The organism is Lactobacillus xylocopicola, from assembly GCF_033096005.1.
Classification (GTDB): domain Bacteria; phylum Bacillota; class Bacilli; order Lactobacillales; family Lactobacillaceae; genus Lactobacillus; species Lactobacillus xylocopicola.
Window position 1 is genome coordinate 1,282,075 of sequence record NZ_AP026803.1, and the last position, 115,343, is coordinate 1,397,417.

Below are 115,343 nucleotides of genomic sequence, written 5' to 3' on the forward strand. Positions count from 1 at the left end.
ACCGCGTAGCTGATGTTCAGCAGTTGCAACCCGCTCACGCACGCTCTGCGGTGGTAACTTTTCACCACTTTCCAGGTAGTGCACCATATCTTTTAAAATCCACGGGTTACCTAAAGCGGCGCGTCCGACCATAACAGCAGTGCAGCCGATTTCCTTCAGGGCTTTTTCAGCCAGTTCAGGCGTAGCCACATCACCATTAGCCACAAACGGCACGTCAAGCACCTGAGCAACATCATGCAGTGTTTCCCAATCTGCTACTCCCTGATACATCTGCTTGCGCGTTCTGCCATGCATTGCAATCATCGCTGCTCCCGCCTCTTGCGCAGCTAGGGCATTTTCGACGGCAAAGATATGTTTACGATCCCAACCTATCCGCATTTTTACGGAAACCGGCTTAGACACATTTTGTACAACCTTGTGCACCATCTGGTAGATCTTATTGGCATCAAGCAACCACTTAGAGCCAGCATCCGTCTTAGTGATTTTCGGAACTGGACAGCCCAGATTGATATCAATAATATCAGCTGCCGTGTGCTGGTCGATGTACTGCGCTGCTTCTAGCAGCGTTTCTTCTGATCCGCCAAAAATCTGAATACTCATTGGGTGCTCACGCGGATCAACTTTCATCATTGACATTGTCTTCTTATTGCGATAAATAATTCCATGATCGGAAATCATTTCGCACACTACCAACCCAGCACCAAATTCTTTGCAAATTAACCGAAAAGCCGAGTTTGACACCCCAGCCATCGGGGCCACAACAACTCGGTTGGGTATGGTTATATCGCGAATCTTCCAGCTATTATCCACCAAATCATCCTCTCATTCCTTTAATATCATAACAAAAGGGCCCAGATAAGCAAAATATCAAGCTACCAAGTAGATCGAATTACTTTTCAAGCAAAAATTTGCCAGGAGCGATCCGATTATAGTAGCGCAAAAAGGCCTTCTTGCTAGAATCATCAACTGCCAGATGGATTACGCCAGCATTTTGCACTTCACCAATGGCCGCAATGCTTGGTACCTGCAGAATTTTTTGAACCAATGCCCGTGAAGCTGTCCCATGAAAAACAACCATCACAGACTCATCCACATGCTTCTGCACAAGGTCTTGCCAGAAGTCTTGCAAGCGTGCACCTAGGTGTTCATAGCTTTCGCCAGTGGAATATTCACTATAATTTTCAGTAAAATAGCCCAGTTCATCAAAAACCTGAGGATAATTGGCGTGAATTTCGGCAATCGATTTACCGTCCCAGTTACCATAATCCATTTCTTTCAAACGATCATCAAAGATAATCTGGTGCCTGCCTTGGTCAACTATTTCCGCGGTCTCCTGGGCGCGCGCCAGCGGACTTGCATATACATGGTCAATCTTACTAGTATCAAAACTGTCACGTAAAGTCTCAGCCTGCTTAATTCCGGTTTGATTTAAGGGCAAGTTGGTTCCTGAACCATTAATCGCATCGGTCTTATTGGTATCAGTCTGACCATGACGCACAATATACACATTTAGCATTAATTACACTCCTTATTTACTAATTCAACTTCTCTATTATAGCAAAGTTGGTTGTTGCCGCCCACCTGACCTTGGGGCTAAAAAGCTCTGCTACATGTTTTCTGGCAGGCGAACGACCTCATCGTAATACTGGAGTTCAGCTGTTCGGTGCACAATGCTGATAACAGTTGTTTGTGGCAAATACTTGACAATCATCTTGTAAAGCCGGTCAATTGATTTTTCATCCAAGTTACTCGTGATTTCGTCTAGCAGTAAGATCTCTGGTTGCATCACAATTGCCCGTAAAAAAAGAATCTTTTGTTCCTCACCGCCTGAAATTTTGGTTTTGAAATCACCTGGGGTTTTACTGGTCAGCTCATTAACCGAGCTAATTAAGGTATCTAACCCAAGTTCATTATCCTTCCTTATTGATATCAGCCACTTAGCCTAGTTGCTAGACCGGTTAGTCAAGATAGTTGCGAGCTCTTGTTCAGAAAAGTTGTACTTCTTTCCACAAAAGTTGCAGGTTAGTTCAGCACCATGATCTTCTTTGATCATCTCTTCCAGTTGCTGTGTTTTGATTGTTGCTAAGATTTTACCATACTTTTCTTTGGAACAATCACACTGATAAGCAACCGATTCCTTAGCTAAAATCTTGCAATCTGTCCCCAAGATTTTGACTGCTAGCTGTTCGGGGGTCATTCCATCCAAAAAAGAAGTCGAAAGAATCGGCAACTCGTTAATCCGTTCAATTGTCTTAGTAATCAAACTGTCGCTAGCTCCCGGCAGAGCCTGTAACATAAAGCCACCGGCTGCACCAATCGTATTATTAGGCTTAACAAAGACTGACAATCCCACCGCTGATGGAATCTGTTCAGACTTAGTCAAGTAGTAAGCCACATCTTCTGCAATTTCGCCTGAAATAATCGGGACTTGCCCCGTATACGGCTCTTTCAGGCCAAGATCTTTAGTCACCTCGAGCCACCCCTTACCGACTGCCGTTTTTACATCAATATGGCCGTTTGCTTTTGCTGGTAAGGCAATATGAGGATTTTTTACGTAGCCCTTGACTGCTAAATCAGACTGCGCCGTTACCACAGTCGGCCCCACCGGACCGTCACCAAGCAGACGTACAGTTAACTCCTCTTGGTCAGTTAATTCAGCACCCGCCAGTAGCACACCTGCCAGCAGCGTCCGGCCAAGCACGGCCGAGGAAGCGGACCAAGTATCATGTCTAGTCTGTGCTTCTTGGACAAGCTCTGGGGCTACAATTGTTAATAGCCGCAAATTTTTACTTTGATCAATGGCCTTAATTAAATAATCACTCATCTTATTCTCCTAAAAAAATAGAGCCCGGTTAGGCCCTATTCATTATTAAATTTACTGATCGTCATCTTGGTTAGAATCAGATTCTGTTTCACTGTGCTTAGCATCAGACTGAGCAGAAGTGGTTTTGCCGGAAGAGCTATTTGCAGATCTGTGAGGACGTGCAGGTTTTTCTGGATTTTCCGGATTATTTTCTTCGGTCTTTAGATTCTTCTCTAAAGGTGTTTCAGCCTTTTCAGCAGTAGCCGCATCCTGATCTCTAAGTTCTTGTGCTTCTACAGAATTTGCTGTAGTAGCTTTCTTCTCAGCAGCTGCCTTAGCCTCTTCATAAGTTGAAGCTTTAGACTCACTTGGATATTCTTGCTCTGCTTTTTCTGGCATCTTACCAGTTTGGTAAAGCGACATAATCTGCTTTTCATCTAGAGTTTCATACTTCAGCAAGGCTTCTGCGATAATCTGATGTTTTTCACGATTATTTTCAACAATTTCAACGGCCTTGGTGTGGGCCTCGTCAAGCAATTTTTTAACGGCTTCGTCAATCTTCGCGGCAGTTGCCTCACTGTATGGCTTAAAACCATAAGGATTGGACTCACCCTCTTTTTCAAGTTCAACCATGCCCAAGGAATCAGTCATACCATAATTTACTACCATGCTATGAGCAATCTGCGTTGCCTGCTCAAAGTCGTTAGAAGCACCAGTTGACTGGTCGCCAACCACTACTTCTTCACCGGCGCGGCCACCCATCAGACCGACAATTTGTTCCATTAACTGCTTTTTAGTTAACAAAAATTCGTCATCTTTAGGCAACATTAAGTTGTAGCCACCAGTACGCCCGTGAGGCACAATTGTCACCTTGCGAACCGTCCGTGAATCGCTTAGTACCAACCCACAGATCGAGTGACCTGCTTCGTGGAAGGCGACCCGGCGCCTTTCCTTCTTTGAAATCAAGCTGTTCTTCTTGGCTGGACCAGCGATTACCCGATCTTCAGCCTCGTCTAGGTCAGCAGCTGCAATCTTCGATCCATCACGCCGGGCTGCTAGCAAAGCCGCCTCGTTCAACAAGTTAGCTAGGTCAGCTCCAACAAATCCTGGAGTCTGACGGGCAATTTCTTTTAGATCAACGTCAGCCGCCAACGGCATATTTTTGGCATGGACCCGTAAAATCGCTTCCCGTCCCCGAACATCTGGACTACCAACTAAGACCTTTCGATCAAAGCGACCTGGACGCAGTAAAGCTGGATCTAGAACATCAGAACGGTTGGTAGCTGCAATGACGATTACACCTTCGTTACCTTGGAAACCATCCATTTCAACCAGTAATTGGTTCAGAGTTTGCTCACGTTCATCATTACCACCACCAGCGGCATTACCACCCCGACGCCGACCAATTGCATCGATTTCATCAATAAAGATAATACTTGGTGCACTCTTTTTGGCATTAGTAAACAGGTCACGCACACGGCTGGCACCAACACCGACGAACATTTCAACGAAATCGGAACCTGAAATTGAGAAGAACGGTACATTAGCTTCACCTGCAACAGCACGCGCAAGCAATGTCTTACCAGTTCCTGGAGGGCCTTCAAGTAGAACCCCGGATGGAATCTTAGCCCCGAGCTTAGTAAACTTGGCCGGATTCTTTAAAAACTCGACAACTTCGACTAACTCCTGCTTTTCTTCCTCTTCACCAGCAACATCCGAGAAACGAACCTTGTTCTTCTTAGGATCTTCTGGCTTCACATGCGAACGGCCAAAATTCATAATGCCGCCGCCATTACCACCACGACCACCGCCACTGCTCTGGCTAATCATCATCCAGAGCATGACGATAAAGAGCACGGTCGGAATAAGCAGTACCACAGTTGAAATCCAGTTGCCCGACTGCGACTCTCCTTGAGTGGTCATCTTAGTATTGCTTTTTTCAGCTAAACCCTGTACATCAGACACACTCGCATCATTTTGCAGCATTGTAGTTGAAAAACGTTCTACCTTAGATTGTGTCTTACCACCAAAGAAGTCAAAACTATTCTTTGACTTACTTTGGCTTTCTTGTGCCTGGCGATAGCTACCTGACACAGTATAGATGCCATTGGCAGGCTGAACATTGAAATTCTTAACTTTGCCTTGGCGCAAATCTTTCACAAATTCTGAGTAGCTAATATTCTCGCTGCGGCCAGAATTATCATTTCCGCCGAGTGCCCAGTTGATTCCGCCAATTAAGACAAGGAAAACAACTATATAGAATAAGCCATTTGAAAACAGCCGATTCCGGTTATTCTTCATAAAAAACCTCCGCAAAGTCTCTAAAGGATATACGATAAAAGTTTATCACAAATTCTACCTTTGCTCTAACATTTTAGATTTTCTTATTAATTCTCAACATATAGGTAATATTCTGCTAAACCGGCAGCGGCCTGCTGATTACGATATGTCTCTTCCACAAAGACCACTTGCTGGTCGGCATAAATCGCCAAACAGTATGGTCGCAAAGCGTTGGGTATCCCAGCTTGAGCGAACTTCTTTTTGCTTTTGACATGGTGGCCATTCTTTAACAGTAGTCTTTGTCCCTGTTTTAGCGGACCAACCTTGAAAGCCGCCGCACGCGGGGCAACAAACTGGCCCAGCAAGTGGCCGCCTGTGCGGGCCTGCTTTACAAGGATGAAACGGCGCTGGCCATAGGAGAATTCGTGCCCTAATTCAATTGCAGCCGGCGCAATCGTGAAGGTTGGTCGCTGTTTAAGCAGGTAAAAGTATCCCTGATAAGTTAACAGCTCAAAGCCAGTTAAATGGTCATTGACTCGGCGGTGCCAGTTCTGCCAAATAAAGTACTGCCAGTATCCGGTTTGCTGGTCAGCTGATAAATGCGCTAACGCGCTTTGAGGCAACCGCAACGCCACCGCCAGAAAACTTGTAGGCTGAGGCAAAGAGGCATAAGACTGTGCAACTTGGCTGGTCATTAAATCAACCTGCTTGCTGAAGCGCAAGGCACTCTGCGTGAGCTGAGGATTTTCCTGCTTTAGTAATGGAATAATATGATGGCGCAGTCGATTGCGCTGCGTGTCATCTTCTTGATTAGACTCATCTTCAACAAAGGGAATCTTATTCTCCCGGTCGTAATTCAGCAGATCAGTTTTAGTAACCGTCAAAAGCGGCCGCAACAATAACTTGCCATGCATTCTGCCAATGGCTTTAAGACTGTTCATTTCACTAGGATTACCTGAGCGAATGAACTTCAGCAAAATATTCTCAACCAGGTCGTCGAGATGGTGTGCAGTCAACAAATAATCGCCACCATTTTGCTCCATTACCTGGTCTAAAAACTGATAGCGGGCCAGCCGAGCCGCTGCTTCAAGTCCAGAATCTGGGTGCAAGCGCTGGGGCCAGATGCCATCTACAACCTTGATTCCTTTATCCTGGCTATACTTAGCCAGCGTCGCGCTTTCGCAGTGCGAAGTGGGTCTCAATTGATGGTCGAAATGGGCGGCCAGCAGCTGAAAATGATACTTTTGCTTTAGCTGATTGAGCAGGTCAAGTAAGGCCATTGAATCGGGACCACCACTGGTCGCAACTACCAGCGTTTTATCTGATAGGGGGATTGCACTGCCTTTAAAAAAACCTTCAATTTGCATATTTAGTCAGTTCTTGTTCTAGTTTTTTAATTTCAACTTGAGCGCTCTCTACCGTATGAGATAACGTCGGCAAAAAGTTCACCGCAGTTATCTGCGTAAACTGGTTAGTAGGATCGATTAGGGCCGGATCATTGACCCGCATTCGCGACAAGCCTATTTTGCCGCGATTAATCTGGCTTACCACCACGCGCAAAGTCTGCCCAACTTGATATCGACGGCGCTCACGGGGCCAATTATCACCAAAGTCACTATAGTGAATCAAGCCAGATTTATTATGGGCTAACGTTAAAAAAACACCCAAATCACTAACATTGTTCACGACGCCAGTAAGACGTTGTCCAACTTGATATCTCATTAATTGTTATTTTTTCCCTCGGGTAGATTATAGACCACCTCGTTAGGCTTGGAATATAAGAACTTAGAGCGCACTAACTTAGCAACATAATCTGGATCTTTAAGGTCATCACGCTTAGCGGACAAAGTGCGTTTTTGGTCGTTAATCTGCTTGAGTGACTGTTTAGAAGCCTGTACTTGCTCATTAATCTGGTTGGTCTGCCGTTGTGCATAGACAATTTGGCAACCTAAAAAAATAAACAAAAGCGCAAAACCCGCGATAATACGATTACGCCGAACCCGGTGTACTTCTTTGGCTCTTTTTTCTTTTTTATTTCTTAAACGCGTCATCCGTTCTTCCGGGCTAAGCGAGTTATAGATACGTGGTCCTTTCATGATTTTTACCCTCTATTTACTAAAACAATACTGGGTTTATTATAACAATGGCCTTTCTAAAAGTCATTACCTATCCCGAAATTAGTCAATTAATTCATATAATTCACTGGCCTCGGCCTTTTTGGTGGTTTCACGCACTTCACAAACTCTGGCCTTAACTTGCCGAGAGCCATAGCCAACCTCAATCACATCGCCCACCTTGATTTCATAGCTGGACTTAACTACCCGGTCGTTCACCTTAATGCGGCCCTGATCAGCCATTTCTTTAGCGATTGGCCGGCGTTTAACTAAACGGGATACTTTTAAAAATTTATCGATTCTCATTTTTTACCTCTTTAATTATCTTTGAATAATGGCCGTCACTGCAGTCATGAAGGTCATCAATTCATTGAATAAGCTACGTGTCTGCAGTCCGGCTGGTAATTCTAACAATACCACTAACCGCTTTTGCGGCGTTAAATTGATTTTAGTTTTGAACGAGACATGTTCCAATGCCTTAAAAATATTTGGTCCGGTCAATTCCGTGGATGCCTGTACTTGAAACTCCACTTTGACTTGCTGCTTTGCCCTCACCATGGTCAGAACCTGAGCTAAATCCGCAGCGGCTTTGACCTGAGAAATAGCTAGTAAGTTTTCCACGGGCTTAGGATAATCACCAAAGCGGTCAATCAATTCATCCTGAATTTGGGCAATTTCATCTACCCCTGCTGCCTTAATTTTCTTGTAAAATTCAATCTTTTCTTCTTGGTCAGCAATGTAGCTGTTGGGAATATAGGCTTCAAGGCCCAAGTCAATTTCAGCATTACTCTTTGCCCGTCTGGGCTTACCCTGACGGTCTTTAATGGCATCAGCGAGCATTTGAGAGTAGAGGTCATAGCCAACACTATCGATGAAGCCGTGTTGTTGAGCGCCAAGCATGTTACCAGCACCGCGAATTGATAAATCGCGCATGGCAATCTTGAAGCCTGAACCCAGTTCGGTAAAGTCCCGGATTGCTTCCAGGCGCTTTTCGCCTACTTCAGTCAAAACTTTATTAGGTTGATAGAGGAAGTATGCATAAGCCAAACGCGCACTTCGGCCAATCCGGCCGCGTAGCTGATATAACTGACTTAGGCCGTAGTGGTCAGCATTTTCAACAATCATCGTATTAACGTTCGGCATGTCAATGCCCGTTTCAATGATGGTTGTTGTTACTAAGACGTCAAATTCTCGGTTTAAAAACCGGTAAAGAATGTCTTCCATCTGATTCTTACTCATCCGGCCATGGACGCTGGCAATGCGGGCAGTAGGCAGCAGCTTTTGCAATTCAGTAACTACATCTTCAATATCACCAATCCGGTTGTGCAAGTAAAAGACCTGGCCAGCGCGTTGCATCTCCCGCAGGCAGGCATCCTTGATGACGCTGGGAAGCTGTTCCATTACATAAGTCTGGATGGGATAGCGATTCGCTGGCGGCGTCTCCATTACCGATAAGTCGCGCACGCCGACCATTGACATGTGTAACGTCCGCGGAATTGGCGTTGCCGTTAGAGTTAAGACGTCGATATTAGCCTTGAGCTCTTTTAGTCGCTCTTTATGTTTAACGCCAAAGCGCTGCTCTTCATCAACAATTAACAGTCCCAAGTCCTTGAACTGAACATCCTTAGACAAGAGGCGGTGAGTTCCAACCACCAGATCAAGCTCACCAAGCTCCAGCCTATGAACAATTTCTTTAGCTTCGGCGATCGTTTGAAAGCGTGACAAAACTGCATAGTTAACCGGGAAATTTTTGAACCTGTCCACAATTGTTTCATAATGCTGCTGGGCTAAAATGGTCGTTGGCACCAAAAAAGCAACTTGCTTGCCAGCCTCGATTGCCTTGAAGGCAGCGCGCAAAGCTACCTCAGTTTTACCAAAGCCAACATCCCCAACCAGTAAGCGATCCATCGGCCGCGCTTGTTCCATATCGTGCTTAACTTCAGCGATTGACCGCAACTGGTCAGGAGTTTCTACATAAGGGAAGGCGTCTTCAAACTGGTGCTGCAATTCATCATCTGCAGCATAGGCGTAACCCTTTTCTGCTTCACGCTTGGCATACAAATCAATCAGGTCATCAGCAATATCTTCGACCTTGGATTGTACCTTATGTTTGGTTTTGGCCCACTCGCTGCCACCCAACTTGTTAACGTGTGGTCGCTTCCCCTCTGAGGCCACATACTTTTGCACCAACTTCAACTGGTCAGCTGGTACAAACAGCTGGTCACCATGCTGGTAAGTGATGGTAATATAATCGCGCTTAAGGCCGTTATTTTCTAGTGTTTTAATCCCTTCAAAGCGACCAATACCATGATTCACATGGACAACATAGTCGCCAGGCTTGAGTTCCGTGTAACTGCGCAACCGTTGGGCATTTTCCAGCGTTTTAATCCTGCGAGTGTGGTGGGTAGTTTTATTAAATAATTCGTGTTCAGTCAAGTAGACTAAGTTGTTATTAGGTAGGGTAAAGCCGCTGGCAAAAGCACCGACCATAATCTGCGTTTGGCCTTCAGTCAGTTGATCTGGCTCAACTATTGGCACTTCTAACCCAAATTCCGTCAAAGTCTGGTTAATTTGTCTTGCTCTTTTGGCATTATCAGCCTGCAAGATGACAGTCTGCCCCTTCTTTTGGTAAGAAGCCAGTTCTGTCTTCAACAAGGGCAGCTGACTAAAGAATTGTTCGGGCTGCCGCGTCGGCCAGTCAAATAACTGCCCCAACCGAATCCGACCAATACTCCGCTGAAAAAGTGAAAAGTAAATATGATGGTGCTGATCACCAGACCATGTTTGCGAAAAGTTCGTCCGCAGTTCCTGCCCTGGAAGCATTGCGCCCGTTTTGAGTTCATCATCAACAAAGCCAGCATTCTGTTGGTCAACCGTCTGCACCGCTTGATCGATTAGTGGCCAGTCATCAAGCATAACCAAACCATCTTGCCCCAAATAATCGAGTAGAGTACTCGGTTGCGCAATTAGGTAGTCAACTAAAAAAGCATAATTTTGCGGCAGCGTTGCGTTTTGCAAGTCATCAACAACTTGGGCAAAATGCTCTTGGACTGCCTTGGCTGGAGCCGGGGCTGCTGCCATCGCCTGCGTAATTGCCGCCGCCGCGCGCTTGAAGTCGCTCTCCTGAAAAATCCGGTCTTGAGCCGCTGACACCACAACTTGGTCTAGTTCTTTTTGGCTACGCTGACTGGCTAGGTCAAACTCCTTAACCGTATCAACCTCATCGCCAAAAAATTCAATTCTGACCGGATTTTCACGGTCTAATGGGTAAATATCTAAAATATCCCCCCGCAACGCAAATTCGCCCGGTTTGGCCACCAAATTTTCCCGTTGGTAACCCGCACCAACTAGCCAGCTGGCCAGCTCAGCTAAAACATATTCAGCTCCCGGCTTTAACGCACGTTTAGTAGCTGCATAGTCTTCAGGTTGCGATAACTTGTACTGCAAGCCTTGCGGTACCGTCACCACAATCCCCTGCCGCTGACTTAACAAAAAGTTGAGTGCTTGAATGCGGCTGCTTAATTCATCCGGCGAACTGACTGCGGTCTGCGTGGCAATTGTTGTGTCTACCGGAAAGAGCTGTACACTGCCAACTGGCATCACTGCAACTAACTCACTGAAAAGTTTTTGAGCCTTATTTTCATTTTCTTCAATTAAGATCAGTGGACGGTCAAGTGTAGTCACTATTTGTTTTAAGAGCAGACTAAAAGCACCGGCATTGGCGCCCGTGATTAACGAGTTTTCAACTTTGACCGTCTTGGCAATGAAACTGGCCAGGTCACGGTCTTTAGCAATCAGCTTGGTTAAACGCATTTTAATTGTATTGATTCATCAAATCTTGGCTACTTTTTCCGGCAATAAAGTCACCAATTACGTTGCTGGCAGTATCAAAGGCCGCATCCATCAGCTTTTGCTGGTCCTGGTCGAAGCGGGAAAGAACCCAGGAAACAACCGCTGCTGCACTAGCATTATCGGGGTGACGAATACCGATTTTAAGGCGGTTAAAGTCACTTGAGCCTAAGTCACGGATAATACTTTTGATCCCATTATGACCACCGGATTTGCCATTGGCTCGAATGCGAATTTTGCCTAGTGGCATGTCCATATCATCATGGATGATCAGGATATCCTGCGGTGCAACTTTGAAAAAACGCGCAAATTGGGCAACAGCGCGCCCCGATTCATTCATATAAGTTAATGGCTCAAGCAGAATGACGGGGGTGCCGTTAATCACTTGTTTACAATACTTACCTGTGAACTTTTCGCGATCCAGCTGGATGCCATTTTCTGTTAGATACCGATCTAGCGCCATAAAACCAGTATTGTGCTTGGTACCATCGTACTTTTTACCTGGATTGCCCAGGCCTGCTACTATTTTCATCAAATTTCCCCTTATTTTTAGTCGTATTAATGATAGCACACTCAGGCCAGTTCAATTGCAGCAGACTATTACACTTTGATTGCACTACTTAAAAAGACTTTTTAAAATGCCCTACTAGTGCTACACTCTAGTTAATTGACATTTTGACTTTAATTTAACTTTAATCATAATGCACACTATGGTATAATCACTTGAATTATTTTTTGCAATGGAGGCAGTCTCATGCTGATCAAATCTTTAGTTATTAAAAAGGATTACTTAACAACGGTTAACGAACACGCTACGCTTGAGGAAGCATTAGCAATTTTAGAAGATTCGGGCTACCGCTGTGTGCCAATTTTGGACGATACCGGTACCATTTTCCGTGGTAATATCTACAAAATGCACATCTATCGCCATAAGTCCCAAGGTAAGGATATGAGCCTACCGGTCACTTACTTGTTGAAGAATGCTACTAAAACCATCAAGGTTAATTCACCATTTTTTAAAGTTTTCTTCACAATCAAAGACCTACCTTATATTACCGTTCTAGATGAGAGTGGCAAGTTTTATGGGATTCTAACTCACTCACGCCTGCTCGACATGTTATCAGCTGCCTGGAACGTAAAAAGTGGTTCTTATGTGCTGACTGTATTAACTGACAACTCACGCGGAAACTTGGTCAAGATGGCCAAGGTCATTAGTAAGTACACGGCCATTGCAGGGACAATGAGTTTGGATGGATCAAGTTCAGCAGAAAACAGTAACTTTGTGCGGCGCATCCTCTTCACTCTACCGGCGGGCGTATCACTTGAGACCTTGAAAACAATCGTCAGCAAGCTGGAACACAAGGGCTACGTGGTGGCCGAAATTGAGGACCTCCAGGCCGGCATGACCATTATGAGCGACGAAAATCCGGGTATTTATCTCAGTGAACCAGAAGATAATTAATTATCTTCAAGGCACACAACCAAAAAGCACTGCTTATCTATTGAAGCAATGCTTTTTTGTTATCTGCACAAGTAATTGCAGTCAAGTATCTAATGACTTCCCCCGCGCATACCGAGTAAATCTTAGTCATCAGCCAAATATGCTTTGCGTTGCTTTAGCCAGTAGTCTCTATCTGCTGCAGAAAACGTGCGAATTACCCTAGCTGGATTACCAACGGCCAGACTATTTTCAGGTAAGCTCTTAGTAACCACTGCTCCTGCTCCCACTACAGTCTTAGCACCAATCGTTACTCCCGGCAGAATAACTGCACTACCACCTATCCAGACGTCATCCGCCACTGTTATCGGAAGACCATATTCAAGCCCAGCGCTTCTAACTTGAGCATCCAGTGGGTGACCAGCAGTATAAAAACTCACGTTAGGGCCGACCAAGACGTTGTCGCCAAAGGTAATCAAATTTACATCTAAAAAGGTGCAATTTTGATTAGCATAAAAGTTATCCCCTAAGCTTATGTGGCGGCCATAATCTACATACAGTGGTGGATTAATATAAAGATTCTCACCTGCTTTTTTCACCAATTGCCGTTCTAGCTCAATAATTTCAGTTTTATTTTGAATCGGTAATTGATTTATTTTTGAGCTATTATTTTTCCGTGGATCGACCTGTTTTCAGGTTTAATTCTATCTGCCCGATATAATTCTCCGGCCAACATTTTTTTATATTCTTTGTCTGTCGGTTGACTATTTTTCATAACCATTACTCCCAAATTGCTTAATCAATAGTCCTAATGTTGTCCACATCGGCCAACCTTGTGCCACGATTTAATAGCCGTTATAAACCTTCATAATATTCTCGCGGCAGGCGGTCAGAAAGCAGGCAGGCAACTTCATAATGAATAGAATCAACATAGTCAGCCGCTTTTTTTATGCTGTTTGGTGCCGCTGGATCATTAGCAATCAAGACCACTTTCGTACCTACTGGCATTGCATGGGGCAAGCGCACCATCAATTGATCCATACAAATACGACCAACAATCGGACAGTAGCAGTCGCCCACCTTGACGGTAAAACCCTGAAATTTACGGATAAAGCCATCAGCATAGCCCAGCGGAACCGTCCCAATGACTTGGTCACGCTCCGCCAGGTAAGTTGAGCCGTAGCCCACACCTTCTCCTTTGACCACCGTATGAACCTGGACGAGCTCGCTTTCAAGCGATAAGGCCGGTTTTAGCTTAACTTTCATCGGCAGTTCAGGACTGGCCGGATTAGCAGACGGATTAAGGCCATAGATGCCAATCCCGAAACGCACCAAATCGCTCTTTACGCCCTTGTCATACACACTGGCGGCCGTGTTGTCCACATGAATCCACTGCGGCTTTAACTTAAGCAGGTGCTTAAAGTGATCAAAACGGGCTACTTGCTGCTTAAAGTAAGTATCATCACTACTGTCAGCTGAAGCAAAGTGGGTAAACATTCCTTCAACATCAAAGTGCGGATTAGCTTGCAAAAAGTCGTTAGCTGCAAGAAAGTCTGCATCCTCACTAAAACCAATGCGATTCATGCCAGAATCAACTGCTAAGTGAACTTTCAGGCGCAGATTGGCAGCTGTTAATTCTTGGTCGGCCGCCTTGAGCCAAGCTAAAGTTGGTACCGTTAACGAAATATCTGCTGCTGCCGCTAGCCCTGCACAGGCTGGCGGCGTTACCCCCAACACTAAAATGGGCTGCGTAAGGTCTGCTTTACGTAGTTCCAGTGCCTCATCCAAGATTGCCACACAAAAGCCACTAGCACCTGCCTTGACCGCCTCACGAGCAACTCTCACTGCACCGTGGCCATAGGCGTTGGCTTTCACAACTGCAAACAACTTTTGTCCTGGCTCTAAATGGCTTTTTTCTGCTTTAATATTATGTCTTATCGCAGCTAAGTCCACACGTACATGCGCTGGGCGATGTATTCCTGGCACCATTCTTACTTCTCCAAAACAATTAAAGTGACTATTTCATGATTATCATGACTAATACTTGGAAAAATTTTCCCTGCAAACTTACTTGAAGTAGTCACGGGATGACCAAGATCATCCCATAATGTTTCTATATCTTGCAAGCCAATTTCTTTACCCAGGCCGGTTCCCATCGCCTTAGAAAAGGACTCCTTAAGTGAAAAGCGACCGCCTAAATACTCAACTTTGCGCTTGCCTTGCATCTTTTGGTACTGGGCAAATTCATTGGGGGTTAGCACCTTGCGAGCAAAATTATCACCTTTAGCTACTAATTTTGCGACCCGTTCTACTTCAACTGCATCAATTCCTACACCAGCTATCATTTTTTCCACCTCACTGTAAAAATTATAGCCTAAAAAAAGAGTTACATCTTAATGTAGCTCTTTTTTAGTAAAAATATTAATCTTTTTTGTTCTTAATCACAAAGCTGTGACCCCCACCTGACCGGTGTGAGTTATTACCGCGATAACCGCCACCGCTGCGGCCATGGTCACCGCCGCGATAACCACTGTAGCCATGATCATTATGACCGCGCTCACCGCCGCGGTATCCACCGCGCCCGCTGCGGCCCCGGCCGCCGCCATGACCGTAATTGCCCCGGCTTCTACCACCACCGCGGCGGCCGTTGCCGCCACGTGATGGCAATGGTTTTTGTGAACTTATATTAACCTCAACATCAGCTGAATCCTTAGACAAATTCTTCAACAGTGCAGCTGCAAGGTCAACAGCAGAATAGTTTTCCAACAATTCACTGGCATCATCAGTATACTTGGAAAGATCTTCCTTCATCAGGTCTTCAATCTTGGTTTTAGCAATCTTAAGTTGACCGTGCAAAGCCTGGTCATCCGTTGGTGGAGTGAGCGGCATCATCTTTTTCTTAGTCAACCTTTCGATTGTCTTCATATAGCTCATTTCACCAGGCGTAACAAAGGTAATCGAATTACCATTTTGCCCTGCCCGACCAGTACGACCAATACGGTGGACGTAAGAATCTGGGTCTTGCGGAATGTCGTAGTTGTACACGTGGGTTACACCTGAAATGTCAAGACCACGGGCAGCAACGTCAGTTGCTACCAAGATATCTAATTTTCCTGCACGGAACCGCTTCAACACGCTAATCCGGCGCGCTTGCGACAGGTCGCCATGAATACCAGCTGCATTGTAGCCACGTGCCTGCAAGCCGCGCGTGATTTCATCAACTCGCCGTTTAGTCCGGACAAAGATAACGGCTAAGTCAGGATTCTGAACATCGAATAAGCGACACATAATGTCAAACTTTTCGGAATCTTTAGCGCGCACGTAATACTGATCAATCAGGTCGGCGGTCAGCTCTTTGGCCTTAACCTGCACAACCTCAGGATCATGCATGAACTTTTCACTAATATTTAAAATTGGCTTAGGCATTGTCGCACTAAACAGCAATGTCTGCTTCCGGTTCTTCACATAGCTTAAGATGCTTTCGATGTCTTGAATAAAGCCCATGTCAAGCATTTCATCAGCCTCGTCTAAGACGATCGTAGAAACGTCTTCCAGATTGACCGTTTTCCGCTTCAAGTGATCAAGCAAACGGCCTGGGGTCCCAACTAAGATGGCTGGAACATTATTTTTAAGTGACCGAATCTGCCGGCCGATATCAGCTCCACCATAGACAACTTGCACACGAGCATGTTCGTCACGGCCTAAACGGAAGAGTTCTTCCTGGGTTTGGATGGCTAATTCACGCGTAGGTTCAATAATTAACGCTTGAATTACCTTCTTATCCTTATCTAAGTTTTGTAAAATTGGTAGGGCAAAGGCGGCGGTCTTACCGGTACCCGTCTGGGCCTGTCCAATTACATCCTTACCCGCTAAGGCAAGGGGAATTGTTTGTTCCTGGATTGGCGTTGCTTCCTCAAATCCTGAACGTTTAATGGCCTTTAATAGCTCATCATTTAATCCTAATTCCGTAAATTTCACTAAATTCTCCTTATCTAAGCCGCTCTACTACCTTTTCGAGGTGCATGCCATGTGATCCCTTAAGGACAACTATGTCGTGCGGCTTAATATCATTTTTTAGATCAGCAATCATGTGCTGCATCTGGTCTTCTAGGTAGTAATGCATATGTTCTGGCTCATAACGATCCTTTAGTGCAGTGGCTAAATTCTTCATTTCTGAACCAAATAAATATACTTCGTTAATCACTTGAGGATCAAGGCAATCTGCCAGGTTCCAGTGCAATTCTGCTGACTTTTGGCCAAGTTCTAGCATATCACCTAAAACAGCTATCCGGCGGCTACCTGCTGGCACCTGAATTTGTCCAAAACTGGCTAACACCGCACGCACTGCCGTCGGATTAGAGTTATACACATCACTCATGATGTCTTCACCCACATCGCCTTTTTCCCATTCCATCCGATTGGCGGTTGGAGTAAAACCGGCTAAGGCAGCCGCAATTTCTTCATTGCTTTCACCAAAGTGCCGGCCAACGCACAAAGCCGCGAGCGCATTCGCTACGTTGTGCTGGCCAATCATCGGAATGGTGAACTTGCAATCGGAACCATTCACCGTAAATGATGCATGATGCTTATAGCTACTAAAGCCAGTTGCATAAACTGTATCATCTTTGGCAAAACCAAAGGTAACTTTTGCTTGATTGAGCTGCTCTGAACGTTCTCGTAAAAGTGGTTCATCCCCGTTATAGATGAGTTCGCCATCTTCTTGTAAAAAGTCGGTGATCTCCAGCTTGGCATCCGCAATTTTGGCGCGAGAACCAAAAAATTCAATGTGGGCTTCACCAATCATCGTAATCACCGTCACATCAGGATGGGTCAATTCACTTAATTCATGTAGTTGCCCGGCATGGTCCATCCCCATTTCAAGCACCAGGATTTCAGTATTGGGTTTCATGCCCAAGATAGTCATCGGAACGCCAATCTCATTGTTAAAATTAGCATCCGTCTTGTGCACGTTAAAGCGCTTGGCTAAGACAGCCGCGGTCATATCTTTAGTGGTGGTTTTACCATTTGAACCGGTAATTCCAACAACAGTTGGGTTTACCTTGCCCAGGTAATACTGCGCCAGCTTTTGCATACTCTGCAAGGGATCTTCCACCTCAAGTAGCGCAATCCCGTTGGGCTTGTTCGGGTGACCTTGTTGCCACAAACTGGCACTAGCTCCCTGACTGATTGCACTACTTACAAAGTCGTGCCCGTCGCGTTCTCCCTTGAGCGGAACAAATAGACCACCAGCCTCAATCTTGCGTGAGTCAAAGGCAACAGAGGTAATAACAGCCTGATCGTTGCCTGTGCATGTTGCATTAATTGCCTTGGCAATTTCTGCCAGTTGCATTTTCATCTATTTTTCTCCTAGCTAAAAATAAATTTGGTAAAGCAGCTGCTATGCTAGCCTCAGATTTAGTATAACCGTTCAGCTTTACATAAAAAAGCAGCCCCAATGGGACTGCTTCCACCAGATCAAAGATACTACTTCTCGTTCATACCATACTTCTTGTTGAACTTGTCAATTCGACCATCGGCCTGAGCAAACTTCTGCTTGCCAGTGTAGAATGGATGCGAATCTGAAGTGATTTCAACCCGAACTAGGGGATAAGTCTGACCTTCATAATCTACTGTTTCGTCTGACTTAATGGTTGAACCAGCAACAAACTTAGCGCCGGTTGCGGAATCCATAAAGACAACTTCTTGGGTATCTGGGTGAATGCCTTGTTTCATGTATATTACTCCTTTGCCATGACTTTATCGCAAGCCATAGATTAATCGATTAACGTCTAATACTTTACCATTTTTAAAAGTAAATTTCAATACTTTTGCAAGATATCATAATTTAAGGCGTTGGCCACCAATTCTGCCACTGCGACCAAGTTTATTTGACCTGCTCAATTTCCTTTAGGTAAGGAATAGCTGGCTGAGCGCCGTATCGCTGAACCGTCAAAGAAGAGGCCCGATTAGCAAAATTAATTGCTGCCTTAAAATTACTAAAGTCCGGTTTGAGCATACTGGACATTGCTCCAATAAAGGTGTCACCTGCTGCAGTTGTGTCCACCGCCTTAACCTGGTAGGCCGCTACCAAGCCGCTCTGCTCCTGATAGTCATAAAAAGCCCCGTGGGAACCAATCGTAATGATAACTGCTGCCACTCCCAAGTCATGAAGTTTATGTGCTGCCTCACGCGCGCTTGCTTCGTCAACTACTTCAACATTGGTAATCGTTGCCGCCTCAGTTTCATTAGGTACAATCAGGTCCGTCAACTGGAGCAGGTCAGCAGGAATCTGGGACATCGCTGGGGCAGGGTTCAAGATCGTTTTGACTCCGGCCTGGTGCGCTATTTCAAAAGCGGCAAGCGTTGCTTCCACTGGCGTCTCAAATTGTGCAATAACAAAATCACTGCCTGCGATCAACGCCTGCTTTGAAGCAATAGCTTGGCGGCCAAAGGCAAAGTTAGCTCCCGCATAGATGGTAATTGCATTTTGGCCTTCATCATCAACGGTAATGAAGGCTTGACCCGTTGATTCCTGGTCAACCACTGCAATGCCTGCGAGATTGATCTTGTCCTGTTTAAGCAGGGCCAACATTTCCCTTCCCGGTGCATCGTTACCCACCGCACCAATGAAGTTAACGTGGCAGCCTGATCGAGCCGCCGCCACGGCCTGATTAGCCCCCTTGCCGCCAGCTGCAGAATAGTGTTCCTGCGCGTGAATCGTTTCACCTGGTTTAACCATCCGTTTAACACGCAAATTTGTGTCAAGATTAATACTGCCAATAACTGTAACTTTGTTCATTTTTTCTCCTTTTATACCATTATGTAGAAGGAAAGTTTAGCCATTTTGTTTTACCCAAATAATATCACATTTAACTTCAGCTAATCTTTTTATTTTGCCGGTTATCGCCTATAATTATGTTTATCATTCACTATTTAGACAGGAAATAAAACATATGAAAAGACAACTCAACTTTTTTGCGGCACTGGCAACTGTCATGGGCACCATGATTGGTGGCGGTACTTTTTTTAAAATTGCTAATGTTTCTGCTTTAACCCACAACTCTTGGCTCAGTATCCTCGTCTGGCCGCTTGCGGGCTTTGTTACGCTGATGGCTGGGCTTAGTATTGCCGAACTAGCCTCCGTCTTTCCGGAAGATGGTGGTCCCGTCAAGTACCTGGAAGCAATTTATGGCTCTAAAATCGCCTTCCTGTTCGGCTGGTCACTGATTATTATTTATTACCCCGCTAATATTGCGGCTCTTTCGATTGTCTTCGCTACCCAACTTAAGGGTATCTCCGCTTTCAAAAATCTCCCCACAACAGTGGTTGCACTGGCCGTCATGCTGACGATCTTATTCATCAACTGGATGGGATCCAAGTTAAGTTCGCAAGTCCAAAAACTGGCCTTGATCATCAAATTGCTACCAATTGCAGCTATTATTGTGTTTGCCTTCTTCTATAGTGGACCTAACCATTTAGCAGCCGCGCCCGCCCCGCACATCAGCTCAGTATCTGGGGCTGCAGCTTTTGGCCAAGCCTTACTGGCCGTGCTCTTTGCCTATGATGGTTGGCTCAGTATTGGCAATTTGGCAGCTGAAGTCAAAAATCCCGCTAAAACTTTAGCTCAGGCCATTATTTGGGGACTCTTTGGTGTCACTATTTTATATACTTTGGTTAACTTGAGCTACATCAAAATCATTCCTTGGAGTCAAGTAGTGGGCAACCAAACTACTGCTATCTTGACCGCACAAAAACTCTTTGGCGACCTTGGTGGTAGCTTGATTGCCGCCGGTATCCTTGTCTCAGTCTTTGGTGCAATTAACGGTCACCTGCTACTAGGTTCCAGGATGCCCTACATCCTCGGCCGGGAAAAGAAGCTTCCCGCTGCTGCTTTTTTTGGCAAATTAAACTTGAGAACAATCGTCCCTACCAACAGCATGCTCTTTGAGTGCGGAATAGCCACCATCATGATTTTTTCGGGCACTTTTGACTCACTATCTAACATGTTGGTCTACGTTTCCTGGATCTTTTCCATCCTCCTATTTGCCGGGGTTTTCATCTTACGCCGCCGGCAGCCAGAGTTATTGCGGCCCTATAAAATCCCCTGGTATCCACTACCGCCAATTTTGGCAATCTGCGGCGCACTCTTTATCGTTATTAGTACCTCTATTTCACAGCCGCTGCTAGCAATTACCGGCATCTTGTTGACCTTAACCGGCTGGCCAGTATACCTCTATGTTCAGCACCAAAATAACAGCACTTCGGAAGCGTAAGTTATTACCACCGCAGTTATTTTGCGCGTACCACCAGCTAAACCCAAAAAGCGATTTGTTTTCAGGCAAATCGTTTTTTACTAACTTAAATTTTCAGTTTCTTAATTGACCTTACAAAACTCTTCAAAGCTTTAGATTGATTATTTTTTAAATAAATTAGCTGCATTGCATATTGCTGCTTCTGCTGTGAATGAAAGCGTCGATAAACAATCTCAGGATCCCGTCTCATTATCTGATTGATTAATCCCTTGGGAATATAGGCAAGCCCCTGGTTCAAAGCTGTACTGGTCATTAATTGTTCAATGGAAGATACCCGCATAATTTGGTAATTATTCATATTCTTGTGTAAGGTAGCGGTAAACGTTTTACGCATAAAATCAGAGTTTTCATGACTATAATAAAATAAAGTTTGCCCTTCTAGATCCTTTTCAGTCAGGTATTGCTTCTTACTTAGCACATTTTGTTTGCTAATTCCCATTACCATTTCGTTGGCATAAACGGGCACAAAGTCATAGAGCTCTGCTTGGGGAATATCGTAACTACCATATTGGTTAATGTATGCACAATCTAGTTTGTTTAAGGCCAAATCAGCCAGCAGGTGTTCAACGCTTTCTTCCGTAGTAGAAAAGTCGATTTCCGGTTTTAGTTTTTGGGTTTGGTAATTGATAATTTCTTTTTCCATAATGAAGGCATCAAAAATCGAAAAATAGCCGATAGAAAGGGTATTCCCGGTGGCTTTGGCGATTTTTTTCAGTTCTATGACTGTCGCATCAAAGTTATTCAAATAATCCTGCACGCGACCGGCAAAATATTTTCCTGCCTGCGACAAGCTAATCCGGTTATTCGCGCGTTCAAACAACTTAATTCCCAGTTCATTTTCTAGTCGAGCGATTTGCCGTGATACTGCTCTTTGCGTGACGTATCGCTGGTCTGCTACACGTCCAAAACTGCCTTGTTGAGCAACTGCAAGAAAAACCTTTAATTGTTCATTATCCATCTTTTCACCCGTACATCTACGTTCTAGTGGCGACTAAGTTAACTATAGCACATTCTTGATGTAAGCGGTTATACTTTTGGGTATAAAGATTTGTAGGAGGTTTCACATGCAATCTAAAGAAAATTACGATGTAGTAATTGTTGGCGGCGGCGCAGCAGGTTTTGCGGCGGCATATCAGGCGAGCCATCGCGGGCTGAGCGTTTTAGTGGTTGAAAAAGGCCACAATACTGGCGGAAGTGGCGAACATATTGAAGGTGCTTTTGCGGTTGATTCATATTTACAAAAACAGCACAATGTTAAGCTGACTAAAGAAGAGGCTCTGGAAGAAGAACTGAATTATTCACACTACCGGGCCGATACACAAGTTTGGAAGGAATACATTGCTGCTTCAGCCGGCATTATTAAGTGGCTGGCCGATCTTGGAGTTGAATACTTGGATGTTGCCCCTCTTGGTAGCGGCTATCGGACTTGGCACTTATTTAAGGGACTGGGTAAGTCGGTTATTCATGATGTCTTGGAACCTAAGGCTAAGGAGCAAGGCACAGACGTTTTGACCTCAACCACTGTAACTAAAATCAACTTGAGCGATCAAGGCCAGGTTGAAGGGGTTGAACTTGAAGATTTAGGTAATCACGCTACTAAGACAATTGCCACTAAGTCCGTTGTCCTAGCAACCGGTGGATATCTAAATAACAAAGAGATGATCAAAAACGAAACTCACTACGATGAGCACCAACTCATCCCAGTTAACTCGGAAAAGAATACCGGAGACGGTCTTAAACTTGCTTGGGCAGTTGGTGCACAAAAGTACGCAATGGATATGGCAATGCTTTTTGGTGGTTACTTGAAAGACCCCACTAAACCCGGCTACATCTACCGCTATTCCGAATTAAACGGTGCAGCTGACCAACAATCATTACTTTGGGTTAACGAAAATGGTCACCGGTTTGTTAACGAAGAAGTTGTTGATAACTTCTCGCTAGCGGGAAATGCGTTAACTACACAAGGTAAAGTTTTCACAATTATGGATCAAGCTACCATTGACCACCTCGCCGATGAAGGCCTGTACAAGCAAATGGGAACTTGGGATTACCACGATACCAGACTGCCGCACCTGAAAGAAGAAATGCAAAAAGCCTTTGATGAAAATGCACCGTACATTACCAAGGCCGATTCGGTCGCTGAACTAGCTCAAAAAGTTAATTTGCCAGATCTTGAACAGACGATTAATCACTACAACCAAATGGCCCACGATGGTCAAGACATTGACTTTGGCAAGAAAGCTGATTTCATGATTCCAATTGAACAGGGACCATTCTATGCCTTTGATCTTGGCATTGGTGCCTTTTGTACGATGGGTGGCTTGAAGACAGACACGGAACACAAGGTTTTAGACCAAGCTGGTCGTCCAATTAGCGGTTTATATGCCGCTGGCAATGACGCTGCTGGTATGCTGATTGGCGATACCTACGGTCCAAATATGCCAGGAACGGAAGCTGGATTCACATTCTATTCTGGTAAACATGTGGCCAATGTCATTTATGATCAAATTAACCGGTAACTAATATTAAGTTTAAAAGCCTTTGCTTAGAGCAAAGGCTTTTTTGCTGAGCAAATTTTTGCTAAGACTTATTAAGCAAATCCCCAAATCAACTGTATAATTAACTAAATCTAAGGCTTTACTTTCAAACTCATTTTGAACTTTCACTAATTTAAACTAACAATCAACATGCTAAAAAAATTCAAAAGATAATGAAACTAATAAAAGGCTCTTAATAGATAAAACAAAATTAATTGAAAAGTATTGAAACTTTTCGAAAGCAGTGCTATATTAGAAATTGTTCATGAACGAAGGTAAGAAAATGTATAGTGAAGAACGACGCAACTACATCAATCAACTTATTAAGGATCAGAAACAGGTCAAAGTTTTGGATCTGGCAAACAGGTTGAAAGTATCCGAAGTTACGATTCGAAAGGATCTGTCTGAAATGGAAAAAGCCGGGTTACTCAAGCGAACCTTTGGCGGAGCGATTGATCTCTCGCTTTCGGTAACGGATAAACCGTATAAAGTCAAAAAGAGTGAATTTATCGAGCAAAAAGATCAAATTGCTCAATATGCAGCTTCTTTTGTCAAAGCGGATATGACCATTTTTCTTGATGCCGGATCGACCACCCACTGCCTGATTAAATATTTAAAAAATATTGCCGGCTTAAAGTTGGTCACAATCGACTTAAATATCGCATTAAAACTGTTAAGCGACGGCGCAGAAAATGTTTACTTCGTTGGTGGAAAACTGTCCACCAAAACGAATTCATCGGATAGCGTCAACACTGTTACTGAACTAACTAAGTTTAATTTCGATTTGTCCTTTATTGGATGCGATACTTTTTCACTTAAAAATTTTCAAACCGGATCAGAGTCAAAGGCAAAAATAAAAGAAGTCGCTTTTAAGAATGCTTCACTGGGAGTAATCCTGGCAGATAGCTCAAAATACAAAAAATCACGCTTTATTAACTTTTTAGCTGTTGATGAAGTTGATTATGTGGTAACCGACCAGGGCTTTAAAAAATTCCTTGTAGGTCAACCACAAAAGCTAGCAGACAAGTTTTTAATTGCCTGATTAATGGAGGAATTAGTTATGGAAAGAGAATACATCGTTATTACTATGGGTGACCCCGCAGGAATTGGGCCCGAAGAAGTAGTTAAGTCGCTGAGTAAACCAGAAATACACCAAAATGCCAAAGTTTTAGTGGTTGGTGACAAGCGCATCCTGGAAAACATCAGCAAGATTGTTAAATCTGATATTAAGATTAATGTGATTAATGCCCCTGCAGAAGGTGATTACCGCGCAGGCGTACTCAACTTAATTGACCTTGACAATATTGATATGAATACCTTTGAGTATGGCAAAGTCCAGGCCCAATGCGGTCAAGCTGCATATGAATATATTGAAAAAGCCAACGACTTGTGCATGCATGATGGGGTGGCAGCAATGGTGACCACCACTCTAAATAAGGAAGCACTGCAACAGGCTGGCATTACTACCCTTGGTCATACCGATATTCTAGCAAAATTGACAGGCATTACAGATCCGTTGACCATGTTCCAAGTTCAGAATATGCGCGTCTTTTTCTACTCAAAACACCTGGCCTTGCGCAAGGCTTGTGACTTAATTACCAAAGACGGAATTAAGAATTACGTGCACTTGATGATTGATGCCCTTGGGACCATGGGCATTGAAAATCCTCACGTTGCGGTTGCGGGCTTAAATCCCCATGCCGGCGACGGCGGACTGTTTGGTGATGAAGAAATCAAGTACATCACCCCAGCAATCAAAGAATTACAAGCTGCTGGTATTAACGTTTCCGGGCCGATTGCCGCCGATTCCGTCTTTTATCAGGCTAACATGGGCAAGTTCGATGGTGTGCTGTCCTTATACCACGATCAAGGCCACATCGCTACCAAGACAGTCGATCCGGATTTGACGGTTTCCTTTACCCATAACCTGCCCTACTTAAGAACTTCAGTAGACCACGGAACTGCCTTTGACATTGCTGGTCAAGGCATTGCCCGTGAAAAGAGTCTAGATGAGGCCATCAGGTTAGCTGCAGTCTATGCAGGTGACTTTAGAAGAGCTAAAGAAAAGAACAATTAAGCAAAATTATTCCAGTTTAGACAGCACGTATTTATGCTGTCTAAATTTTACCGGATTTTTGTAAGCGCTTTTGTGCTTATTGAACGATAACTAAAATAGAAGGTGATTAGATGAAATTAATAATTGTCGCTGATGATTTAACTGGAGCAAATGTTTCTAATTCATTGTTAGCAAAAAATGGCTTAAAAGTCGGTTCGATTGATACTCTGGACAAAGTCGAGCAATATCGCGATTATGACGCTTTAGGCTTTCACACTGACAGCCGCGGTGACGAACCGCAAGTAGCCTATCAAAAAGTATATGACTATACCGAAAAGCTAAAAAATAAAAATGTGCGCTTCTATAATAAGCGGATTGATTCGACCCTCAGAGGCAACCTGGGCGCTGAAATCGATGGTATGCTGGATGCTCTGGGCGACAACTATACTGCGATGGTCGTTCCGGCTTTTCCGAGTTCAGGCAAAATTGTGGTCGGTAACTTCGAGTTGGTAGATGGCGTAATGCTGGAGCAAACCGATGCCAAGAACGACCCCACCAGTCCCGTAACCAATTCGCGCGTTGCCGAAATTTTGCAAAAACAAAGTTCCAAGAGTATCGGCATTATTTCCATGGAGAGTATCCTTGAGGGCGTCGACTCGGTCAAGAGTACCATTAAGGCGCTGATTACCAACGGTGCCAGAGTCATCATGTTTGACGCATGTACCGAGGCAGATATTGATACCATTGCCGCCGCAGTAATTGGTGCAGAGGTGCCGTTTATTTCGGTTGATCCTGGCCCCTTTACCAACTCTTTGATGAAGGACCTTAATACTCCGCAAAGCTATAAAGAAAAGAAAAAATCCCTTTATGTCATCGGCAGTGTAAGTGGCATTGTCGCAGAGCAGATTGCCCAGTTCAAGGCGGCACTTGACCCCTTCATTTTTCAGCCTAATGCGCGCAAGTTTCTGTATGAAGACCAGCGTAACGATGAAATTGCCCGGGCAGTTGCCAGTGTCGTAGAGAACCTTGAAAGCAATGCCCACTTCTTGATTGCGACCATGATTCAAAAGAAGGATAAGCTAGACTTGAAAAAAGAAGCACGCGCTGCGGGATTATCCGTTGCGGCAGCTTCCAACTTGATCTGCGAGTCAATGGCCGAAATTGGCGCTCAAATTGTTGACCAAAGCCAAAATAAAATTGGCGGCGTTTATACCTCTGGCGGCGACATCACTAAGGCCTTTTTGGAACAGAATAAAGCGCAAGGAATCGAAATCAAAGACGAAATTATTCCGCTAGCAGTGTACGGTAGAGTGATGGGGGGACGCCTTGACAACATGCCGGTAATCACTAAGGGTGGCTTAATTGGTGACAAGACCACCTTGGTCGAGTGTGCCAACTACCTATCGACGAAGATTTCAAATACATTTGTTGAGGAGAAAAAATAATGAGCAGTACAACACAAATGGTTGTGGCCCTGGTAATATCAATTATTGTCCTAGTGCTACTCCTCGTTAAATCTAACCTAAATGCTTTTACTGCATTAATTATCGGCGGCTTACTGACCGGGATTTTGGGCGGCTTAAGCCCCATCAAAACGGTCGATGCCTTAAAAACGGGTTTTGGTAACACAATGGCCAGCCTGGGAATCTTAATTGCCTTCGGAGTAATGATTGGCAAAGTCCTGGAAGTCTCAGGTGCAACAGCTGCTATGGGCAAAAAGTTCGTCGCAGTGCTAGGCAAGGGCCACGAAGTCTTAGCCATGATCTTGACCGGTTTTGTAACCTCACTGGCCATCTTCTGTGTGCCCGCTTTCTTGATGCTCTTCCCCCTGGCTAAAGATATTTCTAAGCGGACTGGAACTAGCATTTCAGCGCTTGGGATTGGTCTTGCTGGCGGCTTACTTTGGAGTCATGAGTTGGTGCCACCAGCATCTGGACCACTTGGTGGTGCGGCCCTATTTAATGCCAACATTTCCGGTAACATGATTTTGGGTTTTCTGGTTGGTATTCCGATGATTATCTTCGTCAACTTCTACGCTAAGTGGATTGGTAAGAAGTACCACCGAGTGGCTGAAGACGCTGATGAAAGTGCACTAGAGAATACAGCTGATGCCAAAGAGCCATCATTTACCTTATCGATTATGCCAATCTTAATTCCCATTGTCTTAATTTTATTGGCTGGTGCCCTGAAAACCACACCTATGAACGGCACCCTCAGCAGTACCATCCAATTCGTTGGTTCGCCTGTTGTTGCCCTAGGTTTAGGACTATTAATTGGTGTCCTTACCCTCCTGCACGGGGTTGATCGCAAAAAGGTTGCTGCAGCACTTGATGATGGAATCGTCAACGGTGGCAAGACCTTGGTCTTGATTGCCGCAGGTGGAGCACTAGGTAATGTCGTTAATGAGAGTGGTGCCGGCAACATTATTGCTAAGGGTATTGCTCACACTGGTCTACCAGCAATCCTAGTACCATTCATTATTGCCAGTCTGCTGCGCATAATCCAAGGATCCGGAACCGTGGCCATTTTTACGACCGCCTCAATCACCGCTCCGATGGTTGCAACGCTGGGCATCAACCCTATCTTAGCCAATATTGCAGCCTGCGTCGGAGCAATGGTCTTCTCCTACTTCAACGACAGCTACTTCTGGGCAATCAATGATTCTATTGGGGCCACATCGACCAAGGAACAAATGATGAATTGGTCGGTGCCAACTACCGTCTGTTGGTTGATCGGTGGAATTGAATTATTAATCTTGAATGTCTTTATTTAAAAGTACCGCGATGTTAAAAAGCACTGATTTTAAAATCAGTGCTTTTTGGTGGAGTTCTTTACTTATTTCTTTTTTTGATACGCGCATTAATTTGCTTAACCGATCTTCTCTGATCCAGGATACAGATCAACCAAATAACTAGGTAAGTTACTAGGAAGATACCTAATGACCACAGATTGATCGGCCAGCTATTAATCATCATCATTACCGCAAAAAGCAGAAAAATCCCGAGCAAATGAATAAGCAGTGCAAGGGTAAACGTGATATCCGAAATAAAAATCATTGATACCAAACCCATCAATCCCGAAAGCGTTAAAACAGAAAGCACGCCTTTAGGGGTGGGCGCAATACCGCCATAAGCGAAGGTTAAGATCAGCAGATAAGCAATTGCGCCAAATGCTACACCGATTAGAAAATAATCTAAACATCTATTGAATAATTTCATTTTAAAGGCCCAGCTTTCTTTCTAACTCTGGCAAATAATGGCGCGATACATCGGCTTTTAGATTATGTTTCAGGCTGGCAACCATGTTACCAGCAAAGCCCACTTCAATTGCTTCAAGATAAGTTAAATTAATAGCAGCATGGCGCGATACTTGAATGAAATTGTCATTTACACTCGCCAAGACTTGATACAGTCGACCTGTACTTTTTAGGACTCCGCTTGTAGTCGAATAAGTTAAACTAGTCGACTGAACTTCAATTTTAACTATATCAGCACATTTTACCGTAACTATTCGATCAGCCGTCTTAATCGGCAAAAGTATGCGTTCACTTTTACCAAAGTCGTTTAAATACTTAAGTAGTCTATCTACTGTTTCAGTATCTTTTACTGCTCTGACGTCGACCTCAACTTCATCTTGCTTTAAAGCTGGATCAACGTGAAAATTGATTTTCATTTTGCTATTGCTCTTTGTTAGTTGTCAGCATGGCGCGCGACATCCTTGTCCAAGAGTCCTCCTTCCTTAGTTCTTTAATAAGAATACAGGAATTACCTCGATTTGTAGCCTGCTTTTCTACAAGTGGTTGAATTTGGCCTATCAAAAGTTTTACTTTTAACTATGAAATATTTTAGCAAAACAAAAAGGCACTCTAAATTCAATCCATCAAAGAGATTGTTATTGAGTCAATTATGGTATTCAATACTTCCCCATGTCTTTATTGCTAGTGAGCATATTAAAATCACTTCCATAATTCAGTAAGCATAGTGTCATCACTAGTAGGATGCAATGTATTTTCCTTATCAATTTTTACAAAGACAGGAACTTGCATCGCATTTCCTGTAACAATTGCTTCACCTTGCCCAAGACTTGAAATCATTTGATATGAATTTCTATCCAACGTGGGCATAGTATTTTCAAGCATTTTTAAATCTTTCTCGTTAACCAAACGATGAATCAAATAATTATGAACTTGTGAAAGAATCGTAGGCGAAATATCTGCTGGTCTTTGACTTGATAAGGTAAGATAAAATCCGAATTTTCTTCCCTCTTTAATAATTTCTTCAAATACAGATAACCGATAATCTTGCCAATCATCACCATTATTTTTATACTCAGAATTTAAAATATTGTGAGCTTCATCAATAATTAGATGTTTAGTTTTATCTACTTTTTCACCAGAAACAGAGTTTTTTTGTTCATCGTAAATCATTTTAGATACCAACATTGGTATTAAGCGGGTGATTTCCTGATTCGAATGAACAAGCGAAATTATATTCATCATTTTATAATCTTCAATGATATCTTTTTTTACCTCTATAACTTTTTCTAAACTTTCAAAAGAAGAGTTAATCCTATTAAATAAAGGGTTTAAATGTTCTCTATTGACTTTTCCCCATGCAGTGCTATGAACTCTTTGAAAATCTAAAAAAACTTTCAATTTTTGGACTGGGGTGATTTTTTTATTATTAAAATAATTAGTAAGCTTTTCAGCAATTTCTGGGATTTTAATAAGCTTGAGCGTTTCTTCTTCCATAGCACCTTGAGACCCGCTATTAATATATATATCTCTACCATTATTTTTTATATAAAAATGTCCATTAGAATGTTGTTGCAATTTATCTAATTTAGAATATAAATCATTGTCAACATAATATTTCTTTGCAGTATCTATCCAATCTTGCAAACTATCCTGATTTCCCGAATTTCCTGAAATCAAAATTTTTTTAAGCGTGCCTGTAACGTAGTTACCAAAATTAAAACTCTTATCATTTGACTTTTTATTAAATGCTCTCATAGAACTTCTTAAAAAGGGGACTTGTGTCGCTGGACGGGCATCGAAAAGTACTGCTAAGATATCTGCATCAAAAAGGTAATCCTTTTTTACAGGTAATTTTTTTTCATTATTTGGATTACGTGTGTTTATCTCAAATATCTTTTTATCATTTTGATTAATTCCGAAAATCCCCTCTTTTTCTTTATCAAATTTGCGCGATGAATACTCTCCATTAAAATCAATTACAAAAAATTGAGATTTCTCTTTTATCTGACTATAAAAATTTGTTCTAAAAAGTTCTAAATATAATTTATGTAATGTATTAGATTTCCCACTTCCAGTATTTCCAAATATACCTATATGAGAAGCAAAAAATTTATTTATTGATAATCGAATAGGTTGTCCTTCCAAGATAGACTTTCCAATTTCAATTGTTGACTCATTATCTTCAACACCATAAATAATCTTTAACTCGTCTTTACTTGTTAATGTCACCTCATTACCAATCATTGGTACATACTGACTAGTTATTTGAAATTCACCATCTTCGATAACGCCCTTAACTTTTAAAGAAACTATTCTGTTTATAGAATTTTTCGTAAATCGGTTATCAAATTCGATGCTTTTAATTGAGTTTTGCTGATCGAGTACTTTTTCATTTGCTACGGTTGTAATGATTTTAACATCATTTTGATTAATAGTAAGGAATGCTCCTATTCTGGGTCCAGTCAGTATCTCCCCGTACCAAATGAACTCTGCATCATTTGACATTCTGTACATTCCAGCTTGTGATATACTACCGTCTACAGACGTAATCACGCCTAATTTTTTCTTGTTATTTCTCATCTTTTAAGTCCTCTAAGCTTGTTTTACCAAGAAGATCTGTTAAATTCGACAAAGTAAAACTACCCATTTTTTTGTTAGTATTTATTTGTTTATATTCTTTATTAAACATACAAGGAGTTAAAATAACAAAATTACTCGGTTCAGTTGAAATACCCAAATTTTTCATATAAGTATCTTTATCACCTTCTTCATGGCCAAACACGTATATAATCAACTCTGGATTTTGCATAGCACGCCTAATCATTTTCTTTATATGCTTATCTTGAAATGAAAAACCAATAACAAATAAAACAGACTGTGGTTTATCTAATTCTAGTTGAAAAACTCTTAACATTTCGTGGAAATGATTATTTTCAAATGTCTCTTCTTCTTCATTTCCTGTAGGCATAACAGTAACTGGTCTTTCGACCACATTATTTCTAATTAGTATACTATCTTCATTGTTGGAATCTTTTTCCCAGTTAACTGATCCATGTGGTTTAATTAAAGTTAACGATGGTATCTCGTTTGTATAATTATCATTCAATCCTCTATACGATACTGTTTTATTATAATTTGAACTATCAAGTTTCCTTTCAAAATAACCGCTAGCACCATCATTAAATACAAATTTGTACTCAAGAAGAGCTTCATCAGCAGCCTTTTCAAAAAACAAATCATAATTGGTGGTAAATAAATTGATTGTCCTAGGACTTTGTCTAGAATTTGACAGATTAAGAATGTCAATTAATGTAATTACAAAGTTCTTATAGTCCTTTAAGACTTTTTCGCTATCAGTGTTTAAATTTTCTTCCAACAATTCTCTGCTTACTTTTTTAACTTTTTCAGTTAACTTTTGATTTCGTTCATCAATGTCTTCTTCCTCTATTTCTTTCATCAAAGGAATTGCGGGGGAAGACACTCCAGAACCAATTAAAAAACTAAGTTGTTTTGTAATTGCCAGTCTTCTAATTTTTTTAAGCAACATATTATTTTTGGGATTTTCTCGTTCATCACTCATATAATTCTCCTAATATAATTATTAAATTCTAGTATAATTATTTTTCAATCTATGTAATTAAGTATACAGCTTAATTACATAAAAATATCCTCTATATAAGCTTATAGAGGATATTTTTTTATACTGTTAATTACAGATTGCACATATGATGCTTTTATTCCCACTCAATCGTTGATGGTGGCTTGCTGGTTATGTCGTAGACGACGCGGTTGACGTGGTCCACCTCGTTATTGATACGAGTTGAGACCTTTTGCAAGACGTCCCAGGGCAGGCGGGCAAAGTCGGCGGTCATGCCATCAACCGAGATCACAGCCCGGATACCAATGGTGTAGTCGTAGGTGCGGCCATCGCCCATCACGCCGACCGACTTAATGCCGGGTAGCACTGTGAAGTACTGCCAGACTTCTTCTTCAAGACCTGCGTTTTTAATTTCGGCGCGCAAAATAGCATCGCTCTTGCGGACTAACTCTAGTTTGTCTTCAGTTACTTCACCAAGGACCCGGATACCGAGTCCCGGACCAGGAAAAGGCTGCCGCCAGACTAGGTCGTGAGGAATGCCGAGCTTTTCGCCTAAGACCCGCACCTCATCCTTAAAGAGCTTGCGCAGCGGCTCGATTAGCTGGAAGTGCATGTCCTTGGGGAGGCCACCAACATTGTGGTGAGACTTAATGGTCTGAGCCGTATTCGTACCGCTCTCAATCACGTCGGTATAGAGTGTGCCCTGGGCCAAGAAGTCCACATTGTGCAGCTTTTGCGCCTCTTCGTTAAAGACCTCAATGAATTCTTTGCCAATAATCTTACGCTTCTGCTCCGGATCAGTAACACCTGCAAGCTTGCCTAAGAAGCGGTCTTGTGCATTCACCCGGATGATGTTCACGCCGAGGTCACGCTTTAGCGCTGCCATCACTTCGTCGCCCTCGTTCTGGCGGAGCATCCCGTGATCAACAAAGATTGCGGTCAGCTGATTGCCAATCGCCTTGTGCAAAAGAGTGGCCGTGACGCTCGAATCGACGCCGCCAGACAGCCCTAAGATGACCTTTTTGTCGCCGAGGGTCTTTTTGATGTCGGCAACCTGCAGGCCAATGAAGTCATCCATCGTCCAGTTAGCGTGCGCACCACAGACCTTGAAAGCAAAGTTACGCAAGATGTCCAAGCCATATTGGGTATTGCGTACTTCGGCGTGGAACTGAATGCCATAGAACTTTTTGCTATCGTTAGCAATGGCAGCAATGGGACAGTTTATGCTGGAAGCAACCGTTGTAAAGCCTTCCGGCGCCTGCTTAACTAAGTCACCATGGCTCATCCAGACATATTCTTTTTGCGGCAGATCACTGAACAGCACGCTGTTTTGGTCCTCAACCTGAATATCGGCGCGACCGTATTCAGAGTTGTCCGCCGGCTCGACCTCGCCATTGAGATAATATGACATCAGCTGCATACCGTAACAAATTCCCAGAATTGGGATTCCCAATTCAAAGATTCCCGGATCAACCTTCAAAGCACCCTCAGCATAGATACTGTTAGGGCCGCCAGAAAAGATGATGCCCTTGGGGCTGATTTCCTTAATCTTTTCAATGCTAATGTCGTGCGGCAATAATTCCGAATAAATACCGAAATCTCGCAAGCGGCGAGTAATCAGTTGGTTATACTGACTCCCAAAATCTAAAACAATAATCTCATCAAAGTCGTGAACATGATTTTTCACTGCCATCCGAGCTCCTTTACTAACAAACACTAAATCATTTAAACTGTAATAAAAATTGTTGTCTTGGTCAACTCTTTTAAGCAAAAATGCAGGTATTTGCGAATTATTTCCTACCGATAAGCTGAATAATTCGCCTTTTTGTTATAATAAATTTAATGTTCAGCAATTGTCACAACCACAACTATTTCACTTAAATACTGAATTGATAAAAATAACATCATTGTGGTAAAATTAATTACGCTTATTTTATTAGTTTTATTTCAACAAAATACAAGGAGTTTTTTAGATGGCCAAAAAATATCTAAGCCAGCATTCTAGAACACGTCATACCTATCAATTTTTCAAAGAACGGCGTAATGACCCTAAATGGCATGATGATTATTTACGTATTCGTTCTTTACGCTTACGCTTATTTTTAATTCAAGGCATGGTAGTAATACTACTCGCAATAATTGGTGGTGCTTTTTTAAAACAGCATACTGCTAATCAGTCTCAGGTTCCAAGCAGCACTACTATCACTTCAACTAAACCCCACAAGACTAAAAAGAGCTCAATTGGTGAAAAAATCAAGAAAAATATGCGAGCCACTCAACATACCATAACCAAATCCATCCCTTCTAATCATCGACAAACTAAAAAGAGTGACAACAAAACAATCGTAAGAAATTTTATTCTTCATCAAGGATATCAAATTGAGCCAAAATTAGTCGATAATGAGCCCATTGATAAAGCAATGGCCGACGGGAAAGCACCGCAAAATGCTGTTCATGACGGAGTCGTGACAGTGTACTTTGCTGATTCTTCAACAGTTATGGAGACCCTCTTAGGTAGCGACAATCCTAAGTTTGAATCACGATACTACATTACAGAAAATAAACTTGTGTTAGGAAAACACCGTATCCCATACAAAATCAATGGGACGCAGGTGCTTTTTAAAAAATGGCTTGAAAATTTTGACGGCCATGAATATACCTATGAATTCAAATCATATCCGGGAGCTAAACAATTAATCGATAGTAAACCCAAGCAATAGCTTTAGAATAAGTTTAAATAACGGATATATCTTAATCTTGCGCAAGCTCTTTTTATTGTGTTAGAATGCATTCATTAAGTAAATACAGATCTATATATTGCCGAGATAGGGTCGGCAGTTTCTACTCAGAACCGTAAATTCTGAACTATGGATAATCCAGCAAATAACAGCCCAGTGGCTGCTAACAGAGGCTTCTTTACCATAGTACGGTAGAGAGGTCTTTTTTTGAGGAGGAAATCGTGAAGTTATTAGAAGATCGCATTCGGCGTGACGGGGACGTTTTACCCGGAAATGTACTGAAAATCAACTCGTTTTTGAACCATCAGGTCGACCCTGAGCTGATGATGGCCGCAGGGCAAGAATTCGCGCGTTTATTTAAGGACAGTGGCGTCACTAAAGTTCTGACTTGTGAAGCCTCGGGGATTGCTCCGGGCGTCATGGCCGCCTATGAACTGCACGTGCCGATGGTCTTTGCCCGCAAGAAAAAACCTGCCACACTCAATGACGCTGTCTACTGGGCTGACGTATATTCCTACACCAAGAAGGTGACCAATCAGATCTGTGTTGAACAGAAATTTTTGCACAATGACGACAAGCTACTCATTATCGATGACTTTCTTGCTAACGGTGAAGCCGTCAAAGGCATGATTAGTGTAGCCCAGCAGGCTAACGCCCAGGTTGTGGGGGTTGGCGTGGTCGTCGCTAAGACTTTCCAGGGCGGCACAGCTTGGCTTAAGGAACACAACGTTCGCCTTGAAGCCTTGGCCAAAATCGCTAGCCTGGCTGATGGTCAAGTTCATTTTGCAGGTGAGCAGTAATGCAGTCAAAGGAAGTTAGCCACCAAAAAGCAGCCGTTCTAGGACTACAACACCTCCTAGCAATGTATTCTGGAGCTGTAGCCGTGCCCCTGTTAATTGGTAGTGCCCTGCACTTTTCCGCCGCACAGCTGACTTACTTAGTCTCAATCGACATTTTCATGTGCGGTCTAGCCACCCTGCTCCAGCTTTTGACCAATAAGTTTTTTGGTATTGGTTTCCCTGTAGTCCTGGGCTGTGCCATTCAGGCAGTGGCACCATTGCAAATGATCGGGCAGAAGTTTTCGATTAATGACATGTATGGCGCAATCATCGCTGCAGGCATTTTTGTTCTGCTGATTGCGGGTATTTTTGCCAAAATCAAGCAATTTTTTCCGCCCGTAGTCACGGGCACCCTAATTACTACCATTGGCCTCACACTTATTCCAGTCGCTGTCCAAAATATGGGCGGGGGCAACGTTGCAGCTAAAAGTTTTGGCAGTGGCCAAAATCTCATCTTGGCCTTCTGCACCATGTTTATTATTCTAGCATTAGAGATTTGGACCAAGGGCTTCTTGAAGTCGATTTCGGTTTTGCTGGGATTGATTGCTGGCACAGTTATTGCCGCTTTGATGGGACTAGTCTCATTTCAACCCGTACTGGCAGCCTCCTGGTTCCACCTACCTCAGCTCTTTTACTTCGGTATGCCCCACTTTGAATGGTCATCGAGCCTGACCATGATCATTATTGCTCTGGTATCAATGATTGAATCGACTGGCGTCTTTTTCGCTACAGGCGACCTACTGCACCACCAAGTCACCGAGGAAGACCTGAAAAAGGGCTATCGCGCAGAAGGACTGGCCCAAATTCTGGGTGGCCTTTTCAATGCTTTTCCCTACACGACTTTTTCCCAAAATGTTGGCTTATTACAATTATCAGGTATTAAAACTAAACGCCCAATCTACTGGGCCGGTGGCCTGCTCATGGTCATGGGGCTCTTACCCAAAATCGGTGCATTGGTAACCATTATTCCAACGCCTGTACTGGGTGGCGCTATGCTTGTTATGTTTACCATGATTGCCGTCCAGGGTATTAAAACCTTGACTCAGGTTGACCTAAGTGTGAACAATAATGTCTTAATCATTGCCATTTCGATTGGTCTGGGGCTCGGTGTCACTATTTACCCCCAATTCTTCCAGAATCTGCCGGCTACCGTGCAATTATTCTTGGGCAATGGCATTGTGATCACCAGCCTGTCGGCTACAACCCTAAACTTGTTGCTTAATGGCATTAACGGCAAGACAGGTTCATCAACTAAAACTTCATAAAATCTGCTAATTACAAAAAGCACTGCTCATTCACTATGAACAGTGCTTTTTTGCTCGCAAGTCGGTCTAGCAAGTTACGGACAGGGTCTGCACCCACTAATCGACTTTAATTATGCTGTTTAAGATGGCAGTATCTACCGCTCGCTTGGACCTCCGCTGCTGGTTTAGCAGACCTTTTTGCGTCAACAAACAAGTCGGCGCGGCAAGCATCCGCAGTCCGACCGCCTTAAATTTAGGATCGTCAATCTGGTCAGTGTACTTCATGATACCGATCGCTGTCATAAAAATTAAAAAGGCCTGCGCTTCTTCATGGACCTCTACCTGCAGTCCACTACTGGAATACCCATCTAAAAAGGCCTCAATCAGTTCCTTATCCAATTCGAAGTCTTGGTAAAAGAGCTTAACAAAATCTAAGTAGTTAACGCCTAGGCGAGCCCGCTCAAAGTCAATCAAAACCAGGCTGCCGGCAACGTACTGGTAATTACGCACACCCACATCGCCATGCAAGACATACCGACTATTGGACTGGATATCAGCCGCAATTGGTGCTTCAAGCTTGCTAAAGGCGTCAAAAAGTTCTTCAAACTTGTCTCTCACATCTTGATCTTTTAAGTTGGCAATATCACCCTGAGCTTTAACAAAAAGAGCAGCAGAAGATACGATGCCCGGAAATGGTTTTACTTGCCGATGAAAGTCGGCCAGTCGCTCACCCATCGTGTGAGCCACCTGCGGTGTAATTTGACCGGTTAGAGCAACTGGTGCCAGGTCAGTCATTACCAGAGCAAATAAGTCTGCGCCCTCAAGCCTGAACCATTCGAGCACCCTTGAGTTAAGTTGTTGGTTGACCGCCTTTTCTGTTTGCAGTTTGCGGAGTTGGGCAAAGACCTTCACGAAGACTTGCCGATTGTACTTTTGGCTATAGCCGACCAAGGTGTGATTAAGTGATTCGTGATCAATCAGGTTTAAATCGGCAATCAGCCGGTCCTCCAGAAGCTGCTTAAGTTTAAGCTTTTTTTCCATAATGTTGTCCTCTGGCTAAAATTACTAAACATAGTCGTTAAAGTCAAGCACCTGGTCATAATGAGTTAATTCTCCTGGCTCGTAGTGGTGGATGACTTCGATAAAGGTGCGGTTGGAATTAAACAAGTAGTCGTGCACCTGCCGAGATGTCGCCTGGTCGAGCGAGGCGTTGACCTCATCGAGCAGGAGAACCGGCCGCTGGGACAGGATTGCCCGGGCGAGTTCAATTCTTGACAGTTGGCCGCCCGATAGTTGGTCAGCGTTATCGCCCAGCTGATAGTTTAGACCCTTGTCTGCCACTAATTCACCTAAGCCCACACCCTCACAGACTGCTAGGACGTCTTCTTGCGGGAGCTTGACGCCCAAGGTAAGATTGAACCACAACGAATCCGCGAAGATCACGGCGCTTTGGCTGGAATAGGCGAAAAGCTCAGTAAATTCACCTGCCCTTACTTGCTGGTAATCAAGCACGATTTGATCGGCCTGACCGTATTCACCATACAATAAAAACTGTAGCAAAGTTGACTTACCTGCACCAGATGGTCCAATCACGGCTACCTTTTGCCCGGCTTTCACATCAAAAGCAATATTGCGGGCCAGCGTCTTCTCCTGCCTAGTCAGGGTTAGACCGTCAACTTCCATTTCGGCAAATTGATCAACTACTGGCATTGAGTTCTCTTGATAGCTTTCAGCCTTTCGGGAAAGTTGATCAATCCGCTCCACAATCCCCTTAGTGGTAGACAGGTTATTGCGTTCATTGAGAATTTGCAGGATAGGATTAACAAAAGAATTCGACAATTGTAGCACGCCAAATAGTGCGCCGAGGGTGGTAAAGCCCTTAATAACCAAAACGATGCCAACAGCAAAGGGAATTAAGAAGGTTCCGCCCATCACGATAATACTAAGATAGGCATTAGTATTGTCTTTCAAGAGGTTCATTTTAGCCAACTTGGCTTCTAGCAGCTTAATAACGGTCTGGTTGCGCGCAACCGCCTGCTCCTGCCGCTGATAAAGATTAAAAGTTTCCGTCCCGGCTAGCGTATTTTTAGTTTGGTTGACGTATTGATCGCTAGCCTTAGTCCATTCAGCAGAAGCATTTTGAATTGGCTTCTGCAAAAAGTTAGAAGCAATCATCGGAAGCAGTGAACCGGCAAAGAACATAATCGTTAAAACTGGATTCAAGTAGAGTGCGTAGCTCAAGGCCAGCACCACGGTATACAATTGAGTCAAAATTGCCAGTTCCGCCCCATAGCGATTGGTCTCCAGCAGCTTAAAGTCGTTGGTCAAAAAGCCTAAATTGTTTGTATCTTCGCTATCGCTTATGAGCATCCCCTTGAGTACCTTGCTCCGCAACTTCATATTGGTCTGTTTAATGGCATCGGCTTTTAGGTAATTAAACAATAAATTAGCCAGTAAGACCAGCACTAGGCCCAGCAAAACTTGCCCAATCAGCTGTGGCATCTTGCTGAACTCATGAGCAGTTGCCATATTAGTCAGCGACCCGACCATGTAGGCAATAATAATGCTTTGAGCACTATAAATAAGCCCAAAAACATTCAGCCAGAAAAATCTAATGTGCGAGTAGTTTTGAAAAATCATCCTTTGCCCTCCAATAAGGTTTGGTATGTCCTACACTTACTAATTATTAAACGTTAAGCTTTTTATAAAAGCTAGCTCATTTTAGTAAGCGGTCGCATTTGCTGAGTAAGTGGTCAAAGTTGAAGCAGTAAACGAGCTCCTTGCCCAAAATCCGAAATTACTTCGTCTTGTTCAACTAACAGAAATATTTTAAGAAAGATTACGCCAGATCTTTGCAAACACCCGCTGTTTTCTAATACAATAGGAAATAAGAAAATTTGAAAGGACCAATTTTTATGAAACAAACAGAATGTACGACAATTCTAGTCGGCAAGGACGCTTCTCTTGACGGCTCAACGATGATAGCCAGAAGTGAGGACGGCGGCCGCGAGATTATTCCCGAGGGCTTTGAACTGGTAACCCCAGACAAACAACCCCAGCACTACGAAAGTGTCATCAGTCACCAGAAGATTGATGATGCCGATTTGCCAGCTAATCCATTGCGCTACACTAGTGCGCCTGACGTGTCCGGTGAAAGTGGCATTTGGGCTGCTGCCGGCATTAATGCTGCTAACGTAGCCATGACCGCAACCGAAACCATTACCACTAATGCCCGTATCCAGGGCATCGACCCCCTGGTTGATCAAGGGGGGCTCGGTGAGGAAGACTTCGTTACCCTGACCCTGCCTTATTTACACAAGGCGGTCGACGGCGTTAAACGCGTGGGCTACCTGCTAGAAAAATACGGTACTTATGAAATGAATGGGATGGCTTTTGCCGACCATGATGAAATCTGGTACCTCGAAACCATCGGTGGCCACCACTGGATTGCCCGCCGCATTCCCGATGATGCCTATGTCGTTGCCCCTAACCGGTTGAACATTGATGAATTTCACTTTGGTCAAGACGGCTTCATGGCCGCTGAAGGCTTAGAAAAGCTGATCAAAGAATATCAGCTGAACCCTGATCGCAAGGGTTACAACATGCGGCACATTTTTGGTAGTTCAACGATTAAGGATGCCCACTACAATAACCCGCGTGCTTGGTTTGTTCACAATTACTTTGACCCAGAATTTGGGGGCCAGCCCAGTGACCAAGACCAGCCATTTATCTGCCATGCCAACCGCAAGATTAGCATTGAAGACATTAAGTGGGTTGAAAGTTCCCACTACCAGGACACGCCATATGATCCATACGGCGACCAGGGTACGCCCGAGCAGAAGAAGACCTTTAGACCCGTCGGTCTTAACCGCAACTTCGAGACCCACATCCTTCAAGTCCGCAACAATGTGCCTGACGAAGTAGCTGGTGTGCAGTGGCTTTGCTTTGGACCGAATACCTTCAACAGTATGGTGCCGTTCTACACCAACATTAAGGATACTCCGGCCTGCTTCCAGACTGGTCCCAAGTTTGACCTCAAGCAGATTTTCTGGCTCAACAAGTTAGCGGCTCAACTCGGCGACACCAACTTCAAGGTCTATGGCGAACTTGAAACCGACTTTGAACAGAAATCGCTAGCCCAATGCCACTTCATTCAGCACGAAACCGATAAAAAGGTGGCCGAACTTTCAAGTAAAGAAGTTGAGGAAGCCTTGACCGCAGCCAACCAGAAAATGGCCGACCAAGTTTACAACAACACCGTAGAACTACTCGGCAACATGGTTAACGAAGGCCACAACCTGATGACCTTGAAATTTGATTTATTAGACTAACTTTTTAAGACCAAAAATAGCGACAAGTGATTAGACTTGTCGCTATTTTTTGAATTTTTACGAATAACACACTTATTTATCAAAGCAGCCGCAATAAATAAGGAACCAGGGATAGCTATCTACTTCTTGATTTTGTATAATTAATTTAGCAGAGAAGTTAAGGTCGGTGGCTATTTCTTAAGCAAAAGGAGGTGGTGCTGATGGTGCATTTGCACTCAAAAGCCCAAAATCCAACTGAAAGGAGTAGCTTGAAGTGTCTGTTAAGGATGCTTTGAAACTAGCAACTAGCAATTGGCGTTGGTGTTTTACTCATCAACGCCAATTGCTCTAGTTGTGAATCTGATTAACACTCAGACGAAAAAATAACCGCCTTAGCTTGGCAGAGCTAGCGGTTATTTAATTAACCTATTAGCAGCCACCGCCTTGAGCGGCTCTGCTGAAGGCAGTTGTACTTAGGAGCAACTGCCTTTTCTATTTCACATTATAGCATGGTTGGCGATACACTGCCAAGTGCTTAGATTCAAGAGCCATACTTGTATTTATCCTGGCAAAATTTACCCAAAGGTTATATTTTTCAAGTACCAAAGTCTGACAGGTCCATCATCACTAAAGTAATGCCCTTATTCTCTGAGCATCCGTTTAGCAAGCGCAAAGTCACCAACGGTTGCAGAGCCGTTATTGCTAATCTCGGGCAAGGTAATATATTGATCAAGTGGGGGAACGTGGACGTAGCCGTTCAACAGCTCAGCAAAATCACGGCGCACCTTTTGCAAGAAGTCCGCGCTCGTAACACCGCCCCCAAAAACAATCTTGTCCGGGCGCAAGATTAGTGTGACCTGAAGAGCGGCTTGAGCCACATAATAGCTCATGATGTCCCAAACGGGATCACTCAGGGGAACTTCCTGGCCCTTCTTATTCATTCTTGCCTCAAAAGTTGGTCCAGACACAAGCCCCTCCAGGCAATCCTGGTGAAAGGGACAAATACCAGCAAAGTCCAAGTCGTCCGGATGACGCTTTACCCTAACATGGCCCATTTCAGGATGGCCAGCAGAACCAACAAGCTTACTGTTATTGATTGCTCCTCCACCAACACCGGTCCCGATTGTATAATAAACCAGCGAATCAACATCTTCGTTTGCTAGTTGTGCCATCACATACTCACCAAAGGCTGAGCCATTCACATCAGTCGTGAAATACATCGGCACATCAACCGTCTTTTTCAAGAAACCTACAAAGTCAGTATTGCTCCAGCCAGCCTTAGGCGTATCCGTAATGTAACCATAATTTGGCGCTGTCTTGCGCACTTCGATTGGGCCAAAAGAAGCGATACCAATCGCTTCCACGCCAGCGTCTTTAAAGTAGTCAGCAACTTTTTGTAGTGTTTCTGCCGGTTTAGTGGTCGGAATCGTCACCTGGTCCTTAACCTGGTAATTTTCATTGCCAATTGCACAAACAAACTTGGTGCCCCCGGCCTCGATTGATCCTAATATCATCTAATGCTCCTTTATTCAAAAATAGACTCTAGTTCATAATTAAATCCTACCATTTTATCGGAAGATATGAAATTCACTTTAATAGTATCAGTAGAAAATTCACACTTATTTGTAAACGTAAATTTCCCATTATTTACAAAAAGTTCAGTTAACCCATTATCTATATATAAATCGATATTGATCACTTCATGTATATCTTCTATTTTTTCAACGTGTTTTCTTAATTTGTCATTAATTGTTACTGTTAAAATTTTATTTTGATATTTTACGATATACTTTGCTTTACTCGTAAAAAGTTTTAGTGAAAAAACATTTGGTAACTTTTCAAAAAAAAATTCTGATGTCGATGAGTATTGACTTAATTTGACTATCTCTATTTTTTTCTTGCGTAACTTTTTATATTCAACAATTGGCTTCGCCAATATATAATCATCCTTAATTTTGATTTCTCGTGGTATTGTCAAGGCACCTATATTTGGGTATCCATATTTTCTTTCCTTTTCTTGTTCTATTGGTAATCCAAGCCAACCAATCAATATTCGTCTATTTTTAAGCGGATCATACATCGTTTGTGGCGCATAAAAATCCCACCCATTATCAATTTTTTTCCCAAATGGCAAATTGTTTCTATTAGCATCTCCCATATAATACAAGGAATCAAAACCTTTTTTTTCGGAAGTGTTAATCCCCTTGGGCGATCCTATTATTATCTTTTCCACCCCACATGAAAAGTAGTCCGGGCATTCTATCATATTACCAAAATCGGCACTTTGATTAATCATTTTAAGAAAATAATGCCAATCTTTATACAGATTATCACTGGAATAAAACAACAGTTGTCCTCGGCCATCCTTACTTTCGCCACCAACCAAAATAAAGTACAAGCCATCCATTTCAAGGATTTTAGGATCTCGGAAACGCTTGGTATTTACGTTGGGATTTCGCAAAATAAGCGGATTTCCCGCAAATTTCTTAAAATTAATTCCATCAACACTTTCTGCTAAACAGATGGTTTCTTGATATGTGCTTTTTTTCTTCTTGTGACCCGCATAAGCCAAAACCAACTTATTTTCTACCACTAATGCACTGCCTGAAAAACAACCATCAGCATCATAAGGTTGGTCTGGAGCCAAAGCAAAGTCGACCTGTTGCCATTTTATCAAGTCACGCGAGATAAAATGTGCCCAAAAAATATGTTTTGCATAAGTTGAAAATGGATCATTTTGCATAAATACATGATAATAGCCCTTAAAAAAGACTAACCCATTAGGATCATTTGACCACCCAGAATTCGGCGCAAGATGGTACTTATAGCGGAAGGGATTTTTCACCTGTAAAGTTTGATTCGCTTGCTCAATTAATTTCATATTAAAACCTCAATATTAATAAAGTAGTAAGAACTTATTCTTACTACTTTATTTTTTATTCATCGTCTTCTGACTTATTTATCGCTTTTAACTTTTCAGAGTAGCTCTGCAATTGACTAACTTCAATAAGTTTAGGAATTGCTTCCATTAAAGAAATATTCTGATTGCGCAGATTAATTGCTTCAATCAATGTCGGCATGTTAACGCCAGCTAGTATATCCGAATCTTTTTTAACCGCTACCATCCTTTTGACAATTTCGTTAAATGGCGTACCATACGGCACATCTACTAAGAAAAGCACGCTTTGGTTCTCAATGATTTGAACAATTTGGTCCAGCTTATTCTGAAACGGAACTAGCCCTTCTTCATCAATTTTTGCTGTAATAATATCTTCCTCATCAGGGAAAAAAAGTTTTACCGACTTTTTCATAGCTTCAGCAACAGATCCATGCGAAGCAATGACAATTTTAAACAATTATAATCTCTCCCTTAATTAAATTATATTTTTCAGATAAACTTTTTTATCTGTTGGAACCATAACAGCTGTGACTTCTACGCCACGATCTAAAAGGGTATGAAAAGCTGCTTCTTCTTCAGGTGTGATACTTACACTTGGTTTAATATGACGCGTGTGTTCCCGGGTAGACATATTACCCACATTTACTTTTCGAATATCAAGTCCTTCATCCATAAGTCTAACGATAGTCTCTGGATCTTTGACAATCATGAGAACTTTTTGGCCACGATACTTTCCATTTTGAATATTGGTAACAGCCTTTTCTTCAGTAATTAACGACGTAGAAACATTAGACGGTGCAGCCATTCTAAGCATAGTTTTTTGCACTTCATTGTTAGCTACTTCGTCATTGATAACCATTATTCGAGATACGCCTAACTCATTAGTCCATAAAGTTGCTACTTGTCCGTGAATCAAACGATCATCAATTCTTACGTGAATTATACCTTCCATAATTATCACTACACTTTCTACAAATTATTTCATAATGCCCAAAACATATAACAAAATTGATAATACAATAATGATTAGAATAATGTATATTGGTTTAACTTTTTTACTTAACAGATAATATACTCCAAACACTAATGCTGCTGGTAATAATCCTGGCATGATTTGATCTAAAATCTGATTACCAGTCATTGTTAATGACCCTTGCTTAAACTTTAGTGCCAGATTAGGTTTTACCACCGTTGGAATCAAACCGCCGACTACCATAAGACCAAGAATTGAAACACTCTCAGTAATTAACTTCATCTTCGTTTCAATTGAAGTTAACAAGCTAGTACCAGACTTCATTCCCGCTTTGAACAAAGGAATGCCTAAAGCACGTAAAACCCAGGTAACTAGGAACCACAAAAATATTCCTACCGCACTACCATTGAGGGCCATGTTAGCTGCAATTGCTCCAAAAATAGTCCAAGGGATAACTACGAAAACACTATCGCCCAACCCAGCTAGAGGCCCCATTAGACCAGTTTTAAGTCCCATGATGGTCTTTAAACTGCTGGCTTTCTCTTTTTCTTCAATTTCAATATTCATCCCAAGAACATAAGGGGCTAAATAGGGATTTGTATTGAAAAATTGCAAATGAGTTTTAACCGATTCTTTTAATCCTTTTGGATCATCTTGATAATTTTCTTTTAAAAACGGGAGCATTGAATAAGTATATGCCAATCCCATCATCTTCTCGTAGTTTAGAGATGCGCCACCATTCAAAATCCATCTAAACAAAACACGATTTTTAGTTTTACTACTTACTTCTTTACTCATCTTCGTTCATATCCCCCACACTTTGGACACTAGCTTGTTCCTCACTATTCTTTTTGTATAAAATAAGCGCAACTGCAGCTCCAGCTAAAGCGATACCTAAAATGGTCATCTTTAGATATACCGCAGCTATAAAACCAATAATTAAGTAACCAAAGTAACTCTTAACTGGCAGGTAGCGCAATAATAACCCAATTCCTAGAGCCGGCAGTAGATTACCAGCAACGGTCAAACCGCCTGTTACCCATTGAGGAATAAAGGCGATAATGGATTTTACCAGCGATGGACCAGCAATAACCGTTAATAAAACTGGCAGTCCAGATACCATCATGGTAGTTATCACTCCGCAAATTTGCATGAGTTCGATTTTTCCGTATTTCTCTTCTTCAGCATATTTTTCAGCCTTATTTTGAAAATAAATATTGACTGTCCATTTTACCACGTCAAGTTCTACCATCAGCATTGCCACTGGAATAGCTAAAGTAATCCCAATAGCTGCCTTTTGGCCTGTAGTAATTGCGATGTATGTTCCAATCAACGCAGCCGTTTGATAATCTGGCACGGAAGCACCGCCGAAGCTTGAAATACCCAAAGTCATCAATTGCAAGGTACCACCGATATATAATCCAGTAGTCACATCTCCCAAAATTGCTCCAACAAGCAGACCAGCAACCACAGGTTGAGATGTCCCTAACATCGTTCCGTTCTTATCATAATTTATAAAAAAGCCATATAACACAATTAGTGCTATTTGCCAAAATTGTACATTCACTGACAAATCCTCCCTATTCTTTCAATCATTCTACCAAATTCTTGAATATATCCTTCATTTGCTAGTTAGCAATTATTGTGCCAAGTTATACTTTTAAAAAGTGCAGACTCTATTTTGCCCACATGGAGAGCGCTCTTACTGCCGTCCAAAAATAATTTGATCTACATAAATTAACTCCGAAGTAGGAATTTTCACACTATAATTGTCACTAATCACAGTGGCGGCCGCCTTAATTACCTCCAGCTCATCGCCGTACTTCTTAGCAAAAGACTTTTCAAAGTCTGGATTGAGATTATTCTCTTCCTTCCGGATCAACCGCTCAATTAGATAACTAATATGAACGTAAAGCGTAAACTTTTTTTGGTTAGATAACGCGTGGGCAAACCGTCGCTCTACTTCCTGGATAAAAATGGTAATATTTTCGATTACTTTGGAAGCATCTAGGATAGTAACCATGTTGACTGTCTGTTCAAGCGAAAAGTTCTTGACTAGGTTATTTGATATGGTAGCAATCTCTTGACTTGAAAAGGCCCCAGCCAGCCACTTCTTGAACTTGGCCGTATCCTTGTCTGAAAGAATCTTTTCCAGATAAATAAAATCTACGTCCTGGAGGTGAGGATCTTCAGTTCCAATAATGCCAATCACGTCATACATTCTGCGGATAACTTCGACCTTGTGAACATCTTGCAAGGCTTGAAAGTCATAGGGAATAATCTTAATTTGCTTGCTAGTGGGTAGGCAGCGTTCGAGTAACCGCGCAACGTGGGTCGCTGTACCGATGCCCGAATAGCACGTCGTCAAAATCGCCTTAGGTTGATTCCTTTGGGGATAAATCAACTTAATATCGAGCTGGTTAGTCTGCTTAGCCAGCTGACTAAGTTCGCGGAAGCTGCGCTTTTTTAACACACTTTCCCCTACCATCAATGCTAAAGGCGTCGAAACATTATTCATTAACAAAATCGGTGCATTTATTTGTCTTGGAAACAGCTTCTCAATTTCCTTTAGAGAACCCATGTCAACCAAAATAATCAGACCATGCGAAATATCATTATTCTCGCTGTAATCAATGATACGGTTAGCAATCTGCTGGGTACTAACATTAATCGGCATATCAAAAGCATCTAACGTGTGGGTCCCCAGCAAGCGATTCACGACATTGGCAATACTTCCGGCAGTAGCATAACCATGGGCCAAGACAATTGCCTTGACCAGACCGGTCTTAGTGATTATCTCTAACTTGTTGAGGTAGTTCGTCAAAAAGATGTAATCGACCTCATTAAGTTCAATATCCAAATTGTCCCTAATCAGGTTGATTAGCTTGGTCACATAGCTATAAACTTCAGCATATTGCTGCTGCACATCACGGTTCAAGGACAGTAGAACGCTCTTGTGGTCTAGCTCATCAATACTCCACTGAATCTTCTCCCGCTCAAACAGATAATAACTGATCGCATAAACCGCATTACCACTAATCTTTAACTGGTAGGCATTCTTCAATTGATCGAACAGGTGCTTAACGCTTTCAATCACATATGACAATAGCGGTAGCTGCTTACCGTTATCTTTTTCAAACAGCAAGGTATCGAACAGTTGATAGACCAGCTGTTTGAGCTTAGATTCGCATTTATGCAGGTCCTGGTCATTTTGTTCGTAAATATCGAGCAGGCGGTGCAAACTATTGAGAAAAATTTTCTTTTCAGGAAAATTGCGCGCAATCAGATCACTTATTTCTGTATCATTGTTGATAACCATGGGCTTGCCTGGCGTATGGTAGAGCTCCGCCTTGCTCTTGGTCAAAACACTGGCCGGCAGGTGGTAAGCTGTAATGGCAATATGCTGCTTTTGCTGGTCCACATTTGCCCGAGCAATCGTTAATTTAATTGCATTCTTCAGATCACCAATGTTACCACTCGGTTGGTAATTGGCCAGCATGTCTAGCACCTGATCACTAATTGCAAGTGGTCGGCCTATCTTCTTCTGCTCGTGGTTAAAGAGCGTGTAAACCAAATTCAGGCGCTCTTCCTTACTTCGTTTGCTTAGCGGCGGCAAGGTGATTTTGACCGGAATTCGCCGCATAAAGGTAGTTAAAAAGTTAGCGTCGAGGTCTTCCGTGGTCGCAAAACAAAGACGCACATCCACCTTTTTGCCAGTTTGGGTTTCGCCAACCGGATAGACAACGCCCTGATCCAGATAGGTGAACAACTTTTCTTGACCCTTGGGGCCGAGCCGGTGAACCTCATCTAAAAACAAAATGCCCCCATCTGCCTGGGTAAAGGCACCCTCACGTTCTTCATCAGCGCCAGTAAAGGCGCCCTTAACATAGCCAAATAAGTTGCTAGTTAACAGCTCCGGATTATCGGCATACTGGGCACAGTTAACCGTAATGAAGGGCGCAGCTGCATCGATTAACTGATGCGTTCGACAAAAACGGTTGATTAATCCCACCAAGTAACTTTTTCCCGTTCCACTTTCACCGGTAATTAGTAGCGGCAGACCGCCGTTAGGATAGAGAATAGCAGCCCGTACGCGTTCAATACTTTCTTTGAGGCTCGGATTAATTTGCGTGAAGCTTTTTAAAATATCTTGTTTGCTACTTTCTTGTTCAAGTTGAGCAACCGAGCGATAAACATTGGACTTCAGCTGAAAATTATTCTGCTCAAAACTGCCTTTGTGCAGAAAATGAACCGGCCGCGTCTGAATTTTTACCAACTTTTGTTCGTTAGTCAGCTGGTTAAGATATAAACTGACCGTATTTCGCTTGGCACCAAGTTCTCTAGCAAGACCGGCTGCAGTGAAACCGGCAGTTAAGTGGTTTAAATCAATCGTTTTAGTTTGCTTTTCAAGGGACTTCAGAATTCTTTGTTTCAGCATACGAACCTCCGCCATTGTGATTAATCGCTTTCATGGTCCATTGTACCGCAATTAATTAACACTTTCGGCTCTTTTTCACGCTTTTGTTCTGTGAAAAAATTCTTTAATAACCTTTATTCTTATCAAAGTGCTGTTATCAATGCATTGATTTGATTATGATTTTCTAGTAAAATTTTTTCTTCAGTTAGTTAGTGTGATTTTTGACCATTAGTGTGAAAGTTTGTTAAAGTAAAAATCAAATAGCTTTCACTTTAACTATTTGCATTATATAGCCGACGATTCGCTAACAATCAACGGGGCAATGGCTTATTTTAAGATCTTATTGAATGATTTTTTTATATCAGGTATAATCAAAAAAGTTTACAAATAAACTTGCTATATTTTTATATAGTTTTATACCAGGAGGAATAACATGAAGAGGAAAAGATTTTAAAAAGTGGACTTATTGCATTAGTAACTAGCTTGTTATTAAGTACAGCTTCTAATACAATACTAGCCGCTACTAGCCGCTGCGCAATCTAGTAAAGAGGTTACCAGTGCTCGCACCGGTCAAGCAGGTAGTAAAACTTCCGGTGCCTTAAGTCGTAAGGAGAAAACTAAGAAAGGAAAGACAATAACTGGCGGTGCTGCAGTTATTCCAGCTGCAGCAGGCCTTTACTTTGTACCTCCGTTCGGACAAGTACTCATGACTGCCACTGGTGCTTTAGTGATTGGTGGCGTAACTTACGCGGCAGGTTCTGCAGTCTATAACATCGCACGAAAAGCTTTCCAAAACGGAACAGCTAAAAAAGTTAAATCATCATCGAAAAGCAAAGGTAAAAGTAAATCTTCTAAGAAGAGCAAGCCTAAAAAAAGCAAATCCAAAAAAACTAAAGATGGAATTTCGGCTGTCGTCAAGGCAATTGCTAGAAAAATCCCTAAATGGCTAAAAAAGGCAGCATATCAGGTAGACTTGAAACAATTTCCCAAAAAAGCTAAAAATGGTATTCGAAAAGCTAAACATGGCTGGGAAATTAGACCCAAAAATAGTCCGGGTAATCCTCATGGCGGTAGTAAGTGGAAACTCTTCGATAAAAAAGGGAGAGTGGGAACTTTAGATGAAAATGGAAGAGTGGGAACTTTAGATGAAAATGGAAGAATTTTACGTAAATAACGGAGCCTAAACTATGAATTCAAAAGAAGCAAACGCCATTATTGATGATTTAAATGAACAAAATCACAACGATTACTACATTGATTTTGTTCCCATTACTTTTCCAAACGAAGACTTTGCGGAATTAGCAGATTATCTTGAAAAGCACTATAAACCAGACTTTGCTAACAAAATCGTTTTTATCGCTTTTACCATTATGCATTACTATGAATCTTACGTTTCTTTAGTAATTGATGGTGACGAAGATGAATATGAGAATGATGAAGATTATGAGGCGACAGAAACGGATATTTACTTCTCAAAACTACGCTATAAGGATCTACGTCATCTCGGCCTGGAAGAGCTAGCCAAGCTAATTAGTAAAATGGTCATCGACAACTATCGAGGAATAAATATTCTTTTTAAGAATGACGACAAGTTTTCTTTGATGGCAATTGAGGATGAATACGATACTTATTTTCGCAATCTTTCTGGTAACGCCTTGAAGTTAGTCGATCAACTGGTTAACCACCAAGGAATATATCTTAAGAAAGCACCAAATAACTAAACCATGAACACAGAAAAAGCCATTAACATTATTGATAAGTTATTAGAAGACCACTTTTTAGGAAAGGGCAAAGATAATTATTTGATTGACTTTGTCCCCGTTACTTTTCAAAATGATGACTTTAACGATTTAGCAGCATATTTGGAAATCCACTTTAAACCTGACTTTGTCAAGAAAATCACTTTTATTGCCTTCACTATTATGCACTACTATGAATCTTACGTATTTTTAGATAATCATGACGTAGAGCCACTTTATCCAGAACTGATTAATAAAGATTTGCGCCATCTAGGAATAGAAGCGTTAGCTAAGTTAATTAACAAGATCGTAATTGAAAATTGGTCAAGTATAAATATCCTCTTCAAAAATGATGGCAAACTTTCACTCTTGCGAATTGAAGACGGACTAGATTCTTATTTCTTCAACCTTTCTGCTGGGACATTAGAAGTTGCTAAATCTTTGGTAACCCAGCAAGGGTTATATCTGAAACTCATCTACTAATAAGTTATCACCGAGACGAACACATGAATGCAAAAGAAGCAAACGCCATTATCGATGATTTATATGACCAGAAACAAAACGATTACTACATTGATTTTGTTCCCATTACTTTTCCCAATGAAGACTTTGCGGAATTAGCCGATTATCTTGAAAATCACTATAAACCAGACTTTGCAAACAAAATCGTTTTTATTGCCTTTACCATTATGCACTACTATGAATCTTACGTATTTTTAGATAATACTGCTGAAGAACCCATTTATCCTGATCTAGTCAATAAGGATTTGCGCCATATGGGATTAGACGAGCTGTCTAAACTCATTCATAAAATTATTATCGAGAATTGGTCTGGCTTATATATTATTTTCAAAAATGAAAATCAAATCTCAACTATGCGTATTAGCGATGAATACGATACCTCTTTTCGTAATCTTTCTGGCAATGCATTGGCTTTAGTCAAGCAATTGGTCAGGCAACAGGGAATATATTTAAAAAATTAAAGAACTAATGCTACAAGGATTTAAGTCATGAATTCAAAAGAAGCAAACAAAATGATCAGTAATAATTCCCAAACTTGTATTCAAACAACACAAGGAGACCTAATATGAACGGAAAAAGAGCATTCAAACTTATTAATAATTTATTGGATAAGGATCAAGGTAACTACTATGCTGACTTTGTTCCGATCTCCTTTCCGGACACCGCTCCGGAGGAATATGCCGAACTAGCAGACTATCTAGAAAAACACTATAAGCCAGACTTTGCCGAAAAAATAATTTTTATTGCCCTAACTATTCGCTACTATTATCCAACCAATATCTTTTTAGATGGCAGTAGCGAGGACAAGCGCAACATTTTGCCAGAGGAACTCGCAGACTTGATTAGAGAAATGATTATTGACAACCGCATCGGCTTAAATATTCTCTTTAAGAACGCCGACCAATACTCACTAATGCGCATTGAAGACGGTTACGACACCATTTTCTGTAGTCTTGCTGGTGAAGGTTTGTCGGTAGTCGAACAATCGCTTAGCCACCAGGGACTGTTCTTGAAGCAGTACGATGGCGCCTTTGGCAATGAAGTGCAAGAAGCAGACGGCGGCTGGCAGATTCGTCCCAATAACCGCAAAGGCGACCACCCCCATGGCGGCGGCCGGTGGAAGCTTTTCAACACTGATAAACTTCGGCAGCGCACCGCTATTCTGGCCGCTGATGGCACCATTCTAAGAGCCTAAATTATCTTTATGACCTACTTGTCCCTTTTAGACAAAAAAAATAACCGTCTTAACGGTCACTCCTGGGCAGATTCACAATACGTGAGTCTGCCCTTGCTTGTTTACAGCTAGCTTTATTCTTGTCCAAAGAACAGTACCTCTTGCAAAATAACGGTAAGCAAAGCAAAACCCTCCAGGCTAGACTTTTTCCACCATGGAGGGTTTTGTTTCGTAGCTCATAATCAGAGCTAGAGGTTATTTAATATAACTTATTGTTGCCGTCATAGACGGCTCAACAGGAAGTCTAGCTAGAGGCTAAACCTCCTGTTCCGAACTATATTATACCATTTTTTCTAAATATTACTAATAAATAATTAACTAATAAATTAATTTTACAGAATTTTTTTATTTATCTGGTACATCCTGAATTGTTACATCTGCACCAAGCAAATGTAACTTCTCCTCTACTCGATCATAGCCACGTAAAATGTTGCCCGCATTATTAATCACGGTTTCACCGTCAGCCATTAGACCAGCAATCATTAGACAAGCCCCAGCCCGAATCTCTCCTGCCGAAACGGTTGCACCTTGTAAATGCTCGGTCGGATGAACCAGGATAATATTGTCTTCAACTTGGATATCAGCGCCCATTTTACGTAGCTGCCCAATATGGCCAACTCGTTTAGGGTAGATTTGATCAATAATGACGCCCTCACCGGTCTTAGCCGTTAGCAAGAGTGGCGTTACCGGTTGTTGCAAATCCGTCGCAAAACCCGGATACGAGCCGGTCTGAATTTGCGTCATCTTTAAGTCACCGGCCGGATAGACATAGAGTGAATCTTCATCAGCTTCAATCACGACACCCATTTCTTCAACTTTCGCCAGGTATGAATCAAGGTGTTCCTCGATGATGTTATGAATACAAATGCCATTACCGATGCAGGCAGCAAGAGAAATATAGGTACCGGCCTCAATTCGATCAGGAATAATTGTGTGCGGTGTCTTGGCCGCAATCTTTTCAACTCCTTCGATACGAATTGTGTCCGTACCGGCACCTCGGATAACCGCTCCCATGTTATTTAAGAAAGTCGCCAAGTCAATTATTTCCGGTTCCTTAGCAGCATTAGCAATAACCGTTTGTCCCTGGGCGGTAACTGATGCCATGATAATGTTCATCGTTGCACCAACTGATGGCATTTCAAGGTGAATCGTTGCACCTTGCAAACCTCCAGCTGGAGCAGTAATTGTTATTTGGTCGTTTTCATTTTCAACAATCGCACCTAGGGCTTCGAAGCCCTTAATATGCTGGTCAATGGGACGAGGACCAATGTCATCCCCACCGGGAAAACCTACAACTGCCTTACCAAAGCGGCCAAGAAGGGCCCCCATAAAATAATAGGAGGCCCGCAAACTCTTGATTTTACCGCTCGGCAATGGGCTCATCTTAATGTTCTCTGGGTTAATGTGCAGGGTAGTCTTGTGAAAATCACTTACGACATCCATTTCGCTCAGCAGATCCATTAAGTTGTCAACATCAGCAATCCTCGGAACACCTTCCAAAGTCACCGGTGCATGTGACAAAATTGACGCAGGAATTAGCGCCACCGTTGAATTTTTGGCGCCACCAATCCAGACATCACCCTGCAGGGGTTTTCCACCATGAATTATCATTTGCTTCATTGGCGAAAATATCCTTTTCTATTTTTTTCGTTACCATCATGTTAAAGGAAATCACCCGAAAACACAAGGGCTGAAACCTGTCTTCTCCAAGCATTATACATAATTTTGTATTATTCAAATTCGCCGCTTAAAAACGCTCTTCGGTTAAGCCCGATGCAGCACCAATAAAAGCCTTGTATAGACCTTCTGGTCGCTGCGGCCGACTCAAAAATTCAGGATGATATTGGGCGGCAATGAAAAACTTATGCTGTGGCACTTCAATTACTTCAACCAAATGATTGTCAGGCGAAACTCCGGAAAAAGTCATACCAGCTGCTTCAAACGCTTCCCGGTATTCGTTGTTAAACTCAAATCGATGACGGTGGCGCTCCTGAATCACATCCTGATTGTCATAGGCAGCAGCTGTCTTCGTCCCCTTCTTGAGTGCAGCCGGATATAAGCCCAAGCGCAGGGTCCCACCAATATTTTCTTCATCACGTTTGTCAGCCATAATATCAATCACATTATACTTAGTCTCCGGATTAGCCTCGGTTGAGTTGGCTCCGGTTAACCCCACCACGTTGCGTGCGAATTCAACAGTTGCCATCTGCATACCTAGACAGACACCAAGGAAGGGCAGGTCGTTTTCACGAGCGTACTTAATTGCCGTAATCATCCCTTCCAGGCCACGCGTACCAAATCCGCCAGGAACAATCAAGCCAGCAGACCCTTTCATGTAGTCGCTGATATTATCAGCAGTAACGTCTTCTGCCTGGACCTTATTAATTACCACATTGGTATTATACAGGTAGCCCGCATGCTTTAAGGCATCAGTTACTGAAATATATGCATCTTCAAGTTCAATATACTTACCGACTAAGGTGATTTTAGTCGTATGCTGCAAGTTCTTGGTCCGGTCAGCTAACTTTGTCCACTCGGTCATATCCGCCTTGTTTTTGGGACTTTCAAGCTGCAAAAAGTCGCAAACTTTCTGGTCCATGCCTTGCTCTTGAAAAGACAAAGGCAAATCGAAAAGCGATGGTGCATTGATTGACTCAATAATGCGGTCAACAGGCACGTCCGTAAAGTTGGAAATCTTATCTTTGTGCTCCTGATCAATTGGCTTTTCGGCACGTAACACTAGCATATTGGGTTGAATTCCAATACTTCGCAACTCGGCAACCGAATGCTGGGTTGGCTTAGTCTTCATCTCACGCGCGGCATGCAAATAGGGCACAAGCGTACAGTGAATGTACATCACGTTCCGTTCGCCCACTTCTCGCCGCATTTGCCGAATTGCTTCCATAAAAGGGGTTGATTCGATATCGCCAACTGTCCCACCGATTTCCGAAATAACAACATCAGAATCAGTGGTCAGGCCGGCCCGCATGATTTTTTGCTTGATCATATCGGTAATGTGGGGAATAACTTGGACGGTAGCACCGTGGTAGTCACCCCGCCGTTCCTTCTCCAAGACTTCCTTATAAATCTTACCGGTGGTGACGTTGGAGTACTTGCTGGTACGTACATCAACAAAGCGCTCGTAGTGGCCCAGGTCGAGATCGGCTTCCGTACCATCATCTGTGACAAAAACCTCGCCGTGCTGGTAAGGATTCATGGTACCCGGGTCAATATTGACATAGGGATCGAACTTTTGCATCGTCACCTTTAAGCCCCGATTTTTGAGCAAACGTCCTAGACTTGAAGCAGTAATGCCTTTACCCAAAGAAGAAACAACGCCGCCGGTAACAAAGATATATTTCGTCATTAGCCAAACTCCTTTTACTAAAATTACTTGGAAAAATAAAAAAAGCTCCCTTACGGGAGCATAATTGCACATAAGGTGCCCAAATTAAATATTATCTATTTTAGGCTTTGAAGTCAAGCAAATTATTCCTCTTCATCATCGTCAGCTAATTCAGACAGTTGTCCTTCAATGCCATCAGGCAAGTCAGTATCATCATCGTCATCAGTATCTTCAAAGTCATCATCAGCGCTAAAGTTATCGGCCACTGCCGCGTCTAGGTCAGCATCTTCCGGATCGTCGTTATCGTAGTCAATAATGTCATCGCTACCCGTTGCGCTCGCTAAGAAGGCATTAACCTTCTTATGGTGTGTGCGGGTGTCTTCTTCATCCTCATCTTCAGGGTGGTTAACTTCCTCGTCAACTGATTCGTATGGAAACCATGAACGCAGGGCCCAGATATTTTCACCCATTGAAATAAACTCACCGTTAGTGTTCATATCAGTATAGAATTGGGGCAAACGCTCCCTGATTTCTTCGTCGCTCTCATCCATAAACTTTTGAACGGCATTAACAATATCAGCAAAGGCCATTCTCTTATTGTTATCTTCTAGTATTGCGCGAGCAACTTCAATCATTGATAATTCGTTGCGATTTTTGTCTTTAAAGTCGTTTAATCCCACAATCATTCCTCTTTCTTAACAGTTCTTCTTATTTTACTAGGCGGTTAGGTAAAAATCAACGTAACAACATAATTTCCTACTAAGTATAGACCACTGAAGAGGTCATATTCAATCTGGAGTTGCTGGGTACCATCATTCTTAGTAAAAAATTCAATTACTTTGGTTTGACTTTTGAGATCCATCTGGTAGCCTTGCGCTACATAGCGGCATGCCTTCTGCTCACCACGCTTAAAGTGAAGCTGAGAATAGTCGGTATTATCTGATCCGCGCCTGATAATCACGTCATCCTGCCTAATCAAGACTTTAACCGGCACCCTTCCCTCTTCTAAATAAGCCACCCGAGTCACGCCTGCGGCTTGATTAAGTTCACCAATACCAGTCTTTTGGAAGGTTGCGCTTTCGTTTTCTTGGGTAATTTGACTAATGAAGTCTACTTTTATTTTGGTCATTGCTCTGCTTCTTTAAACTAAAAAAGCTAATCAGACTGACTAGCCACAAGATTAATAATCCTAACTTACTATTTATAGATAATACTTATTAAGTGTTACCCACTAGTATAAGGTAATTAGGATTTTTTAGCCAGAATTTCACTGTCCCCCAATAGGTGCCAGCTAACGAGGAAAAAGCATAATCAGGTCTATCAACCAGCTTATGCTTTTACCTTTATTTGTAAGGAGATTTTTAAAATGTAATCAATGTCTAATGACTTACATCCTAACTGACACTGACTGAAGTCGTCTTATCCCGCGGCAACATGTCGTCGGAAAAGCTCTGCAGCTCAGTCTCAAGGATGCGTAAATTTTCTGTTTTTTCTTTCAAATATGCGACTGTCAATGGCAATAAATCAATCCCCTTATGTGGATCAAGGTCGGTAACAGACTTTATTTTCTGTAACCGATATTCCACTGTCTTAGGGTGAACCATTAAAATTTCTGCTAACGATGACATCGACAATTGGTTTTTAGTATACAACCATAAGGTCGATTTGGTGTCTTCGTCAATTGTGCTTAACTTTTTTCGTATTACAGGATAATCCAACGATGAGTGTACAATAGCAGACATGTTTGCGAGTTCAGTATAATGAACAATTGGGTCAAACTTATTCGTCAGCATCAAGGCCAGCAGTGCTTCCTTAATACTCCCTGAAAGGTCGAAATGACGACTGCCAATTCCAACACAACTATTACGTGGCATGTTGGCTAAAAGTTCATTTTCCTTATCCGGTCGAACAACGTATACGCGTTTGTTTTTGTCTAAGTTAAACGCTAGCCGCCACTCAGGCAACTTGTTGCCAACAGTAGATGCAACTAAAGCAACATACTTAACGTCTAAATCAACACCATTTAACTTAGCCCGACCATCAAAGCCATTGTTAGCAACTGGAACATCATAGTCTGAAACATATAACCACTCATGCATAAATTTTTCAAGCATACTCATATTCTCCCATATTTTTGGAATAGTTACACTATAAATTTTTAATCAATAGGTGTTGCTACTTACAAAAGAGAAACTCAATCAGGTAAATCGTTAATAATTATGCTTGGATAAATTTTGCTAATTAGGGGTGATTACCGTTCCATCACCATTAGTCAAGTATTGTGACACATTATTCAATGAGGTGATGACTGCTTTTCGCTTAGTCGATTCAACAAACGAAACTGCCGCTTCAACCTTTGGTTTCATTGAACCACCGGCAAACTGGTCTTCTTCCAGGTATTGCTTCATTTCTGCTACCGAAACTTGGTGCAGGTCTTTTTGATTTGGTTGTTTATAATTCAACGAAACATATTCTACGGCAGTCAAGATAATCAACTCATCAGCTTCTACTAGCTCTGCCAGTTTGGCTGCTGAAAAGTCCTTATCAATAACCGCTTCAACGCCGCGAATTTGGTCCTCCGTTTTTACTACGGGAACACCACCACCACCAGCAGCAATCAGTGTCATACCCTTGTTGACCAAGGTTTTGATGGCGTCAGTTTCCATAATGCTGACTGGCTTGGGTGAAGGTACTACCCTTCTAAAACCACGTCCAGCATCTTCCACAAGTTGCCATTCTGGATACTTCTGACGAATTTCAGCTAGTTCAGCTTGTTCGTAGAAAGGTCCAATCGGTTTTGATGGTTCCTTAAACGCCGGATCTTCTTCATCAACTACTGTTCTCGTCAACATCGTCATTGCATCTATGGGCAAGTTACGTTGATCAGCATTCATATTCAAGGCGTTTGCTAGCCACAACCCGATTTCACCCTGCGTCATCGCGCCGACTGTATCTAGCGGCATGGTCGGGTTTTTTTCGGTGCTGCCATCAAGTTGCTGCAACAACAAGTTACCAACCTGAGGACCATTACCATGAGTAATCACTAACTGAATATCACCCTGAGCAATAAAGTCCATCAAATAGCCAGCTGTTGTCATCAGTGCCTGCTGCTGTGCTTGTGCCGAAGGATCATCCGTTAAGATTGCATTACCTCCTAATGCAACAACAATTCTTTTCATACTTTCAATTCCATACTTTCTATATTTTTATTTTTCCCATTACCAGGGCAATTATTGCCATTATCGCTAACAAGCAGATGATAATCATTAAAGACCATTCCAACTTGCTAATCGGATGACCTTTTTCTTTGCGGGCGCGGTAGTACAGGACAAAGCCAATTACATAAGCAATTGTGCAGAGCCACAAATACTGCAAACCTGAAAAGATGATCGCCATCACTTCAAATACTAGAGCAATTAAACCGGCAAGGGTTGTCTTGAAGTTTTTATTTTGCCACCCTAGTTTAAGCTGGTAAGCCCCAACCAATGCGTAACAAACCACAATCGCTGAAGTACACAGCGAGTATGCAAAATTGTATGCTTGATTAGTAAACAGCAGGGTAATGAGAAACAGCTGAATCAAAACCTCTGTTAACCAGAGTGAGTTAGCTGGCGCACCATGCTTGTTCAACTTACCAAACCACTCAGGGAGTAAATCTTGTTTGGCCATTTGAGAAGTAGCCTCAACTGGCAGCATAGTCCATGACAGCCACGCCCCAAGAATAGAAATGATTAACCCAATAGCGATAAAAGCACCACCAAACGAATTGGTCATATCTCTAAATAAGTAGAGCAGGACCGGGTTACGCATTGTCTGAAGCTTGGAAAGTGGTAAGTAACCATATGGCAAAATGGAAACCACAACATAAATGATTAGTAGTGAAATCAAGCCAATAATGGTTGCTCGACCAGCATCCGATTTTTTCTTAGCCCGGGCAGCCATCGTCGTAGCTCCTTCAATGCCGACAAAAACCCACATCATCACCATCATACAACCTTTAACCTGGTCAAAAATACCAGCAGGAGTCGCATTAGAGTAAGTTATGCTACCACTAATATTGGTAGCTAAGTTCACCCAAAAGTGACTGGTGAAGACGCCCGCTTTGAAATTAAGAATGGCAACTACTACGAATGCAAAAATCGGGATCATCTTGGTAACCGTCACGATTGCATTAATAAAGGCAGCAGATTCTATTCCATGCGTGACTAGGATTGTCAACGCCCAAGAAATAACCGAAGCCACAATGATTGCCGCTATGCTGTTACCCGACTTCAGTGGCGGGAAGAAGTAGCCTAATGACGACATCAACATCGTCGCAAAGGCCACATTACCCAGCCAAGCAGACAGCCAGTAGCCCCAACCGGAGATAAAACCAGCAAAGTCGCCAAAGCCAGCTCGAGCATAATCCGACACCCCGGTCAGTTCTGGTTTGTTAAGAACCAGATTGTTCAAGCTCAAAGCCAGGGCCAAAATTCCGATTCCAGTAATTACCCAGGCCAGCAATGCCGCGCCTGGTGTCGCTGCTTTAGCTAGAGTAGAAGGTAAATCGAAAATCCCTGATCCGATTGCAGAACTCACTACCAAAGCAATTAAGGCGGGAAGTGCAATTCCTTTTTCCTTTGTTTCAGCCATTATTTTCTTGCATCCTCAAGTGGGGGAACAGCAGGGATAAAGAGGTTACCTAAAGTGGCAGCCATGATTGCCTTGATCGAGTGCTTACGGTTTTCTGCTTCTTCAAATTGACGTGCATATTGACTACGGAAAACTTCATCGGTAACTTCCATTTCAGTAATACCGTATTTTTCTTCAATATCCTTACCATATTCGGTTTTAACGTCATGGAAAGCTGGCAAACAGTGCATGAAGATCAAATCATCCGGTCCCATGCCTGTCTTCTTAATCATTTCCATATTAACCTGGTAAGGCTTGAGAAGCTTCACCCGGTTCTCCCAGTCAGACTCACCCATTGATACCCAAACATCGGTATACAAGACATTAGAGCCCTTAACGCCCTTATCAATGTCAGCAGTAACCATTAATTGTGCACCAGACTCAGCAGCAAACTTATTAGCCAAGTTAACAACTTCTTGTGCTGGATGTAATTCTTCTGGAGCAACGATATGAACGTTTACGCCAAGCATTGCACCAGTAACCAGCAGAGAGTTGGCCATATTGTTACGTCCGTCACCAATAAAGGAAAGCGTTAAGCCACGTAAGTGACCAAAGTTTTCTTTAATAGTCATGAAGTCAGCAATCATCTGGGTAGGGTGCCACTCGTCCGTCAAACCGTTCCAAACTGGTACACCTGAATACTGTGCTAATTCTTCAACGTCAGATTGCTTGAATCCTCTGAATTCAATTCCGTCAAACATCCGACCCAAAACAATCGCAGTATCTTCTACTGATTCTTTTTTACCAAGTTGAATATCATTGGAACCTAAGTATTCAGGGTGCGCACCTAACTCAATGGCAGCAGTGGTAAAAGCTGAACGGGTTCTAGTTGAAGTCTTTTCAAATAAGAGAGCAATATTCTTACCTTCTAAGTAGCGGTGGGGAATATTCTCGTGTTGCATTGTCTTCAAGTGCAGACCGAAGTCAACTAAATATTGAATTTCTGCAGGAGTGAAGTCCTTCTCTGCAAGCAATGAACGTCCTTGAAATACTGAATTAATCGTCATGTCATTTTTTCCTTTACTATTTACTTACTAAAACCTATAAATCTTCACGCCACAGCGGTTGTGACATACAACGCGGACCACCACGACCACGAGATAATTCACTTGAAATTACCTCATGCACAGTAATGCCGTGCTTACGTAGAATCTCGTTGCTGACATAATTACGGTTATAGGTAACTACTTCACCTGGGGCAATTGCCAGTGTATTTGAACCGTCATTCCACTGCTCCCGTGGCGCCACGATCGCATCACCTTCACCAGTGAGAATCATGTCAAGTTCTGACAAGTGCAAAACTTGTTTGAGCGTCTCAGTTAAGTCGGTGTGGTGTTCCATCTTAATTTTACCGTTGTCGTCTGGTGTTAAGACAAATATGTTCATCTTGCCAGCATCGTCCATAATTCCTGGGAAAACTGTAAATTGATCACGGTTGACCATTGTGAAAACAGTATCCAGGTGCATCATCGCATGGTTATGCGGAATCTCAACTGCAACCACAGTATCAAACTTGCTATCACTACTTGTGAAAAGCTCCTTGGTAAGTGCCTCAATTGTCCTAGAGGACGTCCGCTCTGAGATACCAATTGCCAGAACATGGTCACTCAAGACCAATTCGTCGCCACCCTCAATCCGGGTGTCATGGTTGCGGTCACGCCAAACATTGACATGGCCAGCAAAGCGCGGATGATGGGCCATCACAAACTCAGTAAATAATGACTCTGGGCGCCGTGCCTTAAAGGTCATGTGATTAATTGTTAGGCCTGAACCAATAGACGCTTGTGGGTCTCTGGTAAAGTATGCATTAGGAAGCGGGTTAAGTAGGAAAGGACTACTTGCATCCCCACCAGCCAAATCGTGTAAAGTCTTGTCTTTTAAGGGAATGTCTAGTTCATTACGCCGAACTCCGCTGTAAAGCTTAGTAACCATCTCGCGAACAGTTAACCCCGTGAGATACTCCCGCAAGATATCATGCGTTACGCCCTCACCATAGTTATGTTCACTAAGATATTGTTCAACAAACTTTTGCTTAACTGTCTCATCTTGCGAAAGCGCCTCAACGGCCAATTCATCAATGTACAGTGTTTCAGCCCCATTTTCTCTGAGGGTTTCAGCAAAGCAGTCATGTTCTTTTTGTGCCATCTTCAAGTATGGGATGTCATCAAAAAGAAGCTCTTCCATCGAATCAGGGGTAATATTCTCAATTTCATCCCCTGGTCGCTTTAGTAATACTGTCTTTAATTTCCCGATTTCCGAATTAACATTTATTGCGGGATCTTTCATAATTGCTTCTCCTTATCTACCAACCGTGAATTCTGGTAAAAGCGCTTTCTCTAATTCACGAGATTATTATCACAAATTAGCTTTTTTAGTAAAACGGCATTTTTGATAGACTTTTTTATCCATTTGGATAATTTGTCTAAATCATCCCACCAGCAAGAGTCAAACACAAGGGCTTAATAACCGTTGTAGCAGGACTTACCACTTTTATGTAGAAATTCTTGCTTTTACCAACTGAAGTTTTAAAATCATAAAATAAGCTGGTAATTCTCTTAATAAATACTTGTTATTAACTTAACAAAATAAAAAGCGACTGCTAGCAGTCGCTTTTCTGAAAAAATTCTGTCAAATGAAGCTAGCCTTCTTTGACTAATAACATGTTGATGCCACCAAGTAATATCAGTAGTGTACAACCGCTAATTAACAGGTTTTGGCCCGCATGATCGAGCAGAACCCCAGCAACAACGGACATAAGTGGTCCACCAATTTGCGTACTGGTTCTAATGGTCGTCATTACTCGGCCCAAATAAGAGTCAGCCGTCGCCGTTTGTTCCTTTGCCTCGCCTAAAACGTTATGAATGCTTGTGACAATCGCAAAGAAAAAAATCAAAGTTATTAAAATGACCATATTAGAGCTAAAAATTAGCATTAATCCTAAAGGGAGCGCACTAATCAACCAAGCCAGCCCAATTACTCTGGCGCTTGCGACCATCCTACTTGAAAGCAGAGCCCCTAAAATAAAGCCCAACATTAACGCAATATAAAAGCTGCTGTAAAGTTATGGTTTGCCAGCTTTTTGTGCTATTCGCGGCAGAATTAGCATCATTGCTGGGGTCGCAAATGAAAACAATAATGATGACCAAAAATATCGATTTAAAAACTGATTTTGCTTAATGTAATAATAGCCACTGGTAACCCGTTGCCAGTAATTGGACAAGCTGTCCTGGTTACTTTCTTGGTGCAGATTTTGCGTTGGTACACGCCTGAAAGCCACCAAAAGCAACAGTAGTCCCAATAAACTGAGCCCGCTACATAATAAAATGATTTGTCCGCTAGTTATCAAGGTTAACAGGACACCTGAGAGTGCAGTGCCAGCAATACTAACGACTTGGTCAATCATATTAACCTGGGAGATTACGCCTGTCATTTCAGCATCATTAGAAATAGTCCCCTTCAAGATGGCCCGGTCGGCAGGATTAAAAAATTCATCGCAAATTGATAAAGCTCCGGCCAACACGAGGGCCAAAGCGTAATTGTGCGTCAAAAAAGCCATGGCAGCAGACAATAAAAAGGTCAAAGCAACCTGAGTAACCATTGCATAAATGCTCGTCTTTTTGTAAGAATGACTATCAATAAATGGCCCATAAAAATTGCATTGGCAAAACCAACCAACGTCGAACTTTTGCTTTGGACTTGTAACCACCAAATGAAAACCAGACCATATAATGAATTACCTAGACCACATGTAAGACGCGAGGCCAGATACGATTTCTTCCCTAGCATATAACCCTCTCTTCCAATCTGACGAGTTAAGTTATCCTAATCATATTCCAGGCTAAACTAAAACACAATTAGCTTTATCATCTTACATTCATCAAATCCACAGCTTAGTGGTCACAGTAACACGATAACCGTAAGTTTGCTATAATTTAGCTAATAAAAGCATTTTTATCTCAAGTTCCGAGGAATTTATATGACTAAATTTCAAAATACCAAGTTAAACCAAGAAGTTGTTTTGCGCGATCCTGTGCACGAATATATTCACATTGAAGACCAAGTAATCCTAGATATCTTAAAAACCAAAGAGTTTCAACGTATGCGGCGCATCAAGCAGTTAGGTCCCATTGCCTACGTCTTTCCCGGTGCTACCCACACTCGCTTTGAGCACAACCTAGGTGTTTATGAACTGACCCGCCGCATTTGCAATATTTTTGCTGAAAAATACCCATCACGTACATCTGGAGATGGCCTTTGGGATGATGGAAACCGACTTCTAGTTGAATGTGCTGCCTTGCTCCACGATATTGGCCACGGTCCGTACTCGCATACCTTTGAGCATCTTTTTGGCACCAACCACGAAAAAATCGGTCAAAAGATCATCACCGATCCATCTACCGAGATAAACCAAGTTTTGCGTCAGGTGGCACCTAATTTTCCCGAGTTAGTGGCTAGTGTAATTGCTAAAACCTACCCCGATCCACAGGTAGTCAAGCTGATTTCTAGTCAAGCCGATGCTGATCGGATGGACTACTTACAACGTGATGCCTACTACACCGGCGTGACCTACGGCGAGTTTGACCTGTCAAGGATCTTGCAGGAGATTCGGCCTTATAATGAAGGAATCTGCTTCACCATGGCCGGCATGCATGCCGTTGAAGACTACGTTGTTTCACGTTATCAAATGTACCAGCAAGTATACTTTCACCGGGTGGGCCGCTCAATGGAGGTAATCCTGCAGCACCTGCTGGAGCGCGCCAAAATTATTTACCAGCAAGGCAATTTACAGGTAACACCTAGTTTAGCTAAATTTCTAGCTGGTTCCTGGACCCTGGATGACTACCTCAAGCTAAACGACGGCGTAATGGAGACCAACTTTTCGATGTGGACCGATTCTGCCGATCCGATTTTGGCCGATTTGACCAGCCGATATCTATACCGGAAGCCGCTGGCTAGTGTTTGCATCGCTGAAGAAACCAGAAACTTATTGCCCAAAATGAAAGACTTGATCAAACAGGCTGGTTTCGATCCAACTTATTATACTGATACCAATTCTGCTTTCGATGAACCTTATGATGCATATAAGCCGAGCGGCAAAAACGCTAACAGCCAAATTGAGATCATGCAGGATGACGGTCAACTGATTGAACTCTCCCAACTAAGCCCCCTAGTCCGCGCCCTCAACGGTACCCTGCAAGGGGATGAACGCTTCTTCTTTCCCAAGGTCATGATGTCAAGCAGTATCGATGTGCAGATCTTTGATCCGCTCTACCAGCAATTTCAACGCTATGTAAAAAATGGTGAATTGCGCTACTTGAGAAGACCGAGGAAATAAGGAGACGGTAGCAAGCAGAACGACTCGCGCTGCTCATTCCAAAATAAAAATAGTGCTAAATCATTAATTCGCCCAAAATGATTTAACACTATTTTAGTATGTTTTTACTTCGTCGCTTTTTCTAAGTGGATCTCCCTATCAAATAACTGTGTCATCTGCGCGTTAAAACTGTGAGCGATGAAGATAACCGTAGCTGGCGTTGCAGTGACAATCTTAAGAATTTCCATCGTCGCCTTCTGGTCAATCGCGCTGGTGCCCTCATCAATCAGAATGATTTCGCTTTGGTGGGCCAATGCACGGGCGAGCACAATCTTCTGCCGTTGGCCGCCAGAAATGTTCAATTTGTTTAAGTCAATTTGTTCATCCAGCCCCTGGTTGAATTTAGTAATATCGCCCGCTAACTGAACCTTTTCCACAAGTGCTGGTACAGATTGCTTGAGTTCATCCATAAACATAGTCACATTGTCCGTAATGCTGGCCGGGAAGAGGACTGGTTCCTGCGGTATATAACCCAACCCGGCTCATGTCGGGCTTGACCACGTTGCCCTGGTCATCCTTAAAAGCAACTGTACCCGAACTCGCGTCAATCTGACCAAGTATCAGCTTAAGCAGTGTCGACTTGCCGGCACCGGAATCACCAGTTAGCAGAATCTTTTCGCCGGCCTGCACGTCAATGTCGGGGAAGTGCAGAGACTCGCCGTTAGGAAACTGCAGACTAAGATTATGCGTACTAATTGCAGCGGGCGTGCCCGTATTTTGCCCTTTGACCTCAACAATAGGCAGGGCAGAAGCAGCAATCTCCTGGTTAAGTTTCTTTGTACCCTTAATCCTGCCGTAAGCACCGACCATAAGCTGGATTCCCATAGTCAAATACAAACTGCAGTTATCAACCGCAACAATTACTCCGAAGACGACCAGCTTTTGCTGAATCAGGTAACCAGCCAAAATTAATAAGATTGTACTAAATACCGTTGACACAAAGCCGTTGATCACAGTCAATTCCTGCATAACGGCGGTTTGCCTGACGTTGGAATCTTCCAGTTTGCGCCCAGCCTTGCTAGTAACGCTGAAAAGTTTTTCACCAGCAAGATAGCGCCTAAGTTCAGCAAGACCACTGATCCACTTACCTAGACTATCGAGATACTTGCGGTTGCTCTCTGAAATTCGCAGCGTGGCTTTTTGCATGGGCTTTTCCAGCAATTTAGGCAGAAGCAGCGAGACCGCCACCATTGCCATGATTGTTAACAGCAGGCTCCAGTGTAGTGCAAGGAGCAGAATAATTACAGCCACAAGGACGGTCACACCGCCAATAATTTCCATAAAGGCTTCCAGGTAGTTCTCCATGTTCTGCACCAAGTCGTTGGTCAACCTATTCTGCACCTGGGCCACCGGGTGGGACAGCTGATCGCGGTAGAGATGCCATGTAATCTTTTGCCGCAAAGTTACGTAGTACAGCTCATTCTGCTTGCCTACCAGGTAATCATTAAAGCCTTGCAGCAAGTAGTCGGCCAGAATAAGGCCGAAGCAGGCAAGAGTCAAAAGCAAGAAATCTCGCCAGTTGCACTGCTGAATTGCGGTCATCTCCATCATTACTACCGCAGTTGAGACAATCAGTAACGCATATATGAGAATGTCATTGACAATCATGAGGATGAAGCGCAAAGGGCTCTGCTTGTAATAATCTTTAATTGACATCCTTTTCACCTTCCTTATTATCTGCCTTTAGGTGGATCTGGTAATCAAACCGACTGACCAACTCCGGGCTGAAGTTATGCGCGATTAGGATGACGGTCGCATCCATATTCAGCAATTCGCACACGATTGCATTGGTAGTTTGACTATCAATCGCACTGGTAGCCTCATCGAGTAAGAGAAACTGTGTGTTGTGGATTTCGGCCCGGGCGAGCACAATTTTTTGCTTCTGTCCACCGGACAGGTTGTTCTGATCTAAGTCAATAACCGTTTCACCATGGCTAGCGAACTTGGCCAAATCCGGGACCAGGCCTACTTTTTCCACAGTCTGATCAACCCGGTTTGCCAATTTCTGGCTGAACATGGTGATGTTATTAATAATCGTATCTGGAAACAGGCTGGCATCCTGTGCAATATATCCCAAGTGCGCTTCTTGCGGTGCCACCTTCCGGCCCGCTTCATCGGTAAAAGCTAGTTCACCACTGGCAGGCGTGATCTGCCCCAGCATGACCTTGAACAAAGTCGACTTACCGGTACCGGAATCGCCCACAAGCAACACCTTATCGCCCCTGTTTACATTGAAATCGGGGTAGGCAATCGTTTCACCGTTATCATATTTAACCACCAAGTTTTTACCCGTAACTCCGCAAACATTTGTGCTCTGCTGCTCATCCGCAACAGGTACAATCAACTCTTCTATTTCTTGGCGCAGCTTTTTGGTTGATTTGATCCGGGTCAATGCACTGATGATTGACCACAGACCATTGAAAATCGTTGAGGTAAATTCCGCGCCTACGGACCAGTCACCTAGACTGACTTGACGATTGAAGTACAAGATTCCGCCCCAGAAGGCAATTCCGATCTGACCAATGGCGTTGCCCAAACCATTAATGCCTATTGAAACGCCCTCGTAGCGTTTCTTAGCGATATTGGCCTGGGCCAGGGCCTGGCTGCTCTGATCAATTTCCTGGTTTAGTCGCTTACCGGACTTATAGCGACGCAACTCACTGAGCCCGGCAAACCAGTTTTTAACTGTATCCAGCATTTTTGCGTTTTTCTTTGTTGCAGCTATGGAGGCTTGTCCCATCTGCTTTTCTATTATTTTGGGTAACAAAAGAACGATGACCACCACTACCGCAGTTGCCGCAATCAGCGACCAGTGCAGTGTGAACAGCGCCGTGGTCGTCATCGTGACACTCAACAGGTTCTGCCAAACCTGCAATAAGGGCATTGCATAATCATCGGTCAGGACCTTTAAATTATTGCCCAATTGGTTCTGCATTGCCGCAACTTTAGTTGTGCCCTGGGCATAATAGTGGTGCATGATTTGCCTCCGCACCTGGTGGAAGTAATCCTGCACCTGCTTGCTGTACAAATACGTGGCCAGTGCATGCAGAAGAACCGCCAGCAGGCCACCTGCAGCCATTATCAACAGCCAGAAGACAAAACGTGACCACTTGTTAGCAGTCAGGTCATTAATTGCATACTTGAACAGGTACATTGATATGGTCGATGCGAGTGCATACGCAACGTAAGTAGCCATAACCACAGCAGCCCGCAATGGGTTGTTTTTTAATATTCCTTTTAGTGACATCGCTTCTATCCTTTCGCTTATTAAATTGTGAATAGCTTTATTAAGCATTAATATTTATTTAAAAACAATATCATTTAAGTAAGCGGTCACTACACGTGTCTATGCGGTTGTTTTTAGGCAACAAAAAACCTGCTTTTGTTAAAAAGCAGGTTTATTTACGGTATCATTTTTTGAGGAAATTAGTGTTTATGTTCTTCATATCTGGTATTGAACAATGGGCTAAGTGGCTCATTCTTTTGAATACATTTAATTGCATCCCCAATAAGTGGTCCTACAGATACAAGTAAGGTCTTGTCCAACTTCTTTTCTGCTGGTTGGTTAATTGAATCAGTCAGTACCAAGTTTTTAATCGGAGAATTATTCAACCGCTCGGTTGCTGGACCTGATAAAACAGCGTGCGTGGTGCTGGCATAAACTTCAGTTGCGCCGGCATCAATCAATGCTTGTGCAGCTAGCGTAATCGTTCCAGCAGTATCAATCATGTCATCAATAATGATGGCACGCTTACCCTTAACCTCGCCAATAATATTCATAACTTCGGCGACATTGGCACGGGGCCGACGCTTATCCACAATGGCAATCGAGGTACCCAAAAATTCGGCCAGTTTCCGTGCTCGAGTTACACCACCGTGGTCAGGCGATACAACTACGGCATCCTTTTCAAGGTGATTACTTAAGAAATAATCTGCTAAGAGCGGAGCACCCATCAAGTTATCGACTGGAATATCAAAGAATCCTTGAATCTGGGGTGCATGTAAGTCAAGTGACAATACTCGAGTGGCACCTGCTTCTTGCAGCATATCAGCAACTAACTTGGCAGTAATTGGTTCGCGAGGCCTTGTTTTACGGTCTTGGCGGGCATAACCATAATAAGGAATAACGATGTTGATGGTTTGCGCACTAGCACGCCGCACGGCATCAATCATAATGAGCAGCTCCATCAGGTTATCATTAACCGGCACACTCATCGACTGAATCAAGTATACGTCCTTGCCCCGCACCGATTCATCAATGTTAATTTGAATTTCACCGTCACTAAAGCGTTGCACACTGGACTTGCTGAGCGAGATCCCAACGCGCTTGGCGATTTTTTCAGCAAGCGGCACATTCGAATTAAGGGCAAACAACATCATATTGTCTTTATAAGACATAATTTCCTCCGTAAAAAACTGTTACAACATCTCATTTTACCAAAAGTTGGTCGAAAAAGTTATCTCTTATACCATTATTCAACTTTAGCTAGTGACATTCAAGCCTTTACGCCCAGATATGTCGCCTTTTTTCTATTTATAGATAGAAAATCACTACTTTCACCGGCTACTTTTTTGTCTTGGGATTGACAACTTCCAGCAAGTAATATTTCTACATTCTCTTGGTATAACTGGCTGTATGAGGAACAAACGGATTAAGATTATCCGTAATCGACTTGTCGACAAAGACCAGTTAGTGCATTATAAGCTCCAAATATCATTGGACTTTATACTTATCAAAAAACTTTTGGACCTCTGCACCAAACTTTGGCAGCCCCAATAAGGTGAAATTGTTAATGGCCAGCTGACATTTAGCCAAATATTCTGATCGCTGATCATCATGATAGGCGACCATATTTTCTAGCAAAATCAAGCCATTCTTATAAAAGAACAAGGTTGGGACAATGGTAATCGCATCGGCAGCCTGAATGAAAAAGCTAGTATCCGCATATCTGTTCTGCTCAATGCACTTAATTATGATGTTCTCGCTCATCGCCAGTAGAGCCTCTTTAATACTTACCTTTGAATCATGACAAAAAATTTCAAGCAATCGTCTACCAATCACCAAATTGCCGTCCAGGTCATAGTATGGAACTAGATTAGCAAACAGTCTTAACTGCCGTTCATTAATGTGGTCCGAATTAAAGATCTCTTCCTTAACTTTTTGAAGCTGGTCCTGGTCCAACAGCTCAGGATCATCTTTAACTGCAGCAATAGTTTCATCAAGGAGCAGCAGTTGCTGCTCCTTGTTGGTTAACTTGCTACGCTCAACAGACGCCCTAATACTCTGCAAGCTCGCCTCATCATTTTGATAGTAGGCCTCATTAATAGATCGGGCAAGCTCCCGACTCTGGCTATCCTTAACCTGATCAGCCCAGTTTAATCGACTGAAAAAGTCCAGGGGATTCACATCATTGGCCCGCAGGATTTCAAGCAGATCTACAACCGTGATCCGGTGGACGTCCTTTTCCACCTTGGAATAATATGACGGACTGACCGTAGTACCTGTCCACTCCTTCTGGGTCTTACCTTGCTCCATTCGATACTGCCGCAACAATTCTCCAATTGACATAGCTTCCTCTTTCTTATTCGATTAAAAAATGTCAAATACGACATTTCAGCTAGTTAAAATTATAGTACAAATATAATTAAAATATCATCAAATTTATGAAATAGGAGCTAAAATTATGGATATTTTTTTAAAGAACAAAAACTTTCGCAAGTTTACTATTGCTGGCTGGCTATCCAATGCCGGTAATATTCTCTTCTACCTGGCACTCATGACTTACGCCAGCAGACTGCAAAACTACACTTTGGCCCTTTCGCTAATTACCATTACCGAGGCGTTGCCAGATTTGATTCAGAGTATTAGTGGCTACCTGGCAGACCGGACCAAGAACAAGTACCGGGTCATCGTCTGGCTTGCACTGCTTCGTTTTGCCCTCTATCTGTTAGTTGGGGTGCTCTTTGTCACCAATATTGCTGGTTGGGATCTAGTGCTAATGGTCATCGGCATTAACTTTATTTCCGACCTGTCCGGGATGTACTCCGGCGGCCTCCAGACACCCTTAATTGTCGACTTAGTCGGAAAAGACGAAATGGCCGAAGCCCAAGGCTTCTCTTCCGGCATTTCCCAAGTGATTACAATGGTCGCCCAGTTCGTCGGTTCTGGTCTCCTGCTCTTCATGTCTTATTCGGGATTGGCCATAATCAACGCACTGACCTTTTTAGTTGCTGGACTACTCTTTGCCAACATTACTGCTAATGTAAAAAAGCAGCAACCCCAAGACCAGATTGCCGCCGTCAACGAGCAGAACTTCTTTGCAACCATTACCTCTTCACTCAAGCAGGTCAAGCGTGCCCGCGGCCTGTTAACCATTGTCTTGGTAATTGCCATGCTCAATGGACTGCTCAGTTCAGTTGAACCCCTAATCTCAATTGTCTTGGCCGGTAATAAAGGCATGCTAATTGGCAGTTTTAGCTTCACTTTGGCACTGATTAATGCTTTAATTGCTAGCGGTATGGCTCTGGGGAGTACGTTAGGAACTAAGTTTTTAAAAAAGGCCTCACTATTTCAAATTGCCTTGCTCGCTACTCTAATTAGTAGTGGCATGGCCGGCGCCATTTTATGCAAGAGCACCATTGCTATTTTAATCCTAGGCGTGGCCCTAGGCTTCGCCATTGGGACCGCAAGTCCCAAGTTAACGCAATGGCTAGTAACTTCGGTCGATCGGCAAATCCTGTCCTCTTCGGTTGGTTTATTAAACACCATTTTGGTAATTGCCGGGCCTCTCATGACCACTATCTTTACCGGTATTGCTGGAGCAGTTGGTATCAACTACGCTTTATCTGGAATTCTAGTCCTCAGCCTGATTGTTTTCGCCGTTACTTTGAAAGTAATGCTTAACAACACATCCAAGCAAACGGAAGCAGCAGAAGAGGACTAGCCTGTTAATTTTTCATATTCTTATTTTGTTTTTAATTTAAACTATGATATTATTAAAGATAATGAAAAAACTATTATTTATAAAGGGTTGTTTTATGAAAAAAGTCAAAAAAATATTGATAGCTATTACTTTAATGTTTTTTGGATTAGTTTCTGCTACTAACATTAATTCTAATAGTGTAGAAGCAGCTCCAAAACAACTAGCTAAAACAGATTATTTTCCAAAACCTAAAGAGAAAAAATCGGGGGGGCTAATGCGAATCGCCCCAAATCCAAAAGGGCCCTGGAAAAAAGTAGGTGGACGCAAATATAAGGTTGATGCTGTTAAAGACATACATACATTTGCTTCTACTGTAGTCTCCTATTCTCTTGTCGGATATATAAGTAAAAGTAGCCGAGCTGCAGCTGCTGTTGCATCAGGTTTGTCAGCTGTTTGGTCAAGTAAAATTAAAGGAAAACCTATTTGGGTTACCCAGAAGTTTGAACGGAAAGAGGGGAAATATGTTTTGCTTTCTAGAATAAAATACACATATTACTCAAATGCTTCTAGAACAAAGCGAATTTATTCACAAACCCAAACAAATAGAATCGTAAAAAATACTACTTTTACCAAAAGAAATACGATACGTGCATCGGAAAGTCCTCTAAATTCATTTACTACAAAATAACAAAATATAATTAAAACTAGTTTCTTTAATCTAACAAAAAAGAAGGTAAGCTGAAACTTATCAGCCTTACCTTCTTTTTTTGAATTCCTATTGATAGCCAGAATTTTATTAAGTTCATCGTTATGAGGATTAAATTTAAACCATTTCTACCCTTGCTTCAGCTATTATAAATTTACTACACCCGAAATTCATTCTTCAAGTGGCCAAAAGCCGACTCTATAATAAACTTGCGTTGACCGTAAATATTCCTTAGCCTGTGCCTTAAAAAATAAAGTACAGCCTTTGTAATCTAGATAATAATCGTTTTTCTCATCATAGCACCAGCTACCGACTTTGGATATGATAATTATAATATACTGTTTTATTCTTTTCATAAGTGGCGTTAGGAAAGTTTAGCTGGGAAAGACCTACTTAGGCAGATCATCCTCGCAAGATTTTAACTATGCATCTGGACAATCTTGCGAGCATAAACAAAATGCCTAAACGAATGTATTCAAGAGTACATACCTTCGCTTCCATCATCTTTCTAAAATGAGACACACATTCAACTTCATTTACGATTCACCCTTGTAACATATAAAAATAATCATTTTTTCTCGTGTTTCCGACACTCTTTAACTGATACATATATACAAAAAGCGATCCAAAATAAGGATAAAGAAATTTGTGCAAAATCTTTATTAACAAAACCAATTATCAAAAATAGAATCCAAAACATTAGATACCAAAACAAAGGTAGCTTAATAATTTTAATGAAAAATCGCTTTGTTTGTTGCATAGTCGCAGCCTCCCAAATAAATCGTTATCTGATTATACCTTATTTAGTACGAGCAATACACCAACAAAACTTGATTGGTATTAGCGATTATACCACTTTTTGCTCTACGAGCAGTAAGCAGTCATTGTCATCACCTTGATATAGAACCGCCACTCGATTTTCGATCTTGCTTATCTTGCACAACCACCCCATGACTATTTTCTATCCTGATACCAGTCATAGATGTCCATGATCTTGCAGATCATAAAATAGGTAAATAAAATGACAAAGGTAACTACAACCGTCTTAGCAAAAACGCCAAAGTCAAACATCACTGCCCAAATTAGAAACACCACGTAAACTGCCGAAAGCCGCAAAATGATTTTATCAACTTTACGTTCCTGATTAATCAGGTGGAAAATACGGCCATCATCTAAGTCTTTAATCGGCTTTTTCGCCATAATATTTCCTCCTAGCTCCAAAATTTCACCTTATATTAGCACCTTAAAATTAAAAGTCAATTAAAAAATAGCCCCAAGCATGATTACTTGGGGCTACTTTTTAGCTTAATGATCAATTAACTAGCATAAACTCATCGGTAGTCAGCCGGTGCGCTCCTAGCTTAGTCAATAACTGATTGTAATGATGGCGCATCGGCTTGACCAGTGAATCATGACCATCTGAAATCAAGGTAACAGAATAATCACGATTTAAAGCACTCTTCACGGTCGACTGCACACAGGCCTGACTCATCAGTCCTACGACAACCACATTTTTAGGGTGTTCCTGCTCAACCTTCTTAGTAAAACTAGCTTCCGAGAATGCACTCGGCTCTTTCTTGGTAAAGACTGGCGCATCATTATCAACCACCAATTGAGGATAGAGACTGCCCATGTTTTTTTGTTTGACATAAAAAATAGGCTGGCCTTTTTCCTGAAAAGTCCTAATAATGCGGTTGACACGCTCCAAAAAGGAGGTTTTTCCACTTAAAAAACGCATCGTTTGTTCTTGGACATCGACTACTAACAATAAATTATCGGCTGGCATTGTTTTCCTCTCGCTTGGTAAATAAAACATAAATTCTAGCATTGACACTTTATGAATTCGATTACATTATAACGCTTTGACCTTAACATTCAATACCTAATTTTGAACATTTTTAAGCTATTTTTATAAGCGGAAAACACGGAAACAAAAACTCCGAAATTTGAGCTCAATTTCGGAGTTTATGGCAAAAGTCTTACACTTTTTAAAATTAATTATTATTTAGCCGCCTCTTGCATCATGAATGTACTCCACGGTTCAATCCAAGCTAGCAAATCGAGGTCATCATGCTTTAGTCGACCGACCAAATTGCGCCGACCATCATTTGGTAAGGGCGTTTGCACAATCTGCAATTCACCCTTGTAGCGCGGGTAATCATCATTAACCACGACTACATCTCCCCGTTCAAAGTTAGATTTATTGGCAGAGTGCGCAGGTATGGACTCCTCGGCATAAACAACCCGTGTCTTAGTGTCGCGCAAGAGATAATCTGAAGCATCACCGCGGTATAGATGCGGCTCTTGCAAACAAATTTTACGTTCAAGCGGCGGTACGCCCTCTTCAAACTCTATTCCCAAAACTGGGAATGGGCTATTAAAGGCCTTAGCAACACTAGCTAGCTCAGCTTCACTGGCGAAGGCATTACCGATGATAATATCATCAATCATCTTGCTCAAGCGTAAATGGGTCACTTGACTAAAAATATCCCGTTTACGGTCGCTTTCCATGGTCGGCAACCCTTCATGAACAGGCCACGGACCGAACTTAGCATTTTTCGAAGAGACAAATGCGGCGGTATGCAAACCGTAATCACGGTACTTTGCTGAATAGTCAAGAAAAATCGCTTCGCCCAGACCCGTATATTCTTGCGGATAGAAGTTGTGACAGCCGATTAAGTTGTCAATCTCTGGATCGTAAGCCATAATGCTGTCTAGGTAGTTGGTGCCCCGACTCATGTTCAGCTCGATTTTTAAACCGTACTGATTATGCGTCATGATAGCTTCTTCCATGCCGCTGAAGCCTTCGTCTAAGCGAAGCCCCCAAACTTCTAGCTCATGGAAGAAAACTAAATCATTATAGTCAATTTGTAATTCCTTGAACAAGACGGGGTTGATGTCAACAACCGTCTTAAAGCCCAACTGATTAGCGTATGCCACATCTTCTTTGAGGCGGGCTAGTAAGTCTTCACCCGTGCTACTTTTTAGTTGCAGTAGCGACATGAAGATTCTCTGATAGCCGTAGTGATGTGCTAAGTCGATGTATGCTTTATCCTGGTCAAAAGTGCTTTGCTCAGGGTAAAGGGAAATTCCTAATTGCTTCATGTCTCGTTACTCCTTTAGGCTACATCTTCTGGTTTAATGTTGTTGGAAATCTTGACAAACGGAACGTAAATCAGGAAGCCCACAACCATATTAACCACTTGCAGAACCACCGCACGCCAGTCCAATGTGGCCAAGAAGGCGTTGATGAACGGTGGCATTGACCATACCATCTGATTTCTAACTGGGTTCACCCAGCCGAGGCTCAAAGCACCATAAGCAATTGAGACCATGACCAGTGGTGCCAGCACAAATGGAATAAAGTAAATTGGATTTAATACAATTGGCAAACCGAACATGGTCGGCTCGTTAATGTTAAAGAAGCCAGGAACGAGTGCTACCTTAGCAACAGCCCGCTCGTCTTCCCGTTTAGAAAAGGCTAGAATTGCTAATAGCAATAACAGGGTCGAACCAGCTCCACCAATCCAAGCATAGAGGTCAAAGTTGGACCGGGTCCACATATAAGGCAATGCTTTGCCGGCCTGGCCAGCATTAATATTAGCAATCTGGGCCGTCAACCAAATACTGTCCAAAACCGGAGCAAGCACGTTGGAACCATGAATACCAAAGAACCAGAATAATTGAACTAAGAAGGCCATTAAAAGAACAGAACCGTAACCTTGACTGACATGCATCAGTGGCTCTTGGATAGTCTTAGAAATAAAGTCAATCACCGTCGTCTGGTTAAGACTAAAGAGATAATCAATTACACCAACCGTAAAGAGTCCAGCGGTTGCCGGGATAATACCTGTGAAAGCATTAGCAACTGCTGGCGGTACACTGTCTGGCATCTTAATGGTAATCTTCTTCTTCATAAACCAGATATAGATGGTGACCGCAATGGCACCCATAATCATGACTGTGAAGAAACCAGCCGCACCGAAGTACTTGTTAAAGTTGAAGTAACCCCAGGCCGAAACGTTCTTGCCAGTAACGGCAGCTCCGGCATCAGTCAAGGTCTTGGCGTCACCCTTAGACAGAGTTTTCGCCAAATCCATAGTGAAACTTTGCGGTAGACCCATGATAAAGGTACCAAGACTGACCAAACCACCGGCTGTCGGCTCAACCTTGTACTGAACCGATAGTTGGTAACCAAAGGTAAAAGCAAATAGTAAAGCTAAAATGGCTGTTGTTCCTGTCCAGACCACAGAATTAATGCCAATCAGCCACTGCATCGAGTTAACAATGCCCATCCAACCCATTTGAGTTGGCAAGTCTCTTATTAACGCGTTAATAACACTGGCCACAGCACCAGCCATAATCAACGGCATAATGGAGATAAAGGCGTCACGCAAGGCTACAAGCCAGCGAATCTGCCCTATCCTAGCTGCGATTGGAACAACATGTTTGTTTAACCAATCAATTAATTTATTCATAATATTCCTCCTCGCTATATCTCATAACAATTGTAGTATAACACATTTCCTTGGAAGCGGTTTACTTTAAATTGCCGAAAAGTGCTGGGGCTGTAGGCTTTCAGCCTTTGGTATATGACAATACTAGCCATGTATCTGATAGCTAGCGGCTTTTTCAAATAAGTGGTATAGGCCAAAAATATTTTTATAAAATTTTGATATATGACTTATTCCCTACTATGATTTTGTGTTCATATTGTAAATAGTATACTTTTTGACCAAACAAAAAAGCGATACCAGCGGTATCACTTTTATTGAAGCAACTTACTTTGCAGCAACTGCGTAATCGGAAATGTTCAAGGTTTGCTGAAAACCATTGGCGTTCGTAACAGTCAGCACTGTGTTGTTGTTACTAAACTGCACTGCACTTGCATCAACACCATTGGCAGTGGCGGCTAACTTAACAATTTGGTTAGCCTCATCAACCGTTAAGTTGGTCAAGTCCTTAACCTGAACTTTTTTGCCATTGAGCGCAGCCTTAGCCGTATTAAGCTTAGCTACTGCACCGTTAACTTGAGCGATCGTCGAAACGGCCGCATTAATCTGGCTTGCTGAGGTGACAGCCGCATCATAGGCATCGCGGAGCGACTTAGTAGCAAGCTTGTAGGAATCATCTGCCTTTACCTTGGTAGCATCTGTCAAAGCATCCTGCAGTGCCTTTTTATCAGTATCTGTGGCAGTTACCGTTTCATTTTTGGCTGTTTCAGGAGTATTGACTGGCACTAATTTAGCCCCACTGACCATACTAATATCAGCTTCCTTCAAGTAGCCGTTCTTGTCGCTTTGCAGTTTGTAGAACAGTTCTGCCTTGTTATCTGCTTCAACCCAAATGTAACGCAGTTCAGTTACACGAGCAGTATGATCCTTGGCAAAAGTCTTGGTTGACTGTTTAACACCCTTGTCGTTATATACATTAGCATTGCGGGCCAAGGTAACCGTAGTTACCGTCTTGTCTTCTTCAGGCATGGCGTTTACTGGTTTTAATTGCTTACCGGCAATCACACCAACGTTACTCTTCTTAACCCACTGGTCAGTGCCAGGATAGTTACTATCATTAATGCGGTAGTATAACTTCTTACCAATGTACTTGAGTTGGTCAACCTTTAATTGTTGACCCTTCTTAATTAAGGTCTTGCTCGATTCACCGTTACCATCATAGAGGTAGGCATTACGGCTCAACGTAATAACTGTCTCTTTATCATTTGGTAAACTTTCATCTTTAGCCGGGGCCGGTGTGACTGGCTTAAGCTTGGGGCCAGTAACCGTCCCCACGTTAGCAGCCTTGATGAATTGGTTGGTCTGGCCACTAATCCTATAGTAGAGCTTTTTACTGATGTAGATCAACTGGTCCACATTGACAGTCTGACCTTTTTTAAGCTTTTTCTTGTCAGTCTTGCCCTTGGCATCATAAATGTAAGCATTGCGCTTAATCTTAGCCGTAGTAGTCTTCGTCGCCTTGACGACCTTCTTACCATCAACGTAGCCAACATTAGCAGCCTTAACAAAGGCGCCAGAACCAATATCATAGTAGTCCTGGTTGGCAATAGTTACTTTTTCGCGATAATTCAAGAGCTTATCTTTAGGGATCTTAGTGTACTTTGCACTACCCATATAAGTCTTCAACCGTTTACCGTTTTTGTCATAAACATAAGCATTATGACTTAACTTGATGGTGCCCTTCTTTGAAGCCTTAGTCTGCTTGCTGCTTCTATCATTATTTCCAGCGTTATCGCTATCTTTCTTAGTTGCAGACTCGTTAGCGGCTTGAACTAAGACTGGCGCACTAGCACTAATTATTGGACTTACACCAATCAGTGCAACTGTTGAGACGATCATCATTTTATGACTTAATTTCATTTATTTCACTACCTCGTAAAAAATTTAATATCTATATTGTATACCAAACGCCGAGTAAATAAAGCCGGAAGCGCGATAGCTTACTTTTTCTTAATACTCTTAAGCAATTGCTAAGTACTGCCTTCTAGTATATTTAACAATATTTATCAGCTACTTACTAATAAATTGATAACAAGAACTGTAATGTTACTAAAATTTATCTGTATTCACTATTTCCACTGTGGATCATTCGCAAGTGGCAATTTTTGCCAGTAATCAGGTTTGTTGACCTGCCGGCCACGGGCAATTGCCAGCTCATGCCGGGCTACATCCTTAGTAATTGTAGAATCAGCGGCTACAAAGGCATGGTCAGCCACATTGACCGGGGCAACCAAAGTTGCACCTGAACCGATAAAGGACCGGTCACCGACATTAATATGATCTTTTTGCACGCCATCATAATTAGCGAAGATTGTTCCGCAACCCACGTTAACTTCCTTGCCCAAGGTTGCATCGCCTACATAAGTCAGGTGGCCAACTTTGGAATTATTTCCAATCTCAGCGCTTTTCACTTCAACGAAGTTGCCAATGTGTGCGCCCGCACGAATAAGCGACTGGGGCCGCAAGTGTGAATTAGGACCAACATCAGAGTGGTCTTCCATCTCAGACTGCTCAATTGTCGAAGACGTCACCGTGACGTGGTTGCCTAGTTTTGCATCAATAATTCTGGAACCAGCTGTTATCAAGCAATTGCTACCGATTTCAGTTTGTCCCTTAATCACCACATTGCCTTCAATTTGGGTATCACTGGCAATCTTGACATCAGCATCAATATAGGCTGTATCGGGATCGACAAAAGTCACCCCATTACGCATGTGCTTTGCATTAATTCTTTTTTGCATGATCTTGTTAGCCTGTGCCAGGGCAATCCGGTCATTGACACCAATACTTTCACTGAAGTCACGCGTCTTATAAGCCCCAATGCGCTGACCCTTATTTCGCAGAATCTCCAAAACATCGGTCAGGTAGTACTCGCCTTGGGCATTATGGTTCCCCACCTGCTTGAGCGCAGCAAAGAGTTGTTCATTATCAAAACAGAAGACACCGGTGTTAATTTCTTTGATAGTTAGTTCTTCTGGACTAGCATCTTTTTGTTCAACAATCCGTAACACATTATCCTGTTCATCACGAATGATACGGCCATAACCGTAGGGGTCAGGTGCCTGTGCGGTCAACACAGTAGCGGCATTACCCTTTTTCTGGTGGTAATCAAACAATTTCTGGAAAGTTTTGCTGGTAAATAGTGGGGTGTCGCCGGTAATTACCAGCGTCGCGCCGGACTTGCTAGCCAGCAACTTTTCTGCAGTTAGTACCGCATCACCCGTACCCAACTGCTTTTTTTGCAGGACAAAGTCTGACTTACCCTTTAAAGTCTTCTTGACTTCCTCGGCCCCATTGCCAACAACAGTAACAATCTGGTCGGGGTCAATCGCTTGCGCTGCTTCAACCACATGCTCAACCATGGCTTTACCACAAACTTGATGCAAAACCTTGTATAGCTTGGACTTCATCCGGGTACCCTTGCCGGCTGCAAGAATTACTACAAACTTTTTCATTAAATTCAGCCTCTTCTGTCTTACTTCCTAATACCAATATTTTAATATATTATCCCTCAAGTTAAAAGCGACTATAGTCGGTATGCGCCACCAATGTTCCGGGTTCGGCTACAATGACTTTTTGCTCACCATCTACTTGCTTGATCTTCACTAGTGAAAGGTGGTCCTCAATCAGCTTTTCATCATCCCAATCAGCCTCGCAAAGAACACAAACACCAGCAATATTGCCGTTGAATTCCTTGACTAGTTGCTGCATCCCGGTCAAGGTGCCACCAGCCATCATAAAATCATCAACTAGCAAAACGTTCGCATCATCTTTCAAAGCTCTAGTTGGTAATTCCATCTTAGACACCCGATCAAGTGAAGATGAAATATAGTTAACCGAGACCGTTGCCCCTTCGGTCACTTTGGACCGCTTCCGTGCAATAATAAAAGGGACATTTAAGTAACGCGCAACGGCCTGAGCCAGAGCTATTCCCTTGGTCTCAATCGTCATAACCACGTCAATATTAGCGTAAGCATAACGGGTTGCAATTAGTTTGCCAATCTTTTCTAAGTCTTGCGGATTCCCTAAAATATCGGACAAGTAAACAAAACCACCGGCCAAGATGCGCTGTGAATCCTCAATGCGCGACGCCAAATCAAATAAGTAGTTCTGGGCATGCTTTTTGCCCCAAAAGGGAACATATCGGACGCCACCAGCAGCGCCGGCGACTGTTTCCAAAATACCATCCTGCTTATCAGCCAGCGTGTGCTTCAAGATTGCCAGATCTTCAGAAATCGATGATTTAGCCGCACCGTAGCGCTTAGCAAACAGTGGTAACGGGATTAAATCGTGGGGGCGTTCCATTAAATACTTGGTCATATCGACCAATCTCTCTGAACGTTTCATAAGTTATCACCTCTAATGTTTGTCTTTTGTCTGTTACTACTATACACTGAACCACCAAAAAAGGCACTAACATTTTACAAAATGCCAGTGCCGACAGGTATCTTTCCCACTTGAGCTTTATCTTATTCAGCTACATCGTCAAATTTCAAGGTAATATTCTTGGTTAACAAGTCAGTGTAACTATATGAGACATGCTTAAAGTTATTTTGCTCCTGGTCCAAGTCGACCACAAAAACAGCGGGAAAGGTCTCCCGTAAAACTCCACGTCTTTTTGTAACTTTCTTACGTCCGGCTCTAGCAACCACTGTTAGTGCGTCACCTAAGTGCGAATCCAGTTTGTCCTTAATGGTATTAATTGATGTTGGCAATAGTAACAGCTCCTTTAGCATTGATTATACCACTTCACTTGATCTTTTTCAATATTTTTTAAGCAAGACAAGATTATTTTTTAATTGGAACCGCTTGAGCAATCTGAATAAATTGGCTAATAGTTAACTGTTCTGGCCGCACCCGGGGATCAACTCCTAGCTCCGCTATCAAACGCGTACGCTGTTCTTGATCTTGCAGCAAGTTTTTCAAATTATTATTTAATGTCTTACGCCTTTGAGCAAAACACATCTTAACCACCCAATTAAAATGCTGACGTTCTCCAACCGCTGGCTTTTCTGCCAAAGGTCTTAAAACCACCACACTAGAATCTACCTTGGGACGGGGAATAAATGATGTACTGGGAACGGTTAAGGCAATCTGGGCACTCATTTCAGTCTGCACAGCAATCGTTAATGGACCATAGTCCTTACTGTTAGGACTAGCTTGCAAGCGCTCTGCTACCTCTTTTTGCATCATCAAAGTTAAGCTAGAGAAGTTCAGTCCAGTATTGCCCAAAAAGAAAATAATCGGCGTCGTGATGTAGTACGGTAGATTTGCAACTACCTTAACCGGTCTGGTCATGTCAAAGAAGTCACTAAGGTCTTGGTCAAAGTCTGCTTTTAAGATATCCTTGAGTATCAGCTTGAAACGCTCTGCGCACGGAATACCATTTATTTTATTCGGTAATTCATGCTCCAAAATTGTCGGTAAGTCTTCGTCAATTTCATAGGCGAAGACCTTCGCACCAGCTAACAGAAGCTGCTCAGTTAAAGAGCCAATACCTGGTCCGATTTCAATTACTTGGTCACCTGGCTCAACTTCAGCAGCATTAACAATAGCTCTGATTGCATCCAAATCGACTAAAAAGTTTTGACCCAAGTTCTTCTTCGCCCGGACAAAATACTGGTTGATAATTGCCTGGGTTCTAACCGCCGATCCAATGGGAATTTCGTTATTCATGCTTAACCTCCTGGACGGCTTGTTCAAGGTCATTCAGCGTCACGCCAAAAGTTTGCAAGCGTTTATAAAACTGCTTGGCATTACCATAGCCAATCCGCAACTTAATGCCAACTTGTTCACGCAACTTACGTGCACCTTGACCGCTAGATAAACCTAGCCGCTGATAATCTCCAATGGTTAAATCACTAGGCAGGGCCTGCGCTTCATGCAGCTCACTTAAGGCCTTAATTAAGGCTGCTCGCGAGGCATGTTCCACGCCCAGCGAATTACCTCGTTTGTGCGGCTCACCTTCCTTGCGGGTAATGAAAGCCTGTTTAGCATCAGGTACTGCAGCCGTTACTAGTCGGCGAATGCGTTCGCCATTGAGATCAGGATCCGTCAGAATGATAATTGGTCTTTTTTTGGCTAGTTCTGCAAGTTCAATCAAGACCGGTTCGGGTACATCTGAACCATTAGTTTCAATTGTTTCAATCCCCGGGAAAAATTGTTTGAGCCGGGTTGTGTCATCTTTGCCTTCAACTACTACAACCGCATTAAATTGTTTTTTAGTTAAGACCATAAGCCCTCACTGTATTTGCATATGTTGCCTGGGCAACTTCTTCTAGTGGAATATTTTTCAGTTCAGCAAGCGCACGCGCCACGTAATAAACATTCCCCGGTTCATTCTGGCGACCGCGGTATGGTTTGGGTGTCAGAAACGGGGCATCAGTTTCAACTAAAAGCCGGTCTAGCGGCGTTTTTTGCGCAGATTCATGAACTTCTGTCGCCTTCGTAAAAGAAACTACGCCGGAATAGGAAAAATAAACATTCAGATCGAGAAACTTGCTTAGCCACCTCGCATCGCCATTAAAGCTGTGCAGAATTGCACCATATTCTAGGTTGCTGCTTTGCAAAATCTCGTAGCAATCACCAAAGGCATCCCGCGTATGGATGTCCACTGGCATTTTTAGTTCGTGGGCTAGTTCAAGCTGGCGGGCAAAAACAGCCCGCTGCTGATCACGGGGCGCTTCATCCCAATAATAGTCCAGCCCAATCTCGCCCATTGCGACCACACCAGGCAGTTGCAGTTGTTCAATCAGCTCATCTTCAGCCGCTTGATTATAGTCCCCGGCAACGTCAGGACAGTAACCGACCATGGCATAAACTTGATCAAAGCGCTGAGCCAAGTCAATTGCCCCTTTATTAAAAGTCGGATCCTGACCCACACAAATTAGCTTGGTCACACCTAATTTCTGAGCGCGCTCAAGATAATATTCTTCTTTGCCGCGAAAAGGTTCATCTTGCAAGTGAGTATGATTATCAATTAGTTCCATTAACCTAATTCTGCTCCCACTTCGTGTTCATCGCCTACTAAAGCCAACTTAACCATGCCACCTTGTTCACTTGAAAGCAGCATTCCTTGGCTCAAGTGTCCGAGCATCTTACGCGGTTTTAAGTTGGTCACAGCCAAGACCTTCTTATTTAACAGTTCACTGGCATTAGGGTAGAACTTGCGGATACCACTCAAAATTTGCCGCTCATTGCCATCGCCAAAGTCGAGCTGGAACTGCAACAACTTGTTCGAACCTTTAACCGGCTCAACTGCCAAGATTTTGCCGACTTGAATCTTGACCTTGTCAAAGTCATCAATTGTGATTTCCTTGGCTTGGCCCTGCTGGCTACGACTCTGCTTCTTTGGCTTGGCCTTGGCCATCTCATCTTTGATGTACTTAATTTCTTCTTCTGGCTTTAAGCGGGGATAGATTGGCGCGGCCTGTTCAACCACCTTAATCTGCCAGTCAAAGCCCCCAAATTCAAGGGTCTTGTGACCCTTATCCTGCCAGTCAAGACCCAACTGTCTAAACATTTCAACCGGTGTCTCAGTCATAATCGGGGCAATTAAGAGCGCAATTAACCGCAGACTTTCAGCCAAGTTAGACATTACCCGAGCTAATTCAGCCGTCTTCTTGTCCTTATTCAATGCCCATGGCCTTGTCTCATCGATATACTTATTAGCACGACTAATTAGTTGCCAGATATCCTCAATGGCCTGGGTAAAGTGAAGTGTGTCCATCTTTTCCTGGTAGTCCGCAATAGTCTCACTGGCAACGCGGGCTAAATCTTGACCAAACTCATCCTGGTCACCAGCCACCGGCTTGACTAGGCCAGCTTGATACTGATTAATCATCGAAACTGTTCGATTAAGCAAGTTACCTAAGTCATTGGCCAAGTCATAATTGACGCGTTCAACGAAGTCTTCAGGAGTAAACACCCCATCTGCCCCAAATGGTAGCGCCCGCATCAAGTAGTAACGCAAGGCATCAACACCATAACGGCTGGTAATTGATTCAGGATAAACGGCATTACCCTTGGACTTGGACATCTTGCCATCCTTCATGAGCACCCAGCCATGGCCAATAATGTGTTTAGGCAGGGGCAGCCCTAGGGCCATCAACATAATCGGCCAATAAATCGTATGGAAACGCACAATTTCCTTACCCACCAAGTGAATATCAGCTGGCCAAAACTGCTTAAATAGAGAATCATCCTCAGAACCATAACCCAGTGCCGTAATATAGTTGGACAGGGCATCGATCCAAACGTAGACCACATGCTTGGGATCACTTGGGACCGAAATGCCCCAAGAAACCGTTGTTCTCGTCACAGATAGATCTTCTAGGCCCGGTTTAATGAAGTTATTGACCATTTCCTTTTCGCGAGAATGCGGCAAGATGAACTCGGGGTGGTCTTGATAGTACTGGTAGAGGCGGTCAGCATACTTACTCATCCTGAAGAAGTAAGACGGTTCTTTGACTAGCTGAACCTCGTGGCCGGACGGTGCCTTCCCGCCGATTACATTGCCGGTATCATCCTTATAGACCTCGGCTAGCTGGGACTCAGTAAAGTATTCTTCATCTTCAACCGAATACCAACCGGTGTATTCGCCCAGGTAGATATCACCTTGCTGCAAGAGCTGTTCAAAAATCTGCTGCACTCCCCGGACATGCTCCTCATCAGTGGTTCGAATGAACTTGTCATAAGAGATATTCAGACTTTTCCACAGCTTTTGATAGGTCGCTGCCATTCGATCCACAAATTCTTGCGGCTTAATGCCTTGTTCTGCAGCTTTTTGTTCAATCTTAAGACCGTGCTCATCGGTCCCCGTCAAAAAGAAGGTATCATAGCCCTGACTCCGCTTGTAGCGCGCCATTACATCGGCTGCAATCGTCGTATATGCATTACCAATGGTCAAGCGACCAGATGGGTAATAAATTGGGGTCGTGATATAAAAAGTTTTTTGCTCAGCCATATTTTTCTCCTTAAGTTTTGTCTAACTTCATTATATTATACTACATCACTAAAAAAGAGAATTCCGGACGGAATCCTCTTTTCAAACGAGCCCTTTTTACTAGTAGCGCTAAATTAAGAACTCTTCACTTTTCAGGTAAAAGTGCTTAATCACCGTGGTGAGTAAAATATAGAGCACTAAAATTCCTAGCACAATCCACATGAAACTCATTGGGAGCTCGCCAAACTTTAGTTTGTTGCTCAAAAACGAGAATGGAATCAGCGTACCAATAATACTTGCACCAAAGGTGGACAAGATGACCGTGGCCGTAGCATGCTGACCCACAAAAGGCAAGCGCGGATCGCGCAAGGCATGGATAACCATTTCTTGAGTCCAAAGCGACTCAATAAACCAACCCGTGTGGAACAATGCAATAAAGGCAACCTGTTGAGCGGGGCTAATCGCATTATAGTTACCGCCAACCAGGTGCGGGCAGATCACAAAGTACAGCAAGCCAAAAGTTAAAATATCAAAGACTGAGGAAGTCGGTCCAAAGTAAAACATAAACTTCGGCAGTTTTTTGGTTGACCAAGTCCGTGGTACTTTCAGGTACTCATTATCCATATCATCAAAAGGTAGTGACAAACAACTGGTGCCATACAGCAGGTCCAAAACCAGTAACTGGAGCGGGAGCATCGGCAAAAATGGCAAGAAAGAGGAGGCCACTAATATTGACAAGATATTACCGAAGTTGGAGGAAAGAGTAATCTTGATATACTTCATCGTGTTGCCAAAGACTTTACGACCAATCCGAACCCCCGTTTCGAGCACATTGAGATCCTTATGCAACAAGATAATATCAGCAGACTCTTTAGCAATATCAACGGCCGTATCAACTGAAATTGAAACATCAGCGGCTTTCATTGCGGGAGCATCATTAATCCCATCGCCCATATAACCGACCGTATGCCCGTTTTGCTTCAGCAAGTTAATAATTTTAGTCTTATCTTCTGGTGAAAGTTTGACAAAAATATTGCATTCTTCAACCATCTTGGCTAGCTCTTCCGGTTTTTTACCTTCTAAATCTGCGCCGGAATAAACCGTATCAACGTTCAACCCCACCTGCAGACCAACCGTTCTGGTAACGGCCTCATTGTCGCCAGTCAAGATCTTAACGGTGATTCCATCACCCTTAAGACGGGCCAGAGCGACTTTGGCACTCTCCTTGGGCGGATCAAGAAAGGCTAAAAACCCGCAAAGAATTAGCTCATTTTCATCCTTGACCGAAAATTCGCCCACTGGGGCCGGATTCCGCTTATAGCCAATCATAATCACGCGCAGGCCATCATCATTCATGTTGTTGACCTTTTCCATTACCTTTTGTTTACGCTCTGGGGTTAGCGGCAGAATCTGGCCATCGACCTCAAGCTTGGTAGCAACAGCCATCATTTCTTCAGAAGCGCCCTTGGTTACCAGCAAGTGTTCGCCATGTTCACGATCAGCGTTCTCAACCACAACACTCATGCGCCGTCTGGAGAAGTCGAAGGGGATTTCATCAATCTTGTTATAATCACGCTGGATTTCACTAATATCGAGTTCGTCACCGGCAGCCTCGATAATTGCCTTGTCAATCAGATTCTTCATCCCCGTTTGATAATTAGCATTGATGTAGCCCATTTCCAAAATCCGCGGGTTTTCGTGCAAGTTCAAGTCATAATGGCGTTCTAGTACGACCTTGTCCTGGGTAAGTGTTCCCGTCTTGTCGGTACACAGGATGTCAGCAGAGCCAAAATTCTGAATCGAGTTCATTTTTTTGACGATTGTCCCCTTTTTGGACATCTCAATTGAACCCTTAACTAAGTTAGTGGTAACAATTACCGGCAGCATCTCTGGAGTCAGACCAACTGCGGTCGCAATCGAAAAGATCAAGGCATTAACCCAGTCACCCTTAGTTAGACCATTAATAATTAATACTAGCGGCGCAATGACTGCCGTCATAACAATCAAAAGTTTAGAAACGTTCTTGATCCCCACGTCAAAAGTCGTGTTCTTAACATCACTGTGGGCAATGTCATGCGCCAGCTTGCCAAACATGGTCCGCTCACCCGTGGCAAAAACTACACCTAAGCCAGAACCAGAAACAATTGTCGTTCCCTCGTAGAGAATGTTGGGGTAATCCAGATAGTCACGATCTTGACCTAATTGCGGTTTCTTAGTCGCAATTTTTTCAACTGGATTTGATTCACCATTGAGCGAACTAGATGAACAAAAGAGGTCTTTACTAGTAAGTAACCGCATGTCTGCCGGCACCATATCACCAGCAGCCAGACGAATTACATCACCAACCACCACCTTGCTGGTATCGATCTCCTGGTCCTTGCCATCCCGGATGATATCCGTGGTAACCGAAACCATTTTTAAAAGTGCTTCAACGGCACTAGAAGATTTGACATTTTGGATAAAACTAGTAATCCCTGAAATGACCACCATCGTGAGCATGATGGCAACTGTACTCAGATCTTTTTCTCCGGCCGGTACAAAAATATAGTCGGTACAGAGAGAAATTGCGGCCAGGGCTAATAAGACCAACGTAAACGGCGTTATAAAGGCCTCAGCTAGAAACTGCAGCTTAGAGTTGCGCTTACCAGACGCGATTGTATTGGAACCAAATTCCTCCCGGTTTTTTTCTGCTTGACTACTGGTCAGTCCGTCGCTGCTTGCATGGAGCCTTGCGAGTGTCTCCGCCCTATCCTCATTGGCAATGGCTTTGACTAGCTCCAGGTCCTTGTTGCTAGCAACTTCAGTTGGTTTTCTCAGCATCTTCATCACTCCTTTTCTTTCCAAAACACAAACAAACTAAAAAGAGATCGCCCTCATACCGCTGGCGACCCCCTTTTAAACAAGGTATCATTAATACTCGTCGTTCAGTTTTAACACTACGTGACGTAAGCTCAGGCTAGCTATCTGGTTACCGCCTTATCTCGACGGTAACTATTTAACTCATTGGCATCTCTGGATGTTTCTGAGCGATAGCATTTGTTCACGTAGGAGTCTCACCTAACAGTTTATTTGTTTTATTTGATTTGCACTGTGAGTGTAATACACATCACCAACTTAAGTCAACCCATTTACTTATTTTTTGAGTGCAAGTTATTTTTAAAGAATAAAGCCAGTCCCCCCAAAACGACCACGAGGGCTAGGGCAATTGGAAGTGCTAGCCGGTGGGGATGCGTGATTTGGGCGCGTTCCTCCGCCGACAAGTCGTACTTATCAAGCGAATACTGATACTGTTGGTCAATGGTGGTCGCACATGCTCTAAAGACGAAGCGTAAGCCTTGATTAAATTTTTGGCGGTTATTGCTGCGCAAGCGGTCGGACTGTGCCCGAATGATGCTACCGCGAATATCCGCGGTAAAGCCGCCGTGTAAGTCCTTACTGGTATAAATCTGGACGTTACGCTTCTGATCTTTACTACCTACCACGATAAAGACGGTGTGTTTATACTTACTCAGTTTTTTGGGCGTTAAATGATTCACCCGGTTTACTGTCTGCACAATAATTCGCGGTTGCTCACTCGTCTGCAGATAACGATCGTTCTTAGCCATAATCAACTTACTGGTTTCACGGTCCAGCAGATGACTATTGTCTTTGACGTTGGGATTGGTAAAAGCCGTCATCGTGCAAAACACCCCCACCAAGGCAAGCATTAACGTCAACTTAGTTTTCAACGTCTGCCAGCATTTGAGCCAATTGCTCCACGTAGTCGCGGTCAATTTTAATTTGCTCATAGGGCACCCCACATTCTTTAAACAACGCTATGGTTAACGGACTATCATGATAGTCAAAGTAATAATTAACTTTTTTGACTCCGGCCTGCGTCAGTGCTTTGGCACAATTGTAACAAGGAAAGTGCGTTACATAGATTTCCGTAGCGGCAGTCGAAACTCCGTTCTTGGCACATTGAATCAACGAGTTCATTTCCGAGTGAATTGTCCGCACACAATGCCCATCCACCATCTGATGACCGACGTCATCACAATGCGGAGCCCCCGTCACGGAACCGTTGTAGCCGGTTCCGATAATTCGATTGTCCTTGACCAAGACACTACCAACAAGCGCTCGCGCACAAGTTGAGCGTTGGGCAATCACCAGTGCTTGCATCATAAAGTATTGTTTCCAAGGAATCCGTTTACGCATTTTTTACCTCTTAAAGTAATTCAGGCCAATTGCCTCACGCACCTCAGTCAGAGTTTGATTAGCTACTTGATTGGCCTGGTCTGAGCCTGCTACCAGCATCTCCTCAACCTCAGCTAAATTTTGCTCAAAGTGGGCCCGGCGAGCCCGAATTGGACTCAATTCTGCTTCCATTACTTCGTTCAGGTAACGTTTAATTTTGACATCGCCCAAGCCACCTTTTTGGTAATCTTCTTTCAATTCTGCTACCTTATCCTTATCAGGGGCAAAAATATCAAGATAGGTAAAGACCGTATTACCTTCAACCTTGCCTGGATCCTCGACATGAATATGCCCCGGATCAGTGTACATTGACATGATCTTCTGCTTGACAGTTGCTGCATCATCAGACAGGTAAATCGCATTATTCAATGACTTGGACATTTTGGCATTGCCATCGAGTCCAGGCAACCGCCCCTGGCCTTGGGTCGGAAAATAACCTTCCGGTTCAACCAGCACCTGACAATTATATACACGGTTGAAAGTCCGCACGATCTCACGGGTTTGTTCAAGCATCGGTGCCTGATCATCGCCAACCGGCACCAGTGTTGCTTTAAAGGCCGTAATATCGGCTGCTTGAGACACTGGATAATTCAAAAAGCCTACTGGTAGGGACTCAGTAAAGCCTTTTTGCTTAATCTCAGCCTTCACAGTGGGATTACGCTCCAAGCGGCTAACCGTTACCAGGTCCATATAATAAGCTGTCAGTTCGAACAAAGCTGGAATTTGCGACTGCACGAAGATGGTTGAAATAGTTGGATCAAGTCCCACCGCCAGATAGTCCAGGGCAACTTGCACGAGGCTGGTGCGGATTTTTTCGGGATCACGGGCATTGTCAGTCAGGGCCTGAGTGTCGGCAATCATAATGAACGGGTGGTAATCACCAGTATTTTGCAGTCTAACCCGATTTTTTAAAGAACCAATGTAGTGGCCCACATGCAATCTCCCAGTTGGGCGATCGCCTGTTAGGATAACTTTCTTATTCATTCTATCTTGCCTTCCTTGAACTTTTAAAACCTATTTCATCTGCTAATTATAGTCAATTCTACCAAAAATCAAGTGATGATTAAATACGGAGAGAAAAATGTGCAATCAATTTCAATTAGCCAGTCTGGCTGAAATTAGCAAATATCTGATACAGGACTTAAACTTACCACTGGTCGAACCAGCTGCTCAGCTTCCGCAAGCGCAGCAAATCTTTCCCCAAGCGGCTGCACCTGTCTTGCTTTTTCAAGATAAGCAGTTAATCTTAGACAAAAAGACCTGGGGTTATCCCAGTTTATTCGCCAACAAGGTAATCTTCAATGCTCGTATTGAACGCTTTTTTGCGGAAAAACCGTCGCTGTGGAACAGCTCCTTTGCCAAACGGCGTTGTCTCATTATTGCCAAGCAATTCTTTGAATCCGGGCCGCAAACTTATCTAGCTAGCAACGGCCGCCGTTACCATGAACGTTTCAGTTTTCGCAATGAAACTGAACCATTGACCTTAATTGCCGGAATTTATCAAGAAGACCATTTCGCCATGGTGACGACTGCCCCTAATTCAGTGATGGCACCACTTCATGACCGAATGCCCTTAGTCATTCAACCCCAGGAATTGCGGCAGTGGCTCTTTCAAAACTTTACTTCATTGCTTGACCGTAGTCAGATACCCCTAGCTGTCAGCAAAATACCGCAAAGACAATAGCCAATCTGCTACTTTTGCTAGTTACCGGTCTAAATTTTTTAAATCGAAACTTGGATTTAGACCAAAAACATGGTAAACTGGTTCAGTAATGCGGGTATAGTTTAATGGTAGAACGTTAGCTTCCCAAGCTGAAGATGCGGGTTCGATTCACGCTATCCGCTTGAAAAAAAAGGCAATGACTTAAGTCATTGCCTTTTTTTGTTAGGTCATAATAACCAAGATCAATCCGTTAACTATTGCCAAGTAGACAGGCATCCAGAGCGTTTGGGTATAGAGGTAAGACCAAGCAAAGATGGCACCAAAGATCAAATTGACCACCAGTAACGGCAGCGAATTTTGCCAATTGAGCAGGCTAAAGACCAAGCCCGAAGCAAGTGTCCCCAGCGCAGCTGTCATTACGGTGTTACGCCGGAAGGCATAGTTAAACAAAAATCCAGTCGCCAGAAATTCCTGCAGCACAGGTACGACAATACCTACTGCCAATAATAAAAACCAGTACGTACCACTTGCTTCATGGTGCAAGTAGTCAAGCTGAAAGCCATACAGTTTGAGTTTGCCATAAGACTGTAACCACGACACGCTGATCCGCAGAACCGTCACGACCACCGTCAAGCCCACAATAAGACCGAATTCACTCAACCATGAGCCCGTGAAACTGCGGTCGAAATAACGCTGCTCCCGGTTAAAACGATAAATAAAAAACAACAAAACCATCAGTGAAATCGTGACAAATAAAATTAAATCCCAGATGTGAATTGGTGAATTGTTAGTAACAAGCTTAACTACGCCAGCAACCATTATGTAGCCAATTAAGTAAATGGCATAGCGAATTAGGTTGCCTTCTCTTGATGCTGGTGTATTCACAAAAATTACCTCTATCCAATGTGTACCTTACAAGTCCCATATTATAGCAAAAAAAGGCCGCTTTATGAAATGCCAGCTGTTTTTTCTCCTGCAGACCGGCCGTAATGCTTACTCATAAGCATTACCACCATTGTGACCACCAACCAGGCTGCTACGTCTGATGGCGGTCGCCCCCGGCAACAGACTGGAAGCCCGGATTAGACTGGTAAAACCGTACCTTTGTCTAATCCGATCGATAGTCAGATCAATGGTATGTTTTTTTAGCTGTTCAGTAGGTTGAACAAAAAAAGTTAGCTGGTCGCTAGTTGCAGGGACCAAGTGGCTACAACTTACTCCTATTTCTCGGACAGGCTCGCCATGCCAATTTTTGCGCAAAAGTGCAATGAGTTCTTGCACCAGCAGGTCAGTGTCATTAGTGGGAAGAATTTTTTGCTGAACGCTGAAACCCTTGCGGTTGCCATCTTGCTGATATCGTGAAAAGCCAATATGCAGACTAAGGCAGCCGGCCTGCAGGTGATGTGCCCGAATCCGAGCGGCCACCTGCTCACCAATTTCACGGAGGACGATTTCCAGCTCACGTTGGACCGTATAATCCCTCGTTAAGATTTGCGAATTACCATAGCTTTTCGTCCGCGGTTGGTACTTTTGGCTGATGATACTACGGTCAACCCCCCAACTCATGGCAAATAATTGTGCGCCAATAACCCCGAATTCTTTTTGTAAAATAGCCGGATCAGTGTGAGCTAATTCATACATATTATTAATCTGTAACCGGTGCAGACGCTTGGCCGTTCTCTTGCCAATCCCCCAAACGTCTTCTAAATTAGGAAGCCGCCAAATTGTGTCGGGCACATCAATGTAGTGCCAGTAATCAATCATCGATTCCCGGTGTTTAGCCGAAGTATCCATTGCCAACTTGGCCAGTAGGGGATTTTCACCGATCCCACAAGTCGTGTATAGTCCCAGCTCCTTTCTAATTTTTACTTGAATTTGCCGTGCCACCAAGTAAGGATCGTCACCAAACAAGTGCCAGGACTTGGTCATGTCAATCATCGACTCATCAATTGAATAGGCATGGATGTCCTCCTCAGCTGCATATTCCCGCAAAATGTCCAGCACTTGCATGCTACGCCTGATATATAAGTTCATATGTGGTTCTACTAAGATCAAATCGGGGGCCGCATCACTATTAGGTAGGTCACGCACTCGCATCACATTAGTCAAACCATACTTCTTTTTTGCCAGTGGCGACGCTGCCATGATTAATCCCGCGCCCGCTTTACTGTCAGGCTGGTGGGAAACCACTGCTAATACTGCCTTCATCGGATTGAGTCCCCGCTTAAGTGCCTCACAACTGGCAAAAAAAGACTTGTTATCAATCATCAAAATCACGCGATGCGGTTCATAGCGGTAATCATACATCATCTTCACCCTCTGTTCCAAACTACTGTTCGATTATCAATTATACAAACATACGTTTGAACAAGCAAGTGAAAACTTATTTAATCGCAATGATAGTTACCTGGTATTCACCAGCTGGTGCTTCTACCTTAACCTTACTTCCGACCGTTTTTTTCATGATGGACTGTCCCAATGGTGAATCATAGGCCACCTTACCGGCTGTAAGATCGGCTTCCAGCTGGCCCACAAGTTGATACTCCACTGTTTCTTCCTCATCAGCAAATTTCAAAGTGACGGTTTTGCCTAAGTCAACCTTGCCGTCTGCGCTTTTTTCAACAATTTCGGCATACTTTAACTGCTTGTCCAAGTAACGCAACCTGCTCTGCAAGTGTCCCAAGTCCCGTTTAGCTTCCGTATATTCAGTGTTTTCTGACAGGTCGCCTAAGGCTCGTGCCTCCTGCAAAATCTTAATCCGACGGGGCCGGTCCTTCTTTAACCGAGTAATCTCATCCTTGATTTTTTGGTAACCGGTTGGGGTCATTTTTTGATAATAAACCATTATTTTCTCTCCCTACTTTTTCTTTTAAAATTATCCACAAGCATTTAATCCTATTTTACCAGCATTTAAGCGACTTATTTGGCACTAAAAAATAAAGAGTGCTAATTATTTTATTTTTCCTAATCTGCATACTATAATAAGCAGTGTAAGGAAGAAATGAAAGTCTTCCGTTACAAAATAAAGTTAATTTGAAAGGAAGTTTTTACTATGGCAAATGAAATGATGAATCGGCACAATGACATTTTTGATGCGATGAATGACTGGTTTGATCTTCCAAAGAAAATTTTTGACAACAATGAAATGGCAAAATTAATGCAGGCAGATGTCGTGGAAAACGACCACGAATACGTTATTAAAGTTGACCTGCCCGGCATGGATAAGGACAAGATTAACCTTAGTTATAACAACGGTATTTTGAGCGTTTCAGGTTCGCGCAAGTCCTTTAAGGACATGTCCAAAGATGGTAGTCTTATCCACCGCGAAAGAAGTGAGGGTCACATCTCCCGTAGCTTCAGGCTCCCAAATGTTGCAGCTAGTGACATCCATGCCAAGTATGACAATGGGGTACTGACCATTAACCTACCAAAACAAAGCGCTAATGAAAGCGAAAACTCGATCCAAATCGACTAGCTTTCCAGAGCGTTTTAGGACACCCCAAGATAATTACTTTGGTAAAACGAGTTCAAATATTGAACTCGTTTTTGTTTTGGCTTAGAATAGAAGATAATTTAAAATTAAATTAAAAAGGAGATTAATTTATGGGACATCAGGTTACCGTCCAAGAAATCGAAAAATTTGCAGACCAATTCAATGCCAACCCTAAAAATCAAGTTATTGCCCGCGCCGCTCAAAAGAGTGGCGTACAGGCCGCCGCATATAACGAGCGGGTGCAAGCTGAATTAAATCGGGTTTTTTCAACTGAACTAGACACTGAAAACGTTACTAACCAGCGCCAATCGGGGCGCTGCTGGGAGTTTGCGACACTCAATATTTTGCGCCATAACTTTGGCAAGCAGCACCACGTTAAGAACTTCACCTTCTCGCAAAGCTACAACTTCTTCTGGGACAAGATTGAACGCGCAAATATTTTTTATGAGAACATTCTAGCTACTGCTGACCAGGCACTAGACTCCCGTACCGTTAAGGCTTACCTTGAAGATGCGGGAGCAGACGGCGGACAATTTCACATGGCCGCTGCCCTAATAGCAAAATATGGGGTAGTACCATCTTATGCCATGCCGGAGAATGCTAACACCAACAATACTCATGCCTTTGCCAAGACACTTGGCGACAAGCTGAGAAAAGATGCCCTAGTGCTGCGCGCGTTAAAGCAAAAAGGTCAGGAAGATCAACTTGCCAAAGTACGCGAGCAACTCTTGAGTGAAGTGTACCAAATGACGGCTATTGCAGTCGGTGAGCCGCCCCGGAAGTTTGATCTCGAATACCGCGACGACGACAAAAACTACCACTTGGACAAGGACTTGACACCACTCGAGTTCTTGCACAAGTATATGGGCGACGTTGACTTCGATGACTACGTTGTCCTAACTAACGCGCCCGACCATGAATATAACAAACTGTATGCTTTACCCTTTGAAGACAATGTAGCAGGATCTTATCGTATCAAGTTTCTCAACGTACCAATGGAATATCTCGAATCAGCATCCGTTAGTCAATTAAAAGACGGCGAAGCCGTCTGGTTTGGCAATGAAGTTGGTGCCCAAAGCGACCGCCAGCAGGGTTACCTCAACAGCGACCTGTACCAGTACACTGACTTATATGGGGTTGACCTCAAAATGTCTAAGGGTGACCGACTACGTACCGGAGCTGGAGCTTCCACTCATGCCATGACCATTGTGGGGGTTGACGAAGACCAGGGCCACATCCGCCAATGGAAAGTGGAAAATTCCTGGGGTGAAAAGAACGGCGACAAGGGCTTCTTTGTCATGAATAACGACTGGTTCAGAGACTATACTTATGAAGTAGTTGTCCACAAGAAGTACCTAACCCCCGACCAAGTCGCCTTGGCAGAAGGCCCAGTAACCGACCTACCCGCCTGGGATTCACTTGCCTAGTAATAAATTAAGATGCAAACAAAAAACGAGATTCACAAGAATCTCGTTTTTTAGTTAGTTCGCATGAGCAGTTCATCAAACCGCTGGAAAAATTTTTCTTTATCAGCCTTGGTTACTAGGGTAAGCTCGCGACCATTTGGATCATCAACCAACCGGCCAGCAGCCAAGCCAGCGGTAATTACCTTGACCCGGTGCTGCTCTACCCGCGCAACAACTTCTGGATAAAGTGCACTAATAGTCGTCAAAACATCCCAGAAGTACAGCTGAGCGGTTTGAATCGGTGGATTAACCAAGAGACTGTAAGCTTGCCCCACTAAGTCAATGGCTGGGTACTTGCGCAGGCGAGCCCAATGCATTCTGAGTTCATCGGTTAAGGGTAATTCCTCGCTACTTTCAAGTCCCACCACCTGCATTGGAATAGCCGAGTCTAAAACGCGAGCAACGGCATCTGGGTCCCAGAAGGCATTCCATTCCTGGCTGCCGTCGGCATTGACCTGAACCACATTGCCATGGCCATTAAGTGACCCACCCATCCAATAAAGTCGAGCAATTTTAGTTTCAATTGCCGGACTGGCATCAAGTGCTCGGGCTAGATCAGTTAAAGGTCCGGTCATCACCAAAGTTACTGGCGCGCTCGCCTGTTCAAGCTTGGCTATCATATCTAAGTGCGCCGGCTGCTGCGCCTGCTTAGTGACCACTTTACCGGCTTCATTTAACATTGGCAGGTAGTTGAAGGAATATGAGGCCGTCCGCCACTCTGCTGGAAACTGATTGACGGCGCGAGAAGTTGACCTGGCAACTTCTAACTTGTCACCACGTAAGTTGAAACGGTCGGTCAGCTTTTGACAAACTGCGACAGCTGGATCTACATAGCCGTCGGCATCAATTGCGCTAACACCTAATAGTTTAATGTTGGGGGCTTGCAAAAAAAGCAAGTACGACACCAGGTCATCAATATTGCCGTCATGGTTAAAATAAATTTCTTTCATCGTTCTCCCTACTTAGACTTAATATAATTTTGACCGTCGGCTGCAGGTGCAACTGACTTACCAAAGAACAAAACCAGTATCACAATCGTAATCACATATGGTGCAATCTGCATGTAAACAGCCGGAATATGGTTGAAAAACGGCAACTGATTACCGATAATGCTAAGACTCTGGGCAAAACCAAAAAATAGTGAAGCAAGCATCGCGCCAAGTGGGTTCCATTTACCGAAAATCATCGCGGCTAAGGCCATAAAACCTTGACCAGCAATTGTAGAAACGGAAAAGTTACCAGAAATCGCCTCGGCAAAGACCGCCCCACCAATGCCGCCCAAAAAGCCAGAAATCAACACACCTGCGTAGCGCATACCGTAAACATTGACCCCCATCGTGTCAGCCGCCTGTGGATTTTCCCCGCAAGAACGCAGCCGCAAGCCAAAGCGGGTCTTGTATAACACCCACCACAGGATGAATGCTAGGACAATGGCAAGCCAGGCTGGTGCAGACGTATCCTTAAACAGAATAGGACCGATAACCGGGATATTAGCCAAGCCGGGAAAGCTAAAATATCCAAAGCTCTGACTAATATTTTCCGTTTGACCTTTGTCATAAATAGCTTTAACTAAAAATACACCTAAGGGCGGGGCCATCAAGTTCAAGACCGTTCCACTGATAATATGGTCAGCGTGAAAGTTGATTGTTGCAACTGCATGCAGGAGGGCAAAGAGTACGCCAACCAGACCACCAACCACAATCCCCAGCCACGGCGTCAGGGTACCGAAAGTCGAGGCAAAAGTCAGGTTAAAGACAATTGAAGCAAAGGCGCCCATCGTCATAATCCCTTCTAGACCAATGTTGGTGATACCGGAATTTTCACTGTATACCCCACCTAAAGCAGTAAAAATTAAGGGCGTGGAGTAAACAAAAGTCGAAGACACCAATAAGGGTAAAATTGTCATTAGATTCATTAGACCTGTCCTCCTTCACTAGCCTGCCGGTGGCTAGCTGATTCTTTGGTAATTGTTTCCCGGCGCTTGCTTTGGGTGGTTTGCTTATTCTTAAATAGCAGCCCAATAACGTATTGGATTGCTACGAAAAAGATGATTGCGGCAATCACAATGGACACAATTTCATACGGAATCCCGGCAATTGTTTGCATGCCTAGACCACCAATCTTTAAAATTGAAAACAAGATGGCGGCCAGCAAAATACCTAACGCGGTCCCACCTCCCAAAAGGGCAACGGACAGTCCATCCCAACCAATATCAAGACTAGTGGTTTGCGTAAAGTAGTTCTGGTAAGTCCCCAGGCCTTGGACGACACCGCCCAAACCAGCAAAGCCACCTGATAGAAGCATCGAGATCATGATATTCTTCTTAGTCGACATGCCAGCATACCGACTAGCAAAGGGATTAGTTCCAACCGCCTGGATTTCAAAACCAGTTGTCGTCTTTTTCATTAGATACCAGTAAAAGAAAACGGCCACGATTGCAATGAAGATGCCAGCATTGATCCGCGAATCGCCAAACATCGTACTCAACCAAGGAATCTTCAGGCTACCGTTAGCGCTGATGGTCTTAGTCGTGTCAATATCTAGGCGTAGCCTAGCCGGCATCACTTGCTGAGTTAAGTACTGACAAGTATACAAGACAATGTAATTAATCATAATCGTCGTAATTACTTCGTTAGTGCCAAACTGGGCCCGCAAGCCGCCGGCCAGTCCTGCCACTACAGCACCAGCTAAGACGCCGCTAACAATGGCCAGTGGAAGCAGGATAACTTTAGGCAGTTGCGGATTAGCTAGCACGACCCAAATTGCTGCAAGCCAGCCGGCCTGCGCCTGTCCTGGCAAGCCAATATTGAAAAAACCCGCCTGCGAAGCAATGGCAAAGCCAATAGCAGTAAAAATCAGGGGCGTGGCTTCACGGATGGTCTCACCAAGCCCGTTCAAGTTGCCCAGAGCGCTAGTAAACATCGACGTGTAAGCGTCCAGCGGATTGTAACTCCACACTAGCATGATCAGCGCACCGATTAAAAAACCCGCAATAATTGAGATTAAGGGCACCAAAATTCTTTTTGTTTTAGGAGTCACTTTAAGCAAGAGTTGTACCTTCTTTCTTGAAGCCCGTCATTAGCAGGCCTAGTTCCTCATCACTGGTTTCTTCCGGCTTTACTTCACCCGAAATAGTGCCGTCATGCAGGACAATAATACGGTCTGAAAGTTGCATGATTTCATCCAATTCATAGGACACCAGCAGAATCGCCTTGCCCTTGGCTCGTTCAAGCAATAACTGCTGGTGAATGTACTCGATTGCACCAACGTCCAAACCGCGGGTCGGCTGAAAGGCAATAATCAGGTTACTATCACGGCTCAACTCGCGCGCAATAATGACCTTTTGCTGATTTCCACCAGATAGGTCGCCAACCGGTTCTGCACTACCCTTTGTCCTAATATCATACTGGTCAATAAGGTCATCAGCGAACTTATTAATGACCTCATGGTGCATTACATTGTACTTTGAAAACGGTGCTTGATAGTAGGTCTGCAGACTAAGATTGGCCGCAACCGAAAATGGCAAAATTAAGCCGTATTTTTGGCGGTCAGCTGGAATATGCGCAACCCCGCTAGAAGTGATCTTACGCACATTTTGGTTGGTCATGTCCTGATCAGCAATGATTACGTGCCCTGAGTCAACGTGCTGCAAGCCAGTTAGTGCCCGCACCAGTTCATCCTGACCGTTGCCGTCAATCCCAGCAACACCCAAAATCTCACCGCCCCGCAGGTCAAAGGACAGCCCCTTGAGTGCCCAAACTGCTTGCCTATTTTTCACTTTGAGCTTGTCTACCTTCAGCATGGTCTGACCCAATTCAGTGCTGGGCTTATCCAACTGCATATTGACGTGCCGCCCAACCATTAGCTCCGCTAAACGGTTGTCCGAAACCTCCTTTACCTTAAAGGTGCCCACGCTTTGTCCAGCGCGAATAACCGTCACCTCATCAGCAGTCCGCTTAATTTCCTCAAGCTTATGGGTAATTAAGATAATGGACTTGCCTTCAGCGGCCAGTTCCTTCAAAATTTGGATGAATTCCGTAATTTCTTGCGGGGTCAAAACAGCAGTTGGTTCGTCAAAAATCATGATGTCAGCACCGCGGTAAAGAATCTTAAGAATTTCTACGCGTTGCTGCTGCGCTACCGTAATCTCACTTACCTTTTTGAGCGGATCAACGTTGAGGTTATAGCAATCCGACAAGGCCTCAATTTCCTGCTTGGCCTTGGTAAAATCCAGCTTCGGGCCATGGCTTGGTTCATGGCCCAGAATAATGTTTTCCAGAACAGTAAAGGAATCCATCAACATAAAGTGTTGGTGCACCATTCCAATTCCTAAATCTTTGGCAACAGTTGGATTTTTAACAGCGACTTCCTGGCCGCGCACCTTAATTTCACCCGCAGTAGGCATCATCAATCCGGACAAAATACTCATTAAGGTTGACTTACCGGCGCCATTTTCACCAAGTAAAGCCAGAATTTCGCCCTGCTTTAACGTTAAATTAATGTCATCATTAGCCTTGAACCCATTGAAATCCTTGACGATGTGCCGCATTTCAATTACATTTGTCGTCTCGTTCATATTATTGTTAATTTCCTCTGTAAAAGACTCTTTGCATCAGCATACAAAGAGTCTTTAAAGCAACTTACTATTATTTAGCCGGGTGCAGCGGCACCTTAATTTTACCGTTTATAATGTCTTGGCGTGCATCACGGGAATACTTCCAGGCCTTAGCACTAACTTTTCCCCGCTTGATCGAAACTCCGTCCGTCTTTAGCCCATAAACCAGGTTTTGCCCACCAGGGAACTTGCCCTGGTATGCCCGGTCGGAAATGTCCTTGGTTGCAATATCAACCCCGGTAATAACTGAAGTCATCACAAAGTTGTCTTTCTTGCCATCCTTAGTCTTATAGTTGCCAAGGTATGATTGGTCTGAGTCGACGCCGATTGCCCACACCTTTTTATCAGCAGGACGATCTTGGTTAATGGCTTTGGCCTCTTGGAACAGTCCATTACCAGCCAACCCTGAAGCATGGAAGATAATGTCAGCCTTTTTAGCATACATTGAACGAGCAATGGCCTTTTCTTTGTCGGCGCTCTTGAAATCACCCACGTACTGGTTCAGCAGTGTGATTTTCTTGCCCAATTTTTTGGCTTGATCGTGGACGCCCCGCGTAAACCCAGCATCAAAGAGGTCAATAATGTCGCCGTGAGCACCACCAATGAAGCCAATCGTATTTGTTTTGGTTTCTGTTGCTGCGACTACACCAGCCAGATATGAGGCTTGCTCACTTCTAAAGTTAGCAGAAGCAACGTTTTTCTGACCCTTAATTACTTCATCGACAATAACAAAGTTCTTTTTAGGATACTTCTTAGCAGCTGCACTAACCGCATCCTTTAAGCTATAACCGATACCAAAGATTGTTTGATAACCAGCCTTGCTAGCCTGGTCAAAGTTGGGCTCAAAGTCAGCGGCCCCACTAGACTGAAAGTATTGGTAACCATTGCGGCCCCGCTTTAAATCGTGTTCCTTACCATAATCCTTAAAGCCTTGCCAAGCAGACTGGTTGAAGGAGTTGTCATTGACCCCGGCAGTGTCAGTAATCAAGGCTATCGAATGCTTGGCACTATCACTCGAATTACCACTGCCACCCTGTTTTCTGCCAGCACACGCAGTTAGTGCCACTCCCGCAGCAACGGTTACCGCAGCGAGTGAAAAAATCTTCTTAACTTTAGTTTTCATGTTTGCCCTCCTGGTTTTAATTCCAGTTACTAAAATATCAACATTTAGTGGTTATGTCAAAAATCTAACACAAGATAAAGTGTTGATGTGACAATATTCTTAATTGGTATAGACCACGAAGTAAGCTAGATCTAGCAAATTTTTGTATACAGCAACGAAAAATTTTAAAATTTTTATTTTTTCGGCCAGTGCTCGGGCAAATTTCATTAGTCACTTTGCTATTAAAATGGCCATTATTAGACTAAAATTACTAGTGAAATTATTTGCGTAAAAGATTTTTAGGGGGAGCCAGGCCATGCTGCACCAAAGAAGCTACCAATCGAACTTGGGTAAAATAACCTTACTGAGCAATGATTATTACTTGCTTGGGCTATGGTTTGCAGAACAAAAATACTACGGCGCTCATTACAACTTGGAGCAAGCTGATAACGTTGTTTCCCAACCACTAAGTCTTGCGGTCAACTGGCTTAATGACTATTTTGCCGGGCGAAATCCGGATCCGGCCGCTATCCCTATCAAGCTTGACGTTACGCCTTTTCGCCAAAAAGTACTCGGTGAATTACAAAAAGTTCCTTATGGTCAAACAGTGACCTATAAAGAACTTTCTCATTGCTTGCAAGCAGGACAGACGAACAAGGTCAATCAGGCCCAGGCAATTGGTGGTGCAGTTGGCCACAATCCCCTAACCTTGATTATTCCCTGCCACCGCGTTATCGGTAGTGACGGTTCACTGACGGGCTATGCTGGTGGAATTGAGCGCAAAAGGGCCCTCTTACGCCTGGAACGACAAACTAGCTAGACTTCCCACTCGTGCTTGAATTCAGCAACAAAGGCCCGCATGAACTCGGTCCGCTCATGTGCTAACTTGGTACCGCCAACCGTATTCATCAAGTCTTCTAACTGGAATAACTTTTCATCAAAATGGTTAATCGTTGTTTCCGTATGCTTACGGTACTGACTGTGACTGACCAGCTTTTGTGGTTTAATCTGGGGATCATAAATCACATTGCCATGTGCCCCGCCAAAGGTAAACGCACGAGCAATTCCAATTGCTCCTAAACTTTCAATCCGGTCTGCATCCTGGACATATTGACCGGACAGGGGTAGCTGATAGCGGTGCTCAATGTTCTTAGCAAACGACATGTGCTGCATTGTGAACAAGATGTCCTTGGCTTCTAACTCACTAAAGCCAACTTGCGCCAGCAAACCCGTAAGCTGCTTCAAAACCGCCTCAGGGTCCGCACAGACCTTTTCGTCAATTGTGTCGTGCAAGTAGCCGGCTGCCTGAATAATTGCTACCATCCGGCTGTTAGAGCGTGCATCCGCATTGTCTTGTAAGTAGAGTTTACTAGCCAAGTGGGCCACACGTTGCCCATGATAAAAATCATGACCGGTTTTTTCATTTTTTAATTGTGCTTTGACAAAATCTGTTATTTTAACTAAATCCACCTTAATCAACCCTTCTTATACTCAAACTGCTAACGAATAACCACGGCCCGTGAATGCTGCTTGCGATACAACTGCATGAACTTACTAGTCGACACCCAAAAGACTTTGTTGGGTGAACTCTTTTTCATATAGGGATCGGCCACTAAAAAGCGGCCGGGCTGGTATCCTACCAAGGTCAATACATGATACGAACCGCGCTGTTGCATATGTAATGTACCAGCAAAGATAACTGGATTGCCGCGCTTTATTTCTGTAATCAAAGTTTGCTTGCCTGCCCCCGAAAGGTTAGCTGCAAGCTTAGTATAAGTCTTAGCATAGTTGGTCAGTGGTCCAGGATAAATTGTGCGAATTTCACCCGGTTGGCTTTTAGTGTATGGATCACCATTAAAGCCCGCAGTCGGCCTTGCCGCTCGAGGCATCTTAGCAATAATCGACCTTAAATCCGTCTTACTGGCAAGGCCCTTAACTGACAACGCCATTTTCAAACTAGCCGCTTCACACCCATTGGGTGCATAAACGGGATACAACTGGCTGGTATAGGTGTACGGCAACTTATAAACGGCCGGTAAAGTCAAAGCGCCAGCATTTACCCACCCATACGTACGACCACGCCGACTAATTTGAAAGTAGGTGCCGGTCTTAGTGGTAGCCACCTTATCTAGTTGCATTAACTTACCCGCTAGCGACTTAGTCGTCCCCATCGTTGGGCTACCTTGGGTATATGGCTCAGCCCACAACTTCCAGTTGCTACTTCGGACTATACGGCTACTGTAATTTCGGGCTGACTTGATGGTAGCGCGATTGGCTGGAGCTATTCCAATCACTAAGCCAATTCCTAATACCAACAAACTTAGCTTAACCAGTTTTGAAGTTTTCATTTCCGCGCTCCTTTACTTAACTACTACGTGGTAGCTCCACGCAAATTTGCTAACCAGCAGCCAATACTTACCTTGATTAGGATCAACCACATAATCGGTCTTGTTTTTTGAGTTAAGCCGCTTCCCAGATTTGAACTGGGGGCCTCCTCCTTACCACGGCGGTGCTCTACCTGCTGAGCTAAAGCGGCACTTCAATTCTACCAAAAAAGTACCCACGTCGCGACAATGGATACTTTTTTGGGTCTAATTAGTTAATTATTCTACATTCGTGGTGTATCGAACCGCCGTACCATAGGCAACAACAGATTGCATATCGCCGGCAATGGAGCCTGAGTCAAAACGCATCATCACCACTGCATCAGCCCCCTGTTCACGAGCTGCTGCACGCAATCGGTCTAAGGCCTGTTGACGTGACTCTTCCAGCATTTTGGTATAACTGCGAATTTCGCCACCAACCATCGATTTTAATCCCGCACCCAAATCTTTAAACATATTCTTTGACTGGGTCGTCAAACCAAAAACTTCACCAATCACTTCATACTCGATACCGGGAACTTTCTCCGTAGTGGTAACCAAAAGTTGACTGTCGCTCATAGATTGTCCTCCTGTAATGGGCTCTTAAAATAATTTGTTAAAACTAAATTATGAATTCATTATGCTAACTTGTCAACCTTAAAATAAGTTAAGCGGGCTCACTTCAACGCTGCGATAATCTTGCTAACAAACTTAGGTGGCATCAAGTTGATTTTGCGCAAGCTGCTTAGGTCAACCCATGCTGGTTCATAGACATTATCGCTGCTAGCGCGGTCTTTTTCTTCGCCGCCAATCTTGGGCGCTGTAGTTACATCGACTGCCACCCAGAAAATCAACTATTCTTCGCCGTGGTCCTCTACCTTAGCCAGCTGCTGCAGACTAGTTGGCGCAAGCTTAAGCCCCAACTCCTCTTCGACCTCGCGTACTGCCGCTTGAAGAGGCGTTTCTGCCCCCTTGGCGCCGCCCCCTGGTAGTACCCAGTAGGCTCTTTGGTCTTTAATCCGGTGAATTAGTAGAACGGCCTTCATTTTTGGATTATAAAGTACTACTCGTGCTCGCATCTGCTTGCCTCCTGCTTAGTTAAAAACCACCACTTGTAGGTCGCGTCTTATGCCCTAGTCCTTAATACTAACCAAAGTATACTTTCGCTTACCTTTGCGGACAATGACATATTTGCCATCAAATGCCTTGGACGGGTCAACCTCAAAATCAACTGATTGCTGACACTCACCATTGATATAAATTGCCCCATTCTGAACATCCTCACGTGCCTGCCGCTTAGACGGTTCAACCTTGGTATCAACAAGGAAGTCAATAATATTCTGACTAGTAGTATCCTTTTCAGCCGCTGGTGCATGCTTGAGTCCCTGTTCAATCTGCTTAACGGTCAGGTCTTTAACATTTCCTGAAAAGAGGGCTGCAGTAACCAGTTCTGCTTCCTGCAGTCCCGTCTCACCGTGGACAAACTTGGTTACTTCTTGGGCTAGGGTCTTTTGGGCCGTCCGCTTCCAGGGCTCACTCTTAACTTGCTCTTCCAACTCATTGATTTCTTCATGACTTAAAAAGGTGAAGTACTTCAGGTACTTGACCACATCGCGATCATCTTGGTTAATCCAGAATTGGTAAAACTCGTAGGGGCTGGTCTTCTCTGCGTCAAGCCACACAGCTCCACCTGCAGACTTACCGAACTTAGTCCCATCTGCCTTGACCATTAACGGTATAGTCAAGCCAAAGGCCTGACGATTTGCACCTGCCAGCTTATGAATCAGGTCAATCCCGGCCGTAATGTTACCCCACTGATCACTGCCACCAATTTGCATTTGGACGTCGTGGTCCTTATTAAGACGGTAAAAGTCAATAGCCTGCAAAATCTGATAAGAAAACTCAGTAAAAGAAATTCCATTTTCCAACCGGCTCGCCACCACATCCTTATTGAGCATGTTGTTGACCTGGAAATACTTACCATAGTCACGTAAAAAATCAATCAGACTAATCTGGTTAAGCCACTCCGCATTGTTGATGATTTCGAAGTTATCTGTACCAAACAAGCGCTCCATTTGGGCAGTTAACGCCAGTTCATTTTGATGCAGCTTTTCAGCACTCAGTAGCACCCGCTCGGACTTACGACCAGAGGGGTCGCCAATTGAGCCAGTACCACCACCAATCACAATTACCGGGTGATAACCTGCTAGCTGGAACCTTTTCAGAATCATGAAGGGAATCAAGTGGCCGATATGGAGCGAATCGCCGGTCGGATCGGTTCCGCAGTATAAGGCCAGGTCATCATGCTCTTGCAAATACTTAGCAAGACCCGCTTCGTCTGTTTGCTGGTTAATGGCACCGCGCCACTTTAAGTCTGCCAAAATATCGAAATTCGTCATTTGTTTTCCTCCAATAAAAAAGTCCCTAGATTCAGGTATGAATCTAGGGACGACTAAATTACTGCTCTTAGCCGTGGTACCACCCACGTTTGCACCTTAAAAAGGGCCTTATTAACGGTCTATACGGGAACCACCCTGCTCGTAATTCGTTGGCTTCGACCTGCCTAGTTTGCACCATCCACTAGTTCTCTGAACTCTGAGTCGATCAACTACTGTTTTTTTCTTAAGTGATCATACTAATTTTGGACTGGTAAGTCAATACTATTTGTAAAAGCCCTTCATCTGCAAGCCGTAGGCCTTACCAGCGGTCATATCGTACTGCACCGTCTCGTAATCGGCCAATAGCTTCTGTTGCTTCTTAGTCAGGTATTTAGGATCGATTACTTGACCCTTGCGTCCAATCAGCTCATAGCCTTTGTCACCATTAAAGTTGATTGTAATCGCTGGCAGTTTCTTGTGTACTTCAGTCAGCAGGGCCTGGTAAGGCGTCACTTTTGAATCAGTCTGTTGCAACACCATAGCGATGAAGTCACTGGAGCTGACAAAGTTATTGGCCTTGCGTGGTAATCTGGTCTTGGCACCGTGGTCACGAGCGTACTTGTTAGAATAAATAAAGTAACGGGTTGAGTGCATTTCTACTGGATACTTGGACGTGTAGCTTTGCGAAACAACACTTGGGTAGTGGTCGCCATAGAAGACTACCGTAATTGGTTTCTTGATGCGATCAATTTTGCCAATAAACTGTTTGACTGCTTGGTCAGTATATTGTGTTCCCTTAACATAGGTCGCCATTTGAACCCGAACCGCTGGTGTATTGAACAAGTCTCCTGAAATCTTACCCATGTATTCGTTATTAGCATACCAATTGTTATACGGCATGTGATTTTGAATCGAAATTAAGTTGATGAACTGACCATCTTTTCTCGAATTAATTTGCTTCAAACCATTGGCATAAGTAGTGTAGTCAGAGTTATAGCCACTCTTGCCCAATTTCTTTTGGTCAATGATCTTGTACTTCGAACCACTATAAACAAACTTATCAAACTTAAACCGGTGATAGTCTTCACGCCTTGAGTAATAAGTACCAATGAAGGGGTGCACTGCAGACCGGTAATCGAAGTTCATCCCAATTGTTGGGTAAAAGTCGTAGTTAGGGACAACCTGAACATAAGGCGTTAACGTGGACTTAAACAGGCCCATATTAAGCCCAGTCAACGTTTCCCATTCCATGTTGGCCGTGCCACCACCGTAACCGGCGCTAAGCATGGTGCCATATGAAGACCGTGATTTCATTGACTGGATGAACTTGACCGGGTTAGGAACTGAACGGTCAAACCTAATCGTCGGGAAAGTATTGGGATCAACAAAACTTTCACTTAAGTTAAAGACAACGGTCTGGTCGCGCAAATCGTTCTTCCGGTTCTTGTTAATGCGCTCCGCAATCTTACTATATTTATCATTCAGTTGCTTCATAGTGGAAGCTGAATAGCCAGTTGGCTTGTCCATAATCTGCAAGTCAATGTAGTTAAGGAAGTTTAGAACCGGACCATTCACTTGGATATCACGTTCTGGATTACGGAAGCGTTGTCGGTTATCAAAGCCTCGGTTAATATGGTAAATAACCCCGCCATCGTGGTTAAACCGCAAAGGCGTCATAAACAGCAGCAGGCTGAGCAGAGCCCAGATACCGCGGCGCTTCCACGAGCCGTGCTTCTTGATCGGAACCTTGCGCTCCAAAAAGAGATCAAGCACAATAACAGCAATAATCGCTACCAAGATAGCAATCACGGTAGTTTTACCCACCATTGGCAACAGGGTCTTCCAGTTAACAATTTCACTGATTTCAGTTGGGTAAATAGGCTCACCCCGGAGCAGCAACTTAATCTTGTTAGCAATTGCCCAACCAATTGCAATCAAGCTAACCAGCATGTTGGAGGTCCAGTAACGGGTAGTCACAAAGTAAAAGATTGAGAACAGCGCATCAAGAAAGATGGTCGTCAAAATAATGGCAAAAAATTTCGTTCCCAAGAGATAGACAATTGCATTAATGGTAGCAGCAGTACTGATTTGAATGCGCAGATTGTCCGCTTCAATTAAGAAGGAGCCAAAACTGAGTACATAGAACCAAGCCCAGGTAAGCAGCTTAACCCGGTTATTGGCAACAAACCGGGTGAACCGCGACCAGATTGCTTCACAGACCTTGGCCAGGTTCGGTTCATTGTCTAAGTAGTCAATCGTCTTAGCCAGTGGCTTGATTCTAAACAAGTAGCGCTCCAGCACTGCCGCCCAAAGCCAGGTAATTGCAGTCATGACCACAATCATGATTAACTTGTCAAGCGCACCCGACCCAGTAAAGTGAAAGTCATTCATAAATCGCGGCGAAATCGGTGCATCCATAAAAATGATCACCGGAATAAAGTACCGCATGTCTTTCTTAGTAAGGGTCATGATGACCTTTTTAAACAGTAAGAAAATTGCTACAACAAGCAAAAACATAAGGGGCGAAGACGGGTTATTCAAAAATTCCCGGTTCCAGTCACCGCCACCGTTACCAGAGATAATCTGTGACCAGTAAACCGCATCAAAACCGGAGACACCAATCACCACCACAAAGAAAGAGATAACACCACTGATTAGTGAGAGTGTTAACAACTTCCCATTGATTGGAAGATCAGCTAAAAACATACCCCATGCAAAAAACAGCACCAGATATAATCCATAAATGGAGTATTGGAAAGATAAGTTGCCCGCGCTCAAGGCAAACCCCAATAACGTGAGCCCACTCAGTACAATTAGATTCTGCTTTACAGTTAATTTGTGCAGTAGATCAGATAAATGTGACTGCACCAACAAACTGAAAAACAATCCAGCAAATAACACTGAAGTACTAGTAATGATGGGAAAGAGCATGCCCCACACCCGCCACATATTGAAGCGTCCTGGCACCTTAAAGAAGAAGAGTACGTAATAGACCAGCAAGGTGGCCATAGCTAGCAGCCAATACTTATAGCTTTCACTAGCACTCTGCTTCTTGCGGCTATACACCGCTCCAAAAATCATTGGCACAATCATCAAAGTCGCATTATGCATCATGTTAGGCATAAAACGGACAAAGGAGTAATGTGCTTGCGCTGCTACACCCTTCAAACTGTACATCTGCACTAGCATGAACAAGGTTGCCGCCAGCATGCAAATAACTTGAACCGCTTTTAACGTTTTTTTGTTTTTATTCATATTCCAGTCTATGTCCTTACTAAATTAATGATGCGATTGCACACCTCTTAAACCCGCTATCTAAAATACCATAATCCAGGTTCAAGGAGCATTTTTAAGCAACAGGTCATAAAAGCAGTTTCCGTGCTAAATTGTGACCAAAAGAGTGCTATCCAATATTCTACAACACTCACAAAACTAAATTTGCAATTATTACCAGTATACAATATTATACTCCGTTTTTTAGCTAAAACGATAGTCCGCAAAAACCGCTGGGCCAACTAAGTGGTGCCAGCACTTGAGCTGCGCACCTTTAATTCCCACCAGCTTTTGGTTCAGCATAATCTAAATAAAGGTGGTACTCCTGCGTTGCTATGTTGCTAAAGTCAAAGCCGCGCGCCACATTACGTTTATTCTGGTATGTTTCATTGTTTTTGAGCGGCAGTAATTTAAGGCCTAACTCCGCACGCAGATAATCTGATACCCGTTGTAATTCCTTGGTTGACTGCACCTGGTAAGAAACATCGTCAATCGTAGCATTATGACCGTGCAGGTAGTCGCTTTTGGCATGCTTAGTGGTATCACGATAATTTAACGCAATCTGTTGGAGCGCGGCAAAAGTCAGGTTAGTCTTAACATTACCAGAAATTGAAGTCAAAACTGAATCAAGCTTGGTTAATGTATTAAGTGAAATCGTTTTTTGAATCAGGGCTGTAATCACTTGGCGCTGGCGCTGTTGGCGACCATAGTCACCCTTGGGATCATCATAGCGCATCCGTGAATAGGCCAACGCACCACCACCACCCATGTGAGTTAACTGATTTTTCTTAAAAATATAGCCACCATACTCAAAGCTGAGGTTAGGCCTAATGTCAATCCCGCCAACATAGCGGATTAGCCGCATAATGCCCTTCATGTTGACCAGGGCATAGTACTTGATAGGCACGTTAACCAGTTTTGAAACGCTGGCCATCGACATAGCTGCACCCCCAAGCGGATATGCCGCATTAATCTTTTCGATTTGAAAAGTTTCTGCACCCACCATCTGGGCCATCGTATCACGTGGCACCGACATTAACGTGTAGCGCTTTTTTTCAGGATTGACCACGGCAATGATGACCGTATCGGAGTTACCCACTTTTTCCGTGCGGTCCAGCGCCCCCGTATCAGTCCCCAGCAGCAAAACCGCAAATTTACGCTGGCCGTTGAACTCGCCCTGCTTAATTTGAACGTGATTACTGCTGTCATAAGTACTATCGATCGCATTTTTGGTGCGAACATAAACATAGGCCGAATAGGCCGCAACTACCACTGTTGCAAGAGCAAAAACACTCAATACCCACGCCCAAATCCGTCGCTTCTTCCTGTGCTTTTCAGCATGTAATGCGACCCGTTTGCGAATGGGCTGATTATCATTATGATCCATCGTTTTTATTTACCAATTATCAATTATTAATACTAATTACATGATTATATCATAGCAAAAAAGCAAACCGTTGCCGGTTTGTCTATGATTTCTTATTAAAATCGTTAAACTTTAGCTCACCGTCAAAGCCAGCTTAAATTCCACACTAGCATCACTTTTTAAAGTAGAGTCATTGGCAGCAATGATTTGCTCATTTTGAGCTAACAACTCAAAATTGGTGGCCTCCGCTTTTAAAGTTATTTCATCTCGTGTTAGTTCAAGTTCATTCACCCTTTCGGTGATTGACCATCCTGCAAAAACCGGCAGGGTAAAAGCAAAGGAAAAAGGCATATCCTTATGTGAGTTGTTTTTTAAATAACACTTGAGCTCAACCCGGTTACCTTCTAATAGATAGGTCAAAATTGCTTCAAAGTGATAGGGAAACTTCTGATAACTGTCATTATCATCAATCAAGGCCAAACTAACCTGCGCATCCCCCTTATCAATGACAGTCCAAGGTAAGAGCTGGGCCCAGTTTTCACTGCGGTCCGCCCCCTTAAAGGCAACCTCTAAATTTTTTCGCGTATCCTGGTCTCTAAGATAATCAATTTGATTATTTTGGTTAACCAGATTTAGCACTTGGCCGCCCTTTTCATCAACGGCCACGCGCAAAACAGAATTTTCAATTGTTTGCATAGCACACTCCAAACTTTCTTCTTTAGAAAATAGCATTTTATCGGTGTTGGTGTCAATTCAGGCTTGAAATCTAACTAATTGGCAGCTAGAAGAGCTTCATTTAAATTATTGAAAAAGAATTATACTACAAAAACTTTAATTAGGACCAAAAAATAATTGGGGCAAAACACAATTATCAATAACTTTCCTAAAAGAAAAAGCACAAAACATTAGCAAAATTTGCTCTGGTATACTATAATGTAATTGTTCCCGAGAATTATAAATTTAGTTTTTGGAACAAGTTAATAAAAAGAGTACCCCAAGCAATTGGGGTACTTTTTTCTATATTCGATAATTAATGCGCGCGTGCGCTGCTTCGGTTAGGTCTGCAGAAACTGGCGCAACAAAGGAGCCATCGTTAGGCACTTCGACTTCACTAATTTTACTCGACTGGGGCAGGTCCGTCTTGTTATATAACCGGCTGGCAAGGGTATCAGCAGCCATCTTCATTGCCTCACGCAATCCTTGGCCTTCAGTGATGCCACCCTTAATATCGGGAAAGTTAATGACATAAACATCATTCCCCAATGGCCGAAAAATGGCGGGATAAGTTACTATTCTGTGCTTCATCTACAAACCTCCTTAATTTGTATGTACTCTTATTATCATATAACAAAACCAGTGAAATTTAATAAAAATTAGTAAAAAATTACGTTTTAACAAAGAAAAATTTTTTCACTTTCCTTTTTTAATAATTTTCTCCTCTTCTTTAAGACGAGCTTAATTGACCAATAAAAATGCGCTACATCAACTTGTAGCGCATTTTTTCGATTAACCTTAAAATCCTAAACCTACGGATCAAGCCTGATCACTTAATTCTTTTTAAATAACCGCCAGCCACTCAAAAGTACAGTCACCAAGCAGATAAGTAGTGAAATAATGAAAACGACGTGCATACCGTAGATAAAGATTTCCGGCTGTTTAGGCAAGTAGCCCGTTACCCGCGCCCCCTTGGCTTGGCTCATGGCAGAAAAAAGAACTGTGGTTGCACTTGAAATCCCAATTACCATACCCAAA

106 protein-coding genes, 2 tRNA genes, 2 pseudogenes and 2 riboswitches (2 of these 112 only partly in view) are annotated in these 115,343 nt (G+C 43.2%); of the genes and pseudogenes, 24 read left to right on the plus strand and 86 right to left on the minus strand.

Translation table 11 applies throughout. The features are described 5' to 3' along the window. The 12 genes and pseudogenes from dusB to pth all read right to left on the minus strand — a co-directional run. Positions 1-810, minus strand: the 5' portion of a protein-coding gene (dusB, locus tag R8389_RS06240; RefSeq protein WP_317637167.1) for a tRNA dihydrouridine synthase DusB. Its footprint begins 213 nt before the window's first position; the window shows 810 of its 1,023 coding nt (coding positions 1-810); its start codon is at positions 808-810; its stop codon lies beyond the left edge, outside the window. Between the two features lie 79 nt (positions 811-889). Then, positions 890-1,516 carry a histidine phosphatase family protein gene (locus tag R8389_RS06245; RefSeq protein ID WP_317637168.1) on the minus strand — a complete coding sequence of 209 codons (627 nt, stop codon included), beginning with the start codon at positions 1,514-1,516 and terminating at the stop codon, positions 890-892. Between the two features lie 90 nt (positions 1,517-1,606). Next, positions 1,607-1,786, minus strand: coding sequence for a hypothetical protein (locus R8389_RS06250; RefSeq protein WP_317637169.1), 180 nt, complete (start codon positions 1,784-1,786; stop codon positions 1,607-1,609). A gap of 21 nt (positions 1,787-1,807) precedes the next feature. Beyond that, positions 1,808-1,933: pseudogene (locus R8389_RS07885) on the minus strand (hypothetical protein); the annotation flags it as partial. Between the two features lie 9 nt (positions 1,934-1,942). Then, complete coding sequence (gene hslO, locus R8389_RS06255) at positions 1,943-2,824, minus strand: Hsp33 family molecular chaperone HslO (protein WP_317637170.1); 882 nt, start codon at positions 2,822-2,824, stop codon at positions 1,943-1,945. A 51-nt stretch (positions 2,825-2,875) separates the two neighbouring features. Beyond that, entirely contained in the window at positions 2,876-5,104 is a 2,229-nt protein-coding gene (gene ftsH / locus R8389_RS06260; RefSeq protein ID WP_317637171.1) for an ATP-dependent zinc metalloprotease FtsH, read from the minus strand. Between the two features lie 86 nt (positions 5,105-5,190). Then, positions 5,191-6,450: a tRNA lysidine(34) synthetase TilS gene (tilS, locus tag R8389_RS06265; protein ID WP_317637172.1), complete on the minus strand. Its 1,260-nt coding sequence runs from the start codon at positions 6,448-6,450 to the stop codon at positions 5,191-5,193. Next, positions 6,440-6,805 (minus strand): S1 RNA-binding domain-containing protein, encoded by a 366-nt coding sequence (locus tag R8389_RS06270; RefSeq protein WP_317637173.1) that lies wholly within the window; start codon positions 6,803-6,805, stop codon positions 6,440-6,442. The genes tilS and R8389_RS06270 overlap by 11 nt, the downstream gene beginning before the upstream one ends. Continuing rightward, entirely contained in the window at positions 6,805-7,182 is a 378-nt protein-coding gene (locus tag R8389_RS06275; protein ID WP_317638259.1) for an FtsB family cell division protein, read from the minus strand. The genes R8389_RS06270 and R8389_RS06275 overlap by 1 nt, the downstream gene beginning before the upstream one ends. A 78-nt stretch (positions 7,183-7,260) precedes the next feature. Beyond that, positions 7,261-7,503, minus strand: coding sequence for an RNA-binding S4 domain-containing protein (locus tag R8389_RS06280; protein WP_317637174.1), 243 nt, complete (start codon positions 7,501-7,503; stop codon positions 7,261-7,263). 15 nt (positions 7,504-7,518) lie between these two features. Further along, a complete protein-coding gene (gene mfd / locus R8389_RS06285) occupies positions 7,519-11,010 on the minus strand; it encodes a transcription-repair coupling factor (protein WP_317637175.1) in 3,492 nt (1,163 codons plus the stop codon). 1 nt (position 11,011) lies between these two features. Beyond that, positions 11,012-11,578, minus strand: coding sequence for an aminoacyl-tRNA hydrolase (gene pth, locus R8389_RS06290; RefSeq protein WP_317637176.1), 567 nt, complete (start codon positions 11,576-11,578; stop codon positions 11,012-11,014). Positions 11,579-11,800: 222 nt separating this feature from the next. On the opposite strand from pth, the gene cbpA reads away from it, so the two are divergent. After that, positions 11,801-12,508, plus strand: a complete 708-nt coding sequence (gene cbpA, locus R8389_RS06295) for a cyclic di-AMP binding protein CbpA (RefSeq protein ID WP_317637177.1) — start codon at positions 11,801-11,803, stop codon at positions 12,506-12,508. A 122-nt stretch (positions 12,509-12,630) separates the two neighbouring features. Here the strand turns inward: cbpA and R8389_RS06300 are convergent. The 7 genes and pseudogenes from R8389_RS06300 to rbsK all read right to left on the minus strand — a co-directional run bounded on the left by R8389_RS06300 (position 12,631) and on the right by rbsK (position 19,283). Further along, positions 12,631-13,259, minus strand: a pseudogene (locus R8389_RS06300) (sugar O-acetyltransferase). An 80-nt stretch (positions 13,260-13,339) separates the two neighbouring features. Further along, a complete protein-coding gene (gene alr / locus R8389_RS06305) occupies positions 13,340-14,473 on the minus strand; it encodes an alanine racemase (protein ID WP_317637178.1) in 1,134 nt (377 codons plus the stop codon). A gap of 2 nt (positions 14,474-14,475) precedes the next feature. Next, the gene (gene acpS, locus R8389_RS06310; protein ID WP_317637179.1) at positions 14,476-14,829 is read right to left on the minus strand and encodes a holo-ACP synthase; all 354 of its coding nucleotides are present in this window, start codon (positions 14,827-14,829) and stop codon (positions 14,476-14,478) included. 76 nt (positions 14,830-14,905) lie between these two features. Next, positions 14,906-16,462 carry a degradosome RNA helicase CshA gene (gene cshA / locus R8389_RS06315; RefSeq protein WP_317637180.1) on the minus strand — a complete coding sequence of 519 codons (1,557 nt, stop codon included), beginning with the start codon at positions 16,460-16,462 and terminating at the stop codon, positions 14,906-14,908. 10 nt (positions 16,463-16,472) lie between these two features. Beyond that, complete coding sequence (locus tag R8389_RS06320) at positions 16,473-17,840, minus strand: UDP-N-acetylmuramoyl-tripeptide--D-alanyl-D-alanine ligase (RefSeq protein WP_317637181.1); 1,368 nt, start codon at positions 17,838-17,840, stop codon at positions 16,473-16,475. 128 nt (positions 17,841-17,968) lie between these two features. Continuing rightward, positions 17,969-18,217 carry a type B 50S ribosomal protein L31 gene (locus R8389_RS06325; protein WP_317637182.1) on the minus strand — a complete coding sequence of 83 codons (249 nt, stop codon included), beginning with the start codon at positions 18,215-18,217 and terminating at the stop codon, positions 17,969-17,971. A 151-nt stretch (positions 18,218-18,368) separates the two neighbouring features. Beyond that, positions 18,369-19,283: a ribokinase gene (gene rbsK / locus R8389_RS06330; RefSeq protein WP_317637183.1), complete on the minus strand. Its 915-nt coding sequence runs from the start codon at positions 19,281-19,283 to the stop codon at positions 18,369-18,371. 154 nt (positions 19,284-19,437) lie between these two features. On the opposite strand from rbsK, the gene R8389_RS06335 reads away from it, so the two are divergent. Then, positions 19,438-20,757: an APC family permease gene (locus R8389_RS06335; protein WP_317637184.1), complete on the plus strand. Its 1,320-nt coding sequence runs from the start codon at positions 19,438-19,440 to the stop codon at positions 20,755-20,757. A gap of 85 nt (positions 20,758-20,842) precedes the next feature. Here R8389_RS06335 and R8389_RS06340 read toward each other — a convergent pair whose 3' ends face one another. Continuing rightward, entirely contained in the window at positions 20,843-21,754 is a 912-nt protein-coding gene (locus R8389_RS06340; RefSeq protein ID WP_317637185.1) for a LysR family transcriptional regulator, read from the minus strand. Between the two features lie 106 nt (positions 21,755-21,860). Between R8389_RS06340 and vprA the strand changes: the two genes are divergently transcribed. From vprA to R8389_RS06365, 5 genes are all read left to right on the plus strand, one after another. Next, positions 21,861-23,315: a vinyl phenol reductase gene (vprA, locus tag R8389_RS06345; protein ID WP_317637186.1), complete on the plus strand. Its 1,455-nt coding sequence runs from the start codon at positions 21,861-21,863 to the stop codon at positions 23,313-23,315. Between the two features lie 283 nt (positions 23,316-23,598). Further along, a complete protein-coding gene (locus R8389_RS06350; RefSeq protein WP_317637187.1) occupies positions 23,599-24,375 on the plus strand; it encodes a DeoR/GlpR family DNA-binding transcription regulator in 777 nt (258 codons plus the stop codon). Positions 24,376-24,393: 18 nt separating this feature from the next. After that, the gene (gene pdxA / locus R8389_RS06355; RefSeq protein WP_317637188.1) at positions 24,394-25,410 is read left to right on the plus strand and encodes a 4-hydroxythreonine-4-phosphate dehydrogenase PdxA; all 1,017 of its coding nucleotides are present in this window, start codon (positions 24,394-24,396) and stop codon (positions 25,408-25,410) included. A gap of 110 nt (positions 25,411-25,520) precedes the next feature. Continuing rightward, positions 25,521-26,834 carry a four-carbon acid sugar kinase family protein gene (locus R8389_RS06360; RefSeq protein WP_317637189.1) on the plus strand — a complete coding sequence of 438 codons (1,314 nt, stop codon included), beginning with the start codon at positions 25,521-25,523 and terminating at the stop codon, positions 26,832-26,834. Then, positions 26,834-28,162 carry a GntP family permease gene (locus R8389_RS06365; RefSeq protein WP_317637190.1) on the plus strand — a complete coding sequence of 443 codons (1,329 nt, stop codon included), beginning with the start codon at positions 26,834-26,836 and terminating at the stop codon, positions 28,160-28,162. Before R8389_RS06360 ends, R8389_RS06365 begins: the two co-directional genes overlap by 1 nt. A gap of 58 nt (positions 28,163-28,220) precedes the next feature. On the opposite strand, the gene R8389_RS06370 is transcribed toward R8389_RS06365, so the two are convergent. From R8389_RS06370 to guaA, 5 genes are all read right to left on the minus strand, one after another. Then, positions 28,221-28,607 (minus strand): DUF3021 domain-containing protein, encoded by a 387-nt coding sequence (locus tag R8389_RS06370; RefSeq protein WP_317637191.1) that lies wholly within the window; start codon positions 28,605-28,607, stop codon positions 28,221-28,223. A gap of 1 nt (position 28,608) precedes the next feature. Next, entirely contained in the window at positions 28,609-29,061 is a 453-nt protein-coding gene (locus R8389_RS06375; protein ID WP_317637192.1) for a LytTR family DNA-binding domain-containing protein, read from the minus strand. 283 nt (positions 29,062-29,344) lie between these two features. Then, complete coding sequence (locus tag R8389_RS06380; protein ID WP_317637193.1) at positions 29,345-31,225, minus strand: ATP-binding protein; 1,881 nt, start codon at positions 31,223-31,225, stop codon at positions 29,345-29,347. After that, positions 31,215-32,225: an SIR2 family protein gene (locus R8389_RS06385; protein WP_317637194.1), complete on the minus strand. Its 1,011-nt coding sequence runs from the start codon at positions 32,223-32,225 to the stop codon at positions 31,215-31,217. The genes R8389_RS06380 and R8389_RS06385 overlap by 11 nt, the downstream gene beginning before the upstream one ends. Positions 32,226-32,379: 154 nt before the next feature. Then, positions 32,380-33,936 carry a glutamine-hydrolyzing GMP synthase gene (gene guaA, locus R8389_RS06390; protein ID WP_317637195.1) on the minus strand — a complete coding sequence of 519 codons (1,557 nt, stop codon included), beginning with the start codon at positions 33,934-33,936 and terminating at the stop codon, positions 32,380-32,382. A 280-nt stretch (positions 33,937-34,216) separates the two neighbouring features. On the opposite strand from guaA, the gene R8389_RS06395 reads away from it, so the two are divergent. From R8389_RS06395 to R8389_RS06405, 3 genes are all read left to right on the plus strand, one after another. Then, entirely contained in the window at positions 34,217-34,963 is a 747-nt protein-coding gene (locus R8389_RS06395) for a hypothetical protein (RefSeq protein ID WP_317637196.1), read from the plus strand. A 70-nt stretch (positions 34,964-35,033) separates the two neighbouring features. Further along, positions 35,034-35,131, plus strand: a riboswitch (purine riboswitch). 71 nt (positions 35,132-35,202) lie between these two features. Continuing rightward, positions 35,203-35,781, plus strand: coding sequence for a xanthine phosphoribosyltransferase (locus R8389_RS06400; protein WP_317637197.1), 579 nt, complete (start codon positions 35,203-35,205; stop codon positions 35,779-35,781). Then, positions 35,781-37,085 (plus strand): nucleobase:cation symporter-2 family protein, encoded by a 1,305-nt coding sequence (locus tag R8389_RS06405; RefSeq protein WP_317637198.1) that lies wholly within the window; start codon positions 35,781-35,783, stop codon positions 37,083-37,085. Before R8389_RS06400 ends, R8389_RS06405 begins: the two co-directional genes overlap by 1 nt. A 96-nt stretch (positions 37,086-37,181) precedes the next feature. Here the strand turns inward: R8389_RS06405 and R8389_RS06410 are convergent, their stop codons facing one another. After that, positions 37,182-38,105: a phosphotransferase gene (locus tag R8389_RS06410; protein WP_317637199.1), complete on the minus strand. Its 924-nt coding sequence runs from the start codon at positions 38,103-38,105 to the stop codon at positions 37,182-37,184. 24 nt (positions 38,106-38,129) lie between these two features. Beyond that, positions 38,130-39,704 (minus strand): ATP-binding cassette domain-containing protein, encoded by a 1,575-nt coding sequence (locus R8389_RS06415; RefSeq protein ID WP_317637200.1) that lies wholly within the window; start codon positions 39,702-39,704, stop codon positions 38,130-38,132. Positions 39,705-39,979: 275 nt separating this feature from the next. Here R8389_RS06415 and R8389_RS06420 point away from each other — a divergent pair, with 275 nt between their 5' ends. Further along, positions 39,980-41,395: a C69 family dipeptidase gene (locus tag R8389_RS06420; protein ID WP_317637201.1), complete on the plus strand. Its 1,416-nt coding sequence runs from the start codon at positions 39,980-39,982 to the stop codon at positions 41,393-41,395. Between the two features lie 620 nt (positions 41,396-42,015). Here the strand turns inward: R8389_RS06420 and scrK are convergent. The 7 genes from scrK to R8389_RS06455 all read right to left on the minus strand — a co-directional run bounded on the left by scrK (position 42,016) and on the right by R8389_RS06455 (position 49,684). Beyond that, on the minus strand, positions 42,016-42,888 hold the full coding sequence (scrK, locus tag R8389_RS06425) for a fructokinase ScrK (RefSeq protein ID WP_317637202.1): 873 nt from the start codon (positions 42,886-42,888) through the stop codon (positions 42,016-42,018). Positions 42,889-42,899: 11 nt separating this feature from the next. Then, positions 42,900-44,255 carry a glycoside hydrolase family 32 protein gene (locus R8389_RS06430; RefSeq protein ID WP_317637203.1) on the minus strand — a complete coding sequence of 452 codons (1,356 nt, stop codon included), beginning with the start codon at positions 44,253-44,255 and terminating at the stop codon, positions 42,900-42,902. Between the two features lie 55 nt (positions 44,256-44,310). Next, the gene (locus R8389_RS06435) at positions 44,311-44,730 is read right to left on the minus strand and encodes a PTS sugar transporter subunit IIA (protein ID WP_317637204.1); all 420 of its coding nucleotides are present in this window, start codon (positions 44,728-44,730) and stop codon (positions 44,311-44,313) included. 18 nt (positions 44,731-44,748) lie between these two features. Further along, entirely contained in the window at positions 44,749-45,225 is a 477-nt protein-coding gene (locus tag R8389_RS06440; protein ID WP_317637205.1) for a PTS sugar transporter subunit IIB, read from the minus strand. A gap of 24 nt (positions 45,226-45,249) precedes the next feature. Beyond that, positions 45,250-46,044 carry a PTS system mannose/fructose/sorbose family transporter subunit IID gene (locus R8389_RS06445; RefSeq protein ID WP_317637206.1) on the minus strand — a complete coding sequence of 265 codons (795 nt, stop codon included), beginning with the start codon at positions 46,042-46,044 and terminating at the stop codon, positions 45,250-45,252. Further along, a complete protein-coding gene (locus R8389_RS06450) occupies positions 46,037-46,813 on the minus strand; it encodes a PTS mannose/fructose/sorbose/N-acetylgalactosamine transporter subunit IIC (RefSeq protein ID WP_317637207.1) in 777 nt (258 codons plus the stop codon). The genes R8389_RS06445 and R8389_RS06450 overlap by 8 nt, the downstream gene beginning before the upstream one ends. Before the next feature lie 135 nt (positions 46,814-46,948). Beyond that, positions 46,949-49,684 carry a sigma 54-interacting transcriptional regulator gene (locus R8389_RS06455; RefSeq protein WP_317637208.1) on the minus strand — a complete coding sequence of 912 codons (2,736 nt, stop codon included), beginning with the start codon at positions 49,682-49,684 and terminating at the stop codon, positions 46,949-46,951. A 685-nt stretch (positions 49,685-50,369) separates the two neighbouring features. On the opposite strand from R8389_RS06455, the gene R8389_RS06460 reads away from it, so the two are divergent. The 5 genes from R8389_RS06460 (at position 50,370) to R8389_RS06480 (ending at position 53,119) form a co-directional block, all read left to right on the plus strand. Further along, positions 50,370-50,837, plus strand: a complete 468-nt coding sequence (locus R8389_RS06460; protein WP_317637209.1) for a hypothetical protein — start codon at positions 50,370-50,372, stop codon at positions 50,835-50,837. Between the two features lie 13 nt (positions 50,838-50,850). Further along, positions 50,851-51,384, plus strand: coding sequence for a hypothetical protein (locus R8389_RS06465; protein WP_317637210.1), 534 nt, complete (start codon positions 50,851-50,853; stop codon positions 51,382-51,384). A 3-nt stretch (positions 51,385-51,387) separates the two neighbouring features. Continuing rightward, positions 51,388-51,885, plus strand: a complete 498-nt coding sequence (locus R8389_RS06470) for a hypothetical protein (protein WP_317637211.1) — start codon at positions 51,388-51,390, stop codon at positions 51,883-51,885. 23 nt (positions 51,886-51,908) lie between these two features. Continuing rightward, on the plus strand, positions 51,909-52,385 hold the full coding sequence (locus tag R8389_RS06475; RefSeq protein ID WP_317637212.1) for a hypothetical protein: 477 nt from the start codon (positions 51,909-51,911) through the stop codon (positions 52,383-52,385). Positions 52,386-52,489: 104 nt separating this feature from the next. Next, positions 52,490-53,119 (plus strand): hypothetical protein, encoded by a 630-nt coding sequence (locus tag R8389_RS06480; RefSeq protein ID WP_317637213.1) that lies wholly within the window; start codon positions 52,490-52,492, stop codon positions 53,117-53,119. 384 nt (positions 53,120-53,503) lie between these two features. On the opposite strand, the gene murA is transcribed toward R8389_RS06480, so the two are convergent. From murA to R8389_RS06535, 11 genes are all read right to left on the minus strand, one after another. Continuing rightward, a complete protein-coding gene (gene murA, locus R8389_RS06485) occupies positions 53,504-54,778 on the minus strand; it encodes a UDP-N-acetylglucosamine 1-carboxyvinyltransferase (RefSeq protein ID WP_317637214.1) in 1,275 nt (424 codons plus the stop codon). Between the two features lie 127 nt (positions 54,779-54,905). Beyond that, on the minus strand, positions 54,906-56,525 hold the full coding sequence (pyrG, locus tag R8389_RS06490) for a CTP synthase (RefSeq protein WP_317637215.1): 1,620 nt from the start codon (positions 56,523-56,525) through the stop codon (positions 54,906-54,908). Between the two features lie 122 nt (positions 56,526-56,647). After that, entirely contained in the window at positions 56,648-57,184 is a 537-nt protein-coding gene (gene rpoE / locus R8389_RS06495; RefSeq protein WP_317637216.1) for a DNA-directed RNA polymerase subunit delta, read from the minus strand. Between the two features lie 44 nt (positions 57,185-57,228). After that, positions 57,229-57,633: a DUF1934 family protein gene (locus R8389_RS06500; protein WP_317637217.1), complete on the minus strand. Its 405-nt coding sequence runs from the start codon at positions 57,631-57,633 to the stop codon at positions 57,229-57,231. Positions 57,634-57,898: 265 nt separating this feature from the next. Continuing rightward, on the minus strand, positions 57,899-58,618 hold the full coding sequence (locus R8389_RS06505) for a PucR family transcriptional regulator (RefSeq protein ID WP_317637219.1): 720 nt from the start codon (positions 58,616-58,618) through the stop codon (positions 57,899-57,901). Between the two features lie 123 nt (positions 58,619-58,741). Further along, positions 58,742-59,683 carry a carbamate kinase gene (gene arcC / locus R8389_RS06510; RefSeq protein ID WP_317637220.1) on the minus strand — a complete coding sequence of 314 codons (942 nt, stop codon included), beginning with the start codon at positions 59,681-59,683 and terminating at the stop codon, positions 58,742-58,744. 19 nt (positions 59,684-59,702) lie between these two features. After that, on the minus strand, positions 59,703-61,136 hold the full coding sequence (gene arcD, locus R8389_RS06515) for an arginine-ornithine antiporter (protein WP_317637221.1): 1,434 nt from the start codon (positions 61,134-61,136) through the stop codon (positions 59,703-59,705). After that, positions 61,136-62,182, minus strand: coding sequence for an ornithine carbamoyltransferase (gene argF, locus R8389_RS06520; protein WP_317637222.1), 1,047 nt, complete (start codon positions 62,180-62,182; stop codon positions 61,136-61,138). Before argF ends, arcD begins: the two co-directional genes overlap by 1 nt. A 34-nt stretch (positions 62,183-62,216) precedes the next feature. After that, on the minus strand, positions 62,217-63,461 hold the full coding sequence (arcA, locus tag R8389_RS06525) for an arginine deiminase (protein ID WP_317637223.1): 1,245 nt from the start codon (positions 63,459-63,461) through the stop codon (positions 62,217-62,219). A gap of 352 nt (positions 63,462-63,813) precedes the next feature. Then, complete coding sequence (locus tag R8389_RS06530) at positions 63,814-64,068, minus strand: MFS transporter (RefSeq protein ID WP_317637224.1); 255 nt, start codon at positions 64,066-64,068, stop codon at positions 63,814-63,816. Between the two features lie 168 nt (positions 64,069-64,236). Beyond that, positions 64,237-64,773, minus strand: coding sequence for an MFS transporter (locus R8389_RS06535; protein WP_317637226.1), 537 nt, complete (start codon positions 64,771-64,773; stop codon positions 64,237-64,239). 378 nt (positions 64,774-65,151) lie between these two features. Between R8389_RS06535 and R8389_RS06540 the strand changes: the two genes are divergently transcribed. Continuing rightward, on the plus strand, positions 65,152-66,510 hold the full coding sequence (locus R8389_RS06540) for an HD domain-containing protein (RefSeq protein ID WP_317637227.1): 1,359 nt from the start codon (positions 65,152-65,154) through the stop codon (positions 66,508-66,510). 104 nt (positions 66,511-66,614) lie between these two features. On the opposite strand, the gene R8389_RS06545 is transcribed toward R8389_RS06540, so the two are convergent. The 5 genes from R8389_RS06545 to R8389_RS06565 all read right to left on the minus strand — a co-directional run bounded on the left by R8389_RS06545 (position 66,615) and on the right by R8389_RS06565 (position 72,118). Continuing rightward, the gene (locus R8389_RS06545; RefSeq protein WP_317637228.1) at positions 66,615-66,965 is read right to left on the minus strand and encodes an ATP-binding cassette domain-containing protein; all 351 of its coding nucleotides are present in this window, start codon (positions 66,963-66,965) and stop codon (positions 66,615-66,617) included. After that, positions 66,952-68,205, minus strand: a complete 1,254-nt coding sequence (locus tag R8389_RS06550) for an ATP-binding cassette domain-containing protein (RefSeq protein WP_317637229.1) — start codon at positions 68,203-68,205, stop codon at positions 66,952-66,954. Before R8389_RS06550 ends, R8389_RS06545 begins: the two co-directional genes overlap by 14 nt. Next, complete coding sequence (locus tag R8389_RS06555; RefSeq protein ID WP_317637230.1) at positions 68,195-69,796, minus strand: ATP-binding cassette domain-containing protein; 1,602 nt, start codon at positions 69,794-69,796, stop codon at positions 68,195-68,197. Before R8389_RS06555 ends, R8389_RS06550 begins: the two co-directional genes overlap by 11 nt. Before the next feature lie 179 nt (positions 69,797-69,975). Beyond that, positions 69,976-70,947 carry a ribose-phosphate diphosphokinase gene (locus tag R8389_RS06560; protein WP_317637231.1) on the minus strand — a complete coding sequence of 324 codons (972 nt, stop codon included), beginning with the start codon at positions 70,945-70,947 and terminating at the stop codon, positions 69,976-69,978. A gap of 316 nt (positions 70,948-71,263) precedes the next feature. Then, on the minus strand, positions 71,264-72,118 hold the full coding sequence (locus tag R8389_RS06565) for a helix-turn-helix domain-containing protein (protein WP_317637232.1): 855 nt from the start codon (positions 72,116-72,118) through the stop codon (positions 71,264-71,266). A 115-nt stretch (positions 72,119-72,233) separates the two neighbouring features. Here R8389_RS06565 and R8389_RS06570 point away from each other — a divergent pair, with 115 nt between their 5' ends. After that, the gene (locus R8389_RS06570; protein ID WP_317637233.1) at positions 72,234-73,493 is read left to right on the plus strand and encodes an MFS transporter; all 1,260 of its coding nucleotides are present in this window, start codon (positions 72,234-72,236) and stop codon (positions 73,491-73,493) included. Between the two features lie 94 nt (positions 73,494-73,587). After that, entirely contained in the window at positions 73,588-74,160 is a 573-nt protein-coding gene (locus R8389_RS06575; protein WP_317637234.1) for a hypothetical protein, read from the plus strand. 972 nt (positions 74,161-75,132) lie between these two features. On the opposite strand, the gene R8389_RS06580 is transcribed toward R8389_RS06575, so the two are convergent. From R8389_RS06580 to trpS, 16 genes are all read right to left on the minus strand, one after another. After that, positions 75,133-75,378, minus strand: coding sequence for a hypothetical protein (locus tag R8389_RS06580; protein WP_317637235.1), 246 nt, complete (start codon positions 75,376-75,378; stop codon positions 75,133-75,135). A gap of 112 nt (positions 75,379-75,490) precedes the next feature. Next, complete coding sequence (locus R8389_RS06585) at positions 75,491-75,964, minus strand: cysteine hydrolase family protein (protein ID WP_317637236.1); 474 nt, start codon at positions 75,962-75,964, stop codon at positions 75,491-75,493. A 215-nt stretch (positions 75,965-76,179) separates the two neighbouring features. Further along, positions 76,180-77,283, minus strand: coding sequence for a DUF871 domain-containing protein (locus tag R8389_RS06590; RefSeq protein ID WP_317637237.1), 1,104 nt, complete (start codon positions 77,281-77,283; stop codon positions 76,180-76,182). A gap of 14 nt (positions 77,284-77,297) precedes the next feature. Continuing rightward, positions 77,298-78,656, minus strand: a complete 1,359-nt coding sequence (locus R8389_RS06595) for a PTS sugar transporter subunit IIC (protein WP_317637238.1) — start codon at positions 78,654-78,656, stop codon at positions 77,298-77,300. A 303-nt stretch (positions 78,657-78,959) separates the two neighbouring features. After that, the gene (locus tag R8389_RS06600) at positions 78,960-80,552 is read right to left on the minus strand and encodes an SLAP domain-containing protein (protein ID WP_317637239.1); all 1,593 of its coding nucleotides are present in this window, start codon (positions 80,550-80,552) and stop codon (positions 78,960-78,962) included. A gap of 209 nt (positions 80,553-80,761) precedes the next feature. Further along, positions 80,762-82,147 (minus strand): bifunctional UDP-N-acetylglucosamine diphosphorylase/glucosamine-1-phosphate N-acetyltransferase GlmU, encoded by a 1,386-nt coding sequence (gene glmU / locus R8389_RS06605; RefSeq protein ID WP_317637240.1) that lies wholly within the window; start codon positions 82,145-82,147, stop codon positions 80,762-80,764. Positions 82,148-82,208: 61 nt separating this feature from the next. After that, positions 82,209-83,039 (minus strand): pur operon repressor, encoded by an 831-nt coding sequence (purR, locus tag R8389_RS06610; RefSeq protein ID WP_317637241.1) that lies wholly within the window; start codon positions 83,037-83,039, stop codon positions 82,209-82,211. Between the two features lie 122 nt (positions 83,040-83,161). Continuing rightward, complete coding sequence (locus R8389_RS06615) at positions 83,162-83,407, minus strand: Veg family protein (RefSeq protein ID WP_317637242.1); 246 nt, start codon at positions 83,405-83,407, stop codon at positions 83,162-83,164. A 73-nt stretch (positions 83,408-83,480) separates the two neighbouring features. Beyond that, entirely contained in the window at positions 83,481-84,368 is an 888-nt protein-coding gene (gene rsmA / locus R8389_RS06620; RefSeq protein WP_317637243.1) for a 16S rRNA (adenine(1518)-N(6)/adenine(1519)-N(6))-dimethyltransferase RsmA, read from the minus strand. Continuing rightward, the gene (gene rnmV, locus R8389_RS06625) at positions 84,361-84,927 is read right to left on the minus strand and encodes a ribonuclease M5 (RefSeq protein ID WP_317637244.1); all 567 of its coding nucleotides are present in this window, start codon (positions 84,925-84,927) and stop codon (positions 84,361-84,363) included. Before rnmV ends, rsmA begins: the two co-directional genes overlap by 8 nt. After that, positions 84,914-85,681 carry a TatD family hydrolase gene (locus R8389_RS06630; protein ID WP_317637245.1) on the minus strand — a complete coding sequence of 256 codons (768 nt, stop codon included), beginning with the start codon at positions 85,679-85,681 and terminating at the stop codon, positions 84,914-84,916. Before R8389_RS06630 ends, rnmV begins: the two co-directional genes overlap by 14 nt. Continuing rightward, positions 85,681-87,657 (minus strand): methionine--tRNA ligase, encoded by a 1,977-nt coding sequence (metG, locus tag R8389_RS06635; protein WP_317637246.1) that lies wholly within the window; start codon positions 87,655-87,657, stop codon positions 85,681-85,683. The genes R8389_RS06630 and metG overlap by 1 nt, the downstream gene beginning before the upstream one ends. 108 nt (positions 87,658-87,765) lie before the next feature. Beyond that, positions 87,766-90,456: a magnesium-translocating P-type ATPase gene (mgtA, locus tag R8389_RS06640; RefSeq protein ID WP_317637247.1), complete on the minus strand. Its 2,691-nt coding sequence runs from the start codon at positions 90,454-90,456 to the stop codon at positions 87,766-87,768. Positions 90,457-90,544: 88 nt separating this feature from the next. Continuing rightward, a riboswitch (M-box (ykoK) riboswitch) is annotated at positions 90,545-90,708 on the minus strand. A 56-nt stretch (positions 90,709-90,764) separates the two neighbouring features. Then, positions 90,765-91,424 (minus strand): TPM domain-containing protein, encoded by a 660-nt coding sequence (locus tag R8389_RS06645; protein WP_425604627.1) that lies wholly within the window; start codon positions 91,422-91,424, stop codon positions 90,765-90,767. Further along, positions 91,354-91,833: a deoxycytidylate deaminase gene (locus R8389_RS06650; protein ID WP_317637248.1), complete on the minus strand. Its 480-nt coding sequence runs from the start codon at positions 91,831-91,833 to the stop codon at positions 91,354-91,356. Before R8389_RS06650 ends, R8389_RS06645 begins: the two co-directional genes overlap by 71 nt. Before the next feature lie 3 nt (positions 91,834-91,836). Further along, positions 91,837-92,856 (minus strand): tryptophan--tRNA ligase, encoded by a 1,020-nt coding sequence (gene trpS, locus R8389_RS06655; RefSeq protein WP_317637249.1) that lies wholly within the window; start codon positions 92,854-92,856, stop codon positions 91,837-91,839. Between the two features lie 97 nt (positions 92,857-92,953). Between trpS and R8389_RS06660 the strand changes: the two genes are divergently transcribed. Both R8389_RS06660 and R8389_RS06665 read left to right on the plus strand, forming a co-directional pair. Then, positions 92,954-93,556, plus strand: a complete 603-nt coding sequence (locus R8389_RS06660) for an SOS response-associated peptidase family protein (protein ID WP_317637250.1) — start codon at positions 92,954-92,956, stop codon at positions 93,554-93,556. A gap of 90 nt (positions 93,557-93,646) precedes the next feature. Beyond that, a tRNA-Gly gene (locus R8389_RS06665) sits at positions 93,647-93,717 on the plus strand. A gap of 40 nt (positions 93,718-93,757) precedes the next feature. On the opposite strand, the gene R8389_RS06670 is transcribed toward R8389_RS06665, so the two are convergent. The 3 genes from R8389_RS06670 to greA all read right to left on the minus strand — a co-directional run bounded on the left by R8389_RS06670 (position 93,758) and on the right by greA (position 96,380). Continuing rightward, positions 93,758-94,420, minus strand: coding sequence for a CPBP family intramembrane glutamic endopeptidase (locus R8389_RS06670; RefSeq protein ID WP_317637251.1), 663 nt, complete (start codon positions 94,418-94,420; stop codon positions 93,758-93,760). Positions 94,421-94,528: 108 nt separating this feature from the next. Beyond that, positions 94,529-95,842 carry a Y-family DNA polymerase gene (locus tag R8389_RS06675; protein ID WP_317638261.1) on the minus strand — a complete coding sequence of 438 codons (1,314 nt, stop codon included), beginning with the start codon at positions 95,840-95,842 and terminating at the stop codon, positions 94,529-94,531. A 76-nt stretch (positions 95,843-95,918) separates the two neighbouring features. Next, a complete protein-coding gene (gene greA, locus R8389_RS06680) occupies positions 95,919-96,380 on the minus strand; it encodes a transcription elongation factor GreA (protein WP_317637252.1) in 462 nt (153 codons plus the stop codon). A 207-nt stretch (positions 96,381-96,587) separates the two neighbouring features. On the opposite strand from greA, the gene R8389_RS06685 reads away from it, so the two are divergent. Together R8389_RS06685 and R8389_RS06690 are read left to right on the plus strand one after the other, a co-directional pair. Beyond that, positions 96,588-97,010: an Hsp20/alpha crystallin family protein gene (locus tag R8389_RS06685; protein WP_317637253.1), complete on the plus strand. Its 423-nt coding sequence runs from the start codon at positions 96,588-96,590 to the stop codon at positions 97,008-97,010. Positions 97,011-97,138: 128 nt separating this feature from the next. After that, positions 97,139-98,455 carry a C1 family peptidase gene (locus R8389_RS06690; protein ID WP_317637254.1) on the plus strand — a complete coding sequence of 439 codons (1,317 nt, stop codon included), beginning with the start codon at positions 97,139-97,141 and terminating at the stop codon, positions 98,453-98,455. Positions 98,456-98,505: 50 nt separating this feature from the next. Here the strand turns inward: R8389_RS06690 and R8389_RS06695 are convergent, their stop codons facing one another. The 5 genes from R8389_RS06695 to R8389_RS06715 all read right to left on the minus strand — a co-directional run bounded on the left by R8389_RS06695 (position 98,506) and on the right by R8389_RS06715 (position 104,232). Beyond that, the gene (locus tag R8389_RS06695) at positions 98,506-99,444 is read right to left on the minus strand and encodes a nucleoside hydrolase (protein ID WP_317637255.1); all 939 of its coding nucleotides are present in this window, start codon (positions 99,442-99,444) and stop codon (positions 98,506-98,508) included. Positions 99,445-99,452: 8 nt separating this feature from the next. Then, complete coding sequence (locus R8389_RS06700; protein WP_317637256.1) at positions 99,453-100,409, minus strand: ABC transporter permease; 957 nt, start codon at positions 100,407-100,409, stop codon at positions 99,453-99,455. Then, positions 100,409-101,542 carry an ABC transporter permease gene (locus R8389_RS06705; protein WP_317637257.1) on the minus strand — a complete coding sequence of 378 codons (1,134 nt, stop codon included), beginning with the start codon at positions 101,540-101,542 and terminating at the stop codon, positions 100,409-100,411. Before R8389_RS06705 ends, R8389_RS06700 begins: the two co-directional genes overlap by 1 nt. Continuing rightward, positions 101,535-103,070 (minus strand): ABC transporter ATP-binding protein, encoded by a 1,536-nt coding sequence (locus R8389_RS06710; RefSeq protein WP_317637258.1) that lies wholly within the window; start codon positions 103,068-103,070, stop codon positions 101,535-101,537. The genes R8389_RS06705 and R8389_RS06710 overlap by 8 nt, the downstream gene beginning before the upstream one ends. Before the next feature lie 70 nt (positions 103,071-103,140). Continuing rightward, positions 103,141-104,232 carry a BMP family lipoprotein gene (locus R8389_RS06715; protein WP_317637259.1) on the minus strand — a complete coding sequence of 364 codons (1,092 nt, stop codon included), beginning with the start codon at positions 104,230-104,232 and terminating at the stop codon, positions 103,141-103,143. 295 nt (positions 104,233-104,527) lie between these two features. On the opposite strand from R8389_RS06715, the gene R8389_RS06720 reads away from it, so the two are divergent. Further along, the gene (locus R8389_RS06720; protein ID WP_317637260.1) at positions 104,528-105,031 is read left to right on the plus strand and encodes a methylated-DNA--[protein]-cysteine S-methyltransferase; all 504 of its coding nucleotides are present in this window, start codon (positions 104,528-104,530) and stop codon (positions 105,029-105,031) included. On the opposite strand, the gene R8389_RS06725 is transcribed toward R8389_RS06720, so the two are convergent. The 12 genes from R8389_RS06725 to R8389_RS06780 all read right to left on the minus strand — a co-directional run. Next, complete coding sequence (locus R8389_RS06725; RefSeq protein ID WP_317637261.1) at positions 105,028-105,681, minus strand: HD domain-containing protein; 654 nt, start codon at positions 105,679-105,681, stop codon at positions 105,028-105,030. The genes R8389_RS06720 and R8389_RS06725 overlap by 4 nt on opposite strands. Before the next feature lie 29 nt (positions 105,682-105,710). Next, entirely contained in the window at positions 105,711-106,559 is an 849-nt protein-coding gene (locus tag R8389_RS06730) for a C39 family peptidase (protein WP_317637263.1), read from the minus strand. Positions 106,560-106,674: 115 nt separating this feature from the next. Continuing rightward, positions 106,675-106,747 (minus strand) — tRNA-Thr (locus tag R8389_RS06735). Between the two features lie 67 nt (positions 106,748-106,814). Beyond that, complete coding sequence (locus R8389_RS06740; protein ID WP_317637264.1) at positions 106,815-107,153, minus strand: heavy metal-binding domain-containing protein; 339 nt, start codon at positions 107,151-107,153, stop codon at positions 106,815-106,817. A gap of 98 nt (positions 107,154-107,251) precedes the next feature. After that, complete coding sequence (locus tag R8389_RS06745; protein ID WP_317637265.1) at positions 107,252-107,428, minus strand: NUDIX hydrolase; 177 nt, start codon at positions 107,426-107,428, stop codon at positions 107,252-107,254. Continuing rightward, a complete protein-coding gene (locus tag R8389_RS06750; protein WP_317637266.1) occupies positions 107,429-107,653 on the minus strand; it encodes an NUDIX domain-containing protein in 225 nt (74 codons plus the stop codon). A gap of 54 nt (positions 107,654-107,707) precedes the next feature. After that, a complete protein-coding gene (gene tyrS, locus R8389_RS06755) occupies positions 107,708-108,973 on the minus strand; it encodes a tyrosine--tRNA ligase (protein ID WP_317637267.1) in 1,266 nt (421 codons plus the stop codon). 261 nt (positions 108,974-109,234) lie between these two features. After that, a complete protein-coding gene (locus R8389_RS06760) occupies positions 109,235-112,207 on the minus strand; it encodes an LTA synthase family protein (protein ID WP_317637268.1) in 2,973 nt (990 codons plus the stop codon). 292 nt (positions 112,208-112,499) lie between these two features. Beyond that, a complete protein-coding gene (locus R8389_RS06765; protein ID WP_425604672.1) occupies positions 112,500-113,621 on the minus strand; it encodes an LCP family glycopolymer transferase in 1,122 nt (373 codons plus the stop codon). A 102-nt stretch (positions 113,622-113,723) separates the two neighbouring features. Then, complete coding sequence (locus R8389_RS06770) at positions 113,724-114,287, minus strand: aldose epimerase family protein (RefSeq protein WP_317637270.1); 564 nt, start codon at positions 114,285-114,287, stop codon at positions 113,724-113,726. Positions 114,288-114,608: 321 nt separating this feature from the next. Continuing rightward, positions 114,609-114,896 (minus strand): type II toxin-antitoxin system HicB family antitoxin, encoded by a 288-nt coding sequence (locus tag R8389_RS06775; RefSeq protein WP_317637271.1) that lies wholly within the window; start codon positions 114,894-114,896, stop codon positions 114,609-114,611. 242 nt (positions 114,897-115,138) lie between these two features. After that, a protein-coding gene (locus tag R8389_RS06780) for an MFS transporter (RefSeq protein WP_317637272.1) crosses the window boundary here: on the minus strand, positions 115,139-115,343 show its 3' end. 1,226 nt of this gene lie beyond the right edge of the window; only the last 205 of its 1,431 coding nucleotides appear in the window; its start codon lies beyond the right edge, outside the window; it ends in the stop codon at positions 115,139-115,141.

Excerpts from the sequence above, each read along its gene's own strand:
- R8389_RS06245 (WP_317637168.1), bottom strand. The coding sequence starts at position 1,516 with ATGCTAAATGTGTATATTGTGCGTCATGGTCAGACTGATACCAATAAG.
- R8389_RS06250 (WP_317637169.1), bottom strand. The coding sequence starts at position 1,786 with ATGCAACCAGAGATCTTACTGCTAGACGAAATCACGAGTAACTTGGAT.
- hslO (WP_317637170.1), bottom strand. The coding sequence starts at position 2,824 with ATGAGTGATTATTTAATTAAGGCCATTGATCAAAGTAAAAATTTGCGG.
- ftsH (WP_317637171.1), bottom strand. The coding sequence starts at position 5,104 with ATGAAGAATAACCGGAATCGGCTGTTTTCAAATGGCTTATTCTATATA.
- tilS (WP_317637172.1), bottom strand. The coding sequence starts at position 6,450 with ATGCAAATTGAAGGTTTTTTTAAAGGCAGTGCAATCCCCCTATCAGAT.
- R8389_RS06270 (WP_317637173.1), bottom strand. The coding sequence starts at position 6,805 with ATGAGATATCAAGTTGGACAACGTCTTACTGGCGTCGTGAACAATGTT.
- R8389_RS06280 (WP_317637174.1), bottom strand. The coding sequence starts at position 7,503 with ATGAGAATCGATAAATTTTTAAAAGTATCCCGTTTAGTTAAACGCCGG.
- mfd (WP_317637175.1), bottom strand. The coding sequence starts at position 11,010 with ATGCGTTTAACCAAGCTGATTGCTAAAGACCGTGACCTGGCCAGTTTC.
- pth (WP_317637176.1), bottom strand. The coding sequence starts at position 11,578 with ATGAAAATAGTAGCAGGCCTGGGCAATCCAGGTAAAAAGTACGATGGT.
- cbpA (WP_317637177.1), top strand. The coding sequence starts at position 11,801 with ATGCTGATCAAATCTTTAGTTATTAAAAAGGATTACTTAACAACGGTT.
- alr (WP_317637178.1), bottom strand. The coding sequence starts at position 14,473 with ATGGTGCCAGGAATACATCGCCCAGCGCATGTACGTGTGGACTTAGCT.
- acpS (WP_317637179.1), bottom strand. The coding sequence starts at position 14,829 with ATGATAGCTGGTGTAGGAATTGATGCAGTTGAAGTAGAACGGGTCGCA.
- R8389_RS06320 (WP_317637181.1), bottom strand. The coding sequence starts at position 17,840 with ATGAAAATGCAACTGGCAGAAATTGCCAAGGCAATTAATGCAACATGC.
- R8389_RS06325 (WP_317637182.1), bottom strand. The coding sequence starts at position 18,217 with ATGAAACAAGGCATTCACCCAGATACCCAAGAAGTTGTCTTTATGGAT.
- rbsK (WP_317637183.1), bottom strand. The coding sequence starts at position 19,283 with ATGAACAAAGTTACAGTTATTGGCAGTATTAATCTTGACACAAATTTG.
- R8389_RS06335 (WP_317637184.1), top strand. The coding sequence starts at position 19,438 with ATGAAAAGACAACTCAACTTTTTTGCGGCACTGGCAACTGTCATGGGC.
- R8389_RS06340 (WP_317637185.1), bottom strand. The coding sequence starts at position 21,754 with ATGGATAATGAACAATTAAAGGTTTTTCTTGCAGTTGCTCAACAAGGC.
- vprA (WP_317637186.1), top strand. The coding sequence starts at position 21,861 with ATGCAATCTAAAGAAAATTACGATGTAGTAATTGTTGGCGGCGGCGCA.
- R8389_RS06350 (WP_317637187.1), top strand. The coding sequence starts at position 23,599 with ATGAACGAAGGTAAGAAAATGTATAGTGAAGAACGACGCAACTACATC.
- pdxA (WP_317637188.1), top strand. The coding sequence starts at position 24,394 with ATGGAAAGAGAATACATCGTTATTACTATGGGTGACCCCGCAGGAATT.
- R8389_RS06360 (WP_317637189.1), top strand. The coding sequence starts at position 25,521 with ATGAAATTAATAATTGTCGCTGATGATTTAACTGGAGCAAATGTTTCT.
- R8389_RS06365 (WP_317637190.1), top strand. The coding sequence starts at position 26,834 with ATGAGCAGTACAACACAAATGGTTGTGGCCCTGGTAATATCAATTATT.
- R8389_RS06370 (WP_317637191.1), bottom strand. The coding sequence starts at position 28,607 with ATGAAATTATTCAATAGATGTTTAGATTATTTTCTAATCGGTGTAGCA.
- R8389_RS06375 (WP_317637192.1), bottom strand. The coding sequence starts at position 29,061 with ATGAAAATCAATTTTCACGTTGATCCAGCTTTAAAGCAAGATGAAGTT.
- R8389_RS06380 (WP_317637193.1), bottom strand. The coding sequence starts at position 31,225 with ATGAGAAATAACAAGAAAAAATTAGGCGTGATTACGTCTGTAGACGGT.
- R8389_RS06385 (WP_317637194.1), bottom strand. The coding sequence starts at position 32,225 with ATGAGTGATGAACGAGAAAATCCCAAAAATAATATGTTGCTTAAAAAA.
- guaA (WP_317637195.1), bottom strand. The coding sequence starts at position 33,936 with ATGGCAGTGAAAAATCATGTTCACGACTTTGATGAGATTATTGTTTTA.
- R8389_RS06395 (WP_317637196.1), top strand. The coding sequence starts at position 34,217 with ATGGCCAAAAAATATCTAAGCCAGCATTCTAGAACACGTCATACCTAT.
- R8389_RS06405 (WP_317637198.1), top strand. The coding sequence starts at position 35,781 with ATGCAGTCAAAGGAAGTTAGCCACCAAAAAGCAGCCGTTCTAGGACTA.
- R8389_RS06410 (WP_317637199.1), bottom strand. The coding sequence starts at position 38,105 with ATGGAAAAAAAGCTTAAACTTAAGCAGCTTCTGGAGGACCGGCTGATT.
- R8389_RS06415 (WP_317637200.1), bottom strand. The coding sequence starts at position 39,704 with ATGATTTTTCAAAACTACTCGCACATTAGATTTTTCTGGCTGAATGTT.
- R8389_RS06420 (WP_317637201.1), top strand. The coding sequence starts at position 39,980 with ATGAAACAAACAGAATGTACGACAATTCTAGTCGGCAAGGACGCTTCT.
- scrK (WP_317637202.1), bottom strand. The coding sequence starts at position 42,888 with ATGATATTAGGATCAATCGAGGCCGGGGGCACCAAGTTTGTTTGTGCA.
- R8389_RS06430 (WP_317637203.1), bottom strand. The coding sequence starts at position 44,255 with ATGAAATTAATTGAGCAAGCGAATCAAACTTTACAGGTGAAAAATCCC.
- R8389_RS06440 (WP_317637205.1), bottom strand. The coding sequence starts at position 45,225 with ATGGAAGGTATAATTCACGTAAGAATTGATGATCGTTTGATTCACGGA.
- R8389_RS06445 (WP_317637206.1), bottom strand. The coding sequence starts at position 46,044 with ATGAGTAAAGAAGTAAGTAGTAAAACTAAAAATCGTGTTTTGTTTAGA.
- R8389_RS06455 (WP_317637208.1), bottom strand. The coding sequence starts at position 49,684 with ATGCTGAAACAAAGAATTCTGAAGTCCCTTGAAAAGCAAACTAAAACG.
- R8389_RS06460 (WP_317637209.1), top strand. The coding sequence starts at position 50,370 with ATGACTGCCACTGGTGCTTTAGTGATTGGTGGCGTAACTTACGCGGCA.
- R8389_RS06465 (WP_317637210.1), top strand. The coding sequence starts at position 50,851 with ATGAATTCAAAAGAAGCAAACGCCATTATTGATGATTTAAATGAACAA.
- R8389_RS06470 (WP_317637211.1), top strand. The coding sequence starts at position 51,388 with ATGAACACAGAAAAAGCCATTAACATTATTGATAAGTTATTAGAAGAC.
- R8389_RS06475 (WP_317637212.1), top strand. The coding sequence starts at position 51,909 with ATGAATGCAAAAGAAGCAAACGCCATTATCGATGATTTATATGACCAG.
- R8389_RS06480 (WP_317637213.1), top strand. The coding sequence starts at position 52,490 with ATGAACGGAAAAAGAGCATTCAAACTTATTAATAATTTATTGGATAAG.
- murA (WP_317637214.1), bottom strand. The coding sequence starts at position 54,778 with ATGAAGCAAATGATAATTCATGGTGGAAAACCCCTGCAGGGTGATGTC.
- pyrG (WP_317637215.1), bottom strand. The coding sequence starts at position 56,525 with ATGACGAAATATATCTTTGTTACCGGCGGCGTTGTTTCTTCTTTGGGT.
- R8389_RS06500 (WP_317637217.1), bottom strand. The coding sequence starts at position 57,633 with ATGACCAAAATAAAAGTAGACTTCATTAGTCAAATTACCCAAGAAAAC.
- R8389_RS06505 (WP_317637219.1), bottom strand. The coding sequence starts at position 58,618 with ATGCTTGAAAAATTTATGCATGAGTGGTTATATGTTTCAGACTATGAT.
- arcC (WP_317637220.1), bottom strand. The coding sequence starts at position 59,683 with ATGAAAAGAATTGTTGTTGCATTAGGAGGTAATGCAATCTTAACGGAT.
- arcD (WP_317637221.1), bottom strand. The coding sequence starts at position 61,136 with ATGGCTGAAACAAAGGAAAAAGGAATTGCACTTCCCGCCTTAATTGCT.
- argF (WP_317637222.1), bottom strand. The coding sequence starts at position 62,182 with ATGACGATTAATTCAGTATTTCAAGGACGTTCATTGCTTGCAGAGAAG.
- arcA (WP_317637223.1), bottom strand. The coding sequence starts at position 63,461 with ATGAAAGATCCCGCAATAAATGTTAATTCGGAAATCGGGAAATTAAAG.
- R8389_RS06535 (WP_317637226.1), bottom strand. The coding sequence starts at position 64,773 with ATGGTTACTCAGGTTGCTTTGACCTTTTTATTGTCTGCTGCCATGGCT.
- R8389_RS06540 (WP_317637227.1), top strand. The coding sequence starts at position 65,152 with ATGACTAAATTTCAAAATACCAAGTTAAACCAAGAAGTTGTTTTGCGC.
- R8389_RS06545 (WP_317637228.1), bottom strand. The coding sequence starts at position 66,965 with ATGTTTATGGATGAACTCAAGCAATCTGTACCAGCACTTGTGGAAAAG.
- R8389_RS06550 (WP_317637229.1), bottom strand. The coding sequence starts at position 68,205 with ATGTCAATTAAAGATTATTACAAGCAGAGCCCTTTGCGCTTCATCCTC.
- R8389_RS06555 (WP_317637230.1), bottom strand. The coding sequence starts at position 69,796 with ATGTCACTAAAAGGAATATTAAAAAACAACCCATTGCGGGCTGCTGTG.
- R8389_RS06560 (WP_317637231.1), bottom strand. The coding sequence starts at position 70,947 with ATGTCTTATAAAGACAATATGATGTTGTTTGCCCTTAATTCGAATGTG.
- R8389_RS06565 (WP_317637232.1), bottom strand. The coding sequence starts at position 72,118 with ATGTCAATTGGAGAATTGTTGCGGCAGTATCGAATGGAGCAAGGTAAG.
- R8389_RS06570 (WP_317637233.1), top strand. The coding sequence starts at position 72,234 with ATGGATATTTTTTTAAAGAACAAAAACTTTCGCAAGTTTACTATTGCT.
- R8389_RS06575 (WP_317637234.1), top strand. The coding sequence starts at position 73,588 with ATGAAAAAAGTCAAAAAAATATTGATAGCTATTACTTTAATGTTTTTT.
- R8389_RS06580 (WP_317637235.1), bottom strand. The coding sequence starts at position 75,378 with ATGGCGAAAAAGCCGATTAAAGACTTAGATGATGGCCGTATTTTCCAC.
- R8389_RS06585 (WP_317637236.1), bottom strand. The coding sequence starts at position 75,964 with ATGCCAGCCGATAATTTATTGTTAGTAGTCGATGTCCAAGAACAAACG.
- R8389_RS06590 (WP_317637237.1), bottom strand. The coding sequence starts at position 77,283 with ATGAAGCAATTAGGAATTTCCCTTTACCCTGAGCAAAGCACTTTTGAC.
- R8389_RS06595 (WP_317637238.1), bottom strand. The coding sequence starts at position 78,656 with ATGAATAAATTAATTGATTGGTTAAACAAACATGTTGTTCCAATCGCA.
- R8389_RS06600 (WP_317637239.1), bottom strand. The coding sequence starts at position 80,552 with ATGAAATTAAGTCATAAAATGATGATCGTCTCAACAGTTGCACTGATT.
- glmU (WP_317637240.1), bottom strand. The coding sequence starts at position 82,147 with ATGAAAAAGTTTGTAGTAATTCTTGCAGCCGGCAAGGGTACCCGGATG.
- purR (WP_317637241.1), bottom strand. The coding sequence starts at position 83,039 with ATGAAACGTTCAGAGAGATTGGTCGATATGACCAAGTATTTAATGGAA.
- rsmA (WP_317637243.1), bottom strand. The coding sequence starts at position 84,368 with ATGAATAACGAAATTCCCATTGGATCGGCGGTTAGAACCCAGGCAATT.
- rnmV (WP_317637244.1), bottom strand. The coding sequence starts at position 84,927 with ATGGTCTTAACTAAAAAACAATTTAATGCGGTTGTAGTAGTTGAAGGC.
- R8389_RS06630 (WP_317637245.1), bottom strand. The coding sequence starts at position 85,681 with ATGGAACTAATTGATAATCATACTCACTTGCAAGATGAACCTTTTCGC.
- metG (WP_317637246.1), bottom strand. The coding sequence starts at position 87,657 with ATGGCTGAGCAAAAAACTTTTTATATCACGACCCCAATTTATTACCCA.
- mgtA (WP_317637247.1), bottom strand. The coding sequence starts at position 90,456 with ATGCTGAGAAAACCAACTGAAGTTGCTAGCAACAAGGACCTGGAGCTA.
- R8389_RS06645 (WP_425604627.1), bottom strand. The coding sequence starts at position 91,424 with ATGAGCAAATTAAAATTGACCGCGACTACGTGGAGCAATTGGCTCAAA.
- R8389_RS06650 (WP_317637248.1), bottom strand. The coding sequence starts at position 91,833 with ATGCGTAAACGGATTCCTTGGAAACAATACTTTATGATGCAAGCACTG.
- trpS (WP_317637249.1), bottom strand. The coding sequence starts at position 92,856 with ATGAATAAGAAAGTTATCCTAACAGGCGATCGCCCAACTGGGAGATTG.
- R8389_RS06660 (WP_317637250.1), top strand. The coding sequence starts at position 92,954 with ATGTGCAATCAATTTCAATTAGCCAGTCTGGCTGAAATTAGCAAATAT.
- R8389_RS06675 (WP_317638261.1), bottom strand. The coding sequence starts at position 95,842 with ATGTATGATTACCGCTATGAACCGCATCGCGTGATTTTGATGATTGAT.
- greA (WP_317637252.1), bottom strand. The coding sequence starts at position 96,380 with ATGGTTTATTATCAAAAAATGACCCCAACCGGTTACCAAAAAATCAAG.
- R8389_RS06685 (WP_317637253.1), top strand. The coding sequence starts at position 96,588 with ATGGCAAATGAAATGATGAATCGGCACAATGACATTTTTGATGCGATG.
- R8389_RS06690 (WP_317637254.1), top strand. The coding sequence starts at position 97,139 with ATGGGACATCAGGTTACCGTCCAAGAAATCGAAAAATTTGCAGACCAA.
- R8389_RS06695 (WP_317637255.1), bottom strand. The coding sequence starts at position 99,444 with ATGAAAGAAATTTATTTTAACCATGACGGCAATATTGATGACCTGGTG.
- R8389_RS06700 (WP_317637256.1), bottom strand. The coding sequence starts at position 100,409 with ATGAATCTAATGACAATTTTACCCTTATTGGTGTCTTCGACTTTTGTT.
- R8389_RS06710 (WP_317637258.1), bottom strand. The coding sequence starts at position 103,070 with ATGAACGAGACGACAAATGTAATTGAAATGCGGCACATCGTCAAGGAT.
- R8389_RS06715 (WP_317637259.1), bottom strand. The coding sequence starts at position 104,232 with ATGAAAACTAAAGTTAAGAAGATTTTTTCACTCGCTGCGGTAACCGTT.
- R8389_RS06720 (WP_317637260.1), top strand. The coding sequence starts at position 104,528 with ATGCTGCACCAAAGAAGCTACCAATCGAACTTGGGTAAAATAACCTTA.
- R8389_RS06730 (WP_317637263.1), bottom strand. The coding sequence starts at position 106,559 with ATGAAAACTTCAAAACTGGTTAAGCTAAGTTTGTTGGTATTAGGAATT.
- R8389_RS06740 (WP_317637264.1), bottom strand. The coding sequence starts at position 107,153 with ATGAGCGACAGTCAACTTTTGGTTACCACTACGGAGAAAGTTCCCGGT.
- R8389_RS06750 (WP_317637266.1), bottom strand. The coding sequence starts at position 107,653 with ATGCGAGCACGAGTAGTACTTTATAATCCAAAAATGAAGGCCGTTCTA.
- tyrS (WP_317637267.1), bottom strand. The coding sequence starts at position 108,973 with ATGACGAATTTCGATATTTTGGCAGACTTAAAGTGGCGCGGTGCCATT.
- R8389_RS06760 (WP_317637268.1), bottom strand. The coding sequence starts at position 112,207 with ATGAATAAAAACAAAAAAACGTTAAAAGCGGTTCAAGTTATTTGCATG.
- R8389_RS06770 (WP_317637270.1), bottom strand. The coding sequence starts at position 114,287 with ATGCAAACAATTGAAAATTCTGTTTTGCGCGTGGCCGTTGATGAAAAG.
- R8389_RS06775 (WP_317637271.1), bottom strand. The coding sequence starts at position 114,896 with ATGAAGCACAGAATAGTAACTTATCCCGCCATTTTTCGGCCATTGGGG.